This is a genomic window from Rhizobium sp. NFR07, from assembly GCF_900111905.1.
GTDB lineage: Bacteria > Pseudomonadota > Alphaproteobacteria > Rhizobiales > Rhizobiaceae > Neorhizobium.
The window spans coordinates 57,672-172,118 of record NZ_FOKM01000010.1; the positions used below are offsets into that span (position 1 = coordinate 57,672).

The 114,447-nt window shown below is 61.2% G+C and carries 105 protein-coding genes, 1 tRNA gene, 1 other RNA gene and 1 pseudogene (2 of these 108 running past the window's edge); 55 read left to right on the forward strand and 53 right to left on the reverse strand.

Features of this window, described 5'->3' with window-relative positions:
• Positions 1-976 carry the 3' portion of an IS21 family transposase gene (istA, locus tag BM216_RS20440; protein ID WP_093001232.1) on the forward strand. The gene continues 275 nt to the left of window position 1, outside the view, so the window shows 976 of its 1,251 coding nt (coding positions 276-1,251); its start codon lies off the left edge, out of view; it ends in the stop codon at positions 974-976.
• Positions 973-1,854: an IS21-like element ISRel3 family helper ATPase IstB gene (istB, locus tag BM216_RS20445; protein WP_093001062.1), complete on the forward strand. Its 882-nt coding sequence runs from the start codon at positions 973-975 to the stop codon at positions 1,852-1,854. The genes istA and istB overlap by 4 nt, the downstream gene beginning before the upstream one ends.
• 55 nt (positions 1,855-1,909) lie before the next feature.
• Here istB and BM216_RS20450 read toward each other — a convergent pair.
• The 6 genes and pseudogenes from BM216_RS20450 to BM216_RS20475 all read right to left on the reverse strand — a co-directional run.
• Positions 1,910-2,257, reverse strand: a pseudogene (locus tag BM216_RS20450) (SOS response-associated peptidase family protein); the annotation flags it as partial.
• Positions 2,258-3,117: 860 nt separating this feature from the next.
• Positions 3,118-4,244, reverse strand: a protein-coding gene (locus BM216_RS20455) for an IS3 family transposase (protein WP_093001064.1) whose coding sequence is annotated in 2 segments (ribosomal slippage) — positions 3,118-4,016 and positions 4,016-4,244 — 1,128 coding nt in all. Because the reading frame shifts where the segments join, the coding sequence is not laid out codon by codon here.
• A 37-nt stretch (positions 4,245-4,281) separates the two neighbouring features.
• Positions 4,282-4,542, reverse strand: a complete 261-nt coding sequence (locus BM216_RS20460) for a hypothetical protein (protein WP_093001065.1) — start codon at positions 4,540-4,542, stop codon at positions 4,282-4,284.
• Positions 4,543-4,744: 202 nt separating this feature from the next.
• Complete coding sequence (locus tag BM216_RS20465) at positions 4,745-5,692, reverse strand: DUF4435 domain-containing protein (RefSeq protein ID WP_093001066.1); 948 nt, start codon at positions 5,690-5,692, stop codon at positions 4,745-4,747.
• Entirely contained in the window at positions 5,689-7,224 is a 1,536-nt protein-coding gene (locus BM216_RS20470; RefSeq protein ID WP_177230854.1) for an AAA family ATPase, read from the reverse strand. Before BM216_RS20470 ends, BM216_RS20465 begins: the two co-directional genes overlap by 4 nt.
• A gap of 414 nt (positions 7,225-7,638) precedes the next feature.
• Positions 7,639-7,714: transfer RNA gene (locus tag BM216_RS20475), tRNA-Ile, on the reverse strand.
• A gap of 222 nt (positions 7,715-7,936) precedes the next feature.
• On the opposite strand from BM216_RS20475, the gene BM216_RS20480 reads away from it, so the two are divergent.
• The gene (locus BM216_RS20480) at positions 7,937-8,671 is read left to right on the forward strand and encodes an SIMPL domain-containing protein (protein ID WP_093001068.1); all 735 of its coding nucleotides are present in this window, start codon (positions 7,937-7,939) and stop codon (positions 8,669-8,671) included.
• A gap of 185 nt (positions 8,672-8,856) precedes the next feature.
• Here BM216_RS20480 and BM216_RS20485 read toward each other — a convergent pair whose 3' ends face one another.
• The 4 genes from BM216_RS20485 to BM216_RS20500 form a co-directional block, all read right to left on the reverse strand.
• Positions 8,857-9,219: a hypothetical protein gene (locus BM216_RS20485; RefSeq protein WP_093001069.1), complete on the reverse strand. Its 363-nt coding sequence runs from the start codon at positions 9,217-9,219 to the stop codon at positions 8,857-8,859.
• 148 nt (positions 9,220-9,367) lie between these two features.
• On the reverse strand, positions 9,368-9,790 hold the full coding sequence (locus BM216_RS20490; RefSeq protein ID WP_093001070.1) for a secondary thiamine-phosphate synthase enzyme YjbQ: 423 nt from the start codon (positions 9,788-9,790) through the stop codon (positions 9,368-9,370).
• Positions 9,791-9,839: 49 nt separating this feature from the next.
• Positions 9,840-11,447, reverse strand: coding sequence for a DHA2 family efflux MFS transporter permease subunit (locus tag BM216_RS20495; RefSeq protein ID WP_093001071.1), 1,608 nt, complete (start codon positions 11,445-11,447; stop codon positions 9,840-9,842).
• 1 nt (position 11,448) lies between these two features.
• Positions 11,449-12,438: an HlyD family secretion protein gene (locus BM216_RS20500; protein WP_244530249.1), complete on the reverse strand. Its 990-nt coding sequence runs from the start codon at positions 12,436-12,438 to the stop codon at positions 11,449-11,451.
• Between the two features lie 384 nt (positions 12,439-12,822).
• On the opposite strand from BM216_RS20500, the gene BM216_RS20505 reads away from it, so the two are divergent.
• Both BM216_RS20505 and BM216_RS20510 read left to right on the forward strand, forming a co-directional pair.
• Complete coding sequence (locus BM216_RS20505) at positions 12,823-13,548, forward strand: phosphatase PAP2 family protein (protein ID WP_093001072.1); 726 nt, start codon at positions 12,823-12,825, stop codon at positions 13,546-13,548.
• Positions 13,549-13,620: 72 nt separating this feature from the next.
• Entirely contained in the window at positions 13,621-14,388 is a 768-nt protein-coding gene (locus BM216_RS20510; RefSeq protein ID WP_093001073.1) for an SDR family NAD(P)-dependent oxidoreductase, read from the forward strand.
• Between the two features lie 4 nt (positions 14,389-14,392).
• Here BM216_RS20510 and BM216_RS20515 read toward each other — a convergent pair whose 3' ends face one another.
• The 3 genes from BM216_RS20515 to BM216_RS20525 are packed head-to-tail and all read right to left on the reverse strand — an operon-like array spanning position 14,393 to position 17,765.
• Complete coding sequence (locus BM216_RS20515; protein ID WP_093001074.1) at positions 14,393-15,604, reverse strand: SAM-dependent methyltransferase; 1,212 nt, start codon at positions 15,602-15,604, stop codon at positions 14,393-14,395.
• On the reverse strand, positions 15,604-16,416 hold the full coding sequence (locus BM216_RS20520; RefSeq protein ID WP_093001075.1) for a DUF1365 domain-containing protein: 813 nt from the start codon (positions 16,414-16,416) through the stop codon (positions 15,604-15,606). Before BM216_RS20520 ends, BM216_RS20515 begins: the two co-directional genes overlap by 1 nt.
• Positions 16,413-17,765 (reverse strand): NAD(P)/FAD-dependent oxidoreductase, encoded by a 1,353-nt coding sequence (locus tag BM216_RS20525; protein WP_093001076.1) that lies wholly within the window; start codon positions 17,763-17,765, stop codon positions 16,413-16,415. Before BM216_RS20525 ends, BM216_RS20520 begins: the two co-directional genes overlap by 4 nt.
• A 233-nt stretch (positions 17,766-17,998) precedes the next feature.
• Between BM216_RS20525 and BM216_RS20530 the strand changes: the two genes are divergently transcribed.
• From BM216_RS20530 to BM216_RS20540, 3 genes are read left to right on the forward strand one after another with little or no spacing between them, the layout of a single operon-like run.
• On the forward strand, positions 17,999-18,583 hold the full coding sequence (locus BM216_RS20530) for a sigma-70 family RNA polymerase sigma factor (RefSeq protein ID WP_244530250.1): 585 nt from the start codon (positions 17,999-18,001) through the stop codon (positions 18,581-18,583).
• Positions 18,580-19,239, forward strand: coding sequence for a ChrR family anti-sigma-E factor (locus tag BM216_RS20535; protein ID WP_093001077.1), 660 nt, complete (start codon positions 18,580-18,582; stop codon positions 19,237-19,239). The genes BM216_RS20530 and BM216_RS20535 overlap by 4 nt, the downstream gene beginning before the upstream one ends.
• Positions 19,240-19,271: 32 nt before the next feature.
• Positions 19,272-19,679 carry a DUF2177 family protein gene (locus BM216_RS20540; protein WP_093001078.1) on the forward strand — a complete coding sequence of 136 codons (408 nt, stop codon included), beginning with the start codon at positions 19,272-19,274 and terminating at the stop codon, positions 19,677-19,679.
• A 23-nt stretch (positions 19,680-19,702) separates the two neighbouring features.
• On the opposite strand, the gene BM216_RS20545 is transcribed toward BM216_RS20540, so the two are convergent.
• Positions 19,703-20,092: a response regulator gene (locus BM216_RS20545; RefSeq protein ID WP_093001079.1), complete on the reverse strand. Its 390-nt coding sequence runs from the start codon at positions 20,090-20,092 to the stop codon at positions 19,703-19,705.
• Between the two features lie 123 nt (positions 20,093-20,215).
• The gene (locus BM216_RS20550; RefSeq protein WP_093001080.1) at positions 20,216-21,172 is read right to left on the reverse strand and encodes a DnaJ C-terminal domain-containing protein; all 957 of its coding nucleotides are present in this window, start codon (positions 21,170-21,172) and stop codon (positions 20,216-20,218) included.
• Positions 21,173-21,551: 379 nt separating this feature from the next.
• On the opposite strand from BM216_RS20550, the gene BM216_RS20555 reads away from it, so the two are divergent.
• Positions 21,552-22,274 carry a Crp/Fnr family transcriptional regulator gene (locus BM216_RS20555; protein WP_093001081.1) on the forward strand — a complete coding sequence of 241 codons (723 nt, stop codon included), beginning with the start codon at positions 21,552-21,554 and terminating at the stop codon, positions 22,272-22,274.
• Here BM216_RS20555 and BM216_RS20560 read toward each other — a convergent pair.
• The 4 genes from BM216_RS20560 to BM216_RS20575 all read right to left on the reverse strand — a co-directional run bounded on the left by BM216_RS20560 (position 22,271) and on the right by BM216_RS20575 (position 26,344).
• Positions 22,271-23,251 carry a HEPN domain-containing protein gene (locus tag BM216_RS20560; protein ID WP_348272008.1) on the reverse strand — a complete coding sequence of 327 codons (981 nt, stop codon included), beginning with the start codon at positions 23,249-23,251 and terminating at the stop codon, positions 22,271-22,273. The two genes, BM216_RS20555 and BM216_RS20560, sit on opposite strands and share 4 nt — an antisense overlap.
• A 35-nt stretch (positions 23,252-23,286) precedes the next feature.
• Complete coding sequence (locus tag BM216_RS20565; protein WP_143102811.1) at positions 23,287-24,981, reverse strand: hypothetical protein; 1,695 nt, start codon at positions 24,979-24,981, stop codon at positions 23,287-23,289.
• A 370-nt stretch (positions 24,982-25,351) separates the two neighbouring features.
• Positions 25,352-25,705 carry a hypothetical protein gene (locus tag BM216_RS20570; RefSeq protein WP_177230855.1) on the reverse strand — a complete coding sequence of 118 codons (354 nt, stop codon included), beginning with the start codon at positions 25,703-25,705 and terminating at the stop codon, positions 25,352-25,354.
• 294 nt (positions 25,706-25,999) lie between these two features.
• Complete coding sequence (locus BM216_RS20575) at positions 26,000-26,344, reverse strand: response regulator (RefSeq protein ID WP_177230856.1); 345 nt, start codon at positions 26,342-26,344, stop codon at positions 26,000-26,002.
• A 216-nt stretch (positions 26,345-26,560) separates the two neighbouring features.
• Between BM216_RS20575 and BM216_RS20580 the strand changes: the two genes are divergently transcribed.
• Positions 26,561-27,277 carry a Crp/Fnr family transcriptional regulator gene (locus BM216_RS20580; protein WP_093001085.1) on the forward strand — a complete coding sequence of 239 codons (717 nt, stop codon included), beginning with the start codon at positions 26,561-26,563 and terminating at the stop codon, positions 27,275-27,277.
• Positions 27,278-27,303: 26 nt separating this feature from the next.
• Here the strand turns inward: BM216_RS20580 and BM216_RS20585 are convergent, their stop codons facing one another.
• The 9 genes from BM216_RS20585 to BM216_RS20625 all read right to left on the reverse strand — a co-directional run bounded on the left by BM216_RS20585 (position 27,304) and on the right by BM216_RS20625 (position 35,710).
• Positions 27,304-27,534 carry a DUF6894 family protein gene (locus BM216_RS20585; RefSeq protein ID WP_093001086.1) on the reverse strand — a complete coding sequence of 77 codons (231 nt, stop codon included), beginning with the start codon at positions 27,532-27,534 and terminating at the stop codon, positions 27,304-27,306.
• Between the two features lie 105 nt (positions 27,535-27,639).
• A complete protein-coding gene (pepT, locus tag BM216_RS20590) occupies positions 27,640-28,875 on the reverse strand; it encodes a peptidase T (protein ID WP_093001236.1) in 1,236 nt (411 codons plus the stop codon).
• 151 nt (positions 28,876-29,026) lie between these two features.
• Positions 29,027-30,307, reverse strand: coding sequence for a TRAP transporter large permease (locus tag BM216_RS20595; RefSeq protein WP_093001087.1), 1,281 nt, complete (start codon positions 30,305-30,307; stop codon positions 29,027-29,029).
• The gene (locus tag BM216_RS20600) at positions 30,307-30,828 is read right to left on the reverse strand and encodes a TRAP transporter small permease (RefSeq protein WP_093001088.1); all 522 of its coding nucleotides are present in this window, start codon (positions 30,826-30,828) and stop codon (positions 30,307-30,309) included. Before BM216_RS20600 ends, BM216_RS20595 begins: the two co-directional genes overlap by 1 nt.
• Positions 30,829-30,917: 89 nt before the next feature.
• Positions 30,918-31,904 carry a TRAP transporter substrate-binding protein gene (locus BM216_RS20605; protein WP_093001237.1) on the reverse strand — a complete coding sequence of 329 codons (987 nt, stop codon included), beginning with the start codon at positions 31,902-31,904 and terminating at the stop codon, positions 30,918-30,920.
• A 50-nt stretch (positions 31,905-31,954) separates the two neighbouring features.
• A complete protein-coding gene (locus tag BM216_RS20610; RefSeq protein ID WP_093001089.1) occupies positions 31,955-32,836 on the reverse strand; it encodes an amidohydrolase family protein in 882 nt (293 codons plus the stop codon).
• Positions 32,836-33,972 carry a mandelate racemase/muconate lactonizing enzyme family protein gene (locus BM216_RS20615; RefSeq protein ID WP_093001090.1) on the reverse strand — a complete coding sequence of 379 codons (1,137 nt, stop codon included), beginning with the start codon at positions 33,970-33,972 and terminating at the stop codon, positions 32,836-32,838. Before BM216_RS20615 ends, BM216_RS20610 begins: the two co-directional genes overlap by 1 nt.
• Before the next feature lie 6 nt (positions 33,973-33,978).
• Positions 33,979-34,884 (reverse strand): 5-dehydro-4-deoxyglucarate dehydratase, encoded by a 906-nt coding sequence (gene kdgD / locus BM216_RS20620; protein WP_093001238.1) that lies wholly within the window; start codon positions 34,882-34,884, stop codon positions 33,979-33,981.
• Positions 34,885-34,957: 73 nt separating this feature from the next.
• Positions 34,958-35,710, reverse strand: coding sequence for a FadR/GntR family transcriptional regulator (locus BM216_RS20625; protein ID WP_093001091.1), 753 nt, complete (start codon positions 35,708-35,710; stop codon positions 34,958-34,960).
• Between the two features lie 240 nt (positions 35,711-35,950).
• Between BM216_RS20625 and BM216_RS20630 the strand changes: the two genes are divergently transcribed.
• The 6 genes from BM216_RS20630 (at position 35,951) to BM216_RS20655 (ending at position 42,181) form a co-directional block, all read left to right on the forward strand.
• Complete coding sequence (locus tag BM216_RS20630) at positions 35,951-36,910, forward strand: S1C family serine protease (RefSeq protein ID WP_093001092.1); 960 nt, start codon at positions 35,951-35,953, stop codon at positions 36,908-36,910.
• A 78-nt stretch (positions 36,911-36,988) separates the two neighbouring features.
• Positions 36,989-37,591, forward strand: coding sequence for a DUF922 domain-containing Zn-dependent protease (locus BM216_RS20635; RefSeq protein WP_093001239.1), 603 nt, complete (start codon positions 36,989-36,991; stop codon positions 37,589-37,591).
• Positions 37,592-37,737: 146 nt separating this feature from the next.
• A complete protein-coding gene (locus BM216_RS20640) occupies positions 37,738-38,886 on the forward strand; it encodes a M20 family metallopeptidase (protein WP_093001093.1) in 1,149 nt (382 codons plus the stop codon).
• Positions 38,887-38,950: 64 nt separating this feature from the next.
• Positions 38,951-40,507, forward strand: a complete 1,557-nt coding sequence (locus tag BM216_RS20645; protein WP_093001094.1) for a VOC family protein — start codon at positions 38,951-38,953, stop codon at positions 40,505-40,507.
• Positions 40,507-41,478: an ROK family protein gene (locus BM216_RS20650; protein WP_093001095.1), complete on the forward strand. Its 972-nt coding sequence runs from the start codon at positions 40,507-40,509 to the stop codon at positions 41,476-41,478. Before BM216_RS20645 ends, BM216_RS20650 begins: the two co-directional genes overlap by 1 nt.
• Positions 41,462-42,181 (forward strand): copper homeostasis protein CutC, encoded by a 720-nt coding sequence (locus BM216_RS20655; RefSeq protein WP_093001096.1) that lies wholly within the window; start codon positions 41,462-41,464, stop codon positions 42,179-42,181. The genes BM216_RS20650 and BM216_RS20655 overlap by 17 nt, the downstream gene beginning before the upstream one ends.
• A gap of 11 nt (positions 42,182-42,192) precedes the next feature.
• Here the strand turns inward: BM216_RS20655 and BM216_RS20660 are convergent, their stop codons facing one another.
• Entirely contained in the window at positions 42,193-42,681 is a 489-nt protein-coding gene (locus BM216_RS20660) for an MgtC/SapB family protein (RefSeq protein WP_093001097.1), read from the reverse strand.
• A gap of 153 nt (positions 42,682-42,834) precedes the next feature.
• Positions 42,835-44,091 carry an AGE family epimerase/isomerase gene (locus tag BM216_RS20665; RefSeq protein ID WP_093001098.1) on the reverse strand — a complete coding sequence of 419 codons (1,257 nt, stop codon included), beginning with the start codon at positions 44,089-44,091 and terminating at the stop codon, positions 42,835-42,837.
• A gap of 164 nt (positions 44,092-44,255) precedes the next feature.
• Here BM216_RS20665 and metH point away from each other — a divergent pair, with 164 nt between their 5' ends.
• Complete coding sequence (gene metH / locus BM216_RS20670; RefSeq protein ID WP_093001240.1) at positions 44,256-48,029, forward strand: methionine synthase; 3,774 nt, start codon at positions 44,256-44,258, stop codon at positions 48,027-48,029.
• Between the two features lie 87 nt (positions 48,030-48,116).
• On the opposite strand, the gene BM216_RS20675 is transcribed toward metH, so the two are convergent.
• The 5 genes from BM216_RS20675 to BM216_RS20695 form a co-directional block, all read right to left on the reverse strand.
• Complete coding sequence (locus BM216_RS20675) at positions 48,117-49,466, reverse strand: MFS transporter (RefSeq protein WP_093001099.1); 1,350 nt, start codon at positions 49,464-49,466, stop codon at positions 48,117-48,119.
• Between the two features lie 154 nt (positions 49,467-49,620).
• On the reverse strand, positions 49,621-50,682 hold the full coding sequence (locus BM216_RS20680; RefSeq protein ID WP_093001100.1) for an ABC transporter ATP-binding protein: 1,062 nt from the start codon (positions 50,680-50,682) through the stop codon (positions 49,621-49,623).
• A gap of 9 nt (positions 50,683-50,691) precedes the next feature.
• The gene (locus BM216_RS20685; protein WP_093001101.1) at positions 50,692-51,480 is read right to left on the reverse strand and encodes an ABC transporter permease; all 789 of its coding nucleotides are present in this window, start codon (positions 51,478-51,480) and stop codon (positions 50,692-50,694) included.
• Positions 51,481-51,490: 10 nt separating this feature from the next.
• Positions 51,491-52,366 (reverse strand): ABC transporter permease, encoded by an 876-nt coding sequence (locus tag BM216_RS20690; RefSeq protein WP_093001102.1) that lies wholly within the window; start codon positions 52,364-52,366, stop codon positions 51,491-51,493.
• A gap of 70 nt (positions 52,367-52,436) precedes the next feature.
• Entirely contained in the window at positions 52,437-53,540 is a 1,104-nt protein-coding gene (locus BM216_RS20695; RefSeq protein ID WP_244530251.1) for an ABC transporter substrate-binding protein, read from the reverse strand.
• 529 nt (positions 53,541-54,069) lie between these two features.
• Between BM216_RS20695 and BM216_RS20700 the strand changes: the two genes are divergently transcribed.
• Together BM216_RS20700 and BM216_RS20705 are read left to right on the forward strand one after the other, a co-directional pair.
• Positions 54,070-55,569 (forward strand): amino acid permease, encoded by a 1,500-nt coding sequence (locus BM216_RS20700; protein WP_093001104.1) that lies wholly within the window; start codon positions 54,070-54,072, stop codon positions 55,567-55,569.
• Positions 55,570-55,774: 205 nt separating this feature from the next.
• Positions 55,775-56,491 (forward strand): ParA family protein, encoded by a 717-nt coding sequence (locus tag BM216_RS20705; RefSeq protein ID WP_093001241.1) that lies wholly within the window; start codon positions 55,775-55,777, stop codon positions 56,489-56,491.
• A gap of 59 nt (positions 56,492-56,550) precedes the next feature.
• Here the strand turns inward: BM216_RS20705 and BM216_RS20710 are convergent, their stop codons facing one another.
• Both BM216_RS20710 and BM216_RS20715 read right to left on the reverse strand, forming a co-directional pair.
• Positions 56,551-57,363 (reverse strand): leucine-rich repeat domain-containing protein, encoded by an 813-nt coding sequence (locus BM216_RS20710; protein ID WP_093001105.1) that lies wholly within the window; start codon positions 57,361-57,363, stop codon positions 56,551-56,553.
• Between the two features lie 96 nt (positions 57,364-57,459).
• Entirely contained in the window at positions 57,460-58,869 is a 1,410-nt protein-coding gene (locus BM216_RS20715) for a L,D-transpeptidase (protein ID WP_177230857.1), read from the reverse strand.
• 190 nt (positions 58,870-59,059) lie between these two features.
• Here BM216_RS20715 and BM216_RS20720 point away from each other — a divergent pair, with 190 nt between their 5' ends.
• The 3 genes from BM216_RS20720 to BM216_RS20730 all read left to right on the forward strand — a co-directional run bounded on the left by BM216_RS20720 (position 59,060) and on the right by BM216_RS20730 (position 60,726).
• Positions 59,060-59,899, forward strand: coding sequence for a DUF4432 family protein (locus tag BM216_RS20720; protein WP_093001107.1), 840 nt, complete (start codon positions 59,060-59,062; stop codon positions 59,897-59,899).
• Between the two features lie 76 nt (positions 59,900-59,975).
• Complete coding sequence (locus tag BM216_RS20725) at positions 59,976-60,314, forward strand: protein tyrosine phosphatase family protein (RefSeq protein WP_093001108.1); 339 nt, start codon at positions 59,976-59,978, stop codon at positions 60,312-60,314.
• 70 nt (positions 60,315-60,384) lie between these two features.
• Entirely contained in the window at positions 60,385-60,726 is a 342-nt protein-coding gene (locus tag BM216_RS20730; protein ID WP_093001109.1) for a RidA family protein, read from the forward strand.
• Positions 60,727-60,789: 63 nt separating this feature from the next.
• On the opposite strand, the gene BM216_RS35045 is transcribed toward BM216_RS20730, so the two are convergent.
• The 5 genes from BM216_RS35045 to BM216_RS20750 form a co-directional block, all read right to left on the reverse strand.
• Positions 60,790-60,912 (reverse strand): hypothetical protein, encoded by a 123-nt coding sequence (locus BM216_RS35045; RefSeq protein WP_280141693.1) that lies wholly within the window; start codon positions 60,910-60,912, stop codon positions 60,790-60,792.
• Between the two features lie 64 nt (positions 60,913-60,976).
• Positions 60,977-62,638, reverse strand: a complete 1,662-nt coding sequence (locus BM216_RS20735; RefSeq protein ID WP_093001110.1) for a thiamine pyrophosphate-binding protein — start codon at positions 62,636-62,638, stop codon at positions 60,977-60,979.
• The gene (locus tag BM216_RS20740; RefSeq protein WP_093001111.1) at positions 62,635-63,846 is read right to left on the reverse strand and encodes a succinate--glutarate CoA-transferase; all 1,212 of its coding nucleotides are present in this window, start codon (positions 63,844-63,846) and stop codon (positions 62,635-62,637) included. Before BM216_RS20740 ends, BM216_RS20735 begins: the two co-directional genes overlap by 4 nt.
• A gap of 2 nt (positions 63,847-63,848) precedes the next feature.
• Positions 63,849-64,814 (reverse strand): DMT family transporter, encoded by a 966-nt coding sequence (locus BM216_RS20745; protein WP_093001112.1) that lies wholly within the window; start codon positions 64,812-64,814, stop codon positions 63,849-63,851.
• Positions 64,815-64,882: 68 nt separating this feature from the next.
• Positions 64,883-65,821, reverse strand: a complete 939-nt coding sequence (locus BM216_RS20750; protein WP_093001113.1) for an alpha/beta fold hydrolase — start codon at positions 65,819-65,821, stop codon at positions 64,883-64,885.
• Between the two features lie 91 nt (positions 65,822-65,912).
• On the opposite strand from BM216_RS20750, the gene ettA reads away from it, so the two are divergent.
• The 3 genes from ettA (at position 65,913) to metF (ending at position 69,859) form a co-directional block, all read left to right on the forward strand.
• Entirely contained in the window at positions 65,913-67,562 is a 1,650-nt protein-coding gene (ettA, locus tag BM216_RS20755; RefSeq protein WP_093001114.1) for an energy-dependent translational throttle protein EttA, read from the forward strand.
• Between the two features lie 396 nt (positions 67,563-67,958).
• Positions 67,959-68,963, forward strand: coding sequence for an ArsR/SmtB family transcription factor (locus tag BM216_RS20765; protein ID WP_093001116.1), 1,005 nt, complete (start codon positions 67,959-67,961; stop codon positions 68,961-68,963).
• A gap of 2 nt (positions 68,964-68,965) precedes the next feature.
• Complete coding sequence (metF, locus tag BM216_RS20770; protein WP_093001117.1) at positions 68,966-69,859, forward strand: methylenetetrahydrofolate reductase [NAD(P)H]; 894 nt, start codon at positions 68,966-68,968, stop codon at positions 69,857-69,859.
• A 420-nt stretch (positions 69,860-70,279) separates the two neighbouring features.
• Here the strand turns inward: metF and BM216_RS20775 are convergent, their stop codons facing one another.
• From BM216_RS20775 to BM216_RS20795, 5 genes are all read right to left on the reverse strand, one after another.
• Positions 70,280-71,197, reverse strand: coding sequence for a DMT family transporter (locus tag BM216_RS20775; protein WP_093001118.1), 918 nt, complete (start codon positions 71,195-71,197; stop codon positions 70,280-70,282).
• Between the two features lie 180 nt (positions 71,198-71,377).
• Positions 71,378-72,592 carry a lytic murein transglycosylase gene (locus BM216_RS20780; RefSeq protein ID WP_093001119.1) on the reverse strand — a complete coding sequence of 405 codons (1,215 nt, stop codon included), beginning with the start codon at positions 72,590-72,592 and terminating at the stop codon, positions 71,378-71,380.
• Between the two features lie 155 nt (positions 72,593-72,747).
• Entirely contained in the window at positions 72,748-73,530 is a 783-nt protein-coding gene (locus BM216_RS20785) for a glycoside hydrolase family 25 protein (protein WP_093001120.1), read from the reverse strand.
• Between the two features lie 128 nt (positions 73,531-73,658).
• Positions 73,659-74,315, reverse strand: coding sequence for a class I SAM-dependent methyltransferase (locus tag BM216_RS20790; RefSeq protein WP_093001121.1), 657 nt, complete (start codon positions 74,313-74,315; stop codon positions 73,659-73,661).
• A complete protein-coding gene (locus BM216_RS20795) occupies positions 74,312-75,577 on the reverse strand; it encodes a BtaA family protein (RefSeq protein WP_093001122.1) in 1,266 nt (421 codons plus the stop codon). Before BM216_RS20795 ends, BM216_RS20790 begins: the two co-directional genes overlap by 4 nt.
• Before the next feature lie 161 nt (positions 75,578-75,738).
• On the opposite strand from BM216_RS20795, the gene BM216_RS20800 reads away from it, so the two are divergent.
• A complete protein-coding gene (locus tag BM216_RS20800) occupies positions 75,739-77,079 on the forward strand; it encodes a serine hydrolase domain-containing protein (protein ID WP_244530252.1) in 1,341 nt (446 codons plus the stop codon).
• Here BM216_RS20800 and BM216_RS20805 read toward each other — a convergent pair whose 3' ends face one another.
• The 3 genes from BM216_RS20805 to BM216_RS20815 all read right to left on the reverse strand — a co-directional run bounded on the left by BM216_RS20805 (position 77,080) and on the right by BM216_RS20815 (position 80,120).
• Positions 77,080-78,111 carry a lytic transglycosylase domain-containing protein gene (locus tag BM216_RS20805; protein ID WP_093001243.1) on the reverse strand — a complete coding sequence of 344 codons (1,032 nt, stop codon included), beginning with the start codon at positions 78,109-78,111 and terminating at the stop codon, positions 77,080-77,082.
• A gap of 121 nt (positions 78,112-78,232) precedes the next feature.
• A complete protein-coding gene (locus BM216_RS20810) occupies positions 78,233-78,868 on the reverse strand; it encodes a hypothetical protein (protein WP_143102813.1) in 636 nt (211 codons plus the stop codon).
• Between the two features lie 40 nt (positions 78,869-78,908).
• Positions 78,909-80,120, reverse strand: coding sequence for a pyrophosphate--fructose-6-phosphate 1-phosphotransferase (locus BM216_RS20815; protein ID WP_093001124.1), 1,212 nt, complete (start codon positions 80,118-80,120; stop codon positions 78,909-78,911).
• A gap of 392 nt (positions 80,121-80,512) precedes the next feature.
• Here BM216_RS20815 and BM216_RS20820 point away from each other — a divergent pair, with 392 nt between their 5' ends.
• The 19 genes from BM216_RS20820 (at position 80,513) to BM216_RS35055 (ending at position 99,073) form a co-directional block, all read left to right on the forward strand.
• Complete coding sequence (locus BM216_RS20820; protein ID WP_177230858.1) at positions 80,513-81,256, forward strand: J domain-containing protein; 744 nt, start codon at positions 80,513-80,515, stop codon at positions 81,254-81,256.
• The gene (locus tag BM216_RS20825; RefSeq protein ID WP_093001125.1) at positions 81,253-82,017 is read left to right on the forward strand and encodes an N-acetylmuramoyl-L-alanine amidase; all 765 of its coding nucleotides are present in this window, start codon (positions 81,253-81,255) and stop codon (positions 82,015-82,017) included. The genes BM216_RS20820 and BM216_RS20825 overlap by 4 nt, the downstream gene beginning before the upstream one ends.
• A 263-nt stretch (positions 82,018-82,280) precedes the next feature.
• Positions 82,281-82,916, forward strand: a complete 636-nt coding sequence (locus BM216_RS20830; protein WP_093001126.1) for a lytic transglycosylase domain-containing protein — start codon at positions 82,281-82,283, stop codon at positions 82,914-82,916.
• 89 nt (positions 82,917-83,005) lie between these two features.
• A complete protein-coding gene (locus BM216_RS20835; protein ID WP_093001127.1) occupies positions 83,006-84,196 on the forward strand; it encodes an NAD(P)/FAD-dependent oxidoreductase in 1,191 nt (396 codons plus the stop codon).
• 61 nt (positions 84,197-84,257) lie between these two features.
• Positions 84,258-84,659, forward strand: an RNA gene (gene rnpB / locus BM216_RS20840) — RNase P RNA component class A.
• A gap of 451 nt (positions 84,660-85,110) precedes the next feature.
• Positions 85,111-86,136, forward strand: coding sequence for a 16S rRNA (cytosine(1402)-N(4))-methyltransferase RsmH (gene rsmH / locus BM216_RS20845; RefSeq protein ID WP_093001128.1), 1,026 nt, complete (start codon positions 85,111-85,113; stop codon positions 86,134-86,136).
• A 1-nt stretch (position 86,137) separates the two neighbouring features.
• Positions 86,138-86,602 carry a cell division protein FtsL gene (locus BM216_RS20850; RefSeq protein ID WP_093001129.1) on the forward strand — a complete coding sequence of 155 codons (465 nt, stop codon included), beginning with the start codon at positions 86,138-86,140 and terminating at the stop codon, positions 86,600-86,602.
• Positions 86,602-88,350, forward strand: a complete 1,749-nt coding sequence (locus tag BM216_RS20855) for a peptidoglycan D,D-transpeptidase FtsI family protein (protein ID WP_093001130.1) — start codon at positions 86,602-86,604, stop codon at positions 88,348-88,350. The genes BM216_RS20850 and BM216_RS20855 overlap by 1 nt, the downstream gene beginning before the upstream one ends.
• Positions 88,351-88,407: 57 nt before the next feature.
• The gene (locus BM216_RS20860; protein ID WP_093001131.1) at positions 88,408-89,868 is read left to right on the forward strand and encodes a UDP-N-acetylmuramoyl-L-alanyl-D-glutamate--2,6-diaminopimelate ligase; all 1,461 of its coding nucleotides are present in this window, start codon (positions 88,408-88,410) and stop codon (positions 89,866-89,868) included.
• A complete protein-coding gene (locus tag BM216_RS20865; RefSeq protein ID WP_093001132.1) occupies positions 89,865-91,298 on the forward strand; it encodes a UDP-N-acetylmuramoylalanyl-D-glutamyl-2,6-diaminopimelate--D-alanyl-D-alanine ligase in 1,434 nt (477 codons plus the stop codon). The genes BM216_RS20860 and BM216_RS20865 overlap by 4 nt, the downstream gene beginning before the upstream one ends.
• Before the next feature lie 31 nt (positions 91,299-91,329).
• Entirely contained in the window at positions 91,330-92,430 is a 1,101-nt protein-coding gene (mraY, locus tag BM216_RS20870; RefSeq protein WP_093001133.1) for a phospho-N-acetylmuramoyl-pentapeptide-transferase, read from the forward strand.
• Between the two features lie 7 nt (positions 92,431-92,437).
• Positions 92,438-93,844, forward strand: coding sequence for a UDP-N-acetylmuramoyl-L-alanine--D-glutamate ligase (murD, locus tag BM216_RS20875; RefSeq protein WP_093001134.1), 1,407 nt, complete (start codon positions 92,438-92,440; stop codon positions 93,842-93,844).
• A 4-nt stretch (positions 93,845-93,848) separates the two neighbouring features.
• Positions 93,849-95,003 (forward strand): putative lipid II flippase FtsW, encoded by a 1,155-nt coding sequence (ftsW, locus tag BM216_RS20880; RefSeq protein WP_093001135.1) that lies wholly within the window; start codon positions 93,849-93,851, stop codon positions 95,001-95,003.
• 5 nt (positions 95,004-95,008) lie between these two features.
• On the forward strand, positions 95,009-96,148 hold the full coding sequence (gene murG, locus BM216_RS20885) for an undecaprenyldiphospho-muramoylpentapeptide beta-N-acetylglucosaminyltransferase (RefSeq protein ID WP_093001136.1): 1,140 nt from the start codon (positions 95,009-95,011) through the stop codon (positions 96,146-96,148).
• On the forward strand, positions 96,145-97,554 hold the full coding sequence (gene murC, locus BM216_RS20890) for a UDP-N-acetylmuramate--L-alanine ligase (protein ID WP_093001137.1): 1,410 nt from the start codon (positions 96,145-96,147) through the stop codon (positions 97,552-97,554). The genes murG and murC overlap by 4 nt, the downstream gene beginning before the upstream one ends.
• Positions 97,555-97,556: 2 nt before the next feature.
• Positions 97,557-98,531 (forward strand): UDP-N-acetylmuramate dehydrogenase, encoded by a 975-nt coding sequence (gene murB, locus BM216_RS20895; protein WP_093001138.1) that lies wholly within the window; start codon positions 97,557-97,559, stop codon positions 98,529-98,531.
• 31 nt (positions 98,532-98,562) lie between these two features.
• Positions 98,563-98,790 (forward strand): hypothetical protein, encoded by a 228-nt coding sequence (locus BM216_RS20900; protein WP_093001139.1) that lies wholly within the window; start codon positions 98,563-98,565, stop codon positions 98,788-98,790.
• The gene (locus tag BM216_RS35050; RefSeq protein ID WP_280141694.1) at positions 98,787-98,912 is read left to right on the forward strand and encodes a hypothetical protein; all 126 of its coding nucleotides are present in this window, start codon (positions 98,787-98,789) and stop codon (positions 98,910-98,912) included. Before BM216_RS20900 ends, BM216_RS35050 begins: the two co-directional genes overlap by 4 nt.
• Positions 98,913-98,941: 29 nt before the next feature.
• Positions 98,942-99,073, forward strand: a complete 132-nt coding sequence (locus tag BM216_RS35055; protein WP_280141695.1) for a hypothetical protein — start codon at positions 98,942-98,944, stop codon at positions 99,071-99,073.
• A gap of 104 nt (positions 99,074-99,177) precedes the next feature.
• On the opposite strand, the gene BM216_RS20905 is transcribed toward BM216_RS35055, so the two are convergent.
• Complete coding sequence (locus BM216_RS20905; RefSeq protein ID WP_093001140.1) at positions 99,178-100,482, reverse strand: MFS transporter; 1,305 nt, start codon at positions 100,480-100,482, stop codon at positions 99,178-99,180.
• Between the two features lie 388 nt (positions 100,483-100,870).
• Here BM216_RS20905 and BM216_RS20910 point away from each other — a divergent pair, with 388 nt between their 5' ends.
• From BM216_RS20910 to recN, 7 genes are all read left to right on the forward strand, one after another.
• A complete protein-coding gene (locus BM216_RS20910; RefSeq protein WP_093001141.1) occupies positions 100,871-101,797 on the forward strand; it encodes a D-alanine--D-alanine ligase in 927 nt (308 codons plus the stop codon).
• Positions 101,794-102,708 carry a cell division protein FtsQ/DivIB gene (locus BM216_RS20915; protein WP_244530257.1) on the forward strand — a complete coding sequence of 305 codons (915 nt, stop codon included), beginning with the start codon at positions 101,794-101,796 and terminating at the stop codon, positions 102,706-102,708. Before BM216_RS20910 ends, BM216_RS20915 begins: the two co-directional genes overlap by 4 nt.
• A complete protein-coding gene (gene ftsA / locus BM216_RS20920) occupies positions 102,705-104,036 on the forward strand; it encodes a cell division protein FtsA (RefSeq protein ID WP_093001143.1) in 1,332 nt (443 codons plus the stop codon). The genes BM216_RS20915 and ftsA overlap by 4 nt, the downstream gene beginning before the upstream one ends.
• An 86-nt stretch (positions 104,037-104,122) precedes the next feature.
• Positions 104,123-105,865 carry a cell division protein FtsZ gene (gene ftsZ / locus BM216_RS20925; protein ID WP_093001144.1) on the forward strand — a complete coding sequence of 581 codons (1,743 nt, stop codon included), beginning with the start codon at positions 104,123-104,125 and terminating at the stop codon, positions 105,863-105,865.
• 319 nt (positions 105,866-106,184) lie between these two features.
• Positions 106,185-107,144, forward strand: coding sequence for a UDP-3-O-acyl-N-acetylglucosamine deacetylase (gene lpxC / locus BM216_RS20930; protein WP_093001145.1), 960 nt, complete (start codon positions 106,185-106,187; stop codon positions 107,142-107,144).
• A gap of 215 nt (positions 107,145-107,359) precedes the next feature.
• A complete protein-coding gene (locus tag BM216_RS20935; protein WP_177230859.1) occupies positions 107,360-108,202 on the forward strand; it encodes an outer membrane protein assembly factor BamD in 843 nt (280 codons plus the stop codon).
• A 42-nt stretch (positions 108,203-108,244) separates the two neighbouring features.
• Positions 108,245-109,918 (forward strand): DNA repair protein RecN, encoded by a 1,674-nt coding sequence (recN, locus tag BM216_RS20940; protein WP_093001147.1) that lies wholly within the window; start codon positions 108,245-108,247, stop codon positions 109,916-109,918.
• 25 nt (positions 109,919-109,943) lie between these two features.
• Here the strand turns inward: recN and BM216_RS20945 are convergent, their stop codons facing one another.
• On the reverse strand, positions 109,944-110,513 hold the full coding sequence (locus tag BM216_RS20945) for a cytochrome b (RefSeq protein ID WP_093001148.1): 570 nt from the start codon (positions 110,511-110,513) through the stop codon (positions 109,944-109,946).
• 209 nt (positions 110,514-110,722) lie between these two features.
• Between BM216_RS20945 and ligA the strand changes: the two genes are divergently transcribed.
• Positions 110,723-112,888, forward strand: coding sequence for an NAD-dependent DNA ligase LigA (ligA, locus tag BM216_RS20950; RefSeq protein ID WP_093001149.1), 2,166 nt, complete (start codon positions 110,723-110,725; stop codon positions 112,886-112,888).
• Positions 112,889-112,891: 3 nt separating this feature from the next.
• On the opposite strand, the gene BM216_RS20955 is transcribed toward ligA, so the two are convergent.
• On the reverse strand, positions 112,892-113,431 hold the full coding sequence (locus BM216_RS20955; protein WP_093001150.1) for a GNAT family N-acetyltransferase: 540 nt from the start codon (positions 113,429-113,431) through the stop codon (positions 112,892-112,894).
• A 277-nt stretch (positions 113,432-113,708) separates the two neighbouring features.
• On the opposite strand from BM216_RS20955, the gene BM216_RS20960 reads away from it, so the two are divergent.
• Entirely contained in the window at positions 113,709-114,299 is a 591-nt protein-coding gene (locus BM216_RS20960) for a 3'-5' exonuclease (RefSeq protein WP_093001151.1), read from the forward strand.
• Between the two features lie 82 nt (positions 114,300-114,381).
• Positions 114,382-114,447: the 5' end (the start) of a CreA family protein gene (locus tag BM216_RS20965; RefSeq protein WP_093001152.1), read on the forward strand. 438 nt of this gene lie beyond the right edge of the window; only the first 66 of its 504 coding nucleotides appear in the window; it begins with the start codon at positions 114,382-114,384; the stop codon falls past the right edge of the window.

Consider the following 114,447-nt stretch of genomic DNA (forward strand, 5'->3'; position numbering starts at 1 on the left):
TAGCGCCGTCACGGATTTTCTCCGCGATGTGCGGCCTCCGGCCAACCGCGGTTTCGAAGTCCGTTTCGAGACGCCGCCTGGCGAACAGGCCCAAGTCGATTTCGCCCAGTTCCATGTCGTTTTCACCGATGAGCCAACGACACCAAGGATCGTCTGGCTGTTCTCGATGGTACTGGGGCACAGCCGCCTCATCTGGGCTCGCTTCGTCATGCATCAGAACCTGCCGACCGTCCTACGTTGCCACATCGCCGCGTTCGAGGCGATTGGCGGGGCACCACGGGAGGTGCTGTACGACCGGATGAAGACAGCCGTCATCGGCGAAGGTCAAACGGAGGGCATTATCTACAATCGTGCTCTCATCGATCTGGCCCGCCATTACGGATTTCATCCCAAGGCATGCAAGGCCTACCGAGCCAAGACAAAGGGCAAGGTCGAGCGACCGTTTCGGTATATCCGCGAAGACTTCTTCCTGGCCCGTTCGTTCCGCAATCTCGACGACATGAACGCCCAGCTCCGCCACTGGCTCGACACCGTCGCCAATCCAAGGAAGCACGCGACGACCGTCAACGAGGTCTTCGCCGAGGAGCGGCGGTATCTGCGGCCGTTGCCCTTGGCACCCTTGAAATCCGTTCTCAAGCTGGAGCGCCGCGTGTCGAGGGAAGGCATGGTCAGCGTCGGCGGCAATACTTACAGCGTTCCAGATGCGACCCGCAGTCGAACGGTGGAGGTCCATTCGCTTGCCGACGAGGTCCGCATTTTCGAGAACGGCACTTTGATCGCAGCTCATCCTGTCCTCGAGGGCCGTAAACAACGACGGGTTCATCCTGACCACCGACGAGCACTCACGCCGCAACACTGGCCACAAACACGAGGCGAAGCCGTTGTCGTCAAACCCGCCGGCGACACTGTGCTCCAGCGGCCCCTCGCTTTCTATGATGCCATTGGCAAGGTGCTCGCACAGGAGAACCGCCCATGAGTACAACACTCGATGCCATACCATCCATGATCGACCGTATTCGCCATGATCTGGTCGGCCTGAAGATGCCGCGCGCACTGGAGGCGCTTGACCATGTTGTGCGACGCCTCGAACAGGGCGAGCTGTCTGCCCTCGAAGCGATTGATATCCTTCTTTCCGAGGAGCTGACCCTGCGCGAGAACAGCCGCATCAAGACGGCGCTGCGAATGGGCAGGCTTGCGACGATCAAGACACTCACCGGATTTGACTTCACCTTCCAGCCTTCGCTCGATCGCGATCGCATCTTCACCCTGGCTCAGCTCGGCTTCGTCGATCGTCACGAGGCCGTGCATTTCCTCGGCCCACCTGGAACTGGCAAGAGCCACCTCGCCACGGCGCTCGGCGTCGAAGCGGTAAAGGCCGGAAAAAGCGTCTACTTCACGACGCTCGCCGACCTCATCGGTTCGTTGGCCCGGTCAGAACGGGAAGGTCGACTCCAGGAACGCATTCGCTTCTTCTGCAGGCCGAGCCTCCTCATAGTCGACGAGATCGGATATTTGCCAGTCGTCCAGGGTGGCGGCAATCTATTCTTCCAACTCGTGAATGCTCGATACGAGCGCGGCGCGATGATACTCACATCAAACCGTGGCTTTGCCGAGTGGGGCGACGTGTTCGGCGATCCCGTCGTCGCCACCGCGCTGCTCGACAGACTGCTTCATCATGCCGTCGTGGTACAGATCGAAGGATCCAGCTATCGATTGCGGCAGCATGCCGAGCTGATGCCCGAGCATGTCCGCTCAAAAGCCCTCATCGCACCCCCGGCGTTTGCACCGCCGCAAAAGCCGCGCGGCCGCCCACCGAAAAATCCTCAATTCGCCTTGGCGTCCACGTCGGCATAAGTGGGGAATTTTACTTCGGCACCTCCTATTGGGGAAAATTCACGCGGCATTGACACCATCGCTTTGTCTTCTTCGGTTTGGTATCCTCGTACTCGCAGAACATCGTCCACGGTACGGCGCATCGGTTCCGCGGGCCGAGCCAGCGGCGCCAGTGAGGCGAGGCAATGTTTCGGATATTCGTGACGCCTGTGTCCGGTCTTCCCTGCAGTACGCTCGATGGCGTCGGCATGCCCCAGGTGAGCCGGGCCATTTCGCGGCCGTCTTCGGAGTTGCGGACCACCGGCGCTGGGCGATCGGGGAAAATGTCGAGCGTCGGCTCAAGATTGCCGAGGCTGTCGCGGAGCGCCTTCGTCAGTGCGCGAAGAGCTTCCTGGTTGGTCGTTACGTTGTAAAGATTACACACGAAGGCCTCATCAGTTTTGAAGACGTTTATCTCGACTGCGTGAGATTGGGAAACTCGCCTCACATCGGCCAGTTCCTCGACGCTCGCAGCCGATCGAAAGAACGCGGCTCAACTGGACGAACTTCATCTTCGACCCGAACTTCTTTATGAGCGCCCTGCGATCGAGGGCTGCGTGCTTGTCGCATCGAGCGCAAGATGCAGGTGAGAGGCAGCACCACCAGTCATCAAAAGCAAATGACTCTTTGTCATCGACGTCTTCGATTGTTACCAGCGTGTTCTTATTATGTTCTTGTTGGTTGAAGAGTCAGCACGGAGTGCGCTAGCTGGACTCCCGACTTGGGGAGGGGACGTCACGAGGGCAATTGAGTTCGACGGAAATGTTGAACTCGGGCGCGTGTGGGGACGTGGGACATTGCCCTCGCGACATCCTAAAAATGCGCGTATCCAAAGAACGTTCCATAGAAACGGCCAGGGTGCGAAATGTACACCCTGGCCGCGCTCGTCCCCACGAGAGTGAGACCTCACATTACCAACCTCTTTCCACGCAAACAACCAATCGCTGATGATCTCGCGCGGACTTCCGGTGTCTTCGCTCAAGATCCGGCAATTCGCCCTTTTGAAAACGGCTACAGGTATATTTTACCGAAGAGTTTATGCAGAAGATGGCACGGGAACTTGTAAGCTCCCCCTTGACCAGGGTGAGGTAAGCTTCTTTCTGGGAGGCATTGAGTTGTTTAGCCTGTTCAGTGATCCAAGGTATGAACTCATCTGAACTTTGTTCCGCGCTTTTCCCTTCAGCCATTAAGATGCCGGACTTGAAATATGTTTGAATAGCCCCGAGTTTCGTAGACACCCTCGGGTTAGTTTTTCTGTCGCTTCTCGAACTCGACGGGCGACAGCATTCCGTTTCTGACGTGCTTGCGTTTCGGGTTGTAGAACATCTCGATGTAGTCGAACACATCCTGGCGAGCTTCATCGCGTGAACGATAGACCCTGCGACGTATCCTCTCCCGCTTCAGAAGATTGAAGAAGCTCTCGGCCACCGCATTGTCATGGCAGTTGCCGCGTCGGCTCATCGAGTGAACCAGATTGTGGTGCTTGAGGAACGAGGCCCAGTCCATGCTGGTGAATTGCGAACCCTGATCCGAATGAACCAGCACCTTGTCCTTCGGCTTTCGCCTCCACACCGCCATGAGCAGAGCCTGCAATACGACGTCCGTGGTCTGTCGGCTCTGCATCGCCCAGCCGATGACCCGACGGGAATAGAGGTCGATGACAACCGCAAGGTAAGCGAAGCCCTCGCAGGTTCGGATGTAAGTGATGTCCGTGACCCAGGCCTTGTCCGGAGCCGATACGTCAAATCGCCGGTCGAGCGTGTTCTCGATAGCGACGGCAGGCCTGCCGCCATAGATGCCGGGACGACGTTTGTAGCCGATCTGCGCCCTGATCCCGGCGAGACGCGTCAGACGCGCGACCCGGTTCGGGCAGCACATCTCTCCCTGATCGAGAAGGTCGTCGTGCAGCTTGCGATAACCGTAGACCTTGCCGCTCTCTTCCCATGCCTTCAGGAGCAGATCGGTCTGGCGCTTGTCCTCGTTGGCTCGCCTGCTCAGCGGGTTCTTCAGCCAGGTGTAAAATCCACTCGGGTGAACCCGTAGGAGACGGCACATCGTCCTCACCGAAAACTGCAAGCGATGCAGGGCAATGAACGCGTACTTCACTTTGCATCCCTGGCGAAATACGCGGCCGCTTTTTTTAGGATGTCTCGCTCCTCGGTGACGCGAGCCAGTTCCTTCTTCAGCCGCCTGATCTCCTCGGCCTCGTCGTTGCCTTTGGCGTTCGACGCAGCAAACTTCTTCTTCCATTCATACAGGGAATGCTGGCTCACGCCGAGGCGCTGAGAAACCTCCGCAACCGGATAGCCTCGTTCCGTGATCTGACGCACGGCGTCGCGCTTAAAATCTTCGCTGAAATTCGATTTGCTCATGATGCTCTTCCTGCCTCAAAATTAGGAAAGAAGGCGTCTACAAATCTAGGGGCAATTCAGTTTTCGTGGCTAGCTCTTCCACCACGGGGTCATTCAGTGAAGCGCGTGCGGCTTCCGTTAGGCAATTGGGCAACGTAGCTGCAATCAGGCTTGCAAGCTGGTCGGGCGCGTCACGTGCTAGCTTGAGGTAACGATCTGAAAAATCGTTCTCCTGTGCCGCCGGGGAAAGTGCTGTGTGGGCTCCGAATATTCCGACGATTGCGACAGAGACAATGGCCGCAGCGAGCAGCAAACGCATGAGATCATCCCAGTTCTTTCGCATAGATGTACAAAAAAAGGATGAACAGCAGACTAAACGTTAGGTAACCGGCGTTTTGCCCCCACGTTGCACTGTCCGCTGTCAGGGAAGCGACTGTTTTAGCCGCCTGGTGCCACGGATGAACTGGCAGGCTTCCCTTGGTAACATGCCCCCGCGAGCGGAACAGCGGAAGTTCCCGATATCAGGCTGCCATAAAGTCTGGGTTAACGGCTTGTATGAACTCCGCGAGACCCACTGGTAGGGCGGACTTCGATGCCAAGTTTCCCAAATTTAGTTCGCCTACCTTGGCTGGCTTGTTTTGCTCGGCCTCCTTAAAAAGGGCAGAGTCGTTGTCTACACGCTCCGCAGCAAGGCACATCAACCATTTGGAAAAATACATCGTTGCGAACTTGCCGCGGTAGCGATCCGGTGGTGACAGCTGGAGGAACGCGGCGCCGTGTTCCTCTGTTTCCTCCGGAGACGGTTCCTCTTCATACAGGACAATAGATGCGGCGGAGATCTGGGTTGGCAGGACCTGAAGCAGTTGGACGTTGGCTAACGAGGTGAGACTGTCGGGAAAATGCGCCGCAAACTTCTTTTTCGCTCTCACCCCGATGAAGATGCGCTTATTGACCTCGCCAGTAATGTCCAGAAACTCGGAGTAGGTTTTTTTGAACAAGTCCGCGACGCGAGCCCTAGCTTCGGGTGCTGCATTGCAGTGGAACTCATTCTTCAGGGTTTCATTCAATACTTTCTCTGTGACCAAATAGTTTTCGACTGAAAATTTGTCAGTAACGAAGATCGTCGGGTCCCCCACCTGATCCGCAGGCAGGTCATCAAAATCGCGGTCCACGAAGTAGTAGACACCGTGACCTAGGCCGCCGAGATCCTGGTCCAGCATCTTTTTAAGCCGTATAACCTGTTGCTTTCCTCGGCATGGGAATGGCTCGTACTCCAATTCAGGCCGGATCCTCCTGATCCACTGAAAGAACACCGACTTATCGTCATCGCCCTCAAAGGCGAAGACTAACATATCTGGAAAGTTAGATCTTAGCTTTGCTAAGCGGATCTTCAAAACTGCAGGGCTTTTGCGAGCTCTTTTCAATACCTCGACGTATGCGTCGTCGTCATCATGGTCGGCACCTGTCACTGGATATCTGCCTCCACATCATCATCCTGTGCTGGGAGCGCGTCGGGATTGATGGAAAGCTTCAGCGATCGGGCGAAAGGCTCAAGAGAGTTATCAAAAACGAAAGGCGAATGCGTGATAGCGATGACTTGTCGACAAAGCGGAGCTCGGACCACATCGACGAGTATCTGTTGCTGCCATTCAAGTGACAGCGAGAGTTCCGGCTCATCGATCAGTACAAGCTTATCCTTTGGGTACAACACGAGCTTTGCGAAAAGAGAAATCATCTGCTTTTCACCAGACGACAAGGCATCCAGCTTGATCTTTCGCTTTCCCGAGAGGCTCTCTACATGCACACTGAGGTTCCGACGATTCAGCCGAAGTTCTTTGTCGTCCGAAAATTTCTTAACGGAGTGCTTGCCCTTTTCCGGCAAAGACGTGCTTCGATCGGGAGACCTTAGATAGCGGTTGCAGCTTGTTACAAAGTCCTCCACGCGAACCTCGATGTAGCGGGTCGCCTGAATTACGCGGTTCAGCTTGCTCAAGAAGTAAATCAAGAATCGGTTTGAGGCATCAGGTATGCCTTCACCCGTGTAAATCTTATCGATATTTGGGACTGAAATATCCCTGGAATTGAACGACCGTTTGCCTTCTTTCAATCGTGAGAAGAATAGCTCCAGTTCCTCCTTATCAGGAATCTGGTAGGTGGCTGGTGTTTCTCTCTCGAACGTACCATCGATAAGCTCGTTGATGATGTTCGCGCTGATCTCGCGGTAGCCCTGGTTTGATTCAAATAGGATCGTTTGATTAAGAGACGCTAGGTGCTCTGAGATGTCGCTCAGGCCGAACTGTATGTCACCGGAGAAGAGACCTGAACTGGCAATTCTGAAGGGCTTCTTCCCGCGGGACTTTACCTCGCCCTGCTCCATAGGGAGCTCCACTCGTCGGTAGGTAGGAAGGTAAACGATCTCGAAGCCGTCTAGCCTTGTTCGCAGGGTCCTGAAGATAGTTTCGATATTTGGGCTTTGCACGACACCGACCGATGCAGCCTTCTCCAAGTAGTCGAAGATTGCTTTTCGGTTGTAATTCATTCCGATGTATAGCCGCTCCAAGACTTGGTGGTTCCGGATCGGTAACGTCTGCTCTCGGAGGTTTTCTTGATAATCCTCGATAAGATAGCTGTGGAGAAGTGCAGGATCTAAGTCCTGTGAGGCAGCCATCGCTCGAAACGAGGGTTCCGAGGGAAGAGCCGTGTAGGCCACGACTTCTTCCTTGCTTAAAACCAGCTCCTCAGAACCTCGGAGTTTGCATCTAATGGTGTTGAACTCTAGGTCTTTCAGTCTCCCGAGTTGTGCTCTTAAGAAAGCGTCGAGGGCACCCAGAAGCGTGGTTTTTCCCGACCCGTTCTTTGCTATGAGAATGGTCGCCGCATATTGAGAAGAAAGAGAGATGGTACGATAGCCATATAGCCCTTCGATCTCGAAGCTTTCTACAAGTGCTGGCTGAGATCCACGCTCGTACGCGATCTCGTCGAAACGATCTTTTTCGTCCAATCTTTTGCCCCCACTATAGCAGCCAAATTTCCGCAATTTATAGCTGACCTCGTCAAGATACAATTAATTCACTGAGGTGAAACGTTTGGATCTCCGAGAGATGAACTACCTACGATTGGCTATAGCCGAAGCGCTGAGCAACTGGCTTGCATAACCTGATAGCGACGCAGGATACGCACGGCGACTACCGCTGGATGCCTCAAATCCACAAGTCTCCGAGAGACGTTTGAAACCAAGCCCTGAAAATCGGTTTTTCCGGAACCTCGTGTCAAAATTCCGAAAAGTCGCGTCCGGCTACATCGAGCGTCGCAAGAAATACATGGCCCGCAAAAATGTCCCACCTTTATCGAACGGAAAATCCAGTGGGACAAAAAGAGGAAAGAATGATGGAAAATCAAAAGTACAGGAAGGAAATGGTGGGCCCGGAGGGACTCGAACCCCCAACCAAGCGGTTATGAGCCGCCGGCTCTAACCATTGAGCTACAGGCCCCTGCCGATGGCAGAGATGGGGTGCAATGGTTCACCGCATCTTGAGCCCGCTCTAACGCAATTCGTCATCGGTCACAAGCCGTTGCCGCAATAGCTTCACAATGCACAGTCAGTTAAGTGGACTATGTGTCGTAGAGACTCAGAACTGCAGGCCGTTTGCCGTGCGTCCGACTGACCGGAGGCGCTGAGTGCGGCGAACCAAAGATTACAGCAAGGAAGCACCATGAACTCCATTTCTCGTTTTGCCTGCGTCGCGTTGGTTGCGCCGTCCGTCCTTGTCGGCGCAAGTTCGAGTGCCGTCCTTGCCCAGGATAACCAGACCCGCGAACCGCAGATCAACGTTTCGGGCGAAGGCGAGGTCGCGATCAAGCCGGATATCGCCATCCTGTCCCTGACCGTGCTGCGCGAGGCCGAGACGGCCGAGGCGGCGCTGACCGCCAACAGCGCGGCCATGCGCAATGTCGTCGGCGCATTGCGCGAGCAGGGCGTCGAGGAACGGGACATCCAGACCAGCCAGTTCCAGATCTTTCCGCGCTACAACCGCACCGAAAACAAGGATGGGCAGACGGAAACCGGCGAAATCGTCGGCTATGAGGTCAGCAATGCCCTGACGGTGAGGGTACGCGACCTGCCGAAGCTCGGCGCGCTGCTCGACCAGTCGGTCAAGCTCGGCGTCAACAAGGGCGGGCAGATCAGCTTCTCCAACGACAATCCGGAAGCGGCACTGACCGAGGCGCGGAAGAAGGCGGTGGCCGAGGCTCTCGCCAAGGCGAAGACGCTGACGGAGGCCGCCAATGTCAAGCTCGGCCGCATCATCGAGATGAGCGAGAACTCGGTTCGCCCGATGGCGCAGCCGATGATGCGCATGGCCGCCAAGGAAGCAGATTCAGTGCCGTTCGCGACCGGCGAAAACACCTACAGCGTCACGGTCAACGTCACCTTCTCGCTGCAGCAGTAAAGCATTCTCCCAGGACGATAAAAGAAGAGCCCGGCCATAGCGATGGCCGGGCTCTTCTGTTTCAGGACGGGACTTTGAGCCGCACTCCGGAGCTGTTTCGCTTCTCGAATCGTTAAACGGCTCCAGTCCTTTGATTTTGCGCAGGTCCGGATGCGAAACCGCTGCGCACCTCTACCGGAACTCCTCTAGCGGCGGATGACCGGGCAGCCTCGTTCATTGGCGAAGACGATACGGTCGCGGCCGTGCCAGCCGCGGCCGGCAACGACGACCGCGCGGCGCGAAACGTCGACGACGCGGGCGCGGCGCAGGCCCATGCGCGAGGCCTTGTCCTCGGCGCGCCACGGCGAGCAGCCGGGACGACCATGGTGACGGTCATGACGGCGGCCGTGGTGGCGATCCCAGCCGCGGTCACGGTCGTTATGCTGTACATACATGCCGAAGCGGGGTTCCGATGCGGCGGCGGTATTGACGGTGGCCGACAGTCCGGTCAGGGCGATGATTGCCGCCAGCCCGAGCTTGGCTCCGATCCTTGCGATGAGATTGGTCATTGGATGATCCTCCGTTTGCTGCAGGCTTTTTCTCTTCGCCACTCCGGCGACGATCGAAAGCTAGTCGCCGCCACCTGAACGGCTGCCCAAGGGTGCGTTCAGCCGGAGTTCATCGCGGGATCGATGCATGGATCAGGCAGCAAGGGGATCATGCGGAGAGGTGCAGCACGATCTCGCGGCGGTGAGGGCGGTCGCGATGTTCGAAGAGGTAGATGCCCTGCCATGTCCCGAGCGCCAGCCGGCCGTTTGTGACGGGAATACCGATGGAAACGGCGGTGAGGGCTGCCTTGATATGGGCGGGCATGTCGTCGGCGCCTTCGGCTGTGTGAACGACCCAGCTCATGTCCGGATGGCTCGATGGGGGCACGAGGCGGCTGAAGAAGGCCTTCAGGTCCCGCTGGACATCGGGATCCGCATTCTCCTGGATCAGCAGCGAGCACGACGTGTGCCGCACGAAGACGGTCAGTAGGCCTTCGCCGACAGACTGGCTGCGGACGAAGGCTTCGGCGCCGTCGGTGAATTCGTAGAGGCCCTGGCCGTGCGTGGAAAGGGACAGGACGGTCTGGGGCATCTGCATTTCCTTTTGTCGATATCGGCCGGCCGGGCGTGGCGCGCGCCGATCAGTGAGCCGGGCCGCCGCCGCCCTTGAGATCGACTTTTCTGAGGATCAGTGCAAGGGGGATGGCACAGGCGGCCATGATCGCCAGGACGTGAAAGACGTCAATATAGGCGAGATAACTCGCCTGTTCCTGGACCTGGCTGCCGATATAGCCCATTGCCTGGTTCTGCGCATCGACGGCGTTTGCGCCACGTTCGGTGAAGAACTGCTGCAGGTTTCGCAGAGTCTCGATATAGCTCGGATCGGACGGAACGACATTTTCGACAAGGCGGCTCTGGTGCCATTGCTCACGATGAGCAAGCACGTTTGACGCAATCGAGACGCCGATCGATCCGCCGGTATTGCGGGCCGCGTTGATCAGGGCCGATGCCTGGTCGGTCTGGTCGGGGCGCAGGCCGTAGTAGGATGCGGCGGTAATCGGGATAAAGATCAGCGGCAGGCCGAGGCCGAGATAAAGGCGTGAGGTGACGAAGAAGCCGAAATTGAGATCCGGGTTCAGGCGCGTCATGTCGTACATGGCAAGCGCGATGATGCCGGCGCCGATGGCGATCAGGTATCTCGGCTGGAAGATCGAGGTCAGCTGGCCGACCATGAACATCATGAACATGGTGACGAGGCCGCCGGGCGACAGAGCAAGGCCCGCCCAGGTAGCGGTGTAGCCATAGTTTTCCTGCAGGACCTGCGGCACGAACTGCGTCGTGGCGATGAGGATCGCGCCGGTCGCAAGCATGACGATCATGCAGGAAGCGAACTGGCGGGTGGCCATGAGGCGCAGGTCGACGGCCGGGTTCTTCTTCGTCAGGAGCCAGGGGATGGAAGCGATCAGCGCCACGACGCAGATTGTCGTCGCAACGATGATGAAGGTCGAATCGAACCAGTCTTCGGTCTGACCCCGATCGAGAACGAGTTCCAGCGCGCCGAGGAAGGTGGCGACAAGCCCGAAGCCGATGACATCGAACCGCACGCCGTTCCGGCGCATCTCGTCGCGCTTCTTCTGCGCGTCGTCGGATTCCTGCACGAGGAAATAGACCAGGGCAAAGGCGAAGATGCCGACCGGGCCATTGATGAGAAAACACCAGTGCCAGGAGAGATTGTCGGAAAGCCAGCCGCCCAATGTCGGCCCGATGACCGGGGCGACGACGACCGCGACCCCGAAAATGGCGAAGGCCTGACCGCGTTTGTGCGGAGGGAAGGCGTCGGTAAGGATCGATTGCGAAACCGGCACCATGCCGCCGCCGGCAAATCCCTGGATCATGCGGAAGACGAGGAGCGAGGGGAGGTCCCAGGCGAGGCCGCACAGGACGGAGGAGAGGGTGAAGACGGCAAGGCAGAGGAGGTAGAAACGCTTGCGGCCGTATCTTTGGGCGATGAAGCTTGAGGCGATCAGGGCAATGGCATTGGAGACGAGATAGGTCGTCACCACCCAGGAGGCCTCGTCGGAACTGATCGCGAGGCCGCCTGAGATGTAGCGCAAGGCGACATTGGCGATCGTGGTGTCCAGCACCTCCATGAAGACGGCGACCGCAACGACGATCGCAACCAGCCATGGATTGGTGGCCCGGCGCTCGCCCGAACGGGCGCCGCCGTCACTTGCCTCAGCGACTGCCATGTCAGTTCCTCGGGCGCACTGTCACAGTCGGGACGACCGACATGCCGGGACCGATCGAGACATCCTTCGGCCATTGATCGACCTCGATCTTCACCGGCACGCGTTGGGTCACCTTCACGTAGTTGCCGGTGGCGTTCTGGGCCGGCAGGAGTGAGAAGGCTGTGCCGGAGCCCGGCTGGACGGATGCGACCTTGCCATGCAGTTCGTGATCGGGATAGGCGTCGATCACCAGATCGACCGGCTGGCCGGGGCGCATGTCGGCGAGCTGGGTTTCCTTGAAATTGGCGGTTACCCATATATCGTCCGGAACGAACATGGCGACTGCCTGGCCTTCCTGGATGAACTGGCCCTTGGCGCCGCTCAGCCTCACGACGCGGCCCGGCTGAGCCGTGGTGATGGTCGTATAGCCGACGTTCTGCACGGCGGTTTCCCGCTGCGCCTCGGCCTGCTTTAGACTGGCCTCCGCGCTGGTCTTCTGCGCTTCGGCGGCACTCTGGTTCTTCATCGCGGAGGTAATGCTGGTGCCGGACTGGCTGTAGCTCGCCTGGGCCTGCCTGAGGTTGGATTCGGCCTGCTGCGATGTCTGCAGACTGCCTGCACCGCCCTGGACCAGTTCGCGCTGGCGCGTGGCCTCGTCCTTGGCGAATTGCAGCGCCGCACCCGCCGAAAGCTGCTGGGCCTGCGCTTCCTCGACCGATGCCTTGGCGACCTCGATCTGGGCTTCGGCATTGGTGATCGCGGCGCGGGCGGAGTCGACCTGCGCGTCAGCCTGGTCGAGCGCAATCTGGTAATCGCGCGGCTCGATCCTGGCGATCACGGCGCCTGCATCGAAATGCTGGTTGTCTGTCGCAGGTACATCGGCGAGATAGCCGGAAACCTTGGCCGCAACCGAGAAGCTGCGAGCGTCGATAAAGGCATCGTCGGTCGTCTCGTAGGGATGGAAGAAGATCAGCCAGATAAAGTATGCGGCGACGCCGAGCGCTATCAGCAACGCGACGATCAAAGCGATCCAGAGAGGATGGCGCCTGAATATCGAAGCCTTCTCCTCTTTGCCTTTGTCACCGGTTTGATCCCCACCTTCAGAGGGATGGTTTTCCTTTGCCTCGAGATCAGGGGTTTCAGTGTCTTTGGGGGATTGGTTGTCTTTGGAACGGTCCGGACGGGCGCGCTGAGCTTGAGCCACGACATGCCTCTCACGATTGGCTGGAGAAGTCCGGCAAACGCTGCATCGCCGGCTAAAGTTCCACTTCACTTGCTGCAGGTGCGAAATTGACGGAAATCTTGGGAGAGAGGCGAATTTGAAGCTTGTACAATTCTTGTGAGACCGCGCCTGCGTCCTATCTACTCGTCATCATTATTAGCGATGTGAGAGAGCATGCCATTCCATCAGCGCGTCCGTCAGGGGATTATCGACCGGTTCATGACCTTCGAACCGATCGGCCTTATCGCTTTCGCCGTGGTGGCCGGCGGTCTGCTTGCCTTCGTGATGCTGACCGGAGAAGTGCTGGAGGGTGAGACACACGCCTTTGACGAGCGGATATTGCTGAGCTTCCGGCAGGCGACGGACCTTGCCATTCCCGTTGCGCCTTACTGGGTGACGCATGCGGTCGACGACATCACGGCGCTCGGCGGCGTGACGGTACTGTCGCTGATGACGATCCTGGCGACGATCTATCTGCTCCTGTCACGCCAGAAGGCGATTGCGGCCTTCATGTTTCTCTCCGTTGCAGGCGGCTGGCTGCTGAGCAACGCGCTCAAGCTCGGCGTCGGGCGGGCACGGCCGGATATCGTGCCGCATCTCGTGGATGTCAGCGATCTCAGCTTTCCGAGTGGACATGCAATGCTCTCGGCCGTCACATACCTGACGCTGGCTGCCATCCTGTCGCGGGCCGAGCAGTATCGCTCGACGCGGATTTTCCTCATGTCGGTCGGCATTTTCCTGACGCTGATCATTGGCCTGTCGCGCATCTATCTCGGCGTTCACTATCCGACAGATGTGCTCGGCGGTTGGTGTATCGGTGCGGTCTGGGCAACCGGATGCTGGCTGATCGCGCGCCGCTTCATCTCTCGCGAGCCGAAGGGTTCTGTCTCCGTCAAGTGACATTCGGCCGGCAGACGGCGAAGATCCGATAGCCTCCATCCTGCGTATCAAGGGGGAAAGATGGAGAGCTTTATGGACAGACAGACAGGCACGAGGAAGATCGCCTGGTTGACCGGCGCGAGTTCGGGTATCGGCCGCGCCGTCGCATTGAAGCTGGCGGATAACGGCTGGCAGGTGGCGGCGAGCGCGCGTTCGGCCGACAAGCTCTCGACGCTGGCTGCTGAACGCCCCGGCCTGATCCATGCCTATCCGGTGGATGTGACGGATGGGCAGGGGGTGAAGAATGCCGTGAAGACGATCGAGCAGACGCTGGGGCCTATCGATCTCGCACTGTTTTCGGCCGGCAGCTATAAGCGCGAAAGCGCCCGTGAATTTGATGCGGAAGCACTGGCCGAGATGGCGAACCTCAACGTCACGGGGACCGGCAACAGCCTGCAGGCGGTCATGGAACCGATGATCGCCCGCCAAGCAGGGCAGATCGCCGTGATCGCTTCCGTGGCCGGATATCTCGGCCTGCCGGGCGGTGGCTTCTACGGAGCGACCAAGGCGGCGCTGATCAACCTCTGCGAGGCGCTGCGGCCGCAGCTCGAACGGGAAGGGGTCACGCTGCAGCTCATCAGCCCGGGCTTCGTCGATACGCCGCTGACGAAGAAGAACGATTTTCCGATGCCCTTCCTGATCAGCCAGGAGAAGGCAGCAGACGCGATCGTCGCGGGGCTCTCAAGCCGCAGGTTCGAGATCGTCTTTCCTTGGCAGATGGCGGTCCTGATGAAGCTGCTGCAGGCCTTGCCCTATGCGCTGAGCCTCGCGATGACTCGCAGGATGCTGCGAAAGCAGTGACGCGTCATTTCGCCAGCCTGAAGTGCACGACGTCGAGACGGCCGGTGCGGAACCCGGCAGCGCAATATTGCAGGTAATAATGCCACATGCGCGCGAAGCGCTCGTCGAAGCCAAGAGCGGCGATCCTCTGCCAGTTGGCGCGGAAGGCCTTGTCCCACAAGAGCAGCGTATGCTCGTAATCGCGGCCGAAGCAGAAGCGGTCCTCGACGGAAAGCCCGGCGTTCGTCGTGGACCGTTCGAAAGCGGAAATGCTCGGCAGCATGCCGCCGGGAAAGATATAGGCCTGGATGAAATCGGCATGCCTGCGATAATGGGCGAAGCGTTCTTCCGCAATCGAGATCACCTGGATCAGCGCCTGGCCTTTGGGCGCCAGAAGCGATTTCACGCGGTCGAAATAGGTCGGCCAGTTTTCCTCGCCCACGGCCTCGAACATCTCGATCGAGACGACCTTGGTGAATGTGCCCTGGCAATCGCGATAGTCCTGCAGGCGGATATCGGCGCGCTCGGCAAGGCCTGAGCGCTCCAGCCGGTCCTTTGCAAAGGTCGCCTGTTCCTTCGACAGGGTGAGGCAGGTGACGCGGCAGCCGGTCGAGCGGATCGCCTCTTCGGCGAAACCTCCCCAACCGCAGCCGATTTCCAGGACGTGGTCGTCCTTGCCGATATTCAGTTCCGCGATGATCCGGCGATATTTGGCGGCCTGCGCATCGACGAGGCTTTGACGCGGGTCCTCGAAAAGCGCGGAGGAGTAGGTCATCGTTTCGTCCAGCCACAGGCGGTAGAACTCGTTGCCGAGATCGTAGTGGAAAGCGATGTTGCGGCGGCTGCCGGCCCGGGAATTGCGGTTCAGGCGGTGGCGGAACCGGGCGAGAAGGGCTGCGACCGGGCTTGCCGCCATGATGCCCGCCCAGCGCGCCTCATTGGCGATGGCAAGATCCATGACGTCGCCGAGATCAGGTGTGTCCCATTCGCCCTCGAGATAGGAGGTGGCGAAGCCAAGGCTTCCGCCGCTCATCAGCCGGCGCAGCGGGCGCATGGTCTTGAACTGGATCGATGCCGAAGGACCGCTTTCCTCTCCATGGATGCGGATTTCGCGCCCGCTGGGAAATCGGAGCGTCAGCTGGCCGCGGGCGAGCTTCTGCGCCCAGCGGCAGGCAATCCGCTCAGAAAGCGACAGGGACGGCAAGGGCATCTGCACGTTGTTGTCGATATCCGACATCAATGGGTCTCCGTACCATGGGGATTGGCGACGATCGTGGTGGCGCGAGGCTGGGCAGCCTTCGTGTGGCGATGGACGGGTACACGCTTCAGCCAGAGGCGAATGGCTTCCCAATGGATCGCCGCGGTCACCTTCAGCGTCATCAGCGGGTATCTGACGAAGGCAAGCGCAAGACCCCGGTCCGTCAGGGGCGCGCGGTCACCCTGGAACATCGCGTAAAGCAGCATGCCTTCGCGATCGGATTCCTTGATTGCGATGCGCACCTTGTCGGCGGGTACCCGCACGGTGAAATCGTAACGGCAGTCCATCGGCACGAAGGGCGATACGTAGAGGTCCTTGTCGCAGGAATGGCTGATGTGGCCGTCGTCCTGGCCGCCGACCGGGATGATGTAGGCGCGCCGTTCGTGAAAGGTGTTGCAGACCTCGTAGATGACGGCCCGCAGCGCATCGTCCGTGCCATAGCAGAAATAGACTGTGAGCGGATTGAAGACATAACCGAAGATGCGCGGATAGCAGAGGACCCTTGTCCGCAGTCCGTCTGTGGCGATGCCCGCGCTTTCCAATTGGCTCGCGACCCATTCCCGCAGGCCCTTGTCCGACCCGTCTCCATGGTCCTTTTCCCAGAAGCTGAACAGGCCGCGGCGATTGGCGGAAAACAGGCGAAGCTTCCGGTCCAGCCCCGGCAGTTCGTCGAGATCCAGCAGAAGCGAGAAGACGTTGTAGCGCAGGCTGTGCTGCCTTGGCCGCAGCCTGGTGTGGACGACAGCGCCGGCATAGATGCTCGACGCGGCGGGTGGAGCGCTTGCAGTCATTCGGCGGCTTCCTGAAAGACGGGGATCGGTATCCTGCCGGATTCGTTTTCGACCTTCCACGGACGGCGAACGCCGCCAAGGGCCTCGGCAACCGCAAGTCCCGACTGCAGGCCGTCTTCATGAAAGCCGCTGCCGAAATAGGCGCCGCAGAACCAGGTGCGATTTTTCCCCTGGAGTTCCCAGAGATGCTGCTGCGCCTTCAGGGCAGCGCTGTCGAACCGGGGATGGGTGTAGTCGTAGCTGCCATGGATCGAGCCCGGCTCGAGTGGCCTGCCCGGGTTCAGCGTCAGGAAGAGCGGCGAGGGCGTATCAAGCTGCTGCAGCCGGTTCATCCAGTAGGTGACGCAGAGAGGCTGCCCGGCCGACTTGCCGCCGCTCATGTAGTTCCAGCTCGACCACACCCGTCTGCGCCTGGGCATCATCGCGGCATCGCTGTGGAGCACGGCCGTGTTGGCGGTGTAGCCGAACGCGCCAAGCAGTTCCCGTTCCTGCTCGCCTGCGTCGGAGAGCATGGCGAGGGCCTCATCGGCATGGGCGGCGATCACGACATCGTCGAAGAAATCCGACTGGCCGGCGGCATCGGTGACGACGACGCCGTTTGCAGCGCGGCGGATGGAGGTGACCGGGGTACTGAGCCTGATTTTGCCGCCGAAGTCGGCTGCGATGCGCGTCACATATTCCCGGCTGCCGCCGTCGACCGTGCGCCATTGCGGCCGACCGGACAGGAGAAGAAGGCCGTGATTGACGAAGAAGCGCAGGAAGGCCTGCAGCGGGTAGTCATTCATGTCCCTGGCCGTTGTGGACCAGATCGCGGCGCCCATCGGGATCAAGTGATCGTTGATGAAGGGCTCGGAATAACCTGCCTGGCGCAGGTATTCACCCAGCGTCACGTCTTCGAACTCCGCACGGCCGACCAAGGCAGGGGCGCGCTTGTAGAACCTGAAGACGTCGCGGAGCATGGTCCAGAAACGCGGGCGCAGGATATTGCGCTTCTGGCCAAGCAGTCCGCCGAGGCCGGTCCCGCTATATTCGAAATCGCCGCCTTCCATCGATGCCGAAAATGACATGTCGGAAGCGACCGTCGGGACCTTCAGATGTTCGAACAGGGCCACGAGGTTCGGGTAGTTGAGGTCATTATAGACGATGAAGCCGGTATCGACCGGGATGCTGCGGTCGCCCATCTCGACGGTGACCGTATGGGCGTGCCCGCCGAGCCTCGGGGAGGCTTCGTAGACGGTCACATCACGGTGCCGGGAGAGAAGCCATGCCGCCGACAGGCCGCTGATGCCGGAGCCGATCACGGCTACCCTTACCCCGTCCTGTCTGGCGTCCCGCGTCAAAGTCCTCATCCAAGTATCCTCTTGTCAGGCTTCATGCTCATCGTCTGCAATCCAATACGAGACAGCGCGGTGATCGGATCTGCGACGGTCATGCGATTTTTTTAGAAAGCGGCGTGATCCATCTTCCGGCGCTCGCCGTAATGCTTGCCATGAACCTGAGCATTCCTATCTCGGCAGAGACGTGCCACAACAGACCAATGGTTGCCGCAAGGCTGACCAGACGGGCAGCGCATGGGTTCAGGATGACCAATAAGAACTCCGACGGTTTGGCGCCGGGCGACCTCTCGCAAGCCGAGATGGTCCGGTTGCTGGCAATTGTCGGTCGAGACAGGAATGCCGATGCATTCGAGGCGGTGTTCCGCTTCTATGCGCCACGTATCCGAACCTTCATGGCAGTGAAGACGCAGGACAAGCAGGCGGCCGAAGAGCTGATGCAGGAAACGATGACGGCCGTGTGGAACAAGGCGGCGCAGTTCGATCCGGCGCGCGGCAATGTCTCGGCATGGATCTACACGATTGCGCGAAATATAAGGATAGACGCCTATCGCCGTCGCCGGCCGGAGATCGATGTGAACGATCCGGCTTTCGTGCCCGATGATGTTGCCGGCGCCGACCAGGATTTCCAGCAGCTCCAGGAGGCGCAACTGCTTCGCGGCGCGATGGCGACGCTGCCGGACGAGCAAGTCGATGTCCTGCGGCGGGCGTTTTTCGACGAGGAATCCCATTCGACCATCGCACGTGACCTCGGCGTGCCGCTCGGGACTGTCAAGTCGCGCATCCGTCTGGCCTTTGCGAAGCTGCGATCAGCACTGGACGGCCAGCTATGAGCATCAAGCACCACATCAGCGACGATTTTCTGATCGACTACGCATCCGGCAGCCTCGCGGAGGGATGGAGCCTCGCGGTCGCGAGCCATCTGGCGCTCTGCCCCGAATGTCGTCGCCGGCTGGCAATCATGGAAGGTGCCGCCGGCGCGCTTCTGGACAAGGCCGAGCAGAACGGAAGCGAGGACCAGGCGTGGTCGCGCTTCAAGGCGCGCACGGCGGATATCAGGGTCGAGGAGGTCAAGCCCGGACAGGCGGCGTCCCGTCCGGCAACGGCTGTGCTTCCGGAGCCGCTACGTTCCTATGTCGGGGGAGATCTTGCCGACCTGAAATGGCGGGCGCTTGGCCGTGGCGCCTATCAGATCCTGATCGATACCAAGGACAAGGAAACGCAGGTGCGCCTGCTTCGTATTCCGGCCGGTAAGCCGGTGCCGGAACATACCCATGAGGGCCGCGAGCTGACACTGGTTTTGGCCGGCAGTTTCCGCGATGGCGATGATCTCTTCGCCCGCGGAGACCTCGAAGAGGCCGATGGCGATCTCCTTCATACGCCGACCGCAACGGAAGGCGAGGACTGTATCTGCCTCGCCGTGACCGAAGCGCCGCTCAAATTTTCGAGCTGGATCGTTCGCCTCGTCCAGCCGATCCTGAAGATCTAGGCCGACGCAGCAAGCCCCGAAGGGAGGAGCCGATGACTTATGTAATCGCCTATGTCGCAACGACAGTCGCCTTCCTCGGGCTCGACTTCCTCTGGCTCGGGACGGTCGCAACCGGCTTCTACAAGAGCCGGTTGGGCGACATGCTTCTGAACCAGCCCAATTTCGTTGCAGCCGGTGTCTTCTATCTCTTCTATGTCGCAGGGATCGTCTATTTTGCGGTGCAGCCGGCGCTGGTCTCAGGCAACTGGACCACGGCGGCAATCGCTGGCGCCATACTTGGGTTCATCGCCTATGGCACCTACGACATGACCAATCTGGCAACGCTGAAAAACTGGTCGCCGGCCGTCAGCGCCGTCGACATGGCCTGGGGCACGGTGCTTACGTCGTTTTCGGCAGTGGTCGGCTATTTCGTCACGCAGAAGCTGTCGGGCTCGATCTAAGCGCAGGCCGCCGGCAAGGCTGCTCAGACATCGTCGCGAACGCCGAAGGTTTCCCGCATCAGGCGGTCGAGTTTCTGGGCATTCCAAGGCTTCGGGAGCAGGGCCATGCCCTCCAGCCTGTCCTTCATTTCCGGAATCTCGCCATAGCCGCTGCAGACAATGACAGGCACGGAGTGCTGCCGCAGCATCTCGATGACGGGAAATGACAGCTCGCCCTGAAGGTTGAGGTCGACGATGGCCCCCGCTAGTTCGTTGCGGGGGATGGCATCCATGGCGTCGGTGATTCGTCCGAATGGCCCGACGATCTTGTGGCCCGTCTTCAAGAGGTGATCCTCGATATCCATCGCGAGAAGCAGATCGTCCTCCAAAAGGAGGATAGTCGGGCAGTCATTCAGAAATTCAGCTTCGGACATTTCACCATATCAACGCAAATCACAGGCCGGGGCAAGATGGCGTCCCGGCCTCATATTTCAAGTCATCGCTAAACTATCGCCAGTGTGTCACCAGTTTCTGAACCTGTGACACGTTTTGCTCGATCAGAGGTGGAGATGCTTGCGCGGGTCTCCCCCCGCAGCCTTCGGCGAACTCTCCAAGAAAGCGGCCAGATCGGGATCCGGCTTTTCGGGCAGGACGAGCCTGATGCTGACCAGCAGATCCCCATAGTTGCCGCCAGCCGTTGGGACGCCCTTGCCTTTCACGCGCAGGACCGTGCCGGCATTGGTATTGGGCTTCAGCGACAGGTTCACGTATCCCGTGGGCGTCGGGACCTTGACCTTGGCGCCGAGCACGGCCTCACGGATCGTGACGGGCACTTCGATGCGGATATTGTCGCCATCCCGCACGAAGAACGGATGCGGTTTCACGCGGACCTCGATCAGCGCATCGCCATTCGGCACGTTGCCGGATGCCTTTGCGCCCTTGCCGCGCAGGCGCAGAATCTGTCCGTCCTGCGTTCCGGCGGGGATCTTCACGTCCAAGCTGGCGCCCGGACCGAGCGAGACCGCGGTCGATGTGCCGTTGACGGCGTCGAGAAAGCCGATCTCCATCGTGTAGCGGGCGTCCGCGCCCTTCGTTTCGCCCTGGGATCTGAACTGCGAGGCGCCGCCACCGCGGCGTGACATGAAGCTCGCGAAAATATCCTCGAATCCACCGAACTGCTCGCGTCCGAATTGCTGGCCACCGAAATGCCTGGCGAAGTCGGCCTCGTCGAAATAGATCTCTTCGCCGGCGTCGGCATACTGGCGGTATTGCGGATGGGGCGCGCGCTCCGTGCCGTTGATGTCGATCTCGCCCCGGTCGAAGCGGGCGCGCTTGTCGGGATCGCCCAGGACTTCGTTGGCAGCGGAGATCTCTTTGAACAGATCTTCGGCCTTGGTGTCACCGGGATTGAGATCGGGGTGGTGCTTCTTGGCGAGTTTGCGGAATGCGTTCTGGATGTCCTTTTGCGAGGCATCCCGCTTCACGCCCAGTATTTCATACGGATCCTGTCTCATCATAACCTCCAGACGCGATACTCGACACCGGAGTTACGCGCCTGTCTTGCCGGGATTCAAACCGGGCCGGCGCGGTTTCCGGTCGCTCAGTCGCCGCACTGAGAGCGCTTGGGTCATAGGAATAGGACGGCGCACGCAATGCGCGAGCGTTACAGGCTTTCGATAGCCTCGCCGTGCCATATCCTCATCAAGCAACATGGTCAGAAAAAGCGGCTCTCTAAACTTGCCGATCCTCTATCGGGCAACCGGCACACAGCAGGTGGGAACTGGCGGGGCTAAGTTCAAGTGAAAGGGAACCAGCTCTCTGCTCTGGCCGTTTGGATTCCTCTGTCCTGGCTCATGTGGCGCCAGCTGACGCAACTCAAGATGGAGGATCACGATGAAGAATCGCAACAAGTTACTCGCGCTTCTTGCTCCCGAGGACTATGCGTTGCTGGAACCGGCATTGGAGCAGATCGACCTTCCGCAAGGTTTCGTGCTGTCGGCCCCTGGCGAGCCTTTCGAATATTGCTATTTCCCCTTCTGCGGGGTGGTGTCGACCGTGGTCGTCTCGCCTTCCGGCAAACGGAGCGAGATCGGCCTTTTGGGACGCGAGGGTGTCTCACCTGCATCCGTCGCCCTTGGTGCGTCTGACACGCCTTATTTCGTCGTTATGCAAGTGCCTGGTCATGGTGTCCGCGTGCCGATCAAGCACATGTGGAAGCTCATCGAAAAATCGCCGGGCATCAGGCGCCTGCTGACGCAGTGGGCCCATGTGGCGATGAGCCAATCGTCGTTCACAGCGCTCTCCAATGCCATTCACTCCGTCGACGAACGTCTGGCGCGCTGGATCCTGATGTGCCACGACCGCGTCGATGGTGACGAGATCGATCTAACCCACGAATTCCTGGCAATCATGCTGTCTGTGCGCAGGCCGAGCGTCACCGTGGCGCTTCATGTGCTGGAAGGCAAGCACTTGGTCAACTCCCATCGTGGCACCGTCGTGGTGAGAGATAGGCAGGCTTTGGAAAAGTTTGCGGCCGATTCCTATGGTGGAAGTGAACGGGAATACGACCGGCTGTTCGGCGCCAGCGGGAAGACGCATTTCAAGGCAGCAGGTTAGGGGAGGCGCTCTTCGCAGATTGTTCTGACCAAGGTTTGCAAACGCTTGATCCGCTCCGTTACCCATGCCAACTCTTCTTGAGTAATTTCGTAGTGTGGAGAATAGCGGGCGTCGACATAGGCCCGATCAAGTCGCTCGAAACTCTTGCGCGCAAACTTCGTGTCGCGCGGCCAGATCTCTATCAGTCGCAGCTCCATCCCTTCCGCTGCCGAACGCAGCGATTTTAGCCGATGGGATTTCGGGCTGTAGAGCGTCGATGTGAGCAGGAAGCAATGGTAGGCCCGTTCTGTTGCCTGATGCAGCATGAAAGCGGCATCTCGCCACCTGCCTGACGCTAGACCAAACTCAGCGAAGGCCATTGCGTCTTGGGAAAGCGGGTACCATTGATCAAAATATGCTTTCGCCTCCGATTTAGCTTCCTCTTGAGTTAACGGTCTAGGCTCTGCGAAAGTATGGCCTTCCTTCTCGTAAAGCACTTTGCCGTCGCGCACTATGTCGATGAAAAACGGGCGCCCCTTGGACAGCCGGCTGTTGACCTCCTGCAGATCATGGACGATCACATTGACCGGTGTCTCGATCGTTTTGGTGATCGTCATTTCCCGTAAAAAGCGGTCTGATATATCGAACCAAAGTTCGTTGCCCTCGGCCACGCTGTGGATGTTGACGACGACTAAAATGTCGTAGTCGGAGCGATAGCCGCTCTCGCGGTCCTCGACCCAGTCGCCGCGGGCGTAAGATCCAAACAGGATGACCTTGAGGATTTTGCCAGCCCGCTTTTTCTCCGAAAGCTTGGTCTGTTGTGCCGCTTCGAATTCTTCGAAGATGATCTTCAAGACATGTGCAAGCTCGCGCTGCTTGCGTTGGGGAAGATGGCTGATTTCGGGAAAATCATCGGTCATGAAACAATCGTCTTCTAGGTCTGCGGCGCCAACGTTAATAACGCCGGCTTCTATATCAACAATCCATCCAGCTTTCATCGCACAGCTCCTTGGCGTCAAGGCATTTGGTTATGCTAGCGTTCGTAGTCATCTCGTCCGGCGGAGCGACTTCGGGCCACGGATGACCGCTGTTGCGAACGCTCTTGCGGCGGATTGCGGATGATCTCGGTATCAGGGCGCTGTTGAGCGGCTGGCCCCGATGGCTCGCGCCGTTCGGACAGATCGACGCGACCAGCCGATCGTTCTGGTTCGCGAGCCTCGGCCTGTGCGGAAGGACTCAACCCATCGGTGATCTTGCCCATGCGCACCAATTGAGCCTCCAAACGCATCCTGGCATCGCGCCGCACCACATCGACCTCGAAAGCATCTCGCTTGGGCGCTCGTGTTGCTGCTCTGGCTTCTCTGAGGGCGGCGGCCAGCGACGAGATCATAGATAGAAGACCGCCGGAGCTCTCCGATTCGATGCCTCGTGTCTCGCTCTTGTCAGGCGCTTCTTTGTCGCTTCGATCTTTGACCGGCTTTGGTGAACTGGGAAGGGCGGCAAGGCGCGGGCTTCGGTCTCCGGCGACACCGGCCCTTTTTCGGGCGTGTGGCTGCGTCTCCGACACCAAGGGCCGCTCCTGGGAGCGTGCTGTCCATGAGACTGCAGGAGCTTGGCCCGCAGGGAACCGGGCTGTCGCTGCTGGGACCCCTGAGGCCTCGGCACCATCCCTGTTCGCCAGACGATCAGCTTCGTCAAAGCGGCCCAGCATTTTTGTTGCATAGCTTCTGACTTTTGCGCTGTACTGGGGGCGTGTCAATTCCTCCCATGTTTGCCGGGCCATCTTCGCTTTAGCTGCGCCAGCGTCGCTTGCCGCCGCGACTGGCCGGTCGGACCGTTTGGCTTCATATCTGCGTTGGGCAGCGGCACTTGTCCCTTCATGCTCGGTGCGTCCCACGAAGCTGATTGGCCGTACCTGTCTGTAGGTGTAGGCGCGCGATGAAGCAGTGTCCTCTCGCGCAGTCATTTGCATGTTTAGTCCGTACCCTCGGGCGCACTCGGCAAAGGTCTCACGCCAACGGGTCAGGTCCGTCACCCAAACCTTTAGCGTGTCACCGAAAATCGAACGTGTCGCAATAATCGCGTGGGCATGGAGATGTGGGCGTTTTCCACCATGTGCCTGTGGTTTCGGGTCGTCGTGGGGATCGTGGATCGCAAACACGTAGCGATGGCCCTTGTACTCACGTGAGAGGAATTCTCGGACAGCACCTTGAAACTGAAGCGCCTCTTGTTGCTTACCCGCTGATATCACCAAATGCATGGTGTCACGCGGCGCACGACTGGCAAGCATTGGTCGCCATTCTCTTTGAACCAGTTCAGTGGCAGCTTTGCGCGTCAGAACAGAATTGCCTATTCCATCCTGGACCATGTTTGGGTATCGGGTCACCAATTGGCGAAGTTTTGCGGCGCCCCAGCTTGTACCGTGCCCAAAATCCGTAAAGCCGAAATCGACCTGGCTTATGTTCGCCTGGTTGAGGTGTTGAAGTTTTTCCGTGATGATCGCAGCTGTTTCAACATCAGGAGACATTCTTCCGCTTCCAGCTGAATGGAGAACGACAACCCCTTCGGCATGCACACTTTGTCCACTTGGTCTTGCCGCAATGGCAAAAGGGCGTCCCGCTGCAATCTCCTTGAAAAGCTCCTCGGCGCCAGGCTTTAGAGGGCCTGCCTTGTAGACGACATCCAAGGTGAATGTGGCGAGATCGGCGGTGCGCGACCGCGACGGCATGTGCTCCCTCCATTCGGTTGCAACCTCATTCACTGTCGAGGGTCCAACGAGGACCTCAGCGCGATTGTTCTCAATTTTTGTCGTGCCGTCTCTGGAGATATAAGAGACCAGATTGCTTGCGCCACGTTCATCTCCGAAGCCTATGACTTTAACAATCGCTGGCTGAGCCCCATTCGCCAAGCCTAGGAGCCGGCTCCGTAACCGTGGTACGGCGGTGTCGCTGAGTTCCTGCCTACTCTGCTGCGAGTTCGACGCATTTTTTGTGAACTGGCCCTGCCTCCTGGCTTGCCGCCACAGGTTTGCCACCGCACCTGGCGGTCGGCTCCGCTGATCATCCAGTAAGCGGTGACGGCGTCTTTTCCAGTCCTCTTCATCTCTTGGCATTACGTGGTGCCCGCACTTTTGAACGACTAGCGATCAGGCACCCGCTCAGTTCCTGGCAAAGATCGCCAAGCGCTCGTTCCATCGTCACTATATCATTCCTCAACGCCTCCTTGGCGCCGGGGATGCCTTTGTTCAAAGCGCGAATGTCATCGCCGATATCGAGGCCAGAGTTTTTAATTTCGCTCATCAAATGTGCGATGATCAACAGATCGTCTTCGGAGAAAAATGGTCTCACTTGCGCCCGCTCTAAGGACGCCATTCTCATGAAACCGGACACGCTCATCTGATGCGACGACGCGAATTCCTTAATCCTCGCGAGTTCCGTCTCGGTGGTGTTCACACAGATGTTTCTAGTTTTCCTGTTTTGCACGATCGCCTCCGTTGTCAGACTGAGGCCGACTGCACGGCCTAGCAACGACGAGTTTAGGATATCTCTCCAAGCGTGCAATCTATAGTTGAGAGGAACCTGTAATATATTGTTTCTATATTTTGCAATCGATCTGCATCATCTGCTGCGGGAAGTGACAAATGCAGCGTACTGGACATACGCCTGAGCGGTGCTGCCGGGCAACAAGGGGGCTGATGTCAGATCAACCTGGTGCGTACGTTGAACCGTAGGCAAAAGTCGTGGGAGTTAGGCAAGCCCGAGTTTCTTCTTAATCAATGATGCAAGAATTGCGGGGTCGACCGGCTTGCTCACCCACTCAGAAGCGGCAAACAGGCCGTCGTCCCATTCGGGCGGCTTCTCGCTGCCGGTATAGATCAGGAAGGGCGTGCCGGCTTGTTTCAGATGTTCAAGGACCGGACGGCTGTCGCCATCATCAAGATAGAGATCGAGAAGTACAAAATCAGGTGCAAATTCGCCGAGCCACGCCGAAGCTTCCTTCTGAGAGCGCAGAGTGACGATGTTGCGAAAACCATTCTCGGAAAGGGATTCTTCCACATCCAGCGAAATCAGCGGCTGGTCTTCGAGCAGCAATATAAGCTTATCGGACAAATCGAATCCCTGGCGATACAAGATGCTGATAAAATAGCGGGATTACGTGCGTACGTATCCCTTTGTCTGATACCGTACCGAGCCCCGCCGCTGGGTTGTCTCGCGAATTTTCTGGTCATAGATGGATTTGTTCAAGCGAGCGGAGACTCTTCCAGAGGAAAGCCGAATAGGCCGTGTTCTGCTTTTCAAGGGTAAGCAATGGGTGAAATTCGGCAAGCGGCTGTTCGGAATAATCTGCTTCGATTGGTATCGGCGGAAAGTTTCGATGCAATCGCAAAGCATCTGGAGTTTCTCGAACTCCCACGAGGGTTCGAGCTTTCCGAGCCCCATGAGGAGGCGGACTACGCCTATTTTCCGGAATCCGGCATTGCCTCGATCGTCGCGCGCTCGCCGCAGGGCCAGCATGCCGAGATCGGCATTTTTGGTCGCGACGGCATGACGCCCGCGACAGTCGTACTCGATGCCGGTACCGATCCCTATTCGATCTTCATGCAGGTACAAGGCGAAGGTTATCGCGTTCGCGCTTCCATCCTGAAGCAGATGCTGGACGAAGATGCCGCGGTGCGGGTGCTGCTTGGCCGTTATGCGCAGGCTCTATCGGTCCAGGGGGCCTATACGTCGCTTTCCAACGCGGTGCACCATATCGACGAGCGCCTGGCGCGCTGGATCCTGATGTGCCACGACCGCACCGACGGCGACGAGATAAGCCTTACCCACGAGTTTCTTTCAATCATGCTCGCCGTGCGGCGGCCAAGCGTTACCACCGCGCTGCATATGCTGGAAGGGCGAAAGCTCATCTATTCCGAGCGCGGCATGATCATCGTGCGCGACCGGCCGGCCCTGGAACAGTTCGCCAACGATGCCTATGGCGAATGCGAGCGTGAGTATTTCCGCCTGATCGGGCCTTTCAGCTAGGATCCGACGACACAGACGCGCCGGCTTTAGCCCGACATCCTCGGGAATGGGACGGTGCCCACAAGGCTTCCGCTTGCATCCTGAACCTCGAACAGCGCTTCGTCATTCGGCAAGCCGCGTCTCAGGCGGTCGGCACTCACTTCTCGCGCAGACATCTCGGCCTCACTCAGCGCGGCGTCGTTGTTCTTGAGTTCGCTTCCTTCCTTGTCGTCATATCGAAGACCGGAGGATCGGACGTGGAAATAATAGCTGGGCATGGGAATGATAACCTTTCCCATGCCTTACCCGCTAATCGCCGATCGGTTCCCGATTTAGGATGAAGCGGCCAAGATTTCTTGGCCGAGCGGCGCAGGCCAGCCTGATCAGGCTCGCTCTTCCCAGAGTTTCGCCAGCTCCACGATCGTCCTGACCGCGCGGTCCATGTCCTGGCTGCTGACCCATTCGAGAGGCGAATGAAAGGCATGGCCGCCGGCGAAGATGTTTGGGCAGGGCAGGCCCATGAAGGACAGGCGCGAGCCGTCCGTGCCGCCGCGGATGCTGCCGCGCACAGGCGTCATACCGGCGCGGCTGATCGCCTCGATGGCGTTCTCGACGATCTGCGGATGCTGGTCGAGCACTTCCTTCATGTTGCGATACTGTTCGGTGATCTTCAGCGTATGCGACGAGCCCGGATAGTCGGCTAGGACCTCGGCGATGATCGCCTCCAGCAGCTTCGCCTTTGCCTTGAGGCCGTCGACGGTGAAGTCGCGCAGGATCAGGCTGATCTTTGCACCTTCCATCGTGCCGGTGACTGAGGTCGGATGGATGAAGCCGTCACGACACTTTGTGGTTTCCGGAGCCATGTCCTTCGGCAGTTTCGCAACGATAGTGCCGGCGATGCGGATGGCGTTTTCCATCTTGCCGAAGGCGAAGCCAGGATGGATGGCGACGCCCTTTATGGTGATCTCGGCCGCATCGGCGGAGAAAGTCTCGTCCTCGATGGTGCCGGCCGTCTCGCCATCCAGCGTATAGCCGAAATCGGCGCCGAGCTTCTGCAGATCGACCTTTTCCACGCCACGGGCAATTTCCTCGTCGGGCGTGAAGAGGATGCGGATCGCGCCGTGCTTGATATCGGGGTTGTTCAAAAGGAACTCGGCGGCCGTCATGATCTCCGCAAGGCCCGCCTTGTCGTCGGCACCGAGCAACGTCGTGCCGTCAGAGGTGATGATGTCGTTGCCGATCTGCTTCTTCAGTTCCGGATGTTCTTCCGGGCGAATGACGCGGCTCGGCTCGCCGGGTAGCGTAATGTCGCCACCCTGGTAGTTGCGGATCACCTGCGGCTTGACGCCGGTGCCGGAGAAGTCCGGTGCCGTGTCCATATGGGCGCAGAAGCAGACGACCGGCACGTTGTTCTTGCCGGTATTGGACGGGATCGTCGCGTACACGTAGCCGTGCTCGTCCAGTTGCGCATCCGTGATGCCGATGTCCTTCAGTTCCTCCACCAGCATCCGGCCGAGATCGAGTTGCTTTGCCGTCGATGGCTGGGTCGGGGAGGATGCGTCCGACTGGGTGTCGAGGACGACGTAGCGGAGAAAGCGGCTGGTCACGGTATCGGTCATGGCAAAATCCGTCTGACAAAAGCGATGCAATTCGGCGACCATAGCCCGCCGACCAGGCTGCGTGAACCACCAAATCTCAGGTAGGGAAAAGGCCCGAAACGACAGATCCCGCCGAAGCGGGATCTGGTTGGTCAATCTGGAATTTGCGGGCCTACCTGAATACGCCGGGCAGCCAGAGCGACAGCTGCGGGATGTAGGTCACGAGCAGCAGCACGAGGAGGCTTGCGCCGAAGAACGGCCAGATCGTTCGCATCGCTTCGCGGATCGATATCCCGCCCACCGCGCAACTGACGAAGAGCACGGTCCCGACCGGTGGTGTGTTCAATCCGATGCCGGCGTTGAGGATCATGATGACGCCGAAATGAACAGGATCGATGCCGAAGGCTTTGACGACCGGAAGAAGGATCGGCGTCGCGATGATGACCATCGGCGCCATGTCCATGAAGGTGCCGAGCACCAGCAGGATGACGTTGATCATCAGGAGCACGATGATCGGATTGTCGGAGATCGCGCTGATCGCGGCGATGATCAGTGTCTGGACCTGCAGGAAGGCCATCAGCCAGCCGAAGGAGGCTGCAGTGCCGATGACCAGAAGCACCATGGCGGTGGTCCGCACCGCACCCATGACCGCCTCGACGAAACCGTCCCAGTTCAGTTCGCGATAAACGAGCATCGCGACGAGGAAAGCGTAGAGGACGGCGATGCAGGAGCTTTCCGTTGCGGTGAAGACGCCGGAACGCACGCCGCCGAAGATGATGGCGATCAGCAGGATGCCAGGCAGGGAAGCCAGGAAGTAATAGCCAACACGCGAGAAGCCCGGGAATGCATCGGCTGGATAGCCACGCTTTACGGCGACCCACCAAGCAGTGAACATAAGTGCGCCAGCGAGCAAGATGCCGGGAACGATGCCTGCGGTGAACAGGTCGGCGACCGAGACATTGCCGCCGGCTGCGATCGAGTAGAGGATCATGTTGTGCGACGGCGGGATCATCAGTGCGATGATCGCTGCGTTGGCGGTGACGTTGACTGCATAGTCGCGGTCATAGCCGCGCTTCGCCATCTGCGGGATCATCAGGCCGCCGACTGCGGACGCGTCAGCCACGGCCGAACCGGAAATGCCGCCGAACAGGGTCGAGGCGACGACATTGACCTGACCGAGGCCGCCGCGCATGTGGCCGACGAGACCGGCCGCGAAGCGAATGAGCCTAGTCGCAATGCCGCCGCGCACCATCAAGTCACCGGCAAAGATGAAGAACGGGATCGCCATCATGGCGAAGACGTTCATGCCGGAATTCAGCTGCTGGAAGACGACGACCGGCGGTAGGCCGAGATAAAGCACCGTCGCAAAGGACGCGATGCCGAGGCAAAACGCGATCGGCATGCCGATTATCATCAGGAAGGTGAAGGCACCGAAAAGGATCGTATAGGCCATTATGCGGCCTCCTGGACAAGCACGTCGGCGGCGACTTCCTCGCCGATCGCGACGTCGATGAAACGTTCGAGTGAGAAGATCGCGATCATCGTGCCACCGACGATCATCGGGAAGAAATCCGTGCCGCCCGGCCAGCCGAGGACCGGAATGCGCGCCGACCATGTGCCGGCCGCGAGCAGGCTGGAGTAATAGGCCATGCCGATGCCGAAGAGGACGATCAGGCCGAGGCTCAACAGATCCATCGCCTTCTGGACACCGGGCGGCATCACATAGCGGACGATGTCGAGCCCCAGATGGACGCTCTCGCGCACGCCGACTGCCGCACCCAGCATGATGAACCAGGACATGAGGTAGAGCGACAGCGGCTCAGACCAGCTCGGTGAGTCATTGAGGACATAACGGCTGAAAACCTGCCAGCCGACGATCAGCGTCATGGCGATCATGCCTATGCCGGCAATCCAGAGTGACAGGCGGCTGATCCCGCCCAGAATCGGCCTGATGGCCAGCATGAATTTTCGCATTGTCCTGTCCTCCTCGGCCCGGCTCTCCGACTATCGGCGCCGGATATGCAAAAGCCGGCCTCGTGACGGGGCCGGCCTCATTCATGCGATCACCTCACCGCCTGGATTTCTTCCAGCAGTTCCTTCATCGAGGCGTCGGTGACGAACTTGTCGTAGACCGGCTTCATCGCGGCCGAGAACTCTTCCTTGTCGACCTCGATGACCTTGACGCCTGAAGCGCGGACCTTCTCCTCGGAGCTCTTTTCGCGGGCGCTCCAGAGTTCGCGCATCTTCACGACCGAATCCTTGGCCGCCTGACGGATGACCTTCTGGTCGTCCGGGGTGAGCTTGTCCCAGGAGACCTTGGACATGACCAGGATTTCCGGGTTCATCGAATGCTGGGTCAGCGTGTAGTTCTTCGCCACTTCGTAGTGACGGGCGGATTCATAGGACGGCCAATTGTTTTCCGCACCGTCGACGACGCCCGTCTCGAGCGAGGAATAGACCTCGCCCATCGGCATCGGCGTCGGGTTGGCGCCGAAAGCCTGCATCATGGCGATCCAGAGATCGGACTGCTGGACGCGGATTTTCATGCCCTTGAGGTCGGCCAGTTTCTCGACCGGCTTCTTGGTCGTGTAGAAGGAGCGCGCGCCGGAATCGTAATAGGCGAGGCCGATCAGGCCGTGAGGCTCGAAGGCAGCAAGGATCTTGTCGCCGATCGGGCCGTCGACAACCTTGTGCATGTGCTCGGTCGAGCGGAACAGGAAGGGCAGGCCGAGGACGACCGTTTCCGGGATCAGGTTGTTGAACGGCGCGGCATTGACGCGGTTCATGTCGATGACGCCGAAGCGGGTCTGCTCGATCGTGTCCTTCTCGCCGCCGAGAACGGAGTTGTTCATCACCTGGATGGCGATCCGGCCGCCGGTGCGTTCCTTGACGAGGTCGCCCATGTACTTGACCGCATCCACGGTCGGATAGCCGTCCGGGTGGATGTCGGCCGAACGAAGGGTGACTTCCTGCGCTTGAGCCACAGGGATGGCGGTCGTCGCGGCGAGCGCGAGAGCGAGTGCCAGCCCGAGAGCTTTGGTGATTTTCATGTTTTCCTCCTCCAAAAGCCGGCGCCTCCACGCGCCGGCGGTTAAAAAAATCAGATTGTCGATGCACTCCATGCCGGAAGGCCGAAAAGCTCCTCCGGGTTTTTGACCAGCGCCAGTTGCAGCGCGTTCTCGTCCGGCAGCCAGCCGAGCACGGTATCAGTCAGCGCTACGTCGTCCGGGTAATCCGCCTGTTCGCGCGCCAGATTGTGTGGCCAGTTGGTGCCCCAGACGATGCGCTCCGGCGCATAGGCCGCGATATCGCGGGCGACGGCTGCGACGTCTTCGTAATCGGGGCCGCCGCCCTTCGACGATTCATAAACGCCGGCGAATTTGAACCAGCATTTTCCGCCATCGATCAGACGCTTGACGGCGGCGACCTGTTCGCTGTCCGGCGTCACGCCCGCGAAGAATTTTCCGTGATGGTCGAAGACCCAGCGGGACTTGAGGTTTTTCAGCCGCGTTTCGTGGTCGAGAATGTTGCTGCCGTCGAACTGGACGGCGACCATCCAGTCGTGAGCCGCGGCCTTGGCATCGACTGCTTCCAGTTCGGCAAGGCCGACCGCGCCGCCGGGCAGGTCCATGATGCGGGTGCCGACGATGCCGGCTGCGGCCAGGCGCTCGATCTCGGCATCGGTCGAGGTGCTGTCGATGACGCCGACGCCGCGGGCAATATTGCCCATGACTCCGAGGCAGGCGACGAGGTTCTCATTGTCCCGCTGATGGGCATTGCCCTGGGTGATGATGACCCGATCGATGCCGAGCCATTCCATAAACTGCAGATACTGATCGGCATCGGGAAGGGCGCCGACCGGCAGGCCGGGGCCACCGGGGAGGGATGGATAGCCCGGCAGATACATATGCATCTGCGTATCGACCGCGCTCTGCGGCAGCCTGGTTTTCGGAGCATTGCCGGAAAGGGGGCGGACGAGCATCAGGCGTCTCCCATTTTGAATTCTTCGAGCGCGTCGCGGTTGATTTCGATCCCGAGGCCCGGGCCGTTGGGGATCTGCACCACGCCGTGCTCGTGTTCGATCGGGGTTTTGATCACCGCCTGACGGAAAGGATTGTCGGTGCGGTCGAATTCGAGAATCGGCTCGATCGGATTGACCCGGACAGGGCTCGGGATCATCGCCGCCATGAACTGCAGTGCCGCCGCGATATGGACCGCCGTACCCCAGACATGCGGGACGACGCGAATGCCGTGAAGGGCTGCAAGATCGGCGACGCGCTTGGCTTCGGTGAAGCCGCCGACGCCGGCAAGGTCGGGCTGCAGGATATCGACGGCGCGGGTCTCGATCGGCTCGCGCATGCCCCAGCGGCTATGCCACGTTTCGCCGCCTGCGACCGGGATCGGCTGTCTGCTGCGGACTTCGCGATAGGCGGCGAGCTGTTCCGGCACGACGGGTTCCTCGAACCAGTCGATGTCGTATTGGGCCGCCGCATTGCCGAGCCTGACGGCTTCCACCGTGTCGTAGCCGTGGTTGGCGTCGATCATCAGCCGCATGTCGGGACCGGCGGCCTCACGTACGGCACGGATGACGCGCAGGTCTTCCTCGACGCCGAAGCCGATCTTGATTTTGGTGGCGTGGAAACCTTCCGAGCGATAGCGCGCCACGTCACGCGCATTGTCCTCGACGCGGTCGACGCCGTCGCGCTTGAAGCTGCCGGTGGCATAGGCGCGGATGCTCTCGCGGAAACGGCCGCCGAGCAGGATGGAGACGGGGGCGTTGAAATGTTTGCCCTTGATGTCCCACAGTGCCATGTCGATGCCGGAAAGGGCGGTGACGGCAAGGCCGCGCTGGCCCTGGTCGCGCAGGGCATTGTAGAGCCGGGCCCAGATCTTTTCCGTCTCAAGCGGGTTTTCGCCGATCAGCCAGTTGGCATAGGTGGCGACGATAGCCGCATTGGGGCGGGCAGGGCCGAGGCATTCGCCCCAGCCTACCGTGCCGTCGTCGCATTCGATCTCGACGAGTATATGGGCGCGACGATCAAAGCGCATGGAGGCGCTTTCGAAGGCGACGTCGAGCCTGTGTTCGAGGAGATGGGTGCGGACCGAAGCGATCTTCATCAGGGTTTACCGCTTGTGGCTGCCGATGAGTTTAAGGAGCATCTGTTCCTCTTCCGCCGTCAGGTCATCGAGCGGCGGGCGAACCTTGCCGGCGTCAAAGCCCTGCAGGCGAACGCCGGCCTTGATGGCGGACACCGCATAACCCTTGCGGCGAGCACGCAGCGCCATGAAGGGGTAGAAGAACTCGGTCAGGATTTCTTCGCAGCGCGCACGATTGCCGGCACGCAGCGCCTTGTAGAACTCGACCGCGAGACCGGGCACGAAGTTGAAGACCGCGGACGAATAGGTGGTGAAGCCTGCGCCGAGATAGGCTTCGGCGAAGAGTTCGGCCGTCGGCATCCCCCCGAGATACATCAGCCGGTCGCCCATCGTGGCGGTAACCTGGCGCACGAGGCCGATATCGCCGGTGCCGTCCTTGAAGCCGATCAGGTTGGGGCATTCGTCGCAGAGGCGTTTCAGCGTGTCGACCTGCAGCACTGAGTTGTCGCGGTTGTAAACCATGACGCCGATGCCGACCGACTGGCAGATCTTCTTGACGTGCTGGTAAAGCCCTTCCTGCGGGGCGTCGATGAGATAGTGGGGGAGCAGAAGGATGCCGTCGGCGCCTGCCTTTTCCACGGCTTTTGCCATGTCCACGCCAACCTTGGAGCCGAAGCCGCAACCGGACACGATCGCGGTGCTGCCGGCCGCTTCCTTGGCGGCTTTGACGATCGTGGGAACTTCATCGGGAGCAAGCGAGAAGAATTCGCCCGTACCGCCTGCCGCGAAGAGGACCGGGGCATCGAAGCCCGACAGCCACTCGATATGGCGCTTATAGCTGTCCTGTTTGAACTCGCCCGCTTCATCGAAGTGGGTCACGGGAAAGGACAGCAGGCCAGCACCAAGCGTGGCCTTGATCTCTTCAGGCGTCATCATGAAATTTCCTCTCGAATGTCTCCTCCAGACAGAAATTGTCGTACAGGTTGGCTAAATTGATGTCAACAAGTTATCTGACATCTTCGCGGAGTGCGCGAAGGAGTGCGCGGTAGCGCAACTGGCTGCCGCGCAGATGGCGACGCATGGCCTCGCGCGCGCCTTCCTCGCTGCCGTCCGAAATAGCTTCGACGATCGCCTGATGTTCCTCGACAAGCAGGCTGATATAGCCGGTTTGATCGGCATCCTTGTCGTCGCCTCGAATGGCCGCGCGAGGTATGACATTGCGGCCGACCATGGTCAGGAACTCGCGAAAACGCGGGTTGTTGGTGGCGTCTGCAATGGCAAGATGAAGGGCGAAATCCGCCTCGCTGGTCGGCTGATTGGCATCAAGACAGGCCCGCACGGCATAGTGCCGGTCGAGGATGACTTCCTCCTGGGCCGGCGAGCGCCGCACGGCCGCAAGCCCTGCCGATTCGACTTCCACGGCAGTCCTGAGCTCCAGAAGCTCGATCATCGAGGAGACGCGGGCGAGGTCGATCTGTCCGAGCGACAGGTTGAACGGCTGCGGCGCGGGGGTAGATTGCAGGACAAAGACGCCGGCGCCCTGGCGGGCTTCGACCAGGCGGTCGGAACGCAGCGCCGCAATCGCCTCGCGCACGACCGTGCGGCTGACGCCATGGGCTGTCGTCAATTGGGCCTCGCTCGGCAGGCGGGAGCCCGGCGGAAACTGTCCGTCGGCAATGGCCTGGCGAAGCGTGTCGCTCAACTGGGTCGCGCGGGTTTTCGGGAAAGTGATCGTATCCGACTTGAGTTCTTCGCTCATCGGGGCTGCGGTCCTTCCTGTCTCTCTCTTGTTCGACGTCGAGCGGTGTCTGACCTCGTCCGTGCTATATTTCTCCGCTAAGATGTATGACAAGTTTGGTTGCTTGTCACCCGCTTATGCTGTCGGGTGACTTTGAACCTGGACGGGTGCTCGCGGGAGGGTCACTTGTTCCGCCGCAACGCGCGCCCACATCTGGTGCAAATCTCTTCCATTTCGGAAGTCAGTTCCGGAGTAACCATCATGGGTTTCATAGACAAGAATCCTCCCGTTCCGGAGAGCGCCGTTCTGCTGGATGCTTATTCGACCACGGTCGCTGCCGCCGTCGATCGCGTCGGGCCGGCGGTCAGCCGGATAGAGAGGCTTGCCGGCGGCGGGCACGGCTCGGGCTTTGCCATTTCGCCGGACGGCCTGATCATCACCAACCACCACGTAGTGGGCGACGCCAAGGCAGTGCGCATCCGGGCGGCGAACGGCTCGGTCGGGCAGGGCAGCGTGCTCGGGCGCGATCCCGACACCGATATCGCCCTGATCCGCGCCGACATGGACGTGCCGTCCTGGGCACGGCTCGGCGATTCCAAATCGCTCAGGCGCGGCCATATCGCGATCGCCATCGGCAATCCGCTCGGCTTCGACTGGTCGGTCACGACGGGCGTCGTCTCGGCACTCGGCCGCTCGATGCGGTCTTCGACTGGCCGCCTGATCGATGATGTCGTGCAGACTGATGCCGCGCTCAATCCGGGCAATTCTGGCGGGCCGCTGGTCTCGACGGCTGGCGAGGTCGTCGGCGTCAACACGGCGGTCATCCAGGGTGCGCAGGGCATTGCCTTCGCGGTGGCCTCGAATACCGCCAATTTCGTCGTCTCGGAGATCATGCGCTTCGGTCATGTCCGCCGCGCCTATATCGGCGTCGTGGTCGATACGATCGCGCTGCCGCGCCGGGTCGCTGTGCGGGCCGGGATGACCGAGGAAACGACGGTGCGTATCCGTCGCATCGAGCCGGGCAGTCCGGCGGAACTGGCGGGCCTGAAGGAAGGAGACTTCATCCTCGCCATCGACGGCCAGCCGGTTGCCGGTGCCGACGACCTGATCCGGCTTCTCGACGGCTCGCGGATCGGGCAAGAGGCAGCGGTCTCGGTCTACGATCTGGATGGCGCGATCGGCGAGCGGCGGCTTATGCCGGTCGCTCGATCGGCCGGGTGATTGGGTCCCGTCAATCGCATCGTTGAAAAGGCGCGCCCCAGGCTTTAGGACAGGAAGACAATCCTGTTGGGGCATGCCTTGCGGACGATATTGAACCTCTCCCTTCTGGCCGGCGCAATACTGGCCATTCCATCACTCGCCATCGCGCAATGGGCGCCTGTCGAACAGGTCAAGACCTACACGGTGAACGGTTCGACAGGCATCGAGCTTTATTCGCAGATCGGCGAAAAGGGGCCGCTGGTGGGCGGCCAGGTGCGCACGATCGCCCATACCGATTTCAAGCTTCTCTGGTCGCGCGATTACCGGCCGCAGCCCGGTGGTGCCTGCACGCTGGTCTCGGCACGGCCGAGTCTGACCCTGATCTACACCCTGCCACAGGCGGGCAAGACCATGCCGGATCATCTCAAAGCCAAGTGGGATGTGTTTGCAGCCGGAGTGCGCAAGCACGAGCTTCTGCATGGCGAGATGATCGTCGAGATGGTCAAGGAGATCGAGGCCGTCAGCGTCGGCCTGTCGGTGCCGAACGATCCGAAATGTTCAAAGATCCGCAAGGAACTGACCGCAAAGCTCGGCGAGATTTCCAGGCGTAATCGCGAGCGGCACAGGGATTACGACAAGGTGGAGATGAACAATGGCGGCAATGTCCACCAGCTCATCCTCAATCTGGTCAACGAGCGTTGACACTTGCTGGAGGCGGGTGAGCGCGGCGCGCGCTCGCCTGTCTAATCAATTCTCGAACAGTCTGATCACATCACCGGGCCGTTGCCCGTGGGCCGTTCATCGCTATAGTCCGCCCATCAAGCGCATGACATAACAGAGGGATTTTCATGACCAGTTTCGTTTCCGCCGCCGATATCGATGACAAGGCCCTGTTGCAGGAACTCATTGCGTGGGTGGAAATCGAAACGCCCTCCAATGATGCCATGGCCGTCAACCGGCTGGTGGATCATGTCGAACAACTGGCCAAAGACGCGGATCTCGATGTCGAGCGACTGCCAGGCACGCTTGGTCTCGGCGATATCCTGACCGTGCGTTCGCCGCGCCCGGAAGGGGCCAACGAGAAGAGAGTGCTGGTGCTGGCGCATCTCGATACCGTTCATGCCCATGGAGTGATCGCCAAGCAGCTTCCCCTGAAGCGCGCCGGCGACAAGCTTTATGGCCCCGGCATCTACGACATGAAGTCAGGCGCGCTGATGGCGCTTGAAGCTTTGAAGATCGCAGTCGGGCGCGGCTCGAAGATGCCCGTCGATCTGGTCTTCGTGCCGGACGAGGAGATCGGCAGCTATTCGTCGCGCGCCTATATGGAAGAGCTCGCGCGCAATGCCGGCTATACGCTGGTGGTCGAGCCTGCCCGCGACGGCGGCAAGATCGTGATCGCCCGCAAGGGTGTCGCCATGTATGACGTCACTGTGCGGGGACGTGCGTCGCATGCGGGCACGAGACCGCAGGACGGCCGCAGCGCGATCCGCGCGGCCGCCAGGCTGGTGTTGGAACTGGAGGCGCTCAACGATGCCGAGCGCGGCGTGACGGTGACCATCGGGACGATCCAGGGCGGTACGGGCCGCAACACGGTGCCGGCGGAATGCCACATGCAGGTGGATGTGCGGGTGCCGGATGAGGCCGCAGCCAGAGAGAGCACCGCCAGGATCGAGGCGATGAAGCCGGTCGATCCGGACATCTCCTTCGAGATCAAGGGCCAGATGAACCGCCCGCCCTTCGCGCAGTCGCAGGAAGGCGTGAAGCTGTTCGATGTCGCCGCCGGCATCGCGGCCGAGCTCGGCATCAAGCTCGAGGGCGTGGTGACGGGCGGTGGTTCGGACGGCAATTTTACCGCGGCACTCGGCGTGCCGACGCTGGACGGTCTTGGTGCCGATGGCGCGGGCGCCCATACGTTCGAGGAGCATATCTTCGTCAGCAGCCTTGCGCCGCGTACGGCACTCCTCGCCAACCTGATGATGTCGCTCGAGCCTAAGTAAGTTGGAGCCCGAACTGAGTTCGGCCCCAAGTGAATTCGAGCAGAAGCGAAATGCGGAGAAAACCATGACCAGCGGCATCCATCACGTCACCGCCCTCACGCGCAAGATCCAGGCCAATGTGGATTTTTACGTCGGCTTCCTTGGCTTGCGTCTCGTCAAGCGGACGGCCGGTTTCGAAGATGCGCAGCAGCTGCATCTCTTCTACGGCGATGGTGCCGCCACGCCCGGCTCGCTCATCACGTTTCTCGCCTGGGAAGATGGTTCACTCGGGCGGGTCGGCCACGGTGCGCCGAGCGAGATCAGCCTTGCGGTCGGTCGCGAGGCGATCGGCTTCTGGCTGACACGGGCCCTGCAATGCAATGTCAAGATGACCGGTCCGACCCAGGAATTCGGCGAGCCGGTGCTGCGACTGACCGATCCCGACGGCATCATTGTCAAGCTCGTCGGCGTCGATGACTATGGCGGCTGGGTCTGGTGGAAAGATGGCGGCATTGCCGAGGCCGATGCCATCCGCGGCATTCGCGGCGCGACCATTCTTTCCGAGAAGGCGGATGAGACCGCCGGTTTCCTGACGCGCCACATGGGCTTTCGTGCGGGCGAAAAGGAAGGCGCGATCCAGCGGCTCGTGTCAGACAGCGGCCAGATCATCGACGTGCGCGATGCCGGCGGTTTCTGGACAGCTGCGCCGGGCACGGGCACGATGGATCATATCGCGGTGCGTGCGCCCGATCGCGCGGCGGTGGAGGCGGTGCATGCGGGGCTCGTCGCGGCCGATGCCGGCGACATGAACATGCATGACCGGCAGTATTTCTATTCGCTCTATGTCCGTGAGCCGGGCGGGACGCTGATCGAGCTTGCCTCCGACGGTCCGGGTTTCCTGACGGACGAACCGATCGAAACGCTCGGCAGCGGGTTCTTCATCCCGAAGCATTTCAAGGGTGATCACGACGCTCTGAAGGTGATGCTGCCGCAGTTCGGCCTGCCGGGCGAAGAGCGGGTGATCTATCGCGACCTGCCTTTCGTCCATCGCATCCACATGCCGGAAAACTGGGATGGTTCGACGCTGGTTCTGCTGCATGGCACCGGTGCAAACGAGACGGCCATGCTCCCGCTCGGCCGCAAGGTGGCGCCTAATGCGATGCTGATCGGCCTGCGTGGCCGTTCGATCGACGAGGGTTATCCGCGCTTCTTCCGCCGCTTCGACCAGGTGACCTTCGACCAGAAGGAGATCGCATCGGAGGCGGAAGCATTCGTTTCCTTCCTGGAGGATATCGGGCCTGCCTACGGCGCGGATCCGGCCAGAACCGTGGTTCTCGGCTATTCCAACGGCGGTAACATGATCGGCGCCACGATACAGCTTCATCCGGAAGCGATCCGCAAGGCCGTCCTGTTGCGGTCGATGAATGTGCTGGAGGCACGGCCCGAGGTCGATCTGTCCGGTACGCAGGTTCTGTCGCTCAGTGCGACCGATGATTTCTACGGTTCGCTTGCCGTGGAGCTAGAGGACAGGCTGAAATCTGCGGGTGCCGCGCTGACGGCGAAGGTGCTGGATGCCAATCATGGTCTCGGGGCCGAAGACGAGGTGATCACCCGCGCCTGGCTCGAAGAGCGGGCCGTCTGATGCAGGCCGGCAATTCCTTGCGCGGTGATTTCGGGCAGGCCGTGCTCTGCGCCGATATCGGCGGGTCCTTCATCAAGTTCGGCATCTCGCGTCAGCCGGGCCATGTGGAGGAACTGGAGCGCTTGCCGACGCCGAAAGCGGACTGGCGGGATCTGGCCGAAGCGCTTCAGCGGCTGGCAGACAAGGCCGATCCTTCAAGGAGCTTACCGCTCGGTCTGTCGGTTGCGGGGCTGGTCGATCCGGTCAACGGTGCGGGGCTTTCAGCCAACATACCGCCGCTCACCGGTTTGCCGATCGCCGAGGCGATCGCGTCGGTTGCCGGGCGGGCTGTCCTTGCCGCAAACGATGCCGACTGCCTGACACTCGCCGAAGCGAATGACGGGGCAGGGCGCGGTTATCCCGTCGTGTTCTGCATCATCATGGGCACCGGCATCGGTGGCGGTCTTGCGATCGACGGCAGGATTGTGCGCGGCGCCGGTGGCGTCACGGGCGAGTGGGGGCATGGGCCGGCGATGAACACAAGTGTGGAGATTGGCGGCAGGCTTGTCCCCGTGCCACGCTTTGCCTGCAACTGCGGCCAGTCCGGCTGCATCGATACGATCGGCGGCGCGCGGGGCATGGAGCGGCTGCATGGCCTGTTCCATGAGGAAGCCCGCAGCAGCCATCGGATCATCGAGGATTGGCAGGCGGGTGAAACGAAGGCCGCAAACACGATCGATGCGTATCTGCAGCTGGTCGCCGATCCATTGGCCGTGGCGATCAATACGGTCGGTGCCTTCATCGTCCCGGTCGGCGGCGGGCTTGCCTCGGCGGAAAAGCTGATCGCGACGCTGGACGAGGCGGTGAGGGCGCGCATTCTCCACCGGCTCGATCGTCCGCTGCTGGTACCGGCAATCCGCCGCGAGGATGGCGGTCTGGTCGGTGCGGCGGTGCTGGCAAGACAGGGAGCGACCGATGTCCGTGCTGCTTGAGGTCTGCGTCGACAGTGCCGAAGGGCTGGAGGCGGCCGTCGAAGGTGGCGCGGACCGGATCGAACTGTGCTCGGCGCTGGATGTCGGCGGGCTGACGCCGTCCCGAGGGCTGATGGCTTTGGCCGCGAAGGCGCCGGTGCCGGTTTACGCGATGATCCGGCCGCGGGCTGGAGGCTTCGTGTTCGGCCCTGCGGATCGGGAGGTGATGCTCGCCGATATCGATGCTGCCCGGGAAAGCGGTCTCGCCGGCGTGGTGCTCGGGGCGAGCCGGGCGGATGGCGGGCTGGACGTCGACCTGTTGAAGACGTTCTCGGAGCGCGCGGACGCAATGGGCCGGACGCTGCACCGGGCCTTCGATCTCGTGCCGGATCCTGCCGAGGCATTGGAGCAGGCGATCGAACTCGGGTTCGAGCGCATACTGACGTCGGGGCTTGCGGTTAAGGCACCGGACGGTGTTGCGGTGCTTCGCCGCCTCGTCGAACAGGCGGACGGGCGGATCTCGATCATGGCGGGCAGCGGGATTACGCCGGCAAATGTGATCGACATCATTCGAGAAACCGGCGTCAGAGAGGTGCATGCTTCCTGTCGCCTGCCGGTGACGTCTTCCGATGAGGCGCTTGCCCGCTTCGGCTTCGCAGCGCGGCAGGAATACCGGACCAGCGACGATATCGTACGCCGGATGCGCGAGGTCGTCCGCGCATAGGACGGAAACGACTATCGCTCGTCCTTCAGGCCGGATGCGACCTGCGCCTTGCGCAGCAGCCAGAGAACCAGAAGGCCGGTTACCGTCGCGAGCAGGGCAACCAGCCACATGCCGAGCCCGACACAGAGGCCGATCGCGCCCGACAGCCACATGCTGGCGCCTGTCGTCAGGCCCTTCACGTCGCCTCGCATCTGGAAGACGACGCCGGCGGCGAGAAAGGCGATGCCGGCGGTGACGGCCTCGATCAGGCGCATCGGATCCATCTGGACCGTGTTCGGCTGGTTGCCGAACTCGTGCATGATCTGCAGGCCGACCAGGGTAAAGACGCAGGCAGCTAATCCGATCAGCATGTTGGTGCGCAGGCCCGCCGCATTGTCGCTCGTCTCCCGTTCCAGGCCGATCAGGCCGCAGAAGAGCGCGGCGCCGAGCAGGCGCACGATCAGCACTTCGATTGAGACCGGCGCTTCATGGGCGAATTCGTTGGCGAGGCTTTCGAGCATGGACGGTTTCCGGTGAACAGGATGTGACACCGGAAACCGAGCTATGTCATGGATGGTTCCATTTGGTTTCCTTCTCATCCCTGTGACATACCGTGGGCGAAGCCCAAGGAGCACAGGAATGAGGGGTAGGGGCGGACCGGTCCGCGGCTTTGGTCAGATGCGCCCGTCCGCGTCGACGATCATCTTGGTCAGGCTGCCGTCTGCCGGATAGAGCGGGATCAGGCAGGCCTGCAGGGCGTGGTAGATGTCGCCCTTGCCGGGGAAGAGCGTGTGGGCGGGGACGAGATCTTCCGTCAGTTCCTCGTGCCAGCCGCCGTTTTTGTGATCGATGAACCTGTTGGCGATGGTGCTCCAGATCAGTCGGTAGCTGTCCTCGTAGAACGGATCATGGGGCAGGTGCTGGTTGATGTAGTGGGCAGTACCCGCCGCCTCGCACATCGGCCACCAGAGCTTGTTGGTCTTGGCCGGCTTGTCGTCCCAATCGAGCGTATAGAAGAAGCCGCCTTTTTCCTTGTCCCAGCCCAGTGACATGGCCTGGATGAACAGGTTCTTGGCCGCATCCGGCATCCATGCATGCTTCTTGTCGCCCAGCGTCCAGAGCTGCAGCGTCAGGCGCGCCCATTCCAGCGCATGGCCGGGCGTGGTGCCGGCCGGGCGGAACATTTCATCCGGATGGTAATAGTCCTTGTTGAGGATCCAGTTGGCATCGAAATGCTCGCCGACGCGGAAGCCGGTCGCTCCGGCCAGCCGACGGATGACGAGATCGGCGATGCTTTCGGCCTTGTCGAGATAGTGCTGTTCGCCGGTCGCCTCATAGGCGGCCATCAGCGCTTCGGTCAGGTGCATGTTGGAGTTCTGGCCGCGATAGCTGCCGCCGTCGATCGGTCCCCAATCGGCGGTGAATTCTTCCGCAATGGCGCCGTGGTCCTTGTCCCAGAATTTTGTTTCCAGCACTTGCGTAATGTCGGCCAGCATTTTGTCGGCGAGCGGGTGGCCGGCTACCTTCGCCGAAGAGGCGGCAAGCAGCACGAAGGCGTGGCCGTAACCCTGCTTGTTGCCGTCGGCCGGACCGTCGTCGTTCATCGTCCAGACGTAACCGCCGTTCGTCTGGTCGCGGTGGCCGTTCCAGAGAAAGTTCATGCCGTGGTCGATCAGATCACCCGCGCCTGGACGGCCGAGCAGATAGGCGATCGAGAAGCAATGGACCATGCGCGCCGAGGCGTGGATGCCTCGGGTCGGGTTGGCACCCGGCAGCGGATTGCCTACATCGTCGAGATCGTAGAAGCCGCCCTTGGGATTGATGGCGCGATACTGGAAGAAGTCGAACAGCCCGTCGGCCTGATCGAGCAGCCAGCGGCGATGGTAGGGAAGATCACTCCAGAATTTCGACACCTGACCAGCTTCGCTCATGCTTTTCTCCCTATCGCAATCGTTCTGCCCAGCTATGGGCTATAGCGACCATATAGAGCTCTGTCGTCGACAAAACATGGCTCATCCACGTCATAAAGCTGGACTTCACATAAAGGCATCTTTATATGGTTATGGATATTTTGATGAATGCCAAGGAGTCTTCCGTGTTCGATGAACTTTTCGGATCAGCAGCCGCCCCGCGTGACGGCACGGAAATTCTGGATGCCCTGAAGGCCGCCGCACGCGAGCGCATCCTCGTCATCGACGGCGCCATGGGCACGCAGATCCAGGGCCTCGGTTTCCAGGAAGAGCATTTTCGCGGCGAGCGCTTCATCGGCTGCGCCTGTCATCAGCAGGGCAATAACGACCTTCTGATCCTGACCCAGCCGCAGGCGATCGAGGACATCCACTATCGCTATGCGATGGCCGGTGCCGACATTCTGGAAACCAACACGTTTTCGTCGACCCGCATTGCGCAGGCCGATTACGAGATGGAAGGCGCGGTCTACGATCTCAACCGCGACGGCGCCCGGCTTGCTCGCCGCGCGGCGATCCGTGCCGAGAAGGAAGACGGTCGTCGCCGCTTCGTCGCCGGCGCCATCGGCCCGACCAACCGTACGGCCTCGATTTCTCCCGACGTCAACAACCCGGGCTATCGCGCCGTCTCCTTCGACGACCTGCGCAAGGCTTATGGCGAGCAGATCGATGGGCTGATCGATGGCGGCGCCGACATCATCCTGATCGAGACGATCTTCGACACGCTGAACGCCAAGGCTGCGATCTTTGCCTGCGAGGAGCGGTTCGAGGCGAAGGGCATCCATCTGCCGGTGATGATCTCCGGCACGATCACCGATCTTTCGGGCCGCACACTGTCCGGCCAGACGCCATCGGCCTTCTGGAACTCGGTCAATCACTCCAGGCCGTTCACGGTCGGCCTTAACTGCGCGCTTGGCGCCGACGCCATGCGGCCGCATCTGCAGGAACTGTCGGACGTCTCCGACACGTTCATCTGCGCCTATCCGAATGCCGGTCTTCCAAACGAGTTCGGCCAGTATGACGAGACGCCGGAGATGATGGCGGCCCAGGTCGAGGAATTCGCCCGCGAGGGACTGGTCAACGTCGTCGGCGGCTGCTGCGGCTCGACGCCGGAGCATATTCGCGCCATTGCCGAGGCCGTCTCGAAGCACAAGCCGCGCGAAATTCCCGAGCATCGGCCGTTCATGTCGCTGTCGGGTCTCGAGCCCTTCGTGCTGACCAAGGACATTCCCTTCGTCAATGTCGGCGAGCGCACCAATGTCACGGGCTCGGCCAAGTTCCGCAAGCTGATCACCAATGCCGATTACACAGCAGCCCTCGCGGTCGCCCGCGACCAGGTGGAGAACGGCGCGCAGGTCATCGACATCAACATGGACGAGGGCCTGATCGACTCGGGCCATGCCATGGTCGAGTTCCTCAACCTCATCGCCGCCGAGCCGGATATCGCCCGCGTGCCTGTCATGATCGACTCGTCGAAGTTCGAGATCATCGAGGCCGGCCTGAAATGCGTGCAGGGCAAGGCGATCGTCAACTCGATCTCGCTGAAGGAAGGCGAGGAGAATTTCCTGCGCCAGGCAAAGCTGATCCGCAATTACGGTGCGGCCGTCGTCGTCATGGCCTTCGATGAAACGGGGCAGGCGGACACCTATGACCGCAAGGTCGAGATCTGCACCCGTGCCTACAAGATCCTGACTGAGCAGGCAGGCTTCCCGCCGGAAGACATCATCTTCGACCCGAACATTTTTGCCGTGGCGACGGGCATCGAGGAGCACAACAATTACGGCGTCGACTTCATCGAGGCCACAAGGACGATCCGCGAGAGAATGCCGCTCGTGCATATTTCCGGCGGCGTGTCGAACCTCTCCTTCTCCTTCCGCGGCAACGAGCCGGTGCGCGAGGCGATGCATGCCGTGTTCCTCTACCACGCCATCCAGGCGGGCATGGACATGGGCATCGTCAATGCCGGGCAGCTGGCTGTCTACGACAATATCGACCCGGAACTCCGCGAGGCCTGCGAGGACGTTGTGCTGAACCGCCGTCCCGATGGCACCGAGCGCCTGCTGGAAGTCGCCGAGCGGTTCCGTGGCGGCCCGGGCCGGGAAGCCAAGGTTCAGGATCTCTCCTGGCGCGAAAAGCCGGTGGCGGAACGTCTGTCCCATGCGCTTGTCAACGGCATCACCGACTATATCGATGCCGATACGGAAGAGGCGCGCCAGCAGGCGGAACGTCCGCTGCATGTCATCGAAGGCCCGCTGATGGCCGGCATGAATGTGGTCGGCGATCTCTTCGGCTCCGGCAAGATGTTCCTGCCGCAGGTGGTGAAATCCGCCCGCGTGATGAAGCAGGCCGTGGCAGTGCTGCTGCCCTACATGGAAGAGGAAAAGCGCCAGAATGGCGGCGACGAGCGCAAGTCGGCCGGCAAGGTGCTGATGGCGACCGTCAAGGGCGACGTCCACGATATCGGCAAGAACATCGTCGGCGTCGTGCTCGCCTGCAATAACTATGAAATCATCGACCTCGGCGTGATGGTGCCGACAACCAAGATCCTGGAAACCGCCGTGGCGGAGAAGGTCGATATCATCGGTCTCTCCGGCCTCATCACCCCGTCGCTCGACGAGATGGTGCATGTGGCGGCCGAGATGGAGCGCCAGGGCTTTGATATTCCGCTGCTGATCGGGGGCGCTACGACCAGCCGTGTTCATACCGCGGTGAAGATCCATCCGCGCTACGAAAAGGGGCAGGCGATCTATGTCACCGATGCCTCGCGTGCGGTCGGCGTCGTATCCTCGCTTCTCTCCAAGGAACAGAAGCCCGGCTATGTGGACGGCATCCGCGGTGAATATGCGAAAGTCGCTGAAGCACATGCCCGCAATGAGCGCGAAAAGCTGCGTCTGCCGATCGCCCGTGCCCGTGCCAATGCGGAGAAGGTGGATTGGGCTTCCTACGAGCCGGTCAAGCCGCAGTTCTTCGGCACCAAGGTGTTCGAGACCTATGATCTGGCGGAACTCGCCGAATATATCGACTGGACGCCGTTCTTCCAGACCTGGGAGCTGAAGGGTCGCTATCCGGCTATCCTCGAAGACGAGAAGCAGGGCGAGGCGGCGCGGCAGCTCTGGACCGACGCCCAGGCAATGCTCGAAAAGATCATCGCCGAAAAGTGGTTCCGGCCGCGGGCAGTGATCGGCTTCTGGCCCGCCAACACGGTCGGCGATGATATCAGGCTCTTCACCGACGAGAAGCGTTCGGAAGAGCTCGCAACCTTCTACACGCTGCGCCAGCAGCTTTCGAAGCGCGATGGTCGCCCGAATGTGGCGCTGTCGGACTTCGTGGCTCCGGTCGATAGCGGCAAGGCCGATTATGTCGGCGGCTTCGTCGTCACGGCGGGCATCGAGGAAGTGGCGATCGCCGAACGTTTCGAGCGGGCGAATGACGATTATTCGTCGATCCTGGTCAAGGCGCTGGCTGACCGCTTTGCCGAAGCCTTTGCCGAGCGCATGCACCAGCGCGTCCGCAAAGAGTTCTGGGGCTATGCGGCGGATGAAAACTTCAGCAACGAAGAACTGATCCACGAGGAATATGCCGGCATCCGCCCGGCGCCGGGCTATCCGGCGCAGCCCGATCATACGGAAAAGGACACGCTGTTCCGGCTGCTCGATGCGACCAAGGCCACCGGCGTGGAACTGACGGAGAGCTTTGCCATGTGGCCGGGCTCTTCCGTCTCCGGCCTCTATATCGGCCATCCGCAGAGCTATTATTTCGGCGTCGCCAAGGTGGAGCGGGACCAGGTCGAGGATTATGCGGCGCGCAAGGGCATGCCGGTGACGGAAGTCGAGCGCTGGCTCGGGCCGGTGCTGAACTACGTGCCGACCAATGCGGCCGAGAAGGTGGACGACGCGGCGTAAGCCGCTACTTCACATCCTGAATCAAGAAGTCGGAAAGTTGATTCACTTTCCGGCTTCTTCTTTTTGATATTGCTTGAAAATCGGCAATTAGCCCTTGGCGAGACGCGCCGTCAGTTCCTCGATGCCGGCGTCGGATTCGACCAGATCGCCGTGAAGCGTCAGGTAGATGCCGAGGCCGACAGTCAGGGCAGCGATGAACAGCAGATACCAGGCATGCGCCATCGGATTGATGGCGAGCGCCGAGGTGACTGCGATCGGTGTGAGCCCACCGAAGACCGCATAGGAGACGTTGTAGGAGAAGGACAGGCCGGAGAAGCGGACGCGTGCCGGGAAGGCGCGGACCATGACGTAAGGCACGGCGCCGACCATGCTGACCGCGAGGCCCATGACGGCGTAAAGCACGAAGACGGTGGTGATCGACGTTGAGGCAAGGCTGTAGAAGGCCCAGGTCGCGGCACCGAAGATGACGCCGCCGACGGTGAAGAAACGCCCGGAACCGATGCGATCGACTATGGCGCCGGCCGCCGAGGTGCCGAAAATCAGGAATACGGTTCCGAAGCTCGTGGCGAGAAGCGACTGCTGCGGGCTGTAACCGTAGAGCTTCTGCAGAAGGGTAGCGGTCATCAGCGTCGTGACGACGATTGCGGCCGACAGGACCCAGGTCAGCAGGACCGAGATGATGACGCTGCGCGGGTGGTCGCGAAGCACGGTCTTCAGCGGCAGTTCCGGCACGAGTGCGCGGCTCGCCTTCATCTCCGTGAAGATCGGCGTTTCCTGCAGCCAGCGACGCATCCAGACCGACAGAAGCCCGAATATGCCGCCGAGGAAGAACGGGATGCGCCATGCGCCGTCAGTGATCGTCTCCGGCGTGAAGACCGTGTTGATGACGGCGGCGATGGAGGAGCCGAGCAGGATGCCGAGCGACAGGCCGGAGGTCAGGAAGCCGCAGGCGAAGCCGACACGGCGGAAGGGCACGTGTTCGGCGACGAAGGTCCAGGCGCCGGGCACCTCTCCGCCGATTGCCGCACCCTGCAGGATGCGCATGAGAACCAGCAGGATCGGCGCGAGCACACCGATCGTCGCGTAGGTCGGCATGATCGCCATGCCGAGCGTCGACAGGGCCATCAGCAGGATCGACAGGGCAAACACCTTCTTGCGGCCGAAGAGATCGCCGAAATGGGCAAGCACGATGCCGCCGAGTGGACGCACCAGATAGCCGGCGGCAAAAATGCCGAAGGTCTGGATCAGCACCAGCCAGTCCGGCATGTCCGGCGGAAAGAAAAGCTTGCCGATCACCGTCGCGAAGAAGACGAAAATGATGAAATCGTAGAATTCCAGCGCGCCGCCAAGTGCAGCAAGGCCGAGTGTACGGAAATCCTGCGACGTCAGGCGGCGAGGGGCGGCCCCAAGGGCGGCCGAAGAGGTGATCGGAGACATGTTACTCAACTGATTGCTCGGGATGGCCTTCCACAGGAAGGCAATACTAGGGCAATGCGGCATCAGGCCCTGCATTTCAAGGCAAGATGGCCGCCTTCGAGGTCATTTGGCGGCCATTACGATGCAGTTAAGCAACAGGTGTATTAGTGATTTTTCAGTCGCGGATGAGTAGCAGGTCGCCCGCTGCGAAACGCAGCGTCACCGTCTCGCCCGGCTGCGGCAGGACCTTGTCCGGCGCATTGAACATGTCGAAGGAAATCTGGTTGCCGCCGACCTCGAACTTGGTGCGCACGACAGAGCCGAGGAAGTGGGAGGAGACGACGGTGCCGGTGAGCGCGGTATCGCCCTTGGCACTTTCAGAGAGTGAGCCTGCTTCGGGGCGCAGTGCAACGGACACCTTGTCACCGGCCTTCAGCGCGGCGATCGGTTCGCGGAGCGTGATGACGTTTTCGCCGATGCGGATCGTGTTGGCCGCAGGGTCGGCGACAACAGCGTCGATGATGTTCAGCGTGCCGACGAAGGAGGCGACGAAGCGGGTCGCGGGGCGATTGTAGATGTCGGACGGCGTGCCGATCTGGTCGGCGCGGCCTGCATTCATCACCACGATGCGGTCGGAGATCGACAGCGCCTCTTCCTGGTCATGGGTGACGAAGACGGTGGTGATGCCGAGCTGGCGCTGGATCTGTCGGATTTCCTCGCGCAGCGAAACGCGGATCTTGGCGTCGAGCGCCGAGAGCGGCTCGTCGAGCAGCAGTACCTGCGGTTTGGGCGCCAGCGCGCGGGCGAGCGCCACACGCTGCTGCTGGCCACCCGACATCTGGTAAGGATAGCGCTCGGCGAGATGTTCGAGGCCGATCAGCTTCAGCATTTCGGTAACGCGCGTCGCTATCTCGGCTTTCGCCATGCCGGCGACCTTGAGGCCGAAGGCGACGTTGTCGAAGACGTTCATGTTGGGGAACAGCGCATAGGCCTGGAAGACCATGCCGATATTGCGCTGGCTGGTTTTCAGGCCGGACTGGTTGCGGCCGTTGATGGTGATCGTGCCGTCGCTCGGCGTTTCGAAGCCGGCGATCATCCGGAGGATGGTTGTCTTGCCGCAGCCGGACGGGCCGAGGAAGGAGATGAATTCACCCTTCTCGATCGCCATGTGGAAGTCCTTGACGACCTGAGTCGGCCCGAAACTCTTCTTGATGCTGTCGAGGACGAGAAACGACATGGAAAATCCTTAGGCCTTGGACGGCGTCAATTTGCTGAAACGGGACACGAGCTGGATAAGGCCCATGGAAAGCCAGGTCATGGCGAAGGCGATGATCGCAAGCGCCGACGGTTCATAGGCCTTGTTGGCGCCGACGAGCTGCAGATAGGGGCCGAAGGCCGGGCGGTTGAGCAGCGACGCCATGGTGAACTCGCCGATGACGATGGCGAAGGTAATGAAGGCGCCGGACAATACGCCCGACATGACGTTCGGGAAGATGCACTTGAACAGGATGGTCGGCCATTTGGCGCCGAGGATTTCGGCAGCTTCGGTCAGCGTCCGCACATCGATCGTGCGCATCGCCGTGTCGACCGATCGGTACATGTAGGGCAGCGACAGGGTGATGTAGGACATCACCAAGAGCACGTTGGTGCCGAAGATCGAGCCGGTGAAGGGGATGTAGGACGAGGAATTATAGAGGCGCAGATAACCGAAGACGATGACGATCGCCGGGATGACGAGCGGCATCAGCGTGATGAATTCCATCACCGGGCGCATCTGCGGCAAGCGAAGGCGCACCCAATAGGCGGTCGGAACGACGAGAAGCATGCCGAAAACGATGGTGAAGATCGCCATCAGGACGGAAAAGCCGAAGGTCTGCTGGAACTGGATGTCGGAGAAGACCGAACCGTAGGAGTCGAACGAATATTCGCCGCGGCGCATGCGCAGCGAGAATTCGAAGGTGCCGAGCAGCGGCACGAAGAAGTAGATGATGCCGATGGCGATGGCGAGCCAGGCGAAGAACTTGGTCATCTTCATGTGCGCGCTCTCACTTCTGCCAGCGTTCGGCGCGCATGCGCAGCCAGATGTAGAGGATGTTCGAGATGCCGGTGATGACGATCATGCCGAGCGCCAAGGCGTAGCCGAGGTTCGGATTGTGCAGCACGTCGCCGCGGATCTGTGCATAGAGCAGGATCGGCACGATGTTGAGTGAGGCGCCTGTCAGCGCATAGGCAGTCGCGATGGCGCCGAAGGCATTGGCGAAGAGCAGCAGCGAGGTACCGAGCAGGCTCGGCCAGAGGATCGGCATCGCCACCATGCGCCAGTATTGCCAGGTCGAGGCGCCCAATATTTCGGATGCCTCGCGCCATTCCTTCTTCAGGCCGTCCAGCGCCGGCGTCAGGATCAGAACCATCAGCGGGATCTGGAAGAACATGTAGGTGATGGTCAGTCCGAAGAAGGACAGAAGGTTGAAGCCGGTCGAATAGAGATTGAAGCCGAACCAGTCGCGCAGGAAGACGGTGACAAGGCCGGTGCGGCCAAGCGTGGCGATGAAGGCGAAGGCGAGCGGCACGCCGGCGAAGTTCGAGGCGACGCCGGAAAAGGTCAGAAGGCCGGAGCGGATCCAGGAGGGCAGGCCGCCGAGCACGATCGCCCAGGCAAGCGCAAAGCCAATGATAGCGCCGCCGAGCGAGGAGGCGAAGGAGACCTTGATAGAGATCCAGTAGGCCGAAAGGATGGTCGGCGTGAACAGGTCGCCGATATTCTTGAAGGTGAAATCACCTTCCGGCGTGAAGAAGGCGCCGGTGACGAGATAGAGCGTCGGGACGATCAGAAACATCAGCGCGAAGATCATGAACGGCGCGATGCCGAGCCAATCGACGACGGTGCGGCGGTCGATGAAGGACGAGGATGCTGTGCTCATGAAGCCGGGTTTCTGTCCGAGGAGGGAAAAACCTCCCCGCCTTCAAAGACGGGGAGGCCGGATGCATTGTTTACTGAACGTTGGCGCCGACGACGCTGTCCCACTTGGTGGTGATGGCGGTCTTGCCCTTGTCCTGCTCGTCGAGTGTCGGGAACTTTGCCTTTTCGTAGGCGGCTGCCGGCGGCAGGGCGTCGAGCATTTCCTTCGGGATCTTGTTGTTCTTGGCAAGATCGTTGAAGCGGATCGGGTGGCAATAGCCCTTCAGGTAGCCGAGCTGGCCTTCGTCGGAATAGAGATATTCCATCCACAGCTTGGCAGCGTTCGGGTGCGGAGCGAAGGCCGAGATCGCCTGGACGTAGACGCCGGCGACGACGCCCGATTCCGGAACGACGACTTCGAGCGGCGGGTTGCCCTTCAGCGTGTCGCGCCAGGAGAGACCGTTATAGTCCCAGGCGACGACGATCGGGGTGGAGCCCTGGGCGAGCGAAGCGGACTTGCCGATGACCGGGACGAAGTTGCCGGCCTTGTTGATGTCGGCAAACAGCTTCAGGCCGGCTTCGCCAGCCTTGGTCGCGTCGGTTTCGCCGGCAGCGAGGCCTGCGGCGTAGACGGCCTGAACAGCCTGGTTGGAGCCGCGCGGGTCGCCAGCGAGAGCAACCGAGTTGGCATAGTCGGACTTGGTCAGGTCCTTCCAGTCCTTCGGGACTTCCTTGACGATGTCGGTGTTCACGATGAAGGAGAGAACGCCGTAATAGTCGCCGTACCAGTAGCCTTCAGCATCCTTGGCGTCGTCCGGGATCGAATCCCAGGTGGAAACCTTGTAGGGCTGGATCAGCTTTTCGGCCTTGGAGGACGGGCCGAAGGACAGGCCGACGTCGATGACGTCAGGAGCCTGCGGGCCGGTATTGCCCTTGTTGGCCTTGATGGCTTCGATTTCGTCGCCCGAGCTCGCGTCCGGGTTCAGTTCGTTGACTTCGATGCCGTACTTGGCCTTGAAGCCGGCAATGATGTCGCCGTAACCGCACCAGCTGTGGGGCAGGGCGATGGTGGTGAGCGAGCCTTCCTTCTTGGCGGCGGCGATCAGATCGGCGCTCGGCTCGGCGAAGGCAAAGGAGGTGGAGGCAACGACTGCGGCAGTCGTCAGCGAGAGCAGGCGATGGGCGTTCTTGAGCACGGGTGTCCTCCTGAGGGTTTTGTCGTGTCGGCGGCGACTCGTAGAGCCGTTTCGTGAACTGTATGTGACAGGCCCGGCGCCGATCATCTTCCTATAAGCCCCCGCTTTGAAAGCATTTTTTCGCGATGCCGTGACCGCCGGATGTCGTCGCCTGTGGATAACCGGGCGCAGACGTCGCGGGCAGGACAGGGAAGGCGCAATTCAGCCAAGAGAAAAGCGAAGTTTCGTTTGACGGCGCGCACAAAGTGAAGAATTCTCTGCTGCAACTTTTATTTTATTTCTACGGATCTTCTCCTCAAGACCATTTTTGATGTCGGCGGCCTTGAAGAAGCACTGAACTATAATCGGCCGGGACAGGGATCGAGACCGTCCGTTACAGCAACCCGACAGGGCATGCATAAGAACAGATCCCCTTGGGAGCGTCAGAGCTGTGTCAGCGCCGGCACCGAAATATCGGGCCGGTGCAGGTCAGACAGGGCATATCCGGCCGTTGGGGCCGGAGCCCGTTGCTTTGAGCAGGAGAAGGGGAATGGAAAGTTCATCTGCCGGCGTCAGCTACAAGAAGGCCGACGCCTCCTATTTCGACAAGCGCGGATTGTCGCGTTATGCCGGTGTCTGGTCGCTCTGGGCGCTCGGCGTCGGGGCGGTCATCTCGGGTCATTTTTCCGGCTGGAATTTCGGCTTCGCCACCGGCGGCTGGGGCGGTATGCTGGTCGCCGGCATCATCATCGCGATCATGTATCTCGGCCTGACCTTCTCGATTGCCGAGATGAGCCCGGCGCTGCCGCATACAGGAGCGGCCTATTCCTTCGCCCGAACCGCGATGGGCCCCTGGGGCGGGTTCCTCACCGGGCTTTGCGAGAATGTCGAATACGTGCTGACGCCTGCCGTCATCGTCACCTTCATCACCGCCTATGTGAACTCGATCCTCGGCCTCGATGCGGCCTATTCGCCGCTGCTGTGGATCCTGTTCTACGCGGTCTTCCTGGCGCTCAACGTCTTCGGCCTGGAACTGTCGTTCAAGGTGACGCTGGTGATCACGCTGATTTCGCTGGCGGTCTTGGTGTTCTTCTGGATCAGCGCCATCCCGAACATGGATTTTTCCCGCTGGGCGCTGAATATCGGCGTCGGCCCTGATGGTGCGGCAATCGAACTGCCGGAAGGCAATGGCGACTGGTTCCCCTTTGGCTTTACCGGCGTTCTGGCGACGCTGCCCTTTGCGGTGTGGCTGTTCCTCGCCATCGAACAGCTGCCGCTTGCCGCGGAAGAATCGGTCGACCCGAAGCGTGACATGCCGAAGGGCATCATTCTCGGCATCATCACCCTAATGATCTCGGCCTTCATGATCGTGCTGCTCAACCCGTCGCTGCCGGGCGTCGGCGCCTTCCATCTCGGCTCGGCGCTGGAGCCGCTGCTCGACGGGTTCAAGGCGGTCTATGGCGATAGCGGTGTTGTCATCCTCGGTCTCGTGGCGCTGACGGGCCTGATCGCCAGCTTCCACACGATCCTCTATGCTCAGGGCCGGCAGATCTATTCGCTGTCGCGCGCCGGCTACTTCCCGACGGCTCTGTCGGTTACGCACCCGGTCTACAAGACGCCCTATGTGGCGATGATGGCCGGTGCCGGCATTGGGCTTGCGGTCATGCTGGTGATCTGGTTCGCGCTCGGCGCGGAACAGGGCGGTACGGTGATCGGCGCCGTGCTGCTCAACATGGCCGTCTTCGGCGCGATGTTCTCCTACATCATGCAGGCGATCTCCTTCATCATCCTGCGCAAGAAGCTGCCGAATATCGAGCGGCCGTTCCGCTCGCCGCTCGGCATCCCGGGTGCGGCACTGACGATCATCATCGCCGTGGTGACGCTGCTCTACCAGATCCAGGATCCGAACTTCTTCAAGGGCGTAGTTTGGGTCGTCGTCTGGTTCGCGGTCGCGATCGCCTATTTCGCGATCGTCGGTCGGCACCGGCTTATCCTCTCTCCAGAAGAGGAATTCGCCATGGAGCACAAGGAAGCTGCAGCGCTCGCCTGACCGTTCCATTCGCTTTGCAAGGAAGGCGGTCGCGTGCGGCCGCCTTTTTTCGTTTCCGCGTGAGGGACCAGTTCTTCTCGATGACATTCGCAGATGCTGAAATTAACCATCCGTTAACCATGATTGGAAAGGATATGGGCTAACGGCCCCATGCTTCGGGGATGTCTGGAGAGCGATGCGGCTCGTCACCTTTCGAGGATGGAAAATGCCCGTAATCTCTTTCGCCAATGCCAAGGGCGGCGCCGGCAAGACGACAGCCGCACTCCTGCTCGCCACCGAACTCGCTCATCAGGGTTTCCGCATCACCATCATCGATGCCGACCCGCAGCGCTGGATCAGCCAATGGCAGGAGGCCTCGGGCAAGGTCCGAAATATCGAGGTGGTCTCCGAGATCAGCATCGCATCCCTGCAGTGTCATCTGCGTGAGATGGCGTCCCAGACCGACTATTTCATCATCGACCTCGCCGGCGCCCGTGACGCGCTCGTCACCACGGCACTCGGACTTTCAGACCACGTCTTCATCCCGGTCCAGGGCTCGGCCATGGATGCCAGGGGCGCGGCTCAGATCCTCGATCTGCTGGCGCTGATGAGGGACAAGGGGCGGCTCGAGATCGCCCATTCCGTCGTGCTCACCCGCGTCACCTCGATGGTGACGACGAAGGCGATCGTCGCCATCAAGGGGCTGCTGGCCTCCAAGGGCGTTCACGTTCTGGCGACCCCGATCGGCGAGCGCATCGCCTTCAAGGAACTGTTCGAGACCGGCGGCACGCTGCACGGCATGGACCCGGCCAACGTCAGCAATGTCGACAAGGCGCGCGAAAATGCCCGCCAGTTCGCCCGCGAAGTTCTGAGCCTGATGCCGGTCAAGGTGACGCGCTCGGCGGTCTCCCGTTTGATCGGTCTCGGTAGAGGCATCTCCTGAGTAGAAAAATGTGGTGATGAACGTGGCTGCTGCGGTTGTCTGCCCAAGCCAGTTCGGCATCAGAGACCACTAATTTTAACGCCGGACTCGGCGAGCGCCCTGAAGGTCGCCATGTCTTTGGGCTGTCCCTGTTGAACAACGTCCACATCTTTGAGGGCGTTCAGTTTCAGCAGCGGTGAGAAATCTGCAACTTTCCCGCAATAGTAGATTTTCAGCCGCTCAAGGTTTGGAAGGCGGGCCAGGAAGCTCACGTCCTCCATCGATTTGAGATTGTGAACCCAAAGATCGGTGACGCTCGGCTTTTCGTCAAAATCCACATGCGTGTCCGTCGAACCGGAGATCTGGAGCGATTCTATCGCTCCAGCGGCTTCGATCACGACACGATCAAAGCCGGATATTCCCAAATGCTTTAGTTGACGACTGGACACATAGTTGAGGAGCTTGCCGGCCTTGTCCTTCTTGGCATTCAGGAACTCCAGCTTGGGAAAGCTGGTCTCGTCGAAGAAGACTTCGGAATCGTAGATGGTGAGGTGGCGTATGGCCGAGGCCGCAGCCGTCCAACGAACTGATTTCCGGATGCTGCCATGAATGAATATTCCGCCTTCGATACGTTCCGACATATCGCGGATGCCATCGAGAATCTCGCCGTCTGTTTCCATGTAGTGGACGCCGAGTGACGCAAACTTAGTCATCCAGGGAACAATATATTTCGGGCACGCCTTCATGCGAAACTGGATCGAGGCGTTTCGAAGGTCGAAATTCGCCGCTTCGTCAGGCGCGAAATAAGCCTTTCGGCTGGCTAGATCGAAGTGGGGCTTTGGACCGATATAGACCAATTCGCCCGTAGGAGGCGCCCTGTATTTGTCGATCATGCGTGCCTCCTCGTCAGGATGTGCGATGCCTTGGTGATCGCAAAAAAGCCCCGCAATCGCTGAGCTGCAGGGCCCGTTCCCGTATTGGCAAGCCTGTTACTCGACGAATTCCACCGTCGTGCCCGGCTTGACCATCTTGGCAAGCTCGGTCGCGTCCCAGTTGGTCAGGCGCACGCAGCCGTGGCTGTTGGTCTTGCCGATCTTGGACGGTTCCGGCGTGCCGTGGATGCCGTAGGTCGGCTTCGACAGGGCGATCCAGACGGTGCCGACCGGGCCGTTCGGGCCTGGCGGGATCTGCAGGATTTCGGTGTTGTTGCCCTGGGTGAAGTTGATCTTCGGATTGTAGGTATAGCCAGGATCGAGTGCGATGCGCTGGACCGTATGGTTGCCGGTCGGCGACGGGGTGTCGGATGATCCGATCGTTGCCGGATAGGCGGCAATGAGATTGTTGTCGGCGCCATAGGCGAAAACCTGCTTGCGCGCCTTGTCGGCGACGATGCGCGTCACTTCGCCCTTCTTCGGTTGAGCCGGATTGACGACCTTGATGATCGTGCCGGGAATGGAGAAGTCGGCATTCGGATTGAGCGACTTCAGGTAGTTCTCATCCATGTGGAACTGCTCGGCGAGCTTCTCGGTGACCGAGGTAAACGACATGGCCGGCAGCGCCGCCTTGTGGGCATAGTCTTCCGGGATAGACGCGACATAGGGACCTGCGGCATCAGCCGGCGTGATCGTGTAGTCGACGATCGGCAGGCCGCCGGAATAGGTCAGGCGCTGCATGATCTCTTCGGAATTGTTCGGATCCAGCGTCTCGCCCGTCATTTCCTGCCAGGCTGCGATTGCCTTGTTGACATTGTCACCGAGACGGCCGTCGATGACGCCCGGCGAAATGCCTTCGCGATCCAGAAATACCTGGAGGGCGGCTATTTCAGCCTGCGGCTTATTCGCCACCGTGGCTACGGGCTTGTTCGGGTGCAGTTGCTCGGCCGGTGGCATGCTCGGGTTCGGCTCGAGCGATGCCTCTTCCGGATAACCCTGGTCGACACCCGGCAATTCCTGCTGGTCGAGCGGCATGCGGGTGACCTGATCCTGTCGGCCGATCGAGCCGGTCGTTGCGCCGGGCTCTACCGGATCTCCCGGTCGATACTGGCGGTAGTCGCGATAGCCGTAGCCGCTCTGGTCGTCGTAACGAGCCTGGTCGCGGCGATTATTGCCGTAACCCGGCGGCGGCGGATAGCCAATATTTCCGCCACGATAGCCGTCGCGGTGCATTTCGGTTGCGATGACATTGCCATAGCTGTCGACATAGACACGCTGGCCGGCTCGGTCCCGCGTGATGGAAATTCCGCCACCATTGGGAACATAATCGAGGATGGCGCCGTCAGGTGCGACCAGCATCGGCCCTTCCTCATAGCCGTAATAGCGCGATTGCGCCGAGGCCGGGGACTGACTGAGGGATGCCGCAAGGACAGACAGGCTGATACTGAAAAGGAGCGAGCGCTTCACGATTCCACCGATTATAATGTTGCACATTCAGGTAATCGGGAATGTGGCTTTCTGGTTCCCGTTTGCTGTCTGCGATGACTGACAAGTTAAATTTGACGCTTGTATGGAAAAATCTCAGCTTGCAATGAATGAATCATTAAATTCCGCTCACCTTTGGTAACGCCCGGGTGAGCACTAGGAGGAAATACCGATGAAGACCTTCTCCGCCGCTCTGGGGCCACGGCTCATGCTGGACGAAAGCTCGGTTCTCGATATCGGAAGCTGCTTCGTCAACGATGTCGATATCGCGCCAGGCAGAGCGATACCGGACGATGGTGATCCTCGGATCGATCATTCGCTGGAGGGGTTCCTGTTCACCTGCGGCCCCGATCACATCCGCCATCCCGACCTGATCGACGGCAAGAGCAATGGCCATAAGTTTCCGCTGCACGGGTCCTTCTCTTCGCATCCGGCCGAGATCCAGTTCTGGGATGCTCAAGGAGACGATGCGGAATGTCGCGCGAAGGTGAAGGTGGCGACAGCCGATGGCGGCAGCGCGCTCCTCGAACGCCATTGGCGCATCGACAACACGACCGGCGAGGTCTGCCTGCAGGACAGGGTGACCAATACCGGCGACCGGTCGATGGCGCGGGTGCATATGTATCACATGAATGTCGGTGCCTGGCTGTTCGACGATGCCGTGCATCTCTCCGGCCGGATGCTGGAGGGCGGTGGGACACCCTGGGGATTCGGTCCCGATCCGGGCAGCGTGTTCTGTGTATCGGCCAGGGAAGAAGGTAAGGAATGGGCGGAAGTGGCGCTCGGACCGATCGCCGCGCTCGGCGGATCGACGCTCAAGGTGAAATTCAAGACGGACGGGCTGCCCTACCTGCAGATCTGGCGCAACCAGGCAGCACCCGCCCATGTGCTCGGGATCGAGCCTGTCTCCCACCGGCTGGCGAGCCGCAAGGAACTCAAGGAAAGCGGCGAACTCGAATGGTTGAAGCCGGGCGAGAGCGCCGACTATGCGCTGCGTTTTGCCTTCGTTTGATGTGACATCCTTCTGTCGTTGACGCTCACCGAGGCACCGCGTAATGCTTGCGCCTCAAAAAGGAATGGAGGTTGCCATGGATATACGCCAGATCAACGACGAGTATTCGGTTTCCGGTCAGATCACCGTAGACGAACTGGATCAGGTCAAGGCAATGGGGTTCAAATCCATCGTCTGCAACCGTCCCGACGAGGAAGAGCCGGGCCAGCCGCATTTCGCCGACATCGAGGGGCGTGCGAAGGAACTCGGCATCGAGATCCGCCACATCCCGGTCGGCCGCATGGGCCTGACGCCGCAAGGCGTGACAGAGATGGTCGATGCGGTGGAAGACCTGCCGAAGCCGATGCTCGGCTATTGCCGCTCGGGCGCCCGCTCGACCGCGATCTACGACCAGGCCCAGCGTTCGCGCGGCTAACGACTTTTTCGCGCACGATGCGGGCATCCGTGTCGTGCTTATTCTAAGCTCAGCATTCAGGAGCATTCCCATGAGCATCAAGCGCATCGAGCCCGGCGCCCGCATGAGCGGCGCAGTCGTCCACGGCAACACCGTCTATCTCGCCGGCCAGGTTGGCGAAGGCGAGACCGTGACGGACCAGTGCAAGGACGCGCTCGCCGAAGTCGATCGCCTGCTCGCAGCCGCCGGCTCCGACAAGTCGAAGGTCCTGCAGACGATCATCTATCTCTCCGACATGTCGACCTTCGGCGAAATGAACGCCGTCTGGGAAGCCTGGATCGATCCGGCCAACCCGCCGGCACGCGCGACGAGCGAAGCCGCTCTCGCCGCACCGAAATACAAGGTCGAGTTCATCGTCACCGCTGCGATCTGATTTCGATCATCCGAACATGAAAAAAAGAGGCCGGTGAAAACCGGCCTCTTTTGTATCTGTCGATCAGGGTTCGCCCGGCGTCATGCCGAAAAGGTAGAAGGCGGCGAGGGCGATGCCGATCAGGAAGATGACGACGACGAAGGTCGACATGCCTCCAAGCGCTTTGCGTTTTGTTTCACTAGCCATGCCATATCAACGACTTGGCCAGCGAATGGTTCCCGCAAGATGAGCAAAAGCCCAGAGGTGGTCATCAGGCCTTGTTGCGAATCTGGGTCAGCGTCCGCGCCGGCGTGATCGCTTCCGGATCGAGCCTGACTTCGATGATCGCGGGCTTGCCGCTTTCGCGGGCGCGCAGATAGGCCGGGCCGAAATCCTCGGTTTTCTCGACCAGTTCCCCATGGCCGCCGAAGGCCTTGGCATAGGCGACGAAATCCGGATTGACGAGATCGGTGGCGCTGACGCGGCCGGGATATTCCCGCTCCTGATGCATGCGGATCGTGCCGTAGATGCCGTTGTTGACCAGCACGGTGATGATCGGCAGTCCGTATCGCACGGCGGTGATGAATTCCTGTCCGTGCATCATGAAGCAGCCGTCACCGGCAAAGCAGACGACTTCCCGCTCGGGGAAGAGCTGCTTGGCGGCAACTGCGGCCGGCAGGCCGTAGCCCATCGAGCCGGAGGTCGGTGCCGACTGGGTGTTGTATTTCCGGAAGCGGTGGAAGCGGTGCAGCCATGTGGCATAGTTGCCGGCGCCATTGGTGAAGATGGCGTCATCCGGCGTGTTTTCTTCGATCCAGCTCATGATCGGACCCATATGGACGTTGCCGGGGCCGCTTTCGGGCGGCGTCGACCACTTGAGATAGGAATCGTGCATGGCGGACTTGCGCTCGGCCCAGAGCGGCAGGGCCGGTGGCTCGAGATCCTTGATCGCTTCGACGAATTCCGCAGGTGCGGCGCAGATCGCCAGGTCCGGGCGATACATGCGGCCAAGCTCTTCCGGATCGGGGAAGACATGCACGAGCTTCTGTTGCGGGTAGGGGATGTCGAGCAGGGTGTAGCCGGAGGACGGCATTTCCGACATGCGGCTGCCGATCAGGACGAGCAGGTCTGCGTCCTTGATCTCCTTCGCCAGGGCCGGATTGATGCCGATGCCGACATCGCCCGCGTAGGACGGATGAAGGTGGTCGAACAGCATCTGGCGGCGGAAGGAGCAGCCGACCGGGATCTTGAAGCGGCTGGCGAAGGCCTGGAAATCGGCGACCGCCTGTTCGTCCCAGCGGGTGCCGCCGAGGATGAACATCGGGCGCTGCGCTTCCTTCAAGAGCTTCTCGAATTCGGCGACCTGCTTCTGGCCGGGATGGCTCTCGACGCGGGTATAGGCCTGCGCCGCGACCGCCTCGACTTCCTCGACCAGCATGTCTTCCGGCAGCGTCAGCACCACGGGGCCTGGGCGGCCGGAGGTGGCGACGGTAAAGGCGCGGGTGACGAATTCCGGGATGCGGCGGGCGTCGTCGATCTCGCCCACCCATTTGGCGAATTCGGTGAATGCGCGACGGTATTCGACTTCCTGAAACGCCTCGCGTTCCTTCATGTCGCGGCCGATCTGGCCGACGAAGAGGATCATCGGGACAGAATCCTGCTTGGCGACATGCAGGCCGGCGGAAGCATTGGTGGCGCCCGGTCCGCGCGTGACCATGCAGATGCCGGGTTCGCCCGACAGACGCCCCCAGCTGTCGGCCATCATCGCAGCGCCGCCTTCCTGGCGGCAGACGAGAACGTCGATGCCGCTTTCATAGAGCGCGTCGAGCACGGCGAGATAGCTTTCGCCCGGCACGCAGGACACGCGCTTGACGCCGTTCGCCTTCAAGGCCTCGACGATAAGCTGGCCTCCGGTTCTTTTGGCAGTCGTCATCGGTTGCTGTCCTTTTCGGTTGCCTTCGTGGATGCGTTGAGTTCGGCGAGAATTTCGTCCGTGTGCTCGCCCACTTTCGGGCTCGGACGATGATAGGCGAGCGGCGTCTCGGACAGCACGATCGGGCTGCGGACGCCCGGAATGATCGTGCCGTCGGCCGCCTCGAGATCGACGCGCAGGCCGCGTGCCTTGACCTGCGGGTCCTCGAACATTTCACCGATCGAGTTGATCGGCCCGACCGGCACGGCATTTTCGCCGCAGGCAGCCAGAAGATCGGCCTTAGTCCATTGGGTCGTCTCGGCGGTGATGAGGCTGCGTACCTCGACGCGATGGGCGACGCGGGCCTTGTTGGTCGCATAGCGCTCGTCGTCGGCCAGCTGCTCGATGCCGAGGATGCGGCAGAAGCGGCGGAACTGGCCGTCATTGCCGACGGCGAGGATGATATGGCCGTCGAGAACCGGGATCACCTCATAGGGCGAGATGTTGGGATGGGCATTGCCGAGCTTCACCGGCGAGATGCCGGAAATCAGGTAGTTCATGTTCTGGTTGGCGAGCACCGACGACATTACGTCGAGCAGCGCCATGTCGACCAGTTGGCCTTCGCCGGTCTTCATGGCATGGATCAGCGCGCCCTGGATGGCGGTGACCGCATAGATGCCGGTGAAGATGTCGGCGATCGCCACACCCGCCTTCATCGGCTGGCCGTCCGGCTCTCCCGTGATCGACATGAAGCCCGACATGCCTTGGACGATATAGTCGTAGCCGGCGAGCGAGGCATAGGGCCCGTCCTGGCCGAAGCCGGTGATCGAGCAATAGATGAGCTTCGGATTGATCTTCCTCAGGCTCTCGTAGTCGAGCCCGTATTTCTTCAAGCCCCCGAGCTTGAAGTTCTCGATCAGCACGTCGGACTGCGCGGCGAGCCTCCGGACGATCTCCTGGCCTTCCTCTGTCTTCAGGTCGACGGCGATCGAGCGCTTGCCGCGATTGGTCGAATGATAATAGGCGGCCGACAGGTTTTCGCCGTCGACGCTCTCGACGAAGGGCGGGCCCCAGGCGCGGGTGTCGTCGCCGCCGTCCGGGTTTTCCACCTTGATGACATCCGCCCCCATGTCGGCCAGCATCTGGCCTGCCCAGGGGCCGGCCAGAACGCGGGCAAGTTCGAGGACGCGGATGCCGTCGAGCGGCGGCTTTTTCTTGGCATTATCCATGATCAGGGGGCTACCGATGTCGTTTCGCTTTTGGTGACGGGCTTGATCGAGGCGACGCGACGCTCGCGCCAGATGATGTAGAGGCCGGAGCCGATGATGATCGAAATGCCGAGCCATTTGATCGGATCGGGAAAATCGCCGAACACGAGCCAGCCGAACAGCGTGGCAGAGATGATCTCGAAATACTGGATGGGCGCCAGCACGGAGGCGGGTGCCGCGCGATAGGCATAGACGCTCAGGACGCCGGAAAGGGCGGCAACGACGCCAACTGCGGCAATCCATGTGAAGGTGGTGAGGTCGGGAACGGAGGGGGCGAGAAAGTCGATCTCGGTAACGCCTCCGATCAGGAGCAGGACCGCGCAGATCGGCAGGCCCCACATCGACATCTGAAACTGCATCGCCCACGGGTCCTCGCGCTGGGCCAACGCACGCGTCATCATGGCGAAGATGGCGATGCAGAATGCGGTGACGACCGGCAGAAGCGCGACATAGCCGATTTCCTGAAAGCTCGGGCGGATGACGATCATGGCGCCGATAAAGCCGACGACGCAGGCCGTATAGCGCCGCCAGCCGATGATCTCCTTCAGGAAGATGCTCGACAGCACGGTCAGGATGATCGGTTCGACGAAGAAGATCGCGACGGCGTCGGCGACCGGCATCACCGCCAAGGTGGCGACGAAACAGACCATGGAGATCGCGATCACGGCGGCGCGTATGAAATGGTAGAAGCTCATCCGCCAGGAGAAGCTACGCCACGAGCCTGTCCAGATCACGAAGGGCAGCATGCACAGCGCCTGGAAGACGAAGCGCCCGGCCGTGATCATGGTGGGGGAGGCGGAGGTCGTCGCGAGCTTGGAAAAGACGTCGATCAGCGGCGCGATCAGCATGGCGAGGATCATCAGGCCCAGACCAGCGGTGATGCTGATGGCGTGTATGGATGGAGCCGGTTTTGCGGGCGCTGCGCTCATGGTCTGGATATACCGAGGGTGGAATTTTCGCGCACTTGAATAAAAGTCATGAACTCATTCCGTCGTCGTCAGCCGCGCTTGGAAATCGTGCCGGCCCATTCCGCAAACTCGGCCATCGCTTCGCCGCGAACGGTGTCGTTCAGCGTCTCGTGGCGGGTATGGGGCCAGAACCGCGTCATGACCTTGTGGAAGCCGTTCTTCCTCAGATGCGTCGAGAGCCAGAAGATTGCCTGTCCCTTGTCCGTCGCCGGGTCTTCGCCGCCGCCGAGCAGATGGATCGGCAGGTCTTTCGGTAGCCGATCAACAAGCGCCGGTGCGCGGAAGGTAAGTTCGAAGAGGTCGAGCCAGAGGGAGACGCTGGCATCGAAGCCGCAGAGCGGGTCGGTGATATAGGCATCGACTTCTGCCGGATCGTGGCTCAGCCAGTCGAAGGCGGTGCGATGGTTGGGGATGCTCTTGCCCCAGGCGCCGAAGGTGAGGCGGGGCAGCATGCCGCTCGGCACGTCAGATCCTTTTAGCGCGCGCTCGGCCAGAAGCAGGCCTTGGGCGGCGCGACCGGCAAGGCCGGGATTGAAGTTGGAATTCCACACCGCCACGGCATCGAAGGCGCGCGGATTGTCCACCGCGGCATTGAGTGCGATCAGCCCGCCCATGGAATGGCCGAAGAGGATGACGGGCAGGCCGGGATGGGCGGCCAGAGCGAGATCGCGCATCGCCATCACGTCGCGCAGCACGGCCGCCGCCCCGTCCTTCGACGCGAATCGCCCGATCGGCGCGTCCGGTGCCGTCGTCTCGCCGTGGCCGCGGTGATCCCAGGCGTAGACGTAGAAGCCCTTCGCCGCCATCGCCGCCGCGAAGGCCCGGTAGCGCTTGGAATGTTCCGCCAGTCCATGGGAGATCAGCAGGATGCCCCTGGCCGGTTCGGCCGCCTCAGCGTAGTGGTACGCGATCGACGCACCCGTCGGGCTGGGGAAACTCCGCGTTTCCCACCCAAATTCCAAGGTCATTTCAAGGCCTCCCCCCGCTCTGCGCATTGCCCCGAGGCGCGTCTTCGCCTACATAGCGGCAAAACCTCTTTCCCCCGGAGCTTAATTATCGATGGCACGTCAGTTCATCTATCACATGTCGGGACTGAACAAGTCCTATGGCGCCAAGAAGATCCTCGAGAACGTCAACCTGTCGTTCTACCCCGACGCCAAGATCGGTATCCTCGGCCCGAACGGCGCCGGTAAGTCGACCGTCCTGCGCATCATCGCCGGTCAGGACAAGGAATTCACCGGTGAAGCCTGGCTCGCCGAAGGCGCGACCGTCGGCTACCTGGAGCAGGAACCGAAGCTTGATCCGAACAAGACCGCCTTCGAAAACGTGATGGAAGGCGTGGCCGAAAAGCAGGCCGTGCTCGATCGCTACAACGAACTGATGATGAACTATTCCGACGAGACCGCGGAAGAGGGCGCCAAGCTGCAGGACATCATCGACAGCCAGAACCTCTGGGATCTGGAACAGCAGGTCGAGATGGCGATGGAAGCGCTGCATTGCCCGCCAAAGGATGCCAATGTCGAAAACCTGTCGGGTGGTGAGCGTCGCCGTATCGCGCTCTGCCGCCTGCTCCTGTCGCAGCCGGACCTGCTGCTGCTCGACGAACCGACCAACCACCTCGACGCCGAGACGATCGCATGGCTTGAGCGCCACCTGCGCGACTATCCGGGCGCCGTGATGATGATTACCCACGATCGCTACTTCCTCGACAACGTCACGGGCTGGATCCTCGAGCTCGACCGTGGTCGCGGCATTCCCTACGAAGGCAACTATTCCGCCTATCTCGGTGCCAAGGCCAAGCGCATGACGCAGGAAGCCCGCGAAGAAGCCGGCCGCCAGAAGGCGTTGTCGCGCGAACAGGAATGGATCGCTTCCAGCCCGAAGGCCCGTCAGGCCAAGTCCAAGGCACGTATCAAGGCCTATGAACAGCTGGTCGATGCGGCCGAGAACATCCGGCCCGGCGATGCGCAGATCATCATCCCGGTCTCCGAGCGCCTCGGCAATGTCGTCATCGAGCTCGACGGCATCAAGAAGGGCTTTGACGGCCGCACCCTGATCAACGACCTGTCGATCAAGCTGCCGCCGGGCGGCATCGTCGGCATTATCGGCCCGAACGGCGCCGGCAAGTCGACGCTCTTCAAGATGATCACCGGCCAGGAAACCCCGGACGAAGGTTCGATCCGCGTCGGCGACACTGTGCATCTCGGCTATGTCGACCAGAGCCGCGATGCTCTCGACGGCAACAAGACCGTCTGGGAGGAAATCTCCGGCGGTGCCGAAGTCATCAAGCTCGGGAAGTTCGACATGAACTCGCGCGCTTACTGCGGCGCCTTCAACTTCAAGGGCGGTGACCAGCAGCAGAAGGTCGGCAATCTCTCGGGTGGTCAACGCAACCGCGTTCACCTTGCCAAGATGCTGAAGGCCGGCGGCAACGTCCTGCTGCTCGACGAACCGACCAACGACCTCGATACGGAAACGCTCGGCGCACTGGAAAGCGCGCTCGAAGCCTTCGCCGGCTGCGCCATCATCATCAGCCACGATCGCATGTTCCTGGACCGCCTTGCCACGCACATCCTTGCCTTCGAAGGTGACGGCCATGTCGAATGGTTCGAAGGCAACTTCGAGGATTATGAAGAAGACAAGGTCCGCCGCCTCGGCCCCGACGCCCTCAACCCAGGCAGCCAGGCTCACAAGCGCCTGACGCGCTGAGGGCTTAGCGGATCCTATGATCTGGGGAAGGGCGGCTTGGCCGCCCTTCTGTTTTCTATAAGGCTATTCACGCCCGCAGAGCTCACGAGTCTCCTCATTCCTGTGCTTGTCACAGGAATACAGCAGCCCAAGTCCTTGGGCGGGAAGAGTCTTTTCATGGCGCAGACGCGCCGTGACTGGATTCCTGTGACAAGCACAGGAGTGAGGGAAGGATGGCTTGCCGATAATGGCCCGAGCGGACTTCAGCAGCACCGAGCCGAGAACTTTTCCAGCACTCTGACCACAGGCCGCGCACCTCGGTTCACAAGCGTTGAGGCGAAGTCCCTGACCTAGCTTGCATCTCCTGCATTTTTCATATAAAGATATCTTTATATCTTGATTGCCGGGGATGCCAACATGCGGTTGCCGCTCGATACACTGGTTGATGTGCTGAAGACTGTTGGCGAGCCGACGCGTTTCCGGCTGCTGGCTCTTCTGGCACGCGGCGACCTCACGGTGACCGATCTTACTGAAATTCTCGGCCAGTCGCAGCCCCGCATTTCCCGCCATCTCAAGCTCCTCACGGAAGATGCCCTGATCGAACGTTATCAGGAAGGCGCTTGGGCCTATTTCCGCCTGCGCCATGACGGTGAGGCGGCGTCCCTGGTGCGGACCGTGTTGACGGCTGCTTCTTCTGACGATCCGGTTCTGCTGCGCGACGGTGAGCGGCTTGCCGCCGTAAAGCGCCAGCGTGCAGAGCGGGCACAGGCCTATTTCAGCCGCAACGCCTCCGAATGGGATGAGTTGCGCCGCTTGCACGCGAGTGACGCCGCTGTCGAAAAGGCGCTGCTGCGGCTTGTTGGTCCTTCTCCAATCGATTCGCTGCTCGACCTCGGTACCGGCACGGGCTGGATTCTGCAGCTTCTCGCGCCCCATTATCGCCGAGCGGTCGGCGTCGATGCGAGCCGCGACATGCTGTCGGTCGCCCGCGCCAATCTCGACAAGGCCGGTATCCTCAAGGCATCCGTGCGGCACGCCGATATTCTCAACCTGCCGCTCGAAGGCCAGGATTTCGATCTGGTGACGATCCACCAGGTTCTGCATTTTCTCGATCAGCCCGAACTGGCCATCGGCGAGGCGGCGCGCATCCTGCGCCCCGGCGGTCGTCTGCTGATCGTCGATCTTGCCCCCCACAAGCTGGAGCATCTGCGCGAGGAGCACGCCCATGTGCGGCTGGGCTTCTCCCACGAAACGATCAGCGACTGGCTGGAAAAAATCGGCCTCGACGTGGAGCAGGCGATAGATATCGCCCCCGACCAGGCCGAGGGGCTTACCGTTACAATCTGGCTGGCGAAGGATCGCCGCCTCCTCATCGCTGACGCCGAGCCGGCAACCGCGATCCCGGTTCTTCAGGAAGGCTGATCATGGACGAGAACACGACAAACCAGCGCCTCAAGATCTCCTTTGAATTCTTTCCGCCGAAATCGGAAGAGATGGAAGCGCAGCTGTGGGACACCGTGGAACGGCTTGCTCTGTGGCAGCCGGAATTCGTCACCGTGACCTATGGCGCGGGCGGATCGACCAAGGAACCGACGCTTGCCGCCGTGCAGAAGATCGTCGGCGATACCAGCCTGCCGACAGCCGCGCATCTGACCTGCGTTGACGCCTCCAAGGACGAGGTTCGGGCCGTGGTGGATGAGTATCGCGCAGCCGGTGTGCGCCGCATCGTTGCCCTGCGCGGCGATCCGGCTGCCGGCATAGGCACCGTCTATACGCCGCATCCTGAAGGTTTCGTGCAGACAGCCGATCTGGTTCGGGCGCTGGCCGAATACGGCGATTTCGACATTTCGGTCTCGGCCTATCCGGAAAAGCATCCGGAGAGCCCCGACATGGCGGCGGATATCGACGTCTTGAAGCGCAAGGCGGATGCCGGCGCGACGCGGGCGCTGACCCAGTTCTTCTTCGATAACGACACGTTCTTCCGCTACATGGACGAGGTTGCGGCGGCCGGCATCACGCTTCCAGTGATCCCGGGCATCATGCCGATCCAGAACCTTACCCAGCTCAAGCGTTTCGCCCGCCGCTGCGGTGCCGTCATGCCTGGCTTCTTGGATGATCGTTTTGAAGGACTGGACGAGAAGCCGGAAGAGCGGGCCAAGGTCGCTGCCGATGTCGCTGCCGAGCAGATCGAGGGGCTTACCGAACGCGGCTTCAACCATATCCATCTCTATACGATGAACCGGGCTCCGCTCGTCTCGGCCGTTCTGGATCGCATCGGTTACAAGCCCGAGGACGCGAGAGCCGTCGCAGCAGCCTGATCAGGCGCATTGGGATAAACCCACAGCCCGGATGTGGAAAACGCATGCTCTTAAGGAGCATGCGTCTTTGGAAAGGCTGTCATATCAAACGTTCTTGGATGCAAGATACGACTGGCAGGATGTGTGCAGACTCAGGGCTAGATGAAAAGCATCGAAGCCACGAACACGAATGCTGCACCGACTACCAGGAGATTGAGGGGGTAAGTACGTCCCATGTCTGCCTCCTTGCGTTGACCCTTAAACTTTATGACCGATTTGCGTCAGCGCAAAGCCGTTTTTATGACGCAGTGCAGCGGCAGGCGGGTCCAACTTCTCAGCATCGTTCTCCAAGCTGCTGCAATTAAAACGATTTTATTGGCGAATGGCCTGGGGAAAAATCTTGCCGAATTGTTAAAGTCTGTCGCTCGGCGTGAGCGGAGATCAGGCCGCTCTCATTCGTAAGGCGAAGATTCGCCCGTCCAGCATCAACAATCCCAGAGCGATTACGCCCATGCCGGCGAAAACGGTCCAGCCCAGCCGCTCGTGCAGAAACAATGCGCCGAGGAGGATGGCGCTCGGCGGAACGAGTAGCGTCACGAGTGATGCGTTGGTGGCGCCGGCAAGTGCCAGGATGCGGAAGAAGATCAGGTAGGCGAAGGCGGTCGAGAGCAGCGCCAGGATGATGACGGCCGCTATGGCCTCGGTCGAGGGTATGGGCAGGGACCACGGCTGATCGTAGAAGAAGGCGGCAGGCAGCATGATCAGAGACGAGGCCGTCAGCTGGCCGGTCGCCGTGACCGGTGCGGCCAGCCCGCGAAAACGTTTGCCGTAGGTTGCGGCGAAACCGTAAGAGATCGCCGCGCCGATCGGCAGGATCAGCGCCCAGAGGGGGATCGAGGCGGAGGAAGACAGGCTGGGGCCGATCAGGATGGCGGTGCCGACAAGGCCGGTCAGGCAGCCTGCGAGCTCGCCGGCGCTCAGTTTTTCATCCGCCGTCCAGTAATTGGCGATGATCACCGTCCAGATGGGGGTCGTCGCATTGAGGATCGAGGCGAGGCCTGCGCCGATCTGCGTCTGGCCGAAGAAGATCAGTGTGTGGGGCAGGGCATTGTTGATGAAGCCCATCAGGATGAATTCGCGGTAGCGCGCGGTGAGCGTGCGATAGAGGTCATGCCGGCCGCGCAGATAGATGTGCAGGGCCAGCGCCGCGAGGCCAAGCCGGAGGAAGACCAGCGTGAAGGGCGGGATTTCAAGGACGGCGATGCGGCCGAAGAAGAACGAGCCGCCCCAGAGGAAGCCGAGAAGAACGAGCAAGGTCCAGGCCAAGGCGCTTGGTCTGGCGGAAGGGGCGGCGGTCATTATGCAATCCCGATTGTATCAGCCGAGATTAGCCACTGCGGCGTTCTCCGCCACCCGTATCCTGCATTGCCCAGAGTTTTATTAGAGCCGTTTCGCTTTTCTCCCGAGCGAAACGGATCTGATTCTCTGGTTTTACGTCGTTGCGGACGCAAAACCGCTACGCACTCTTGCTGGAACTGTTTAGAGCGCGGAAAGCAGAGCCTGGGTCGGCCAGCCGTCGGCGGGCATGCCGAGGCGGGCCTGTTCCTTCTGCACGGCCTGGCGCGTGCCGGAGCCGAGGATGCCGTCGATCTTGCCGACGTCATGGCCGTGGGCGTCGAGCTTTTCCTGCAGCTGCTTCATGGCGTCGACATCGAGGCCCGGTTCCGGCGTGGTCTTCTGATAGGGCGGTGCGCCGGACAGGCGGGTGGCGAAATAAGCGGCCGACGTCGTGTAGATGAAAGACTGGTTCCACTGCAGGTAGATGCCGAAATTCGGATAGGCGAGGAAGGCAGGTCCCTTGCGGCCCTGCGGCAGGATCAGGGCTGCCGGAAGGTTGCCGAACTTGGTGTCGCCGTCACGCGGGGTGACGCCGTAGTCGAACCATTCCGAGGCCGGGATCTCGTTGCCGAGGCCGGATTTTTCGAAAGGCAGGCTCTCCGGCAGGGTGACTTCCTGGATCCAGGGTTCGCCCTTTTTCCAGCCCATGCTCTGGATGAATTTTGCGGCGGTCAGGACGGCATCCGGTGCGCTGCCCTTTACGTCGATATGACCGCTGTTGTCGCCATCGACCCCGTGCGCGATAATATCTTCCGGCAGCATCTGGACCTGACCAATCTCGCCGGCCCATGCGCCGGTATTGGTCTGCGGGTTGAGGTCCCCGTGCTGGACCATCTCTGTGAGCGCGATGAGCTGCGGGCGGAACAGTTGCGGGCGGCGGCAGTCGTGGGAGAGGGTGACGAGCGCGTTGCGGGTGTTGAAATCGCCCTGAACCGCGCCGAAATCGGTCTCCATCGCCCAGAAGGCGGTGATCACGCCCGGCGCCACGCCGAACTCGTTTTCTGCACGGGCGAAGACATCCGCATACTGCTTCAGCTTCTGGCGGCCGATATCGAGGCGCGCCTGGCTGACGGTGCGCTGCGAGAATTCCAGAAAAGTCTGGCGGAATACGCCCTGGGCGCGGTCACGGGAGAGGACCTTCTGGTCGATCTGCGCGCCGGCCAGCGCTTCGTCCACTGCACTTGCCGGAACGCCCTTGGAGACCGCTTCCTGCTTTACGCCTTCGAGGAAAGCCGTCAGGTCGCCGCCGCAGGCCGGGGCGGGTTCCGTGGATGGCGTCTGGGCGATAGCGGGGGCAGACAGGCCTCCGGCGATGAGGGCTGCAAGGGCAAAGCGGCGGCTGTCGAGGAATGGCATCTGGCGATCCTGGCGATCTGTGACGTGTGCGGGGATGATTTGGCGTGAGAATGCTTGGAATGGCCGTGTCGTTCCATCACGGACGTCACGGTCACGCGGCTATTTAGCGCAGTCGCATCGACATTGCCAGCAGCACGAATCACATCGGCGACGGCTCAGTCGTTGGCGGCGGCTACCCAGCTGTTCCAGGTCTTGGCGCTGCCGGAGAAGACGTTGATATCCGTATTGCCCTTGATGCCGGGCACGACGCCGGTGGCGGTATATTGCCAGAAGGCCCATTTGCGGCCCGAATAGATCTCGCCCGGATGGGCCGCTACCGAGCGGACCCAGAAATGATAGTTGCTGAAGGCGCCGACCAGGTTGTCGCGGTGGAAATCCACCGAGGTGTAGATGATCGGCTTGCGGCCGTAATGGGCCTCGATACGGGCCATGAAGCGGCGCATGACGTCGCGTACCGTTGCAGCATCGGGCTTCAGCTTGCAGGTCGGAGAGGCGTGGTTCCATTCCATGTCCAGCACCGGCGGCAGCATGTTCGCTTCCTTCGGCACGTTGGCGATGAACCAGTCGGCCTGATCCTCCGGCGTCGAGCAGAAGTAGTAGAAGTGATAGGCCGCATGCGGGATGCCGGCATTGGCGGCGTTGCGCCAATGGGTGGTAAAGGCCGGATCGATGCGGTCCTTGCCCTCTGTGCCCTTGATGAAGACGAAGGAGACGCCGGATTTCCTGACAGTCTGCCAGTCGATATTCGTGCCGTTCCACTTCGACACGTCGATGCCGTGGACCTCGTGGCGACCGGGATGGTTGTGGCCGAAATCCTGCGGGTCGTTGTCACGGAACTTGGTGCCGCTGATCGAGGCGGTATCCATGAGGTCGCTCGTCGAGGTACAGGCGCTCGCCAGGAGTGCAGTCGCGACGAGAGCAAGAAGGATACGGGGCATGGACTATCCGAGATTACCGCAGGCGCAAGCCTCTGCCCATATCTGCTAATGTGGCAAAGCTGAAGATGCCGTTTACCATAACGCCGTAAAGATTGCGTTATGGAAAGCGGTGCGCAACGACGCCGCCGTCAGCTCTTCCTGCGGATCACCGCGTGCCAGGCATATCCACGGCCGATCTCCTCGAAGATCATGTCGGCATTGGCGACGGCCAGTTTTGCTTCCAGAACGGCGTGAAGGTTCGCCCTTGGCGTGACGTGGAAGCGTTTCAGCCAAGACTGCAACGTGCTCCGGAACCACGTCGGCAGACGTTCCTGCTGGCCGAAATCGACGATGTGCAGGGAGCCGTCGGGCTTCAATGCGGCGAGCGCTGCCGTGACCGCATCCTCCCAGGCGGGGATCATCGACAGGGCGTAGGAGATCATGATCCGGTCGAAGCCTTTGACGCCGAAATCCTCGGGCCGGAATGTGGTTGCGTCGGCGACGATCAGTGACGGCATCGGGCCTTTGCCGGAGAGATTGGCGCGGGCCGTCTGTAGCATCTCGTGGGAGATGTCGAGGCCGTAGAGTTCGGCCGTCGGATAGTGCCTGCGGGTCAGCGCCAGATTGCGGCCCGTGCCGCAGCCGACTTCGAGAATGCTTGCGCCGTCGGATGCCTTGAGGCCGGATATCATCCGGTCGCGACCGAAGAGATAATATTTCCGCGTCAGGTCGTAGATGTGCCGCTGGTAGCGGTACATCCGGTCCATCTCGGCGGCATGACCGCCGGTGGCGAAATCGGCGCTCATTCGTCGGCCTTTGCTGTGTCGGTCTTCACGTAGATGTGGAAGCCGCCGTAGATGGCGGAGCGATCCTGCAGGTTCAGCTCTTCCGAACGCTGGGCGAGATAGGTCCATTCCTGACGGAGGCTTTCCGACAGACGGCCTTCGATCACGCTCTTTTCCGCCGCCGTGCGGAAGATGACGCGGGCGCCGGAGGCGGCGGTGCGGTTGATCTCGCTCCACAGCGCGTTCAGCTGGTCGTCGGTCATCCAGTCCTGGGCATCTAGAAGGACGTAGCGATCGACGGAGCCGGCGGGCTTGCGTGAGAGAAGAACGGTGACGCTCTCGTGGTGGACCGCGACGCGGTCGGTATTGCGGCTGATCGCCTTGTAGTTTTCGGTGCGCAGATAGGTCGGCAGATGGCCTTCCTCCGGACGGGGATAGCGGCGGGCGAAGGCCTGCCAGGCGAAATAGTTGTCCTTCAGCGGGAAGTGGCAGGCGAGCTTTTCGAGGCGCTCCCGCAGAACCGGTGCGATCGAGCCGTTCGGCGCCAGGCTTGCCAGCTCGTCATATTGCTGCGGCGGAATGCCGAGGCCGAAGAGCGAGCTCTTGCGGCTGGTGATGAAGCGGATCAGCGGCCGGTCGAAGAGCGGCGCGATATTGGTGTCGAAGAATTGCCGCTGCTCGCGTATCGAACGGGTCTTGGCGAACTGCTTGAGGTCGACTCCATGCAGGCGGGCGACGATATGGCCGATGGCGATGAAGCGGCCGAGCAGGCCGGTGCGGTAGATGTTGCGGTTGAAAACCTCGACGCGGCGACGGCCCGTCAGCGAACGCTTCTGCCAGTAGGTGCGTGTCGCTTCATCGAGATGGGGGGCAATATAGGCGTCGAATGCCCTGCTGTTGCTCTTCACGCCATCGACGCCGAGGTGGCGCACGACATCGGCATGGGAGGGCAGATGCTTGAAGGCGGCGAGCTTGAGCCGGTTGAGTGCAATGTGATGGCGGTTGAGGTCGACGACGTCGATCTGCTTCGGCGAACGGGAGAGATAGGCCAGCATATTGCAGCCGCCGGAGCCGATGGTGACGATCGAATGGCCTTCCGACAGTTCCATCGCGTCCATGTCGACCGCCGGGTCTTCCCAGATCTGCGGATAGACGAGGCCGGAGAAGAGCAGGCCGAACAACCGCTCTGAAAATCCGTGGGCGGATAATGCCTTGTGCTGGAGGAGGGCGTCTTTCAGCTTGCGATTTCGCTGCAAACCACGATCTTCGACGATATCTGCCATGACCAATCCTGCCTCATCATGAGTTCGAAGGCGTTTAGCCGCTTCGTGCTACAGCTTCGTGACGCCGGCTGTGATCTGGCTGATGGCGGGGACGTGAAAACTACGGGCTTTCGCTGACGCGCGGATTTTGCTTGCATGCGCGCCAAAAGATGGAGGCGTTTGTGCTCAAGCGGATTTCTCGTGTTCTCGTCGTTGCCGTGCTGGTCATTCTCATCGGCATCGGAGGCTGGCTCTATTTCGTGCCTCCCGGCCTGCTCAGCGTCGGCAGCGGCTATGCGGCCAAGATCGTCTGCTCCAATGTCTTCATCGCTCACCGGGATCCTCAGGAAGTGCTGGCGCTGGACGTGCAGGCGCCCGGCAATCCGCTGCTCCGGCTGATGCGGGTCGAGGTTGACCGGGAGACGCAGCATGTCAGGGCGGAGCTGCTTGGCAGCATCGCGCCGAGCGAAGCCATCTATCGCGAAGGTACGGGATGCACGCTCGTGCCGTACGGAGCGACCGCCATCGCTCAGAGACAATTGCGGGCGCCTGACATGATTGTCGCAGACGGATTGTGGCCACAGGGGCAGAAAGTCGAACCGGACGAATCGTTTGCAGGCGTGCTTTCAGATGCCGCGTTAACCGGTCCTGGCATGCGCGGGACCGTAATCGTGCATAATGGCCGTATTGCCGGGGAGGCCTATGGCTCAGGATTTTCCAAGGATACGCCGCTCATCGGCTGGTCGATGACGAAAACGGTCAACGCCGCGATCATCGGCCGATTGCTGGCCGAGGGCCGGATGCAGCTGGACGAGAAGGGGCTTTTTCCCGAATGGCGAAATGACGGACGCGCGGCGATCAGCGTCGCGGATCTTCTCGGCATGGAGAGCGGACTTGCCTTCAACGAGGATTACGGCACGGTCGCGGACGTAACCCGCATGCTGTTTCTGGAGCCGGACATGGCAAGATATGTGGCCAGCCTGCCGCTGGAGGGCGATGTCGGACGGCTCTTCAAATACTCGTCTGGCACGGCGATGCTTCTGTCGAGGATCTGGATGGATCACGCCGGAAGCGAGGCGGAGGCGATCGCCTATCCGCGCAAGGCGCTGTTCGAGCCTCTCGGGATGACGAGTGCGGTGCTGGAGACGGATGCCGCCGGAACCTATGCCGGTAGCTCCTACATGTATGCAACGCCGAGGGACTGGGCCCGGTTCGGGCTTCTGCTTGCACATGACGGGGTGTGGCAGGGAAAGAGGCTGCTGCCGGAAGGCTTCGTCGCCCAGATGCATGAGCCCGACAGGAGTTCGAACGGTCGCTATTCGAAAATGCAGACCTGGTTGCCGAAACCGGATGCCGGCCTTCCGGCAGACGCGTTTCTCATAGACGGCCATGACGGGCAGAAGATCTACGTCATTCCGTCCTTGGATCTCGTCGTCCTGCGAATGGGGCTGACGCCGCGCGCCATGGGCTACGATCCGATACCGCTGGTGAAGGCGGTAATCCGGCAGATTGCGGGAGAGTGATTATTTCTGCAGGACGTGCAGCATGTCCTTGCGCTTGGCGTCGTAATAATAGCCGCGCGCATAAAGCCTGATGGCGTTGTCGTTCTGGTTGTCGGCGACGAGCCAGGCGCCGCGCAGATATTTGATCGCGTATTTGAGGTTGGTCTCTGCGTCGAGCAGGCCTTCCGGCGGTCCGTCATAGCCCATCGACTTCGCGGTCGAATACTTGATCTGCATGAGGCCCCAATAGCCGTTCTTGTGATAGGCCTTGGGGTCGTATTTGCTTTCGCGGTGGACGACGCGGTGAACCAGCGATTCCGGCACGCCATAGAGGCCGGCATAACGATGAATCAGCTTCTTGAGGTCAGACGGTGCGTCGGCTGCGGTTTCCGGCATGGGCTCACCCGGTGCCGGCGGGAATTCCATCCGGTTGTCGATGGCCGAGACGGCGGCGACGGCCTTTGGCTGGGCAGCATAGGCAAGGGTCGTCATGCCCGTTGCGGACATGCCCGGCACGGCAGGGCGCGGCGTCGGGATGACCGACTGCAGCGCGACCATGTCCGGCGTCAGTTCGGGTTCGTCGAGCGCGATCGCCTGGGCTGCGGCGGGCTGGATCTGACCGGCCTGGACTGCGGCCGCGACGGGCGGCGAGACGAGGCGTCCGGCCTTACCGGTCGTATGCGGTGCGGACGCGAGAAGTGTGGACGTGGTTGCCGCCTGAGGCGCAACGGGCGCCGAGGGCTGCATGACGACGAAGGGAGCCATGGTCGTCGATGCCATGGCGACCGTCTGAACGGAAGTGGCTTCGGTTGCGGTCGGAACCGGTATCGGGAGGCGGCTGGTCTTTACGAGGGTGACCGTGTTGTCCGTGCCGGCCTGGATCGCGGGGCCATCGGCTGCCTGACCGGCAACGGTAACCTGCTCGCTGGCGGCTGTTTCAGGCGTCTGCGCCCCGTTGGAGGCAACATTGCCGTCACGATCAACGCTTGAACATGCAGCAAGGGCGGAGGACATGGCAAGCACCACGGCTGCCTTCCGGCCGACAAAACGCATCATCGCCATTGGGTCGCTTTCACTAAAAATCGTTGCCCAGAACGTTAACAGGACCGCCAATACGCCGCGGAAGGTCGATTTCCATTAACCTATCCGGATCGTGCCGACAAGCGGCTCGGCATCACGCGGCAATACGCCGATATCCGGCGGTGACGGCGCGCCGGGCGATGTATAGGGTTTTGGGCTTGTGCGAGGCTTTCCCGGCCTGGCTGCGACGGCGACGCTTCCATGTGGAAAACTGGGGAAAAAGCGCAAAGGCGAGGGCAGAAGCGAAGGCCGCTGCAGCCAGCAAGCCGATCGTCGCCGGGTAGAATGTTTCCATTGCGACGACCGGAGTGGCGAACTGGATAAGGATCGCGGCCAGCAGGAAAACGTAGCGGCCGCTGCGGAACGTTATCCGGATGAAATGGCCGAAAACCCGCAAGGGGCGCGTTTCCGGAAGGTTATCGTTGTCGGCTATCCCCTGGCGCAGTCGCGGGTCCTGCAAAGCATAGAGCGCATAAAGCATGAGGAAGGAGAGGCCGAGCCAGGACGCCGCGTCGTCGATCGCCGGCATCACGGCCAGCAGCGCGGCGACGGCGGCGGCCGAAAGGCCAGCTGCAAGCACGATGGCGAACGTCGCAGCCGGCACGGTAACAAAGGCGCTCTTCCTGCCCCATGACCTGGCATAGGTGGCGACGGAAAAGGCGAGAGGATGAGGTAGCAGCAGCAGCGCCGATGCGGTCGCAGCAAATGCCAGCCAAGCCTCAATGGTCATCATCACCCTCCCGGACGCCCACAGCGTCCGTCATCTGCAATCAGGCTGCCTTATAAGACTGGCCGATCGTGTCCATCACGTCACCAAACCATTTTGCCGACATATCGAAAGGTTTTCCACCCTTGATGCGCGGAAATTCGATGGTCCGGAGCTTGCCCCCATGATCCTCGTCATGGCCGGTGACGCCGGAGACCTTGTTCAGCGCGCTTTCCACGGCCAGATCGACCATGCCCTGAATCAATCTCAAATCATCGGCATTGGCCGGTGCGGAACGGGCGAAATAGCCGGATTTCTGTACCATCGAGCGTTCCGCATCGAGGAGAGCGGCAAACTGTTTCTGGAACCAGTTGCCGACGTTGATGGTGTCGAGCTTGACGTGGCCGAAGGCATCGCGCTTCGCCGTCTCGCCGGCGGCTTCGCGCTCTGCGACGATCGCGTCGAGGCAGGCGCCTTCCGAGACGAACAGCGTGACATGGCCGCTTTTGTCCATGATCTTCTTCAGGCGCGCTGCTTCCTTCTGGGCGTCGAAAGCCATCTCCGGCAGGTAGAGGCCGTCGATGCCCTTCATCTCCCTGCTCATCATGAAGCCTTCGACATAGTCGTTGGCGCTGGTCTTCTGGATGTAGGCGCGGGCGGTCGCAGCCGTCAGCCAGCCGCAATGGCGGCCCATGACCTCATGGATGACGAGTGTGCGTGGTGCTGCCGTCTGCTCGTTGGAGACATTGTCGAAGAAGGTGGCGCCGACTTCGGCGGCCGTCCAGGCGCCGAGCGAGTGGCGGATCGGCACGACATCGTTGTCGACGGTCTTCGGCAGGCCGACGACGGTGAGATTGTAGCCGTTGGCGCCGAGATAGGCGGCAAGATCGGCCGCCGTCGTATTGGTGTCGTCACCGCCGATCGTGTGGAGGATGGTGACGCCATCGGCGGCCAGGCGCTCGGCGGCGACCGCCAGCGGGTTCTGGCCTTCCTTGACCAGCCCGCGCTTGACGCAGTCCGCGGCATTGGTGAGCTTGACGCGGCTGTTTCCGATCGGCGAGCCGCCATAACGATGCAGGAGATGGGCCTTTTCGCGCATCTGTGGGGTGATTTCGATTCGGTCCTGGAGCAGTACGCCCTGATAGCCCGAGCGGTAGGCGATCAACTCGGCGTCGGGTGCGATGTCGGTATATCGGCTGATCAGCCCGCCGACGGCGGATGACAGGCAGGGGGCGAGACCGCCCGCGGTCAGCATTGCAACTTTCTGTTTGGCCATGGATCCTCCGGCGCGTCGTTACGCTCACTATGGACAAGTCTTCGAAATGGATGCGACAGCATATAGGGCGTGTAAAGTGAATTTCTCAAGAAAGCGCATGGTTGTGGCGAACTGTCTCGGCAGGGCATAAAGGCGAGCGTTTTCAGATGATTGCGCCGGTTGCGTGAAATTCTTTCGCATGGGCGGCTGAGCGATTATGATCGGAACATCCAAACGGCGCGATGCGATCTTCGCTATCGTGATCATGGGAGCAGGTGGTATGCCGAGACGATCGGGAACGCTTGCCGCTTTCATGAATTGGATCGATTGTTCGGATTAGATGAACATAGTTTAATCCGGTGGCGGACCTCCGCCACATTGCAATCAGGCGCATTATCTGGTCATTTACAGACATGATTTTCGATTTTTCCTGTCTGCATATTTCCTCTCTGTGGGAGCGCCTCGTCAGCGCTGTCGGCGATGTGGCCGGCAACGCGCTCAGCCGTGTCGTGGAAGCGATCCGCACAATGTTCGAGGGGGATCCGGAGACGCGCAGGCAGGTTTCGTTCTCGGTGGCGATCATCGCGCTGTCGGCCAAGATGGCGAAGGCGGACGGAATCGTGACGGAGGCCGAGGTTCGCGCCTTCCAGCAGATTTTCGATTTTCCCGACGAGGAAGCGCGGCACGTGGCGCGGCTCTATAACCTCGCTCGGCAGGATGTCGCCGGTTATGAAGCCTATGCAACGAAGCTGGCCGGGCTGTGCGGTTCCGGCGCGTCGGAAAACTGCCCGATGCTCGAAAACGTCATCGACGGGCTGTTCCATATCGCCAAGGCGGACGGGCTGGTGCATGAGAAGGAACTGTTGTTCCTCGGCCGCATCGCCGAGATCTTCCATATCAGCGACGACCATTTCCGCCGCATCATGGCGCGCCATGTCCATCTGGACGGCCGCGACCCATATCTCGTCCTCGGCGTTTCGAAGGAAGATGATTTTGCCGCGATCCGCAAGCAATACCGCCTGCTGGTGTCCGAGCATCATCCGGACCGTTTGATCGCCCGCGGCGTTCCTGCGACGCTGCACGCTGCCGCCAACGAGCGGATGGCGGCGCTCAATGCCGCCTATGAGGCGATCGAGAAAGAGCGCCGCGCGGCATGACCCCTGATTTCGTCGCGGATTATGCGGCAGCATCTGTCCAGGCCTCTCCCAATCATGGCGAGCGGGCAGGCGGCAGGGGGCCGGACACGATCATCCTGCACTATACCGGCATGCCGAGCGCCGATCAGGCGCTGAGCTGGCTGTGCAACGCAGAGAGCCAGGTCTCGAGCCACTATTTCGTCCACGAGGACGGCCGCGTGATCCAACTCGTGCCGGAAACGCGACGTGCGTGGCATGCGGGCAAGAGCGCCTGGGCGGGCGAGATCGACGTCAATTCCCGTTCCATCGGCATCGAGATTGCCAATCCCGGCCATCCGGGCGGCGTGCCGCCATTCCCGAAGGCGCAGATGGATGCGGTAATCGAATTGTGTCTCGATTGCGGCCACAGGTGGTCGATTGCGCCTGAACGGGTGCTCGGACACTCGGATGTGGCCCCCATTCGCAAGGTCGATCCGGGCGAAAATTTTGCCTGGGATATTTTGTATGCAGCCGGTGTCGGCCATTGGGTCGAGCCCACCCCAATTTCCGGTGGCCGGTTCTTCCAGATGGGCGAAAGCGGTCAGCCGGTGGAGGCGCTGCAGTCGATGCTGTCGCTCTATGGCTACGATCTTGAGATTACAGGCAATTTCTGCGAACGCACGAAAGGCGTCGTCGAAGCGTTCCAGCGCCATTTCCGTCCTGCTCTGGTGGACGGGATTGCGGATGCCTCGACGATCGACACGCTGCATCGGCTTCTGAAGGCGCTGCCGAAATACAGCTAGAAGCAATGTTCCAAGCATTGCGCAGGACGCGGCAAGGATTGACGTCTTCTCCATTGCCACATCCTCTCCCCATTCTCCCGCTCTAACCATCTGGTTCGCGCAATCACCAGTGTAGGCGGGGGTTGCTTAGAAAAACGATCAGGTCGTGTGGCGCGCCGTCTTTCCGGCGACGCGTCCGATGGATGTGCGTATCTTCATCCTCTTACCTGTCGGGACGATCCCCAGAAGGATGGGACGCCCGTATCCGGAGACTGACTTAATTCATGAAAATGCTGGCTGTTGCAGCCGCTGCGGGCATTGCCATGCTCGCCGCGGGTACTGGTTTCGTGCGTGCCGAGGACGGCGGAGAAACGATTACTTACGTCAAGAAGAAGGTCCTTGAGCCTTGGGAAACGCGGGAGACCGACGCGATGGCGCAGACGCCGGAAGACCGGCTTGCCATTCGGCGCACCCACTATGAAGGGCTTATCCAGAAATATGCGGATCAGTACGATGTGCCGGCCGAGCTTGCGCTCGCGGTCGTGCAGATCGAAAGCAGTTTTCGCCCGACGGTGAAGGGCAGCGCCGGCGAGATCGGCCTGATGCAGATCAAGCCCGCGACGGCGAAGATGATGGGTTACGATGGCGCGGCGACCGGGCTCTATGACCCCGAAACCAACATTCGCTTCGGCATGAAATATCTGGCCGGTGCCCATGAACTGGGTGACGGCAAGGTCTGCGGAACCATCCTCAAATACAATGCCGGACATGGCGCAAAGCGGATGAACCCCGTTTCCAAGCGCTATTGCAACAAGGTCGAGGCCGTCATCGAGACGATGGAACGTCCGACCCAGACCGCGAGTGTTGCGATCGGCACGGTCGAGCTGGTCTACGGACGGAACTTTCCGGTCATATTCTGATCCGGTGCCTCTGGCGTTTTGATTCCGGAAATGGCTACAAATGCCTATTGCAATTAGGCATTTGATCATCGGAAGCGAAAGGGCGGGGCATGGCGCAGCGGTTCAAGTATATCGTCGTCGGGCGAGGAATGATGGGGGCGGCTGCCGCCCGCCATCTGTCGCAATGGACCGACGGCGTGGCGCTTATCGGGCCCGATGAGCCGGCCGATGCCTCCCGCCATCAGGGCGTTTTCGCCAGTCATTATGATGAAGCGCGCATTACGCGCACCATCGATCCGAACCCTGTCTGGGCGCGGCTGGCGAACCGCTCGATCGCCCGCTACCGGCAGATCGAGGCCGAGAGCGGTATCGACTTCTACCATCCCGTCGGCTGCCTGATCGTCGGGCCAGCTCGCAGTTCGGGCCATTCCTATATCGGCGGCGTGTGCAGCGCTGCCGCCGGACTCGGCGTCGATGTGGAGATGCTGAGCGACGAGCAGCTTGCAGACAGGTTTTCCTATTTCGGCTTCGAGCCGGGTTGCGAGGGCGTCTACCAGGGGAATGACGCCGGCCACATCAATCCGCGGGCGCTGGTCGCGGCACAATCCGTCATAGCCGAAAAACAGGGCGTTAGCCGAATCGGCGAAGTCGTCGTCTCCGTGCGTGAGGGTCATGGCGGCGCAGTGGTGACGACGGCCGAAGGCAATACATACGAGGCTGATCGGGTCCTGCTGGCCGCCGGAGGATTCTCGACGGCTGAGGGGTTGCTCCCGCGTCAAGTCGAGATGTCGGTCTATGCGCGGACCGTCACCTTCTTCCATATTCCGGATGAAGAACTGCCCAAATTCTCCGGCATGCCGTCGCTGATCCACGAGCCGCTCAATCCGCGTGACCACATCTATATGCTACCGCCGGTGCGTTATCCGGATGGCAAGGTCTATCTGAAGATCGGCGGCGATCAGGACGACATTCTCGTCACCTCCGATCACGACATGCGGGCATGGTTCCGTTCGGGTGGGCGTGAGACGGTGCGGGACCATCACGCCCGGATCATGGAAACGCTGGTGCCCGGCGTCGACCGCAGCCGGATCTCGACGGGCTCCTGCGTCGTCTCCAAGACGGCGACCGGTTATCCGGCGATCGCCTTTACCGACTCGCCCCATATCGCGGTGCTGACCGGCGGCTGTGGTGCGGCGGCCAAGAGTTCCGACGAGATCGGCAGGCTCGGGGCGGAACTGATCTTCCACGGCGAAATCCGGGACGACGCCTATGGCGTGCCGTTCTCGGCAAGCTTCGCCTGATCCGCTGACGGTGGATTCTTTGCTGTGGCCTTTGCCAATCAAACCGTCTATGGAGCCGAGGCCAGTTGGCCGGGCAGCCGCGCTTTACCAATGCCGAAAGGCGGTAGGGTGAGGAAAGTCCGGGCTCCACGGAAACACGGTGCCGGATAACGTCCGGCGGGGGCGACCCCAGGGAAAGTGCCACAGAAAGCAAACCGCCTCGCTATATGCGGGGTAAGGGTGAAAGGGTGGGGTAAGAGCCCACCGCGCTTCTGGTGACAGCGGCGGCAAGGTAAACCCCACCGGGAGCAAGACCGAATAGGGATGACGCGGGGCGCGCAAGTGCCTACAGCCTGTTTCTGGGCCAGTCATCCGGGTGGGTTGCGCGAGGCGATGTGCAAGCATCGTCCCAGATGAATGGCTGCCACGTTCCGGTGCTCGCACCGGGGCCATACAGAACCCGGCTTACAGGCCAACTGGCGAATCTCATTTTGCTTCATCGGGTAGGCACTCGGCACGCGGCCGAGTGTTAACGCTCGCGTGCCGGATACCTGTGAAAAGAACTCCCGTGCGGCGATGGGACCGTTGTTTCAACGGATTGAAAACAAGGCGTAAATCGCAATTCTTTGATGTTTGCGTGATGTCCCGGTGAAGGGCAATGGTAACGTTTTGTTAAACTTAACGGGTCATAAATAAATGCTGTCTGGGATGGGTTAGCGGAGCCTGTCCCGCCGATGTCCCTGTGGTTCAATGTCGTTCCATTCTCGCGCTGCTCATGGGCGGTTCCCCGCCTCGCAATCGAATGCTTCGATCGGGCAGTGTTTTGTTCGAGTCTCTGCCAGTCGTTTGGCTGGCGGGCGATCGAAGGGTCTAGGGTTTCACGATGGAATGAATGGAGCGTGCGGATTGCGCTCCAATGGCGGCAGGAGTGCGGAATGGTGACGAAATCGGATGGTGCTGATGTCGAGGCCGAAGGCGGCCCGATGCGCCATATTCCGGTTCTCCTCAAGGAAGTCGTCGATGCGCTGAGGCCGGAAGCGGGCAAAGTCATTCTTGACGGCACCTTCGGCGCAGGCGGCTACACATCCGCAATTCTTTCTGCCGGTGCTTCCGTAATCGCAATCGATCGCGACCCGACGGCGATCGCTGCCGGTCAGGCGCTGGTCGAGCGGCATGAGGGGCGTCTGTCCCTCGTGCATTCACGGTTTTCGCGGCTTGCGGATTTTGCGCCCCAGGGTGGCCTCGATGGCGTCGTTCTCGATATCGGCGTTTCCTCCATGCAGATCGACGAGGCGGAGCGCGGCTTTTCCTTTCAGCGCAACGGGCCGCTCGACATGCGCATGTCGGCTGACGGGGTTTCGGCGGCAGATGTTGTCAACCGGGCCAAGGTCGGCGACCTGATCCGCATTTTCGGCTTTCTCGGTGAAGAGAAGCATGCCGGCCGCATTGCGCGCGCCATCGAGAAGCGCCGCGCCAGCGAGCCGTTCCGCACGACCCGCGATCTCGTCAATCTGATCGAGACCGTCAATCCGCGCCGGGCCAAGGACAAGATCCATCCGTCGACCCGCGTCTTTCAGGCGCTGCGCATCTTCGTCAATGACGAGCTGGGCGAGCTTGCGCGAGCGCTTTTCGCAGCGGAAGGGTCGCTGAAGCCAGGCGGGCGTCTCGTCGTCGTCACCTTCCATTCACTGGAAGACCGCATCGTCAAGCAGTTCTTCTCCGACCGTTCTGGCAAGGCATCCGGCTCGCGGCACATGCCGGCCGTCGATGTTCGGCCTGCCGTTTTCGATTTTCCCGGCAAGCAGATGGTGGCCGCCAGCGAAGCCGAGGCGGAGGTCAATCCACGCGCCCGTTCGGCAAAGCTTCGCATGGGCGTTCGCACCACCGCTGCCCCCGGCGCCGCCGACCTTTCGATCTTCGCGCTGCCCGATCTGGCCAGCCTCGCCACCATGGGAGCCTGAGATGCTGAGGAGTTTCGACCTCGTTCTGATCGGCGTGATGACCGCGATGGCGGTCGTCACCTACAGCATCAAGCATCGTGCCGACGAGAAGCTGACCGAAGTCCGCCGTCTGGAAACGGAGATCAAGCTGGAACGCGACACGATCGATCTGCTCCGGGCCGACTGGGCGCTGCTCACCCAGCCGAACCGCCTGCAGCCGCTTTCCAAGGTCTATGATGCGGAACTCAGCCTCGTGCCGACCGACCCGACGCAGCTTGCCATGCCGAAGGAGCTGCCGATGCTGAAATCCCAGCTGCCGCAGCCCGAAACGACGATCGAAGACATCATTGCCGGCAAGTCCGGCGAGGTAGCTGCCGCCCTGAAGGGCGTCGAGGCGGCAAAAGCTACTCCGGCGCCGAAAATTCCCCTGCCGCTGCCGCGCGGCTGGTCTCCTGACGCAATCTCCACTGGTTCGGTGAATCGCTAATGAGTTTTCTTTCTCGGATAATGGTGGTCAAGCGCCGGGCGCATTTCTCTTCCGACCGGAAGGGTCGGGCGGTCATGCCCGGCAAGACGTTCGAAGGCACCCGCAAGCGCAAGTCATCCCAGGCGCGCAATCGCGTAGGCCTGCTCATCGCCGGCTTTGCTGCCTTCTACTGCCTGATCGGCGGGCGTCTCGTCCAATACGGCATGGCCATGCCGGAGACGACGTCGAGCATCCTGCCCGCCGACCGGCTGATGGCGTCGCGCCCCGATATCGTCGACCGCAACGGCGAAATCCTGGCCACCGACATCCGCACGGTTTCGCTGTTCGCCGAGCCGCACAAGATCGTCGATGCCGACGAGGTGGTCGAAAAGCTGTCGACCGTGCTGACCGATCTCGACATCCGCTCCACCTATTCGAGGCTCAAGTCCAATTCCCGCTTCCAGTGGCTGCGCCGCCAGCTGACGCCGAAGCAGCAGAGCCAGATCCTGGCGCTCGGCATTCCCGGCATCGGCTTCCGCCCCGAGAAGCGCCGCTTCTATCCGGGTGGCCGCACCGCAGCTCACATCGTCGGCTACGTCAATATCGACAACCGCGGCGTTGCCGGCATGGAGCGCTATGTCGATACGCAGGGGCTCGCGGATCTTGCCGCCGTAGGCATGACGTCGAACCAGCCGCTCGAGCCGGTGAAGCTCTCCATCGACCTTCGCGTGCAGGCGATCGTTCACGACGTCGTCGCCGCATCAATCGGCAAATACAATTCGATCGGTGCCGGTGCCGCCGTTATCGACGTGCATACCGGCGAAATTCTCGGCATGGCCTCGGCGCCTGATTTCGATCCGAACGACCCTAACGGCGTGGACGCCGAAAAGGGCTGGATGAACCGCATGACGAACAGCACGTTCGAAATGGGCTCCACCTTCAAGTCCTTCACGCTGGCCATGGGCCTCGACGACGGAAAGATGAACCTGAACAGCACGTTCGATGCGCGGTTCCCGATCCGCATCGGCGGCTTCACAATTAAGGATTTTCACGGCAAGGGCCGCGTGCTGAGCGTGCCGGAAATCTTCCAGTATTCGTCCAATATCGGCACCGCGAAGATTGCCGATGCGGTCGGTATCGAAGGCCACAAGGATTTCCTCACCCGGCTTGGCCTTCTCACCAGGATGAAGACCGAGCTGCCGGAAGTGGCGATGCCGAGCCAGCCGCGCCAGTGGAAGAAGATCAACTCGATCACGATCTCCTTCGGTCACGGCGTTTCGACCACTCCGCTGCAGACCGCGGTGGCGGGTGCCGCTCTGGTCAATGGCGGAAAGCTGATCGAGCCGACTTTCCTGCCTAGAACGCAGGATGAGGCCGATCTCGTTGCCAGCCAGGTTCTGAAGCCCACGACCAGCCGGGACATGCGCTATCTCTTCGAGTGGAACGGCGCCAACGGATCCGGCCGAAACGCCCGCGTCGCCGGCTTCGATGTCGGCGGAAAGACGGGGACGGCGGACAAGGTCGTCAACGGCCGGTACGCGCATGACAAGAACTTCAACGCGTTCCTGTCCGCATTCCCGATGGGCGACCCGCAATATGTGGTGTTGAGCTTCAGCGACGAGCCGAAGACCGACAAGGGCAACGGTGCTGCTCTGGCCGCGACTTCGGCGGCGCCGATGGTCAAGGAGATCATCAGCCGCGCCGCGCCTATTCTCGGTGTAAAGCCGAAATTCGGCAATGACGGTTCTGCCCTGCTTGTGTCTTATTGAGCGATAACAACTCGGGCAACGATTCGTGATCGTTGCCCGATAAATGGAATACACCCTATGAAGCTGCGTGATCTTGCCGGTCCGGATTTTCCGGAAGTGAATGATGTTCTTGCGGGTCCCGTCGGCGACCTGGAGATCACGGGCCTTTCCTCGGACAGCCGCAAGATCAAGCCGGGGATGCTGTTTGCAGCACTTTCCGGCTCCAAGGCGGACGGGTTGAGCTTCATCGGCGACGCGGCTGCAAAGGGCGCGGTGGTCGCAATCACGGCAGATCCGGTGAATGCGGCCATTCCGGTTCTGCCCGTTTCCAATCCACGGCGCTTCGTTGCCATTGCCGCGGCGCGTTTCTTCGGCCGGCAGCCGGAGACGATGGTCGCCGTGACCGGCACGGCCGGCAAGACTTCGGTCGCCTCCTTCACCCGGCAGATCTGGACCAAGGCTGGCCTCAGCGCCGCGCAGATCGGCACGACTGGCGTCGTTTCGCCGACGCGCAACGATTATGGTTCGCTGACCACGCCCGATCCGGTCGACCTGCAGCAATTGCTGGCGGAGCTTGCCGATGAGGGCGTCACCCATGCGGCGATGGAAGCGTCCAGCCACGGGCTCGACCAGTCGCGTCTCGACGGCGTGAAGCTTTCGGCCGCAGCCTTCACCAATCTCGGCCGCGACCACATGGACTACCATCCGACGATCGAGGACTACATGGCCGCCAAGATGCGGCTGTTCGATACGCTGATGCCGAAGGGCGCTCCGGCCGTGATCTTTGCCGATGACGCGTGGTCCGACGAGGCCATTCGCGTAGCCAGGGCTTCCGGCCTCGATGTGCGGACGGTCGGGCGCAAGGGCGACTATCTCTGCGTCAAGCGCGTCGAGCATTTCCGCCACAAGCAGATGGCGGAGGTCCATTTCAACGGCGAGATCCACGAGATCGACATTCCGCTGGCCGGCGACTTCCAGCTGGCCAATGTGCTTGTTTCCGCCGGTCTGGCACTTTCCACCGGGGCCGAGCCGAAGGCCGTGTTCAAGGCGCTGGAGACGCTGACGGGGGCTTCGGGGCGTCTCGAACTCGTCGGGCATACCAAGGACGGTGCGCTCGCCTATGTCGACTATGCCCACAAGCCGGATGCGCTGGAAAAGGTGCTGACGGCGGTGCGGCCGTTCACCAGCGGCCGGGTGATGGTCGTCTTCGGCTGCGGCGGCGATCGCGACAAGGGCAAGCGGCCGATCATGGGCGAAATCGCCACGCGGCTGGCGGATGTCGTGGTGGTGACCGATGACAATCCGCGCTCGGAAGTGCCGGATGTCATTCGTTCGGAGATCATGGCGGCGGCGCCGAGGGCGATCGAGATCGGCGACCGCGCCAAGGCTATCAAGCACGCCGTCAACATGCTGGCGTCGGGGGATACGCTCATCGTTGCCGGCAAGGGACATGAGGAAGGGCAGACGGTCGGGACGACCGTGCTGCCGTTCTCGGACCATGTGGAACTGCGCAAGGCGCTGGAGGAGCGGGTATCGTGAGCTTTCTTTGGACATCGCAGGAAATGGCGGCCGTCATGGACGGTCGTCCGGTCGGCACGCTTCCGGAGGGTATTACCGGCATTTCGATCGACAGCCGTTCCATCGGTGCGGGCGAGGCGTTCTTCGCCATCAAGGGTGATCGTGTCGACGGGCATGACTATGCGAGCATTGCGGTTGCCAACGGAGCGGCGCTGATCGTCGTTGCCGAAGGAAAGCTGCCGGCTCTTGGTCGTCTGACTATTCCGATGATCGTGGTCGAGGACGTTCTCGTCGCGCTCGGCAAGCTGGCGGTCGCAGCACGGGCGCGCAGCAATGCCCGGATCGTTGCCGTGACCGGCTCGGTCGGCAAGACGACGACGAAGGAAATGCTGCGTCAGGTGCTGGCGCCATCCGGCAAGGTGCATGCCGCCGTTGCCTCCTTCAACAATCACTGGGGCGTGCCGCTGACGCTCGCTCGCATGCCGGTCGATGTCGATTACGGCGTCTTCGAAGTCGGCATGAACCATGCCGGCGAGATCACGCCGCTGGTGCAGATGGTGCAGCCGCATGTGGCGATCATCACGACGATCGCCGCCGCCCATCTCGGCCATTTCAAGGATCTCGAAGAGATCGCCGCCGCTAAGGCAGAAATCTTCGACGGTCTCGTCGAGGGCGGGGCGGCGATCCTCAATCGCGATATCAAGCAGTTCGAATTCCTGGAGGAACGCGCGCAGGAAGCAGGTGTCGAAAAGATCTATACGTTCGGCCAGCATGCCAAGGCGGATTTCCGGCTTGCGGATTTCGAGGGCGATGCGGAGAGCTCGACGATCTGGGCGGTGCTGAACGGCGAGACCCGCGAAGTGACAATCGGTTCGCCCGGACGCCATATCGCCGAGAACGCCATGGCGGCGCTCGGGACCTGCCTTCTGGTCGGCGCCGATGTTACCCTGGCGGCTGAGGCTCTTGCCGAACTGAAGCCGGTGAAGGGCAGGGGCGAGCGCCATCGTCTCGGCATCGGCGAAGGCCATCTGACCCTGATCGACGAAAGCTACAATGCCAACCCGGCCTCCATGCGCGCGGCGATCGCGCTGCTTGCTTCGTCGACGCCGGAATTGACCGGACGGCGGATAGCGGTTCTCGGCGACATGCTGGAGATGGGCGAGTTTTCCGCGCAGGTGCATGAGGAGCTCGCCGGTGCGCTGCTCGCTGCCGGTATCGAACATGTCTGGCTCGCCGGCAAGGAAATGGTCGCGCTGCGTGACGCCCTGCCGGACAGCGTCGAGGTCGAATATCGCGAACAGACATCCGAGCTCGTCGACTATGCCGTCCGTGCGGTCCGGCCCGGCGATGTGGTGATGGTGAAATCGTCTCTCGGCCTCGGCTTCGGAAAGATCGTCGCCGCTCTGCTTGACAACTATCCGGCATTCTCCGACACGGACCACCAACTTTGAATTTTAGAAGCGGCTTCGGGAAAGGGCCTTCATGCTGATCTGGCTTGTCGAACTATCGGACGAATTGCAGTTCTTCAATTTGTTCCGGTACATCACCTTTCGGACCGGCGCCGCCCTGTTCACTTCCGCCCTGATCGTCTTTCTCTTCGGTCCCCGGATGATCGATTCGCTGCGCGTGCGGCAGGGCAAGGGCCAGCCGATCCGTGCCGATGGTCCGCAGACCCATTTCAAGAAGGCCGGCACGCCGACCATGGGCGGGCTGATGATTCTCGCCGGCATTGTCGGTGGTTCGCTTCTCTGGGCCGACCTTTCCAACGTCTATGTCGTGGCGACGCTGCTGGTGACACTCGGCTTCGGCGCTATCGGTTTTTATGACGACTATCTCAAGGTGACGAAACAGTCCGACAAGGGCTTTTCCGGCAAGGCGCGTCTCGGCATCGAGTTCATTATCGCCGGCATCGCGGTCTTCTTCATGATGCGTATGGCCATGCACGCGCAGACCTCCAATCCGACGCTTGCGACCTCGGTGGCCTTTCCTTTCGTCAAGGAATTCGTCGTCAATATCGGCTTCTTCTTCATCCTGTTCGGTGGTTTCGTGATCGTTGCCGCAGGCAATGCCGTAAACCTGACTGACGGTCTCGATGGATTGGCCATTGTGCCGGTCATGATCGCGGCGGCTTCCTTCGGCGTCATCGCCTATCTCGCCGGTAACGCCGTTTTCGCCAATTATCTGCAGATCAATTTCGTGCCCGGCACCGGCGAGCTCGCCGTCATTCTCGGGGCGGTGATCGGGGCGGGGCTCGGCTTCCTGTGGTTCAACGCGCCGCCGGCTGCAATCTTCATGGGCGATACGGGTTCGCTGGCGCTCGGCGGCCTGATCGGTTCGGTCGCTGTCGCCACCAAGCACGAGATCGTCATGGCGATCATCGGCGGCCTGTTCGTCATGGAAACGCTGTCGGTGATCATCCAGGTCGGCTTCTTCAAGATGACCGGCAAGCGGGTGTTCCTCATGGCGCCGATCCATCACCATTTCGAAAAGCTCGGCTGGACCGAGAGCCAGGTCGTGATCCGCTTCTGGATCATCGCCGTCGGCCTTGCCATGCTCGGCCTTTCGACGCTCAAGCTGCGGTAAGAAAGCGATGATCCCGGTCACGACGTTCAAGGGAAAAGATGTCGCGCTGTTCGGCCTCGGCGGATCGGGGCTTGCGACGGCGCAGGCGCTGGTCGCCGGCGGCGCCAACGTGACTGCCTGGGATGACAATCCGGACAGCGTGACCAAGGCATCGGAGGCCGGCGTTACAGTCGGCGATCTCCGCTCGATCGACTGGTCGAAGCAGGCGGCCTTTGTTCTTTCCCCCGGCGTGCCGCTGACCCATCCGAAACCGCATTGGACGGCCGACCTGGCAAAGGCCGCCGGTGTGGAGATCATCGGCGATGTCGAGCTTTTCGTGCGCGAGCGTCGTGCTCATGCGCCCGATTGTCCGTTCATTGCGATTACCGGCACGAACGGCAAGTCGACGACGACGGCACTGATCGCCCACATTCTGCGTGAAAGCGGCCGGGATACTCAGCTCGGCGGCAATATCGGCACTGCAGTGCTGACGCTCGATGAGCCGAAGGACGGACGCTTCTATGTCGTCGAATGCTCGTCCTACCAGATCGATCTGGCGCCGACGCTCAATCCGACGGCCGGCATCCTTCTCAACCTGACGCCCGACCATCTGGATCGCCACGGCACGATGCAGCACTATGCCGACATCAAGGAGCGCCTTGTCGCCGGCAGCCGCACGGCGGTGATCGGGATCGACGACAGCTACTGCGCTCTGATTGCCGACCGCGTCGAGCGGGCCGGCGTAACTGTCGAGCGGATATCGAAGCGCAGCCCGGTAGCCGACGGCATCTATGCCGATGGCATGAAGCTGATGCGGGCGAGTGTCGGTGCGGTGAGCGAGATCGCCGATCTCGACGGCATCCAGACGCTGAAGGGCGCACACAACGCCCAGAACGCCGCGGCCGCAGTCGCAGCCTGCCTGGCGGTCGGGCTTTCGGCGGAAGAGATCCGATCGGGGCTCAAGTCATTTCCGGGTCTCAAGCATCGCATGCAGCCGGTGGGACGCCGGGGACAGGCGGTCTTCGTCAACGATTCCAAGGCGACGAATGCGGAGGCTGCCGCCCCGGCGCTTTCGAGCTATGAGCGGATCTACTGGATCGCCGGTGGTCTTCCCAAGGAAGGCGGGATCGCAAGCCTCGCACCACTTTTCCCGCGTATTGTGAAAGCTTATCTGATTGGAGAAGCCGCGCCGGCATTTGCGGCTACCCTTGGCGATGGTGTGCGATACGAGATTTCCGGTACGCTGGATCAGGCTGTCGCACACGCTGCCGCAGACGCCGAAAGCGACACGGTCGCATCGGCCGTGATGCTTTCGCCGGCATGTGCAAGCTTCGATCAGTTCAAGAATTTCGAGGTCCGCGGGGATGCCTTCGTGCAGCTCGTGGCCGACTTGCAGGACGTGACGATGCTGGTCGAGACCGGAAAGAGGAGCTGACAATATGGTAAGCCGCGCAGACCGAGGGCCGCTCGCAGACTGGTTCTGGACGATTGATCGCTTCTTCCTGGCGGCGTTCATCCTTTTGATGGGGATCGGCTTCATGCTATCCTTCGCCGCGTCGCCCGCGGTTGCGGAGCGCATCGGTCTCGACAGCTTCCACTTCGTCGAGCGCCACGCGCTCTTCATCCTGCCGTCGATCGTTGTAATGATCGGATTGTCTTTCCTGACGCCACGGCAGGTGCGGCGCACCGCGATCATCCTACTTGCCATCTCCCTGACGATGATGGTGCTGGCGCTGTTCATCGGCGTCGAGGTCAAGGGCGCGCGGCGCTGGATCGGCATCGGTGCGTTCTCGATTCAGCCGTCGGAGTTCATGAAGCCGGCCTTCGTCGTCGTCTGCGCCTGGCTGTTCTCGGAACATGCCCGCCAGCCGGAAATTCCCGGCAATCTCTTCGCCATCATTCTGTTCGGCGTCGTTGCCGCTCTGCTCGTCGCCCAGCCGGACCTTGGCCAGACCATCCTGACCAGCGTCGTCTGGGGTGGCATGTTCTTCATGGCCGGCATGCCGTGGCTGTGGATTGTTCTCCTCGGCGGGTTCGGCGCTGGTGGTCTTGTGGCTGCCTATTACATGCTGCCGCACGTCACCGCGCGCTTCGACAAGTTCCTGACCGGCGAAGGCGACCGTTTCCAGATCGAGACCGCGCATGAGGCAATCGTGCGCGGCGGCTGGTTCGGCCAGGGGCCGGGCGAGGGCATGGTCAAGCGCATCCTGCCGGACAGCCATACCGATTTCATCTTCTCGGTTGCAGCGGAAGAATTCGGCATCATATTCTGCATGGCGCTGGTGATGATCTTCGCTTTCATCGTGCTTCGCGGGCTCAACCACGCCTTCAAGGAGCGTAACGACTTCAACCGCTTTGCGGTTGCCGGCCTCGTGCTGCAGGTCGGCATGCAGTCGATGATCAATATCGGCGTCAACCTCGAACTGATGCCCGCCAAGGGCATGACGCTGCCGCTGATCTCCTATGGTGGTTCGTCGCAGATCGCGATCTGCGTGACGGCCGGGTTCATCCTGGCGCTGACCCGCCACCGGCCCGAAAAGCGGGCGCAGGAGCGCAGCCTGTTCCGGCACGCCCATGGTGTCCCGGCGGAGTAAAGTGAATGACAAAAGGTACGATCGTACTGGCCGCCGGGGGAACCGGTGGCCATCTGTTTCCAGCCGAAGCGCTTGGCCATGAGCTGAGACGCCGCGGCTTTTCCGTGCATCTGGTGACGGACAGCCGGGCGGAGCGTTTCGCCGGCAAGTTTCCGGCCGACGACATTCATGTCGTGCCGTCGGCGACATTCGCCTCCAAGAACCCGATCGCGATGGCGAAGACAGCGTGGAAGCTGTGGGTGGGCCTGCGTTCGGCCCGTCGGCTGATGACCCGGCTGCGGCCGGTCGCCGTCGTCGGTTTCGGCGGCTATCCGACCGTGCCGCCGCTGATGGCGTCGACCGGGCTCGGTATTCCGACACTGATCCATGAGCAGAATGCCGTCATGGGCCGGGCCAACAAGGCGCTTGCCAAACGCGTCCAGGCGATTGCCGGCGGGTTCCTGCCGGAAGGCCGTGGCGAATATGCCGGCAAGACGGTGGTGACGGGCAATCCTGTTCGGCCGCCGGTTCTCGATGCCGCGAAAATTCCCTATGTCGCCTCGCGCGGGCAGGAGCCGTTCAAGCTCGTCGTGTTCGGTGGCAGCCAGGGCGCGCAGTTCTTTTCCTCCGCCGTGCCGACGGCGCTCAGCCTTCTGGAACCAGAGCAGCGCGAACGCCTCGTCGTGACGCAGCAGGCGCGGCCGGAGGACAAGGACCGCGTGACCTCCTGCTTTGCCAAGCTGAAGTCGCCGGCGGATATCGCGCCTTTTTTCACCAACATGGCCGACAGGCTGGCCGAAGCGCATGTCGTCATCTGCCGCTCCGGCGCGTCGACGGTGAGCGAGCTTGCCGTGATCGGCCGGCCGTCGATCCTCGTGCCATACCCTTACGCGCTCGATCATGACCAGGCGGCCAATGCGGCGGCTCTCGTGGCCGAGGGCGGCGCGCAGGTGATGCAGCAATCGGAACTGTCGCCGGAAAAGCTGTCCGGCCTGATCGCGGCGGCGATGAACGAGCCGGACCGGCTGGAAGCGATGGCGGAGGCCGCCAAGAAGGCGGGCAAGCCGGATGCGACGGAAAGACTGGCGGATCTCGTGACGGCGGTTGCCGAGAAGCGTTCTATCGCCGACTACAAGAAGAATAATATGAGTGGAGTTCAGGCATGAAGATGCCCCAGGCCATCGGCCTCGTACATTTCATCGGCATCGGCGGCATCGGCATGAGCGGCATTGCCGAAGTGCTGCACAATCTCGGCCATCGCGTCCAGGGTTCCGACCAGTCGGACAGCGCCAACGTCCAGCGTCTGCGCGACAAGGGCATCGAGGTTTTTGTCGGTCACCGGGCGGAAAATCTTGGTGATGCCGAGGTGGTCGTCGTTTCGACCGCGATCAAGAAGACCAATCCGGAGATCATGGCTGCGCGCGAAAAATCGCTGCCGGTCGTGCGCCGGGCGGAGATGCTGGCGGAGCTGATGCGCTTCCGCAATGCTATCGCCATCGGCGGGACGCATGGCAAGACGACGACGACTTCGATGGTCGCGACGCTGCTCGATGCCGGCGGGCTCGACCCCACCGTCATCAACGGTGGCATCATCAATGCCTACGGCACGAACGCCCGCATGGGCGAGGGCGAGTGGATGGTGGTAGAGGCCGACGAATCGGACGGCACGTTCCTGAAGCTGCCGGCCGAAGTGGCGGTCGTGACCAATATCGATCCGGAGCATCTCGACCATTACGGCAATTTCGATGCCGTGCGGGCCGCTTTCCGGCAGTTTGTCGAGAACGTGCCTTTCTATGGTTTCGGCGTGCTCTGCATCGACCATCCGGAAGTGCAGGCGCTGGTCGGCAAGATCGAGGACCGCAAGATCGTCACCTATGGCGAGAACCCGCAGGCGGACGCGCGCTTCTCCAACATCCGCATGGACGGCACCAAGGCGACCTTCGACGTCGAGATCCGCCGCCGCCGCACCGGCCGGGTCTTCAACTTCAAGGACCTGACGCTGCCGATGCCCGGTCGTCACAACATTTCCAACGCGACGGCGGCAATCGCGGTCGCCAATCGTCTGGGGATTTCCGAGGGCGATATCCGCAAGGGGCTGGCCGCCTTCGGCGGCGTCAAGCGCCGCTTCACGCTGACCGGAACATGGAACGATGTTCAGGTGTTCGACGACTACGGACATCACCCGGTCGAGATCAAGGCGGTGCTGAGAGCCGCGCGCGAAGCCTGCAAGGGACGCATCATCGCGGTCCATCAGCCACACCGCTATTCGCGTCTGGCAAGCCTGTTCGAGGATTTCGCGACCTGCTTCAACGATGCCGACAGCATCATCCTTGCGCCGGTCTATGCAGCGGGCGAAGATCCGATCGACGGTGTGAATTCGGAGGCGTTGGTTTCTCGCATCCGCGCCGGCGGCCACCGCGACGCGCGCTACATGGCGACGCCGAGCGAACTGGCCCCCATCGTTTCAGGCATTGCGAAACCAGGTGATTTCGTGGTTCTTCTGGGGGCTGGCAATATCACGCAATGGGCGGCGGTCTTGCCGAAGGAATTGGAAAGCATATCGGGAACGTGAGAATGAAGCAGGTGAATGGGGAAAAGCTGCTGGCCTCGCTCGGGGATGGGGTCAAGGAACTGCGCGGCCGTTTGACGCCGGATGCGCCGATGGATCGCGTGACATGGTTCCAGGCCGGCGGTCTGGCCGAGCTGATGTTCCAGCCGCATGACGTCGACGATCTGGCGGCGTTTCTGAAGCTGCTGCCGGAGGAGGTTCCGCTGACAGTGGTCGGCGTGGGATCTAACCTTCTCGTGCGCGATGGCGGCATTCCAGGTGTTGTCGTGCGTCTCTCGGCCAAGGGTTTCGGTCAGGTCGATCTGATCGGCGACAACCGCATCCGTGCCGGCGCAATCTGCCCGGACAAGCACATCGCGGCCATGGCGATGGATAATGGTATCGGCGGGTTTGCCTTCTATTACGGCATTCCCGGCTCGATCGGCGGTGCGCTGCGGATGAATGCCGGCGCCAATGGCGGCGAGACGGCCGAACGGGTCGTCGAGGTGCATGCTGTCGACCGTCAGGGCAACCAGCATGTGCTCACCAAGGCGGAGATGGGCTACAGCTATCGCCATTCCGAGGCGTCGAAGGATCTGATCTTCACTCATGCGGTCTTCGAGGGCTATCCGGAGGACCGTGCCAAGATCCGTGTCGATATGGATGCCGTGCGCCAGCATCGCGAGACGGTGCAGCCGGTGAAGGAAAAGACCGGCGGTTCGACCTTCAAGAACCCTCCTGGCCATTCCGCCTGGAAGCTGATCGACGATGCCGGCTGCCGCGGCCTGATGAACGGCGGAGCGCAGATGTCGTCGCTCCACTGCAACTTCATGATCAATATCGGCCATGCGACCGGCTACGATCTGGAATATCTCGGCGAGATGGTTCGCCAGCGGGTATTCGAGGATTCGGGCGTCAAGCTGGAATGGGAGATCAAGCGGCTCGGTATCTTCATGCCGGGGCGGGACGTGAAGCCGTTCCAGGGCGCCACGACCGAGTGATGAACGCATCTGGTCCGTTCAGGAGGCGTTGATGACGCTGGTACACAATGAACGGACCAAGCTGCTCGCCAATTCGCTGGACAGGCTTTCGACCGCCTGTGTCGCTGCGGGGTTCATTGCGCCCGCGGTCTCTCTTTCGAACGGCGCGATGTCGTTCAGCATCTCGCTGTCGACGGCTATCTCCACCGTCGCTTGGCTTTTGGGCGCTTTGATACTACATTTGAGTGCAAGGCGCGCTTTAGGAGGGCTGATTTCATGAATGCCCCGACTTTTTTCTTTCTCTACGTGCTGCCGTTCGTGATCGCCGCGGCAGGTTGGATTGCCGTGCTTCTCAATGAGCGCAGCGCTCGCCGTAAGATCCGGGTTCGCTCCGGCAAGTAATCGTCCGGCGAAAAGGATGAGGTGCAGCCATGAACTGGTTCGCCGCGTTTTATCTCTATATCTTTCCGCTCTTGCTGGCCGCTGTCGTGTGGTGCTGGATCCTGATTTCCGATTGGCAGGAGCGCCGCCGAGGCCGTCCGAACTCTCACATTGAAGAATGATACCGAGAAGCAGCAAGACCCTTTTTCAATCTGTAACGCAAAACAAAAAGCCCGCGAAACCATAGGCTTCGCGGGCTTTTCTTATGATTTGATTCCGGCTGGGATCAGACTTCGTCCTTGCCCGACAGGAAGATGCAGGCAAGCGTGATCAGCGCGGCGATGCCCATGTAGTAGCCGACATAGGTCATGCCGTAATTCGCCTGCAGGTAGGTGGCGATGTAAGGAGCGAGCGACGCGCCGAAGATGCCGGCGAAGTTGAAGGTGATCGACGAGCCGGTATAGCGCACCGCGGTCGGGAAAGGTGCGGCAAGTGCCGTGCCGATCAGGCCGTAGGTCATGCCCATCAGCACCATGGCGATGGTGACGAACAGGAAGATCACGTTGTAGCCGCTCGTCATCAGAACCGGCAGGAAGAAGGAGAAGATGCCGATCAGTACGGTGGTGAGGATCAGCATTTCGCGGCGGCCGTAACGGTCGCCGAGCTTGCCGATGACCGGGATGGCGAGACCGAAGACGACGGAGCCGAGCAGCTGCACTTCCAGAGCCTCAAGGAACGGCATGCCGATAACCTTGACGTTGTAGGAGAGCAGATAGGCCGAGCCGATATAGAACAGCACGAAGGTGGCGAGCGCCACAAAGGTGCCGAGAACCAGGCTGCGCTTGTGGCTGCGGAACAGTTCGGCGACCGGGACCTCGACGCGCTCGTGGCTGTCGATGGCTTTCTGGAAGGCCGGAGTTTCGGTGATCGACAGGCGGACCCAAAGGCCGACAACGACCAGGATGAGCGAGGCGATGAACGGCACGCGCCAGCCCCAGCTCAAGAGCGCTTCCTGCGACATGAAGTGCAACAGAACCCAGAACACGCCCGAGGACAGGAACAGGCCGAGCGGAGCGCCGAGCTGCGGGAACATGCCGTACCAGGTCTTCTTGCCCGGAGGTGCATTCTCCGTGGCGAGCAGAACCGCGCCGCCCCATTCGCCGCCGAGGCCGAAGCCCTGGCCGAAACGGCAAAGCGCCAGAAGCAGCGGTGCGAAGACGCCGATCTGCTCATAGGTCGGCAGAAGGCCGATCACGACCGTGGAAATGCCCATGGTCAGAAGAGCAGCGACGAGCGTGGTCTTGCGGCCGATACGGTCACCGTAGTGACCGAACACGATGGCACCGAGCGGACGGGCGAAGAAGGCGATCGAGAAAGTCGCGAAAGACGCCAGAAGCGCGCTCGTCGGATCCGAACCCGGGAAGAAAAGGGTCGGGAACACCAAGACGGCTGCGGTGGCGTAAACGTAGAAATCGAAGAATTCGATCGTCGTGCCGACCACGCTGGCCGTCAGGACTTGTGCAGGCGAGTTCGTTGCAACAGGCGCTAACGGCTCAGCAGACGGCGAGGCGGACTGCGTCGCGTTTGTCATACTGATTCCAATTCAGAAAAAGAGTGTTCACGCGGCTCTTGGGAGGGCCGCGTCGGGCAGTATCGTAATTTTATGGCCGGGAAAACCCTATTTCGGGTAACAAATGCAAAATAATCCAGCGTTTTCCAGAATCAAAGAACGGACGGTTCGTAGGGCAGAAGCGTGAGCTTCCTGCCTCCTAGCACCGTCTTAATAAAAGACGTTAACCATTTGATGGAGAAAATTATCGTTTTAAGTCAGTGCTTTGGCCTCTCGCGTTAAGCAAAGTAAACGATTTGTTAACCATTTTGCTGCACCAATAGAGGTCAAGTTTCAAAGGGAGTCGCAGGGCGCAAGGTTGGCGCAAGTGCGGTGACCGAAGGTAAGGCTATTTTTCGAGGAGTGGTGGATGAGTGGCAAGCACGTGGCTGTTTTGATGGGAGGATTTTCCTCCGAGCGGCCTGTCAGCCTGTCGTCCGGAACGGCGTGCGCTGAGGCGCTGGAGGGCGAGGGCTATCGCGTGACCCGTGTTGATGTGGGTCGCGATGTTGCCGCTGTTCTCGCGGATCTGCGCCCCGATGTCGCTTTCAATGCACTCCATGGTCCTTTCGGTGAAGACGGCACCATTCAGGGCGTCCTCGAATATCTGGAAATCCCCTACACGCATTCCGGCGTTCTCGCGTCGGCGCTTGCGATGGATAAGGGCCAGGCGAAGCATGTGGCCAAGGCTGCCGGCATCCCTGTGGCCGAGGCGCTTGTCATGAACCGCCACGAATTCAAGTCCGTGCATCCGATGCCGGCGCCCTATGTCGTGAAGCCGGTCAAGGAAGGCTCGTCCTTCGGTGTCGTCATCGTCGGTGAAGATCAGTCACATCCGCCGCAGATCATCACTTCGTCCGAATGGCGTTACGGCGATCAGGTTATGGTCGAGCGTTATATCCATGGTCGTGAGCTGACGTGCGGCGTGATGGCCGGCAAGGCGTTGGGTGTGACCGAGGTCATTCCGACCGGTCCCGGCTTCTACGATTACGATGCGAAGTACGCGGCGGGCGGCTCCAGGCATGTCATTCCGGCGCAGATTTCACCGAATATTTACCAAAAAATACAAGAATTGGCGGTCAAGGCACACGATGCGATCGGCTGCCGTGGTGTGAGTCGGTCGGATTTCCGCTTCGACGACCGCTTCTCGGAAGACGGCGAACTCATCTGGCTGGAGGTCAATACTCAGCCTGGTATGACGCCAACGTCGCTCGTGCCTGAAATGGCGGTTCACGCAGGATGTTCCTTCGGTGAGCTGGTTCGCTGGATGGTGGAGGACGCGTCGTGTCTGCGTTGATCGGCAAAATCATAGGTGGTTCTGATCGTCGTTCCGGCGCCGTTGTGGGTGACGATCGCCGCGTGCTGCCTCGCCCGTTGCGGCGTGTCGTTCGCCTGGCGGTCAGCCTCGCGACAGGCCGTATCGATATTCCGCGCCATACCGGCACCTTCGCGACCTTCGGTTTCTTCGCTGCGGTTGGCCTCTACGGCATGTCGCTCGGTGGTCATGGCCACGAGGTCGCTCAGGCAACGACGGCTGCCGTCGGCTTTGCAATCGAGGACGTTCGCGTCTCCGGCAACGACCAGACATCGGAGATCGACATTCTCCAACTGCTCGGGCTCGACGGCACGACATCGCTTGTCGCGCTCGACGTGGATGCCGCCCGCCGCAAGCTCTCGGAACTGCCGTGGGTCGAATATGCGGAAGTGCGCAAGGTCTACCCGCGCACGATCGAGGTCATGCTGAAGGAGCGCGCCGCATTCGCGATCTGGCAGCATGGTTCGGAGCTTTCGCTGATCGAGAGGAACGGTTCGGTCATCGCGCCGCTGAAGGACAACAAGTTCGCCTCGCTGCCGCTGTTCGTCGGACGTGATGCAGAAAAGACGGCAGCCGAATTTGCCAAAGAGATGAACAGCTGGCCGGAGCTGGCGAGCCGGGTTCGCGCCTATGTGCGGGTGTCGAGCCGCCGCTGGGACCTGCATCTCGACAACGGCATCGTGCTGAAGCTGCCGGAAAACGGAATTGCTCAGGCGCTGGCGCTGGTCGCCCGTCTGGAAAAGGACCAGCGGGTTCTGGAGCGGGATATCGCCGCCGTGGATCTGCGCCTCAACGATCGAACCACGATCCAGCTGACCAGCGCTGCTGCAGAGCGGCGCCAGGAAGCAGTCGAAGAGCGGACCAAGGCATTGAAGAAGGCAGGGCAGTCGTGAGTGTATTCGGTTCCTCCCATTTCGGTTTGCCGCGGATGAAGCCGCTTTCGTCCAAGCGGAGCCATGTGGTCTCCGTGCTGGACATTGGCTCGACCAAGGTCGTCTGCATGATCGCGCGCCTGACACCGCGTCAGGAAAGCCAGATCCTGCCGGGCCGCACGCATCATATCGAGATCATCGGCATCGGCCACCAGCGTTCGCGCGGCGTGAAATCCGGTGTGATCGCCGATCTCGACGCCGCGGAAAGCGTCGTACGCCTCGCCGTCGATGCGGCCGAGCGGATGGCTGGCCTCACCGTCGACAGCCTGATCGTCAACGTTTCGGCAGGCCGTCTCGCAAGCGACGTCTACACCGCGACCATCGATCTCGGTGGCCAGGAAGTCGAAACCACGGATCTGCGCCGCGTCCTCGTTGCCGCCAGCCAGCAGTCGCGACGTCAGGACCGCGCGATCCTGCATTCGCTGCCGACGGGCTTCTCGCTCGATGGCGAGCGCGGCATCCGCGACCCGCTGTCCATGTATGGTGACGAACTCGGCGTCGACATGCATGTCGTGACCTCGGAGCGCGTCACGCTGAAGAACCTCGAGCTTTGCGTCAACCGCGCGCATCTCTCGGTCGAAGGCATTGTTGCCACGCCTTACGCAAGCGGCCTTGCGGCTCTGGTCGATGACGAAGTCGAACTCGGCTGCGCGGCGATCGACATGGGCGGCGGTACGACGACAATCTCCGTCTTCTGCGAAGGCAAGCTCGTCCATACGGATGCGATCAGCCTCGGCGGCCATCACGTCACGACCGACCTGGCACGCGGCCTCTCAACCCGCATCGAAGATGCCGAACGGATGAAGGTCGTTCACGGATCGGCACTGGCCAACGGCGCCGACGAGCGCGACGTGATCTCGGTTCCGCCGATCGGCGAAGACGACCGCGACCAGCCGACCCAGGTGCCGCGCTCGCTCGTCACCCGGATCGTCAGCGCCCGTATCGAGGAGACGCTCGAACTGATCCGCGACCGGATCCAGCGCTCGGGTTTCAGCCCGATCGTCGGCAAGCGGGTCGTGCTCACCGGCGGCGCAAGCCAGCTGACGGGCCTGCCGGAAACCGCGCGGCGCATCCTCGCCCGCAACGTACGAATCGGGCGCCCGATGGGCGTCTCGGGTCTGCCGACCGCTGCCAAGGGGCCGGCTTTCTCCACCGCAGTCGGCCTGATCATCTATCCGCAGGTCGCGGACATGGAGACACACGCTTCCCAGGGCGGCCTGATCGCCTCCCTCGGCAATGGAAACGGCAGGCTGGCCCGCGTTGGCCAGTGGCTCAAAGAGAGTTTTTGACGGGGAGCACGCCTCCCTTGTCAGAGTGACATAGAAATGAATTTGGCCAGCTCGGCGATGCGGCCAGGAGAAGAAGGAAGGGTACAATGACGATCAAGCTCGCAAAGCCTGATATTACCGAGCTGAAGCCTCGGATCACCGTATTTGGCGTCGGCGGTGGCGGCGGTAACGCTGTCAACAACATGATCACGGCCGGTCTCGAAGGCGTCGATTTCGTCGTTGCCAACACCGATGCCCAGGCTCTGACCATGACCAAGTCCTCGCGCATCATCCAGATGGGCGTGCAGGTCACCGAGGGTCTCGGCGCCGGCTCGCAGCCGGAAGTCGGCCGCGCCGCCGCTGAAGAGTGCCTCGATGAAATCATCGACCACCTGAACGGCACGCATATGTGCTTCGTCACCGCCGGCATGGGCGGCGGCACCGGCACGGGGGCAGCCCCGGTTGTCGCACAGGCCGCCCGCAACAAGGGCATCCTGACGGTCGGCGTCGTCACCAAGCCGTTCCACTTCGAAGGCGCGCGCCGCATGCGTCTCGCCGAACAGGGCATCGAGGAACTGCAGAAGTCGGTCGACACCCTGATCGTCATCCCGAACCAGAACCTGTTCCGTATCGCCAATGACAAGACGACCTTCGCGGACGCCTTCGCCATGGCCGACCAGGTTCTCTATTCGGGCGTTGCCTGCATCACCGACCTGATGGTCAAGGAAGGCCTCATCAACCTCGACTTCGCCGACGTTCGCTCGGTGATGCGCGAGATGGGCCGTGCGATGATGGGTACCGGTGAAGCTTCCGGCTCGGGCCGCGCCATGCAGGCCGCCGAAGCCGCGATCGCAAACCCGCTGCTCGACGAGACCTCGATGAAGGGCGCCCAGGGCCTGCTGATCTCCATCACCGGCGGTCGCGACCTTACCCTGTTCGAAGTCGACGAAGCTGCGACCCGCATCCGCGAGGAAGTCGATCCGGACGCCAACATCATCCTCGGCGCAACCTTCGACGAAGCCCTCGAAGGCCTGATCCGAGTGTCCGTCGTTGCCACCGGCATCGACCGTGCACACGGTGAAGTCGACTTGCGTGCCGCTGAAATGCGCGCTGCCCAGAAGCCGATTATCCGTCCTTCGGCGGCCGTTGCTCCGGCTCCGGCCGCACAGCAGCCTGCGATGATGCAGGCCCCCCAGGCGCCTCAGCCTGCCAAGCCTGTCGATCCGATCGCAGAAACCATCCGCCAGGCAGAAGCCGAAATGGAACAGGTTCTCGCGATCCCCACGCCTGCTCCGCAGCCCGTCGCCCCGCAGCCGCAGGACGATTTCCGCCCGCAGAGCCGTCTCTTCGCGGCCGCTCCGACTGAAGCTCCGGCTCCGGTCATGGCACGTCCGGCCCAGCCTGCTCCGCAGCCGGCACCGGTTCAGCACCAGCCCGCTCCGGCGCCGGTCATGAGCCAGCCTGCACCGCGCATGGCCCAGCCGGTCTACCAGGAGCCGGTCATGGAACCGGTCCGCATGCCGAAGGTGGAAGATTTTCCGCCGGTCGTGAAGGCCGAGATGGACCATCGCACGCAGCCGGTACAGCACGTACAGGAAGAGCGTGGCCCGATGGGTCTCCTGAAGCGGATCACCAACTCGCTTGGCCGCCGCGAAGAAGAGGAACATGTCCAGGCTGACATGACTTCGTCCGCGCCGGTTCCGCAGCAGCGTCGTCCGCTGTCTCCGGAAGCAAGCCTTTACGCTCCGCGTCGCGGCTCGCTTGACGATCACGGTCGTGCCGTTCCGCAGTCGCATCACGAAGACGATCAGCTGGAAATTCCGGCATTCCTGCGCCGCCAGTCGAACTAAGTTAACGGCGGATAACAAAGTTGAAAGGGCCCGGATCACCCGATCCGGGCCCTTCGTCGTTTGTTATGTGTGTGCGATTGACGAACACTCGGAAATCTTGTTTCGCAGCAAGGGTTTAGATAGGGAAGGCGTGATGTGGCCGAGGTCGCGAAAGGATAGTCGTGGAACCGTAACAATCCGAAACGAACAGTGATTTGGAAAGAGACCGGTCGGTGCGTATTTAGAACGCTGAGAATGCTGGAACATTTGATTCACATCCTTCCAGCTAAGACTACGGATCCGCGGGTGCGGAGACGACGATAAGAAGAAGGCATATGTAATGACAATTGGATTGCTCGGGTTTCAGGCAACGATCGCTGCTCCGGTTACGTTGAGCGGCATCGGCGTGCATTCTGGGGCTCCGGTCTCCATTACTTTCCAGCCGGCTGAAGCTGGAACGGGCATCGTGTTCAGCCGCAATCTTGAAGACGGCAGTTCAGTCGAATACCGCGCCGTCTCCTCGCAGGTCGGCCCGACGGATCTCTGCACGGTTCTCGGCGTATCGCCGGGCAAGTGGGTCGCGACGATCGAACATGTCATGGCCGCGCTCTACGCGATGGGCATCGACAATGTCGTCGTTGAAGTCGACGGCGCTGAAATGCCGATCATGGATGGCAGCTCCTATCCGTTCATCGAAGCGATCGAGCAGGTCGGTACCGTCAATCTCGGCATCAAGCGTCGCTACATCCGTGTCGTGAAGCCGGTGCGAATCGATTCCGGTGCTTCCTGGTCGGAATTCCGCCCGTATGACGGCACGCGATTCGAAGTCGAGATCGATTTCGCCTCGTCGCTGATCGGTCGTCAGAGCTGGAAGGGCGACCTGACTGCCGCGACCTTCAAGAGCGAACTGTCCCGCGCCCGTACCTTCGGCTTCATGCGTGACGTCGAGCGTCTGTGGGCTGCAGGCTACGCACTCGGTTCCTCGCTGGAAAACTCGGTCGTCATCTCGGATGATGAAACGGTCGTCAACGTCGAAGGCCTGCGTTATGCCAAGGATGAGTTCGTTCGTCACAAGACGCTCGATGCCGTCGGCGATCTGGCGCTTGCCGGCGCCCAGTTCATCGGCTGCTACCGCTCCTATCGCGGCGGCCACAAGATGAACGCCAATGCGCTGAAGGCGCTGCTGAGCGACCCTACTGCCTACGAAGTCGTCGAGGCTCCGTCTTCCGTCGGGACGCGTGTGCGGGCCGGTGAATTCGTTCCGGTCAGCATTGCCGAATACGCCCCCTGGGCAGGTTGAGTATTATTACCTCCGTCTGGCTGGCCGCTTCGAAAGAAGCGGCCTTTTTCTTTGATTTGAGGCAATTAGGCGCGGTCGTTGCCACAAAAATGCATTAATGCCGAACCATTGCGTTGCCCTTACCTTGCTTTTATGGCTAGTACGCCGCTGGGCACGGAAGATTTACGCGGGGACGGATCAGGGACTGTCGCATGGCTGATGGAATGTCTGTAGGAATGCGTAGCTTGACGAGGGCCGGCCTGCTGTCGATCGCTCTCTTCGGTATCGGTTTTGGCGTGACTGCGTGCCAGTCCGACAAGGATATCGATATTACCAAGCTGGGCTTCGAGAGCGAGTCAGCAGAAATGCTCTACAATCAGGGTCTCGCCAACATGAAGGCGGGCAACATGGTTGAAGCCAGCCGCAAGTTCGACAGCATCGAGCGCCAGAACCCGTTCACCGAATGGGGCCGAAAGGCCCTGGTGATGAGCACGTTTGCCAAATACCGCATGGGCCGCAACGACGATGCGATCGCGACCGGCAACCGATACCTGAACCAGTATCCGCGCAGCCAGGATTCGGCCTATGTGCAGTATCTGGTCGGCCTCAGCTATTCCAAGCAGGTCGCCGACGTGACCCAGGACCAGAAAGCCGCCAACAACACGATCAGCGCGATGACCAAGGTCGTCAACGACTATCCCGATTCGGAATATGTCGAGGACGCTCAGGCCAAGATCCGTTTCGCCCGCGACCAGCTCGCCGGCAAGGAAATGCAGATCGGTCGTTATTATCTGGAGCGCAAGGAATATCTCGCCGCCATCCAGCGCTTCCGTGTCGTCGTGGAGCAGTATTCCAACACCAACCAGGTCGAGGAAGCACTGGCGCGTCTGACGGAAACCTATTATCGCATGGGTATCGTGGAAGAAGCGCAGACCGCTGCAGCCGTGCTCGGACGCAACTATCCGGACAGCCAGTGGTATGATGATTCCTACAAGCTCCTGCAGTCGGGCGGCGTTCAGCCGCGCGAGAACAAGGGCTCCTGGATTTCCCGCGCCGGGGCCAAGCTTATCGGCGCCTGATTGTTTTGAAATCTATCTGCCTGAATTGATGGGCGAGGCCGCATGCTGATCCAGCTTTCGATCCGCGATATCGTTCTGATCGAGAAGCTGGACCTTGCCTTCGAGGCTGGCCTTTCCGTGCTGACCGGCGAGACCGGCGCCGGCAAATCGATCCTTCTCGACAGTCTTTCTCTCGCGCTCGGCGGTCGCGGCGACGGCGGCCTGGTGCGCCATGGCGAGGACAAGGGGCAGGTGACGGCCGTGTTCGACGTGCCGATGAGCCATGCAGCCCGAAAACTGCTGCGCGACAACGGTATCGACGACGACGGCGACCTGATCTTCCGGCGTATCCAGTCGGCGGACGGGCGTACACGCGCTTCGATCAACGACCAGCCAGTCAGCGTGCAGTTGATGCGTCAGGCGGGGCAGGTGCTGGTCGAAATCCACGGCCAGCACGATGACCGCGCGCTGATCGATACCGATGCCCATCGCACGCTGCTCGATGCCTTTGCGGGTCTCGGCGACGAGGTACAGCAACTCAGCGGGCTTTACCGCTCCTGGCGGGATGCCGACCGGACGCTCAAGACCCATCGTGCCAAGGTGGAAGCGGCTGCCCGCGAGGCCGATTATATCCGTGCCTCGGTGGAGGAGCTTGAAGCACTTTCACCGCGCGATGGCGAAGAGGACGAACTCGCCGAGCAGCGGTCCAAGATGCAAAAGTCGGAGCGTATCGCGGGCGACATTTCCGAGGCGTCGGAATTCCTCAACGGCAATGCCTCGCCGGTGCCGCTGATCGCCTCGATGGTGCGTCGGCTGGAGCGCAAGAGCCACGAGGCGCCGGGCCTGCTGGAAGAGACGGTCGAGCTGCTGGATCAGGCGCTCAACCATCTCTCCAACGCGCAGATGGAGGTCGAGGCGGCGCTGAGGCGCACCGAGTTTGATCCGCGCGAGCTGGAACGTGTCGAAGAGCGGCTGTTTGCGCTTCGCGCTGCCGGCCGCAAATATTCAGTTGCCGTCATCGACCTGCCAGCTCTGGCCGAGAAGATGGTCGCCGATCTTGCCGATCTCGATGCCGGCGAGGAGAAGCTTGCTGAACTGGAAAAGCTGGCTGCTGCTGCGAAGGGGGAATTCGACCACTCTGCCGCAGCTCTCTCCGAGAAGCGCAAGATCGGTGCAGGGGCGCTGGCCGCGGCCGTCATGGCCGAGCTTCCGGCGCTGAAGCTGGAGCGCGCCCGTTTCATGGTCGATGTCACGCCGAATCCCGAATCGGCTGCGGCCGAGGGTATCGATACGGTCGAATTCCACGTTCAGACCAATCCGGGCACGCGTCCCGGGCCGATCATGAAGGTCGCGTCGGGTGGCGAACTCTCGCGTTTCCTGCTGGCGCTCAAGGTGGCGCTGGCCGATCGCGGCTCTGCACCGACGCTGGTCTTCGATGAAATCGACACGGGTGTCGGCGGCGCCGTTGCAGACGCGATCGGGCAGCGCCTCAAGCGCCTGTCTGCCAACGTGCAGGTTCTCTCCGTCACCCACGCGCCGCAGGTCGCGGCACGGGCCGCGACGCATCTGTTGATCTCCAAGGGGCCGGCAAGCGACGGTTCGGAGAAGATCGCAACGCGCGTGGCGACCATGGAGCAGGAACATCGGGCCGAAGAGATCGCCCGCATGCTGTCGGGCGCTTCCGTGACCGACGAGGCGAGGGCAGCTGCAGCGGCGCTGCTGTCGGGTAACGGCTGACGAGCCTGGAGCCGACGGCTCGCTGTTATTCCGCTGCCTGCGGCAACGGCGCCGGTCCTGCCATGCGGCGCAGCACTTCATCCTTCCAGACGAAACGATGGATCAGCACCATGGCGATGTGGCCGGCGATCATGGCCAGCAGCGTCCAGGCGAGCGCGCCGTGCAGCAGATTGGCGGGCGCCACCATCCATTCTACCCGCTCGTTGCCGCGCGGCACGATCTCAAAGCCGAACAGGGCGAGGCCCCATTCGGAGCCGGTGGCGCGCAGCAGTGCCAGCGCCGGTATGGCCAGCATCAGCAGATAGAGGAGGGCATGGCCGGCACGGGCGGCAAGGCCCAAGGCGCCCTGTTCGTGGGGCGGGCGGTTCCTGAGATTATAGAAGCCCCAGATCGCTCTCAGCGCGGCAAGCACGAGGATCGCCGCTCCGAGTTCGCCGTGGGTCATATTGAGCAGATCGGTGAGCGCTGAACGGCCGAACAACCGGTTGACGACGATCCCGGAGAACTGCCAACAGATGATGAAGGCCATGTTCCAATGGAAGATGCGTGTAACGAGACCATAGCGCAGTCCGTTGTCTCTCCAGCGATGCGCCATGCGGTAGCTCTCCTTGTCAGCATGCTCTTTGAACCTGAGTTCTGCGCACAGGTATTACGATGCAGAACTGCGCCGCGTCCAGCGGTTGCCGCCATCGTTCCACCCGTTAGTGCCCAACATCTTCGTGAGTTTTGGTTGGCCGTCGAACTGGCGCTTCTTCCAATCCTCATGGATTGCACTAGAAAAGCGGTGAAGATGGAGATTCCCGCATGGCCGCCGATCAGACACCCGTCGAGACCCTCAACGAGCAGACTGCCGCCGCCGAGCTGGAGCGGCTGGCGAAGGAGCTCGCCCATCACGACGAGCTCTATCATGCGAAGGATGCGCCGGAGATTTCTGACGCCGACTATGACGCGCTGAAACGCCGCAACGGTGAGATCGAGGAGCGTTTTCCGCAGCTGATCCGCGCCGACTCGCCTTCGATCAAGGTGGGCGCCGCGCCGCTCGCGACCTTTGCGCCGATTACCCATTCAAGGCCGATGCTGTCGCTCGACAATACGTTTTCGGACGAGGACGTGCGTGACTTCGTCAATTCCGTCTACCGCTTCCTCGGTCAGTTGCCGGACAATTCGATAGCCTTTACGGCCGAGCCGAAGATCGACGGGTTGTCGATGTCGATCCGTTACGAGAACGGCATTCTCGTGAACGCCGCGACCCGCGGCGACGGCACGACGGGCGAGAATGTGACGGCCAACGTCAAGACGATCAAGGAAATCCCCAACCGCCTGCCGAAGGGCGTGCCCGCGGTCGTCGAGGTGCGCGGCGAGGTGTATATGGCCAAGAGCGATTTCCTGGCGCTCAATGCCGAGATGGAGACGCAGGGCAAGCAGCTCTACGTCAATCCGCGCAACACGGCCGCAGGGTCGCTGCGCCAGCTCGACGCCAAGGTGACGGAGAGCCGGAAGCTGAAATTCTTCGCCTATGCCTGGGGCGAGATTTCCGAGCCGAACGACCTGCCGAAGACCCAGTACGAGATGGTGCAGACCTTCAAGGACTGGCGCTTTCCGGTCAATCCGCTGATGAAGCGGCTGAATTCGCTCGACGACATTCTCGCCCATTATCACGAGATCGGTCTCGCCCGGCCGGATCTGGACTACGATATCGACGGCGTCGTCTACAAGGTTGACAGGCTCGACCTTCAGGCGCGGCTCGGCTTCCGCTCGCGCTCGCCGCGCTGGGCGACGGCACACAAATTCCCGGCGGAGCAGGCATTCACGACGGTCGAGAATATTGACATTCAGGTGGGCCGCACCGGCGCGCTGACGCCGGTGGCGCGGTTGACGCCGATCACGGTCGGTGGCGTCGTCGTCACCAATGCGACTCTGCACAATGCCGACTATATCGAGGGCATCGGCAATTCCGGGGAGCGAATTCGCGAGGACGATCACGATATCCGCATTGGCGATACCGTCATCGTCCAGCGGGCAGGGGACGTCATTCCGCAGGTGTTGGATGTCGTCATGGAAAAGCGGCCGGCCGATGCAAAGAAATACGAGTTCCCGACCAAATGCCCGGTCTGCGGCAGCCACGCCGTGCGCGAGAAGAACGAGAAGACCGGCAAGCTCGATTCGGTCACGCGCTGCACCGGCGGCTTCGTCTGCCGCGCGCAGGCGACCGAGCATCTGAAGCATTTCGTCTCCCGCAATGCCTTCGATATCGAAGGTTTCGGCACCAAGCAGGTCGACTTCTTCTTCGAGGCCGAAGATCCCGCGCTGCAGATCCGCACTGCGCCCGACATCTTCACGCTGAAGAAGCGGCAGGATGCCTCGCCGCTGATGAAGCTCGAAAATATCGAAGGCTTCGGCAAGGTCAGCGTGAAGAAGCTGTTCGATGCGATCGACGAGCGCCGCTTGATTGCGCTCAACCGCTTCATCTATGCGCTCGGCATCCGCCATGTCGGCGAGACGACCGCCAAGCTGCTGGCGCGCCACTACGGCAGTTACGCAGCCTTCGACAGGGCGATGAAGGACGCCGCGTCACTTACCGGTGACGCGTGGGAGGATCTCAATAATATCGAGGGTATCGGCGAGATCGTCGCCCGGGCGATCGTCGAGTTTTTCAAGGAACCGCGCAATATCGAAGTGATCAACCGGCTGCGCGAGGAAGTCACGCCGCAGGAGGCCGAACAGATTGCCGCCTCCAGCAGCCCGGTTGCCGGCAAGACCGTGGTCTTTACCGGCAGCCTCGAAAAATTCACCCGCGACGAGGCCAAGGCCCGGGCGGAAGGGCTCGGCGCCAAGGTGGCAGGGTCGGTCTCGAAGAAGACCGACTATGTCGTGGCCGGTCCCGGCGCCGGCTCCAAGCTCGACAAGGCGAGGGAACTCGGCGTCGAGGTGATGGACGAGGACGAGTGGCTCGCCTTTATCGGCGGCTGAGGCTCAGGTCTTCAGCCGCGCCATCGAATAGGCGTCGACATATCGGCCGTCGCGGAAGGCGAAGTCGCGGAGATGGCCCTCGGTGACGAAGCCGTTCTTCTCGTAGAGGCGAATGGCATCGGTATTGTCGGTGAAGACGGTCAGCTCCACGCGGCGGATGTCGAGCCAGTTGTCGGCGAGGTCGAGGGCCGCCCTTATCAGCGCCGAACCCACGCCGCGGCCCTTGAACTCATCATGCACGCCCATGCCGATCGATGCGACGTGGCGACGCCGACCCTGCATCGGCCCGATGAAGAGGCTGCCGACGATCCGGCCGGCGAGATCGGCAACGATCTCCTTGCCGCCCGGCCCGAGGTTTTCCAAGCGTTGCCTAGTCTCAGCGACGGTCTGGAAGGGAAGGCGCAGCGTGCCGTAGCGGACGCCTGGCATGGCGACAAGTGCGGTCAGTTCCTCGGCGTCGGCCGGACCAGCCGCGCGGATGACGAAGCCTTCCAGCCTTTCGGCTCGCGGTAGCTTTTCCCTGATCTCTTCCTCGGATTTCATCTTCGCTCTCCTTCGGGTTTGCTTAAGGCAGAGCGGACGCGCCGAACCCTGCCATCATTCGGCAGGGTGGTGGACGGATGATCGGCTAACGCGCCAAACCAGCCACGCGCCCTGCAGGGCGAATGGTCATGGTCACATGGGTAAGGGCGAGCGCGTTGATCATGGGCGCATCAGGCCATGAGAAAGGGGCAAGGTCAAGCTGTCGGAACAAGGCTGTTTTGCCGAATCGCGTCTGCGGGCGTAAAAGCCTCGCCAGCAGAAGAGCCGGAAGCCCATCGTGAAAACCATCGCCATCGATTTCGAAACCGCCAACGAACAGCGCGGCAGCGCCTGTTCGGTCGGGCTTGCCTGGATCGAGGATGGACGGGTGGTGCGGGTCGAGGAGCGGATGATCCGGCCGAAGGACATGCGGTTTTCCTCCTTCAACATTGCCATTCACGGCATTCGCCCTGAACATGTCGAGGATGCCGGCGAGTTTCCCGAGGTGATGGACGAATTCGCCGATGATTTTTCCGGCGCCACGATGATTGCCCATAACGCGGCTTTCGATTTCTCGGTCTGGCGGGCCTGTCTCGACCAATACCGGCAAGCCTATCCCGAGCTGTCCTATCTCTGCAGCGTGAAGATGGCGCAGAGGGTCTGGCCGCATCTGATCTCGCACAAGCTCAACGTGCTTGCGCAGCATCTGGGCCTGTCCTTCACGCATCACAATGCTGCAGAGGATGCGGCGATCTGCGCCGAGGCGTCGATCGCCATCGCGCGGTCGCTGCAGGTGTCCCGTGTCGGTGACATCGCGCCGGCGATCGGCATGCGGGCAGGGCGGCTGTTTGCCGGCGGCTACGACGCCTGCACCTTGCGCAAGCAATAACCCGGACGTTTCGCCGCGTCGTCTTGCAAGCCGGCGAGCCTGCCTTATTTCCGGTCGCGGATCATAGACCGGAGAATTTTCCATGCCCCGCTTCAAGCGCCGTTTCGTCGCCTTTGCTTCTGCCGCCGCCGCCCTTGCCGGCGTGATT

Excerpts from the sequence above, each read along its gene's own strand:
- istB (WP_093001062.1), top strand. The coding sequence starts at position 973 with ATGAGTACAACACTCGATGCCATACCATCCATGATCGACCGTATTCGC.
- BM216_RS20460 (WP_093001065.1), bottom strand. The coding sequence starts at position 4,542 with ATGCGTTTGCTGCTCGCTGCGGCCATTGTCTCTGTCGCAATCGTCGGA.
- BM216_RS20480 (WP_093001068.1), top strand. The coding sequence starts at position 7,937 with ATGAACTCCATTTCTCGTTTTGCCTGCGTCGCGTTGGTTGCGCCGTCC.
- BM216_RS20485 (WP_093001069.1), bottom strand. The coding sequence starts at position 9,219 with ATGACCAATCTCATCGCAAGGATCGGAGCCAAGCTCGGGCTGGCGGCA.
- BM216_RS20490 (WP_093001070.1), bottom strand. The coding sequence starts at position 9,790 with ATGCCCCAGACCGTCCTGTCCCTTTCCACGCACGGCCAGGGCCTCTAC.
- BM216_RS20495 (WP_093001071.1), bottom strand. The coding sequence starts at position 11,447 with ATGGCAGTCGCTGAGGCAAGTGACGGCGGCGCCCGTTCGGGCGAGCGC.
- BM216_RS20505 (WP_093001072.1), top strand. The coding sequence starts at position 12,823 with ATGCCATTCCATCAGCGCGTCCGTCAGGGGATTATCGACCGGTTCATG.
- BM216_RS20510 (WP_093001073.1), top strand. The coding sequence starts at position 13,621 with ATGGACAGACAGACAGGCACGAGGAAGATCGCCTGGTTGACCGGCGCG.
- BM216_RS20515 (WP_093001074.1), bottom strand. The coding sequence starts at position 15,604 with ATGTCGGATATCGACAACAACGTGCAGATGCCCTTGCCGTCCCTGTCG.
- BM216_RS20520 (WP_093001075.1), bottom strand. The coding sequence starts at position 16,416 with ATGACTGCAAGCGCTCCACCCGCCGCGTCGAGCATCTATGCCGGCGCT.
- BM216_RS20525 (WP_093001076.1), bottom strand. The coding sequence starts at position 17,765 with ATGAGGACTTTGACGCGGGACGCCAGACAGGACGGGGTAAGGGTAGCC.
- BM216_RS20530 (WP_244530250.1), top strand. The coding sequence starts at position 17,999 with ATGACCAATAAGAACTCCGACGGTTTGGCGCCGGGCGACCTCTCGCAA.
- BM216_RS20535 (WP_093001077.1), top strand. The coding sequence starts at position 18,580 with ATGAGCATCAAGCACCACATCAGCGACGATTTTCTGATCGACTACGCA.
- BM216_RS20540 (WP_093001078.1), top strand. The coding sequence starts at position 19,272 with ATGACTTATGTAATCGCCTATGTCGCAACGACAGTCGCCTTCCTCGGG.
- BM216_RS20545 (WP_093001079.1), bottom strand. The coding sequence starts at position 20,092 with ATGTCCGAAGCTGAATTTCTGAATGACTGCCCGACTATCCTCCTTTTG.
- BM216_RS20550 (WP_093001080.1), bottom strand. The coding sequence starts at position 21,172 with ATGAGACAGGATCCGTATGAAATACTGGGCGTGAAGCGGGATGCCTCG.
- BM216_RS20555 (WP_093001081.1), top strand. The coding sequence starts at position 21,552 with ATGAAGAATCGCAACAAGTTACTCGCGCTTCTTGCTCCCGAGGACTAT.
- BM216_RS20560 (WP_348272008.1), bottom strand. The coding sequence starts at position 23,251 with ATGAAAGCTGGATGGATTGTTGATATAGAAGCCGGCGTTATTAACGTT.
- BM216_RS20565 (WP_143102811.1), bottom strand. The coding sequence starts at position 24,981 with ATGCCGTCGCGGTCGCGCACCGCCGATCTCGCCACATTCACCTTGGAT.
- BM216_RS20580 (WP_093001085.1), top strand. The coding sequence starts at position 26,561 with ATGGGTGAAATTCGGCAAGCGGCTGTTCGGAATAATCTGCTTCGATTG.
- BM216_RS20585 (WP_093001086.1), bottom strand. The coding sequence starts at position 27,534 with ATGCCCAGCTATTATTTCCACGTCCGATCCTCCGGTCTTCGATATGAC.
- pepT (WP_093001236.1), bottom strand. The coding sequence starts at position 28,875 with ATGACCGATACCGTGACCAGCCGCTTTCTCCGCTACGTCGTCCTCGAC.
- BM216_RS20595 (WP_093001087.1), bottom strand. The coding sequence starts at position 30,307 with ATGGCCTATACGATCCTTTTCGGTGCCTTCACCTTCCTGATGATAATC.
- BM216_RS20600 (WP_093001088.1), bottom strand. The coding sequence starts at position 30,828 with ATGCGAAAATTCATGCTGGCCATCAGGCCGATTCTGGGCGGGATCAGC.
- BM216_RS20605 (WP_093001237.1), bottom strand. The coding sequence starts at position 31,904 with ATGAAAATCACCAAAGCTCTCGGGCTGGCACTCGCTCTCGCGCTCGCC.
- BM216_RS20610 (WP_093001089.1), bottom strand. The coding sequence starts at position 32,836 with ATGCTCGTCCGCCCCCTTTCCGGCAATGCTCCGAAAACCAGGCTGCCG.
- BM216_RS20615 (WP_093001090.1), bottom strand. The coding sequence starts at position 33,972 with ATGAAGATCGCTTCGGTCCGCACCCATCTCCTCGAACACAGGCTCGAC.
- kdgD (WP_093001238.1), bottom strand. The coding sequence starts at position 34,884 with ATGACGCCTGAAGAGATCAAGGCCACGCTTGGTGCTGGCCTGCTGTCC.
- BM216_RS20625 (WP_093001091.1), bottom strand. The coding sequence starts at position 35,710 with ATGAGCGAAGAACTCAAGTCGGATACGATCACTTTCCCGAAAACCCGC.
- BM216_RS20630 (WP_093001092.1), top strand. The coding sequence starts at position 35,951 with ATGGGTTTCATAGACAAGAATCCTCCCGTTCCGGAGAGCGCCGTTCTG.
- BM216_RS20640 (WP_093001093.1), top strand. The coding sequence starts at position 37,738 with ATGACCAGTTTCGTTTCCGCCGCCGATATCGATGACAAGGCCCTGTTG.
- BM216_RS20645 (WP_093001094.1), top strand. The coding sequence starts at position 38,951 with ATGACCAGCGGCATCCATCACGTCACCGCCCTCACGCGCAAGATCCAG.
- BM216_RS20650 (WP_093001095.1), top strand. The coding sequence starts at position 40,507 with ATGCAGGCCGGCAATTCCTTGCGCGGTGATTTCGGGCAGGCCGTGCTC.
- BM216_RS20655 (WP_093001096.1), top strand. The coding sequence starts at position 41,462 with ATGTCCGTGCTGCTTGAGGTCTGCGTCGACAGTGCCGAAGGGCTGGAG.
- BM216_RS20660 (WP_093001097.1), bottom strand. The coding sequence starts at position 42,681 with ATGCTCGAAAGCCTCGCCAACGAATTCGCCCATGAAGCGCCGGTCTCA.
- BM216_RS20665 (WP_093001098.1), bottom strand. The coding sequence starts at position 44,091 with ATGAGCGAAGCTGGTCAGGTGTCGAAATTCTGGAGTGATCTTCCCTAC.
- BM216_RS20675 (WP_093001099.1), bottom strand. The coding sequence starts at position 49,466 with ATGTCTCCGATCACCTCTTCGGCCGCCCTTGGGGCCGCCCCTCGCCGC.
- BM216_RS20680 (WP_093001100.1), bottom strand. The coding sequence starts at position 50,682 with ATGTCGTTTCTCGTCCTCGACAGCATCAAGAAGAGTTTCGGGCCGACT.
- BM216_RS20685 (WP_093001101.1), bottom strand. The coding sequence starts at position 51,480 with ATGAAGATGACCAAGTTCTTCGCCTGGCTCGCCATCGCCATCGGCATC.
- BM216_RS20690 (WP_093001102.1), bottom strand. The coding sequence starts at position 52,366 with ATGAGCACAGCATCCTCGTCCTTCATCGACCGCCGCACCGTCGTCGAT.
- BM216_RS20700 (WP_093001104.1), top strand. The coding sequence starts at position 54,070 with ATGGAAAGTTCATCTGCCGGCGTCAGCTACAAGAAGGCCGACGCCTCC.
- BM216_RS20705 (WP_093001241.1), top strand. The coding sequence starts at position 55,775 with ATGCCCGTAATCTCTTTCGCCAATGCCAAGGGCGGCGCCGGCAAGACG.
- BM216_RS20710 (WP_093001105.1), bottom strand. The coding sequence starts at position 57,363 with ATGATCGACAAATACAGGGCGCCTCCTACGGGCGAATTGGTCTATATC.
- BM216_RS20720 (WP_093001107.1), top strand. The coding sequence starts at position 59,060 with ATGAAGACCTTCTCCGCCGCTCTGGGGCCACGGCTCATGCTGGACGAA.
- BM216_RS20725 (WP_093001108.1), top strand. The coding sequence starts at position 59,976 with ATGGATATACGCCAGATCAACGACGAGTATTCGGTTTCCGGTCAGATC.
- BM216_RS20730 (WP_093001109.1), top strand. The coding sequence starts at position 60,385 with ATGAGCATCAAGCGCATCGAGCCCGGCGCCCGCATGAGCGGCGCAGTC.
- BM216_RS35045 (WP_280141693.1), bottom strand. The coding sequence starts at position 60,912 with ATGGCTAGTGAAACAAAACGCAAAGCGCTTGGAGGCATGTCGACCTTC.
- BM216_RS20735 (WP_093001110.1), bottom strand. The coding sequence starts at position 62,638 with ATGACGACTGCCAAAAGAACCGGAGGCCAGCTTATCGTCGAGGCCTTG.
- BM216_RS20740 (WP_093001111.1), bottom strand. The coding sequence starts at position 63,846 with ATGGATAATGCCAAGAAAAAGCCGCCGCTCGACGGCATCCGCGTCCTC.
- BM216_RS20745 (WP_093001112.1), bottom strand. The coding sequence starts at position 64,814 with ATGAGCGCAGCGCCCGCAAAACCGGCTCCATCCATACACGCCATCAGC.
- BM216_RS20750 (WP_093001113.1), bottom strand. The coding sequence starts at position 65,821 with ATGACCTTGGAATTTGGGTGGGAAACGCGGAGTTTCCCCAGCCCGACG.
- ettA (WP_093001114.1), top strand. The coding sequence starts at position 65,913 with ATGGCACGTCAGTTCATCTATCACATGTCGGGACTGAACAAGTCCTAT.
- BM216_RS20765 (WP_093001116.1), top strand. The coding sequence starts at position 67,959 with ATGCGGTTGCCGCTCGATACACTGGTTGATGTGCTGAAGACTGTTGGC.
- metF (WP_093001117.1), top strand. The coding sequence starts at position 68,966 with ATGGACGAGAACACGACAAACCAGCGCCTCAAGATCTCCTTTGAATTC.
- BM216_RS20775 (WP_093001118.1), bottom strand. The coding sequence starts at position 71,197 with ATGACCGCCGCCCCTTCCGCCAGACCAAGCGCCTTGGCCTGGACCTTG.
- BM216_RS20780 (WP_093001119.1), bottom strand. The coding sequence starts at position 72,592 with ATGCCATTCCTCGACAGCCGCCGCTTTGCCCTTGCAGCCCTCATCGCC.
- BM216_RS20785 (WP_093001120.1), bottom strand. The coding sequence starts at position 73,530 with ATGCCCCGTATCCTTCTTGCTCTCGTCGCGACTGCACTCCTGGCGAGC.
- BM216_RS20790 (WP_093001121.1), bottom strand. The coding sequence starts at position 74,315 with ATGAGCGCCGATTTCGCCACCGGCGGTCATGCCGCCGAGATGGACCGG.
- BM216_RS20795 (WP_093001122.1), bottom strand. The coding sequence starts at position 75,577 with ATGGCAGATATCGTCGAAGATCGTGGTTTGCAGCGAAATCGCAAGCTG.
- BM216_RS20805 (WP_093001243.1), bottom strand. The coding sequence starts at position 78,111 with ATGCGTTTTGTCGGCCGGAAGGCAGCCGTGGTGCTTGCCATGTCCTCC.
- BM216_RS20810 (WP_143102813.1), bottom strand. The coding sequence starts at position 78,868 with ATGACCATTGAGGCTTGGCTGGCATTTGCTGCGACCGCATCGGCGCTG.
- BM216_RS20815 (WP_093001124.1), bottom strand. The coding sequence starts at position 80,120 with ATGGCCAAACAGAAAGTTGCAATGCTGACCGCGGGCGGTCTCGCCCCC.
- BM216_RS20820 (WP_177230858.1), top strand. The coding sequence starts at position 80,513 with ATGATTTTCGATTTTTCCTGTCTGCATATTTCCTCTCTGTGGGAGCGC.
- BM216_RS20825 (WP_093001125.1), top strand. The coding sequence starts at position 81,253 with ATGACCCCTGATTTCGTCGCGGATTATGCGGCAGCATCTGTCCAGGCC.
- BM216_RS20830 (WP_093001126.1), top strand. The coding sequence starts at position 82,281 with ATGAAAATGCTGGCTGTTGCAGCCGCTGCGGGCATTGCCATGCTCGCC.
- BM216_RS20835 (WP_093001127.1), top strand. The coding sequence starts at position 83,006 with ATGGCGCAGCGGTTCAAGTATATCGTCGTCGGGCGAGGAATGATGGGG.
- rsmH (WP_093001128.1), top strand. The coding sequence starts at position 85,111 with ATGGTGACGAAATCGGATGGTGCTGATGTCGAGGCCGAAGGCGGCCCG.
- BM216_RS20850 (WP_093001129.1), top strand. The coding sequence starts at position 86,138 with ATGCTGAGGAGTTTCGACCTCGTTCTGATCGGCGTGATGACCGCGATG.
- BM216_RS20855 (WP_093001130.1), top strand. The coding sequence starts at position 86,602 with ATGAGTTTTCTTTCTCGGATAATGGTGGTCAAGCGCCGGGCGCATTTC.
- BM216_RS20860 (WP_093001131.1), top strand. The coding sequence starts at position 88,408 with ATGAAGCTGCGTGATCTTGCCGGTCCGGATTTTCCGGAAGTGAATGAT.
- mraY (WP_093001133.1), top strand. The coding sequence starts at position 91,330 with ATGCTGATCTGGCTTGTCGAACTATCGGACGAATTGCAGTTCTTCAAT.
- murD (WP_093001134.1), top strand. The coding sequence starts at position 92,438 with ATGATCCCGGTCACGACGTTCAAGGGAAAAGATGTCGCGCTGTTCGGC.
- ftsW (WP_093001135.1), top strand. The coding sequence starts at position 93,849 with ATGGTAAGCCGCGCAGACCGAGGGCCGCTCGCAGACTGGTTCTGGACG.
- murG (WP_093001136.1), top strand. The coding sequence starts at position 95,009 with ATGACAAAAGGTACGATCGTACTGGCCGCCGGGGGAACCGGTGGCCAT.
- murC (WP_093001137.1), top strand. The coding sequence starts at position 96,145 with ATGAAGATGCCCCAGGCCATCGGCCTCGTACATTTCATCGGCATCGGC.
- murB (WP_093001138.1), top strand. The coding sequence starts at position 97,557 with ATGAAGCAGGTGAATGGGGAAAAGCTGCTGGCCTCGCTCGGGGATGGG.
- BM216_RS20900 (WP_093001139.1), top strand. The coding sequence starts at position 98,563 with ATGACGCTGGTACACAATGAACGGACCAAGCTGCTCGCCAATTCGCTG.
- BM216_RS35050 (WP_280141694.1), top strand. The coding sequence starts at position 98,787 with ATGAATGCCCCGACTTTTTTCTTTCTCTACGTGCTGCCGTTCGTGATC.
- BM216_RS35055 (WP_280141695.1), top strand. The coding sequence starts at position 98,942 with ATGAACTGGTTCGCCGCGTTTTATCTCTATATCTTTCCGCTCTTGCTG.
- BM216_RS20905 (WP_093001140.1), bottom strand. The coding sequence starts at position 100,482 with ATGACAAACGCGACGCAGTCCGCCTCGCCGTCTGCTGAGCCGTTAGCG.
- BM216_RS20910 (WP_093001141.1), top strand. The coding sequence starts at position 100,871 with ATGAGTGGCAAGCACGTGGCTGTTTTGATGGGAGGATTTTCCTCCGAG.
- ftsZ (WP_093001144.1), top strand. The coding sequence starts at position 104,123 with ATGACGATCAAGCTCGCAAAGCCTGATATTACCGAGCTGAAGCCTCGG.
- lpxC (WP_093001145.1), top strand. The coding sequence starts at position 106,185 with ATGACAATTGGATTGCTCGGGTTTCAGGCAACGATCGCTGCTCCGGTT.
- BM216_RS20935 (WP_177230859.1), top strand. The coding sequence starts at position 107,360 with ATGCGTAGCTTGACGAGGGCCGGCCTGCTGTCGATCGCTCTCTTCGGT.
- recN (WP_093001147.1), top strand. The coding sequence starts at position 108,245 with ATGCTGATCCAGCTTTCGATCCGCGATATCGTTCTGATCGAGAAGCTG.
- BM216_RS20945 (WP_093001148.1), bottom strand. The coding sequence starts at position 110,513 with ATGGCGCATCGCTGGAGAGACAACGGACTGCGCTATGGTCTCGTTACA.
- ligA (WP_093001149.1), top strand. The coding sequence starts at position 110,723 with ATGGCCGCCGATCAGACACCCGTCGAGACCCTCAACGAGCAGACTGCC.
- BM216_RS20955 (WP_093001150.1), bottom strand. The coding sequence starts at position 113,431 with ATGAAATCCGAGGAAGAGATCAGGGAAAAGCTACCGCGAGCCGAAAGG.